The sequence below is a fragment of the Pseudomonas sp. KK18 genome, assembly GCF_037094675.1.
Classification (GTDB): domain Bacteria; phylum Pseudomonadota; class Gammaproteobacteria; order Pseudomonadales; family Pseudomonadaceae; genus Aquipseudomonas.
In genome coordinates, this window is the sequence record NZ_CP146605.1 from 4,105,349 (window position 1) to 4,219,658 (window position 114,310).

General features: G+C 61.1%; 107 protein-coding genes and 1 pseudogene (1 of these 108 only partly in view). 43 read left to right on the top strand and 65 right to left on the bottom strand.

Features of this window, described 5'->3' with window-relative positions:
• Positions 1-97: 97 nt before the first annotated feature.
• The 3 genes from V6607_RS18525 (at position 98) to V6607_RS18535 (ending at position 1,883) form a co-directional block, all read left to right on the top strand.
• Positions 98-481 carry a tautomerase family protein gene (locus V6607_RS18525; protein ID WP_003210790.1) on the top strand — a complete coding sequence of 128 codons (384 nt, stop codon included), beginning with the start codon at positions 98-100 and terminating at the stop codon, positions 479-481.
• Between the two features lie 52 nt (positions 482-533).
• Positions 534-1,130, top strand: a complete 597-nt coding sequence (locus V6607_RS18530; RefSeq protein ID WP_134326804.1) for a TetR/AcrR family transcriptional regulator — start codon at positions 534-536, stop codon at positions 1,128-1,130.
• A 216-nt stretch (positions 1,131-1,346) separates the two neighbouring features.
• The gene (locus V6607_RS18535; protein WP_003210786.1) at positions 1,347-1,883 is read left to right on the top strand and encodes a cysteine hydrolase family protein; all 537 of its coding nucleotides are present in this window, start codon (positions 1,347-1,349) and stop codon (positions 1,881-1,883) included.
• 15 nt (positions 1,884-1,898) lie between these two features.
• Here the strand turns inward: V6607_RS18535 and V6607_RS18540 are convergent, their stop codons facing one another.
• Both V6607_RS18540 and V6607_RS18545 read right to left on the bottom strand, forming a co-directional pair.
• Positions 1,899-2,225 (bottom strand): hypothetical protein, encoded by a 327-nt coding sequence (locus V6607_RS18540; RefSeq protein ID WP_134326805.1) that lies wholly within the window; start codon positions 2,223-2,225, stop codon positions 1,899-1,901.
• The gene (locus V6607_RS18545) at positions 2,222-2,707 is read right to left on the bottom strand and encodes a hypothetical protein (RefSeq protein ID WP_134326806.1); all 486 of its coding nucleotides are present in this window, start codon (positions 2,705-2,707) and stop codon (positions 2,222-2,224) included. Before V6607_RS18545 ends, V6607_RS18540 begins: the two co-directional genes overlap by 4 nt.
• A 29-nt stretch (positions 2,708-2,736) precedes the next feature.
• Between V6607_RS18545 and V6607_RS18550 the strand changes: the two genes are divergently transcribed.
• The 6 genes from V6607_RS18550 (at position 2,737) to V6607_RS18575 (ending at position 9,598) form a co-directional block, all read left to right on the top strand.
• A complete protein-coding gene (locus V6607_RS18550; protein WP_102369274.1) occupies positions 2,737-3,687 on the top strand; it encodes a 2-hydroxyacid dehydrogenase in 951 nt (316 codons plus the stop codon).
• A 91-nt stretch (positions 3,688-3,778) separates the two neighbouring features.
• The gene (locus V6607_RS18555) at positions 3,779-5,635 is read left to right on the top strand and encodes a pilus assembly protein TadG-related protein (RefSeq protein ID WP_134326807.1); all 1,857 of its coding nucleotides are present in this window, start codon (positions 3,779-3,781) and stop codon (positions 5,633-5,635) included.
• A gap of 130 nt (positions 5,636-5,765) precedes the next feature.
• Positions 5,766-6,833 carry a phosphotransferase family protein gene (locus tag V6607_RS18560; protein ID WP_134326808.1) on the top strand — a complete coding sequence of 356 codons (1,068 nt, stop codon included), beginning with the start codon at positions 5,766-5,768 and terminating at the stop codon, positions 6,831-6,833.
• 19 nt (positions 6,834-6,852) lie between these two features.
• Entirely contained in the window at positions 6,853-7,620 is a 768-nt protein-coding gene (locus V6607_RS18565) for an SDR family oxidoreductase (protein ID WP_003210776.1), read from the top strand.
• A 59-nt stretch (positions 7,621-7,679) separates the two neighbouring features.
• Complete coding sequence (locus V6607_RS18570; RefSeq protein ID WP_102604666.1) at positions 7,680-9,113, top strand: PLP-dependent aminotransferase family protein; 1,434 nt, start codon at positions 7,680-7,682, stop codon at positions 9,111-9,113.
• Between the two features lie 83 nt (positions 9,114-9,196).
• Complete coding sequence (locus V6607_RS18575; protein ID WP_087692883.1) at positions 9,197-9,598, top strand: cupin domain-containing protein; 402 nt, start codon at positions 9,197-9,199, stop codon at positions 9,596-9,598.
• Between the two features lie 134 nt (positions 9,599-9,732).
• Here V6607_RS18575 and V6607_RS18580 read toward each other — a convergent pair whose 3' ends face one another.
• Positions 9,733-10,362 carry a DNA-3-methyladenine glycosylase I gene (locus V6607_RS18580; protein ID WP_134326809.1) on the bottom strand — a complete coding sequence of 210 codons (630 nt, stop codon included), beginning with the start codon at positions 10,360-10,362 and terminating at the stop codon, positions 9,733-9,735.
• Positions 10,363-10,594: 232 nt separating this feature from the next.
• On the opposite strand from V6607_RS18580, the gene V6607_RS18585 reads away from it, so the two are divergent.
• The 3 genes from V6607_RS18585 (at position 10,595) to V6607_RS18595 (ending at position 13,459) form a co-directional block, all read left to right on the top strand.
• Positions 10,595-11,905, top strand: a complete 1,311-nt coding sequence (locus V6607_RS18585) for a C4-dicarboxylate transporter DctA (RefSeq protein WP_008433031.1) — start codon at positions 10,595-10,597, stop codon at positions 11,903-11,905.
• A 145-nt stretch (positions 11,906-12,050) separates the two neighbouring features.
• Positions 12,051-12,755: an FCD domain-containing protein gene (locus tag V6607_RS18590; RefSeq protein WP_134326810.1), complete on the top strand. Its 705-nt coding sequence runs from the start codon at positions 12,051-12,053 to the stop codon at positions 12,753-12,755.
• 17 nt (positions 12,756-12,772) lie between these two features.
• A complete protein-coding gene (locus tag V6607_RS18595) occupies positions 12,773-13,459 on the top strand; it encodes a GntR family transcriptional regulator (RefSeq protein WP_134326811.1) in 687 nt (228 codons plus the stop codon).
• Between the two features lie 196 nt (positions 13,460-13,655).
• On the opposite strand, the gene V6607_RS18600 is transcribed toward V6607_RS18595, so the two are convergent.
• Positions 13,656-18,515 carry an NAD-glutamate dehydrogenase gene (locus tag V6607_RS18600; protein WP_003212956.1) on the bottom strand — a complete coding sequence of 1,620 codons (4,860 nt, stop codon included), beginning with the start codon at positions 18,513-18,515 and terminating at the stop codon, positions 13,656-13,658.
• Positions 18,516-18,983: 468 nt separating this feature from the next.
• On the opposite strand from V6607_RS18600, the gene V6607_RS18605 reads away from it, so the two are divergent.
• The 7 genes from V6607_RS18605 to V6607_RS18635 all read left to right on the top strand — a co-directional run bounded on the left by V6607_RS18605 (position 18,984) and on the right by V6607_RS18635 (position 26,496).
• A complete protein-coding gene (locus tag V6607_RS18605; RefSeq protein WP_003212949.1) occupies positions 18,984-19,340 on the top strand; it encodes a hypothetical protein in 357 nt (118 codons plus the stop codon).
• Positions 19,341-19,650: 310 nt separating this feature from the next.
• Positions 19,651-20,610 (top strand): MoxR family ATPase, encoded by a 960-nt coding sequence (locus V6607_RS18610; RefSeq protein WP_003218556.1) that lies wholly within the window; start codon positions 19,651-19,653, stop codon positions 20,608-20,610.
• 5 nt (positions 20,611-20,615) lie between these two features.
• A complete protein-coding gene (locus V6607_RS18615; RefSeq protein ID WP_003218540.1) occupies positions 20,616-21,548 on the top strand; it encodes a DUF58 domain-containing protein in 933 nt (310 codons plus the stop codon).
• Positions 21,545-22,039: a DUF4381 domain-containing protein gene (locus tag V6607_RS18620; RefSeq protein ID WP_003218539.1), complete on the top strand. Its 495-nt coding sequence runs from the start codon at positions 21,545-21,547 to the stop codon at positions 22,037-22,039. Before V6607_RS18615 ends, V6607_RS18620 begins: the two co-directional genes overlap by 4 nt.
• On the top strand, positions 22,032-23,120 hold the full coding sequence (locus V6607_RS18625; RefSeq protein ID WP_008433043.1) for a VWA domain-containing protein: 1,089 nt from the start codon (positions 22,032-22,034) through the stop codon (positions 23,118-23,120). Before V6607_RS18620 ends, V6607_RS18625 begins: the two co-directional genes overlap by 8 nt.
• Positions 23,117-24,859 carry a tetratricopeptide repeat protein gene (locus V6607_RS18630; RefSeq protein WP_134326812.1) on the top strand — a complete coding sequence of 581 codons (1,743 nt, stop codon included), beginning with the start codon at positions 23,117-23,119 and terminating at the stop codon, positions 24,857-24,859. Before V6607_RS18625 ends, V6607_RS18630 begins: the two co-directional genes overlap by 4 nt.
• Positions 24,856-26,496, top strand: coding sequence for a BatD family protein (locus tag V6607_RS18635; RefSeq protein ID WP_134326813.1), 1,641 nt, complete (start codon positions 24,856-24,858; stop codon positions 26,494-26,496). Before V6607_RS18630 ends, V6607_RS18635 begins: the two co-directional genes overlap by 4 nt.
• Before the next feature lie 170 nt (positions 26,497-26,666).
• Here the strand turns inward: V6607_RS18635 and V6607_RS18640 are convergent, their stop codons facing one another.
• Genes V6607_RS18640 through V6607_RS18665 form a run of 6 tightly spaced genes read right to left on the bottom strand, consistent with a single transcriptional unit; the run spans position 26,667 to position 32,593 of the window.
• Entirely contained in the window at positions 26,667-28,409 is a 1,743-nt protein-coding gene (locus V6607_RS18640) for an ABC transporter substrate-binding protein (protein WP_003218534.1), read from the bottom strand.
• Positions 28,410-28,444: 35 nt separating this feature from the next.
• Positions 28,445-28,717, bottom strand: a complete 273-nt coding sequence (locus V6607_RS18645; protein WP_134326814.1) for a DUF2160 domain-containing protein — start codon at positions 28,715-28,717, stop codon at positions 28,445-28,447.
• A gap of 10 nt (positions 28,718-28,727) precedes the next feature.
• Positions 28,728-29,528 carry a carbohydrate ABC transporter permease gene (locus tag V6607_RS18650; protein WP_008433050.1) on the bottom strand — a complete coding sequence of 267 codons (801 nt, stop codon included), beginning with the start codon at positions 29,526-29,528 and terminating at the stop codon, positions 28,728-28,730.
• A gap of 10 nt (positions 29,529-29,538) precedes the next feature.
• Complete coding sequence (locus V6607_RS18655) at positions 29,539-30,405, bottom strand: sugar ABC transporter permease (RefSeq protein ID WP_003218527.1); 867 nt, start codon at positions 30,403-30,405, stop codon at positions 29,539-29,541.
• Positions 30,402-31,499 carry an ABC transporter ATP-binding protein gene (locus V6607_RS18660; RefSeq protein WP_134326815.1) on the bottom strand — a complete coding sequence of 366 codons (1,098 nt, stop codon included), beginning with the start codon at positions 31,497-31,499 and terminating at the stop codon, positions 30,402-30,404. Before V6607_RS18660 ends, V6607_RS18655 begins: the two co-directional genes overlap by 4 nt.
• Complete coding sequence (locus tag V6607_RS18665) at positions 31,499-32,593, bottom strand: ABC transporter ATP-binding protein (protein ID WP_003218524.1); 1,095 nt, start codon at positions 32,591-32,593, stop codon at positions 31,499-31,501. Before V6607_RS18665 ends, V6607_RS18660 begins: the two co-directional genes overlap by 1 nt.
• Before the next feature lie 237 nt (positions 32,594-32,830).
• On the opposite strand from V6607_RS18665, the gene V6607_RS18670 reads away from it, so the two are divergent.
• Positions 32,831-34,657, top strand: coding sequence for a sigma-54-dependent Fis family transcriptional regulator (locus V6607_RS18670; protein WP_134326816.1), 1,827 nt, complete (start codon positions 32,831-32,833; stop codon positions 34,655-34,657).
• A 134-nt stretch (positions 34,658-34,791) separates the two neighbouring features.
• On the opposite strand, the gene V6607_RS18675 is transcribed toward V6607_RS18670, so the two are convergent.
• The 7 genes from V6607_RS18675 to V6607_RS18705 form a co-directional block, all read right to left on the bottom strand.
• Entirely contained in the window at positions 34,792-36,324 is a 1,533-nt protein-coding gene (locus V6607_RS18675; RefSeq protein ID WP_134326817.1) for a sodium:solute symporter family protein, read from the bottom strand.
• A complete protein-coding gene (locus V6607_RS18680) occupies positions 36,321-36,575 on the bottom strand; it encodes a hypothetical protein (RefSeq protein WP_003218518.1) in 255 nt (84 codons plus the stop codon). Before V6607_RS18680 ends, V6607_RS18675 begins: the two co-directional genes overlap by 4 nt.
• A gap of 130 nt (positions 36,576-36,705) precedes the next feature.
• Positions 36,706-37,641, bottom strand: a complete 936-nt coding sequence (locus V6607_RS18685; protein WP_003218516.1) for a choline kinase family protein — start codon at positions 37,639-37,641, stop codon at positions 36,706-36,708.
• Positions 37,638-38,594 (bottom strand): aminoglycoside phosphotransferase family protein, encoded by a 957-nt coding sequence (locus tag V6607_RS18690; RefSeq protein WP_134326818.1) that lies wholly within the window; start codon positions 38,592-38,594, stop codon positions 37,638-37,640. The genes V6607_RS18685 and V6607_RS18690 overlap by 4 nt, the downstream gene beginning before the upstream one ends.
• Before the next feature lie 8 nt (positions 38,595-38,602).
• Complete coding sequence (locus V6607_RS18695; RefSeq protein WP_134326819.1) at positions 38,603-39,883, bottom strand: Zn-dependent hydrolase; 1,281 nt, start codon at positions 39,881-39,883, stop codon at positions 38,603-38,605.
• Positions 39,861-40,619 carry a DeoR/GlpR family DNA-binding transcription regulator gene (locus V6607_RS18700; RefSeq protein ID WP_134326820.1) on the bottom strand — a complete coding sequence of 253 codons (759 nt, stop codon included), beginning with the start codon at positions 40,617-40,619 and terminating at the stop codon, positions 39,861-39,863. Before V6607_RS18700 ends, V6607_RS18695 begins: the two co-directional genes overlap by 23 nt.
• A 212-nt stretch (positions 40,620-40,831) precedes the next feature.
• The gene (locus V6607_RS18705) at positions 40,832-42,235 is read right to left on the bottom strand and encodes an amidase family protein (RefSeq protein WP_032899092.1); all 1,404 of its coding nucleotides are present in this window, start codon (positions 42,233-42,235) and stop codon (positions 40,832-40,834) included.
• Between the two features lie 365 nt (positions 42,236-42,600).
• On the opposite strand from V6607_RS18705, the gene V6607_RS18710 reads away from it, so the two are divergent.
• From V6607_RS18710 to V6607_RS18720, 3 genes are all read left to right on the top strand, one after another.
• The gene (locus V6607_RS18710) at positions 42,601-47,232 is read left to right on the top strand and encodes an RHS repeat-associated core domain-containing protein (protein ID WP_134326821.1); all 4,632 of its coding nucleotides are present in this window, start codon (positions 42,601-42,603) and stop codon (positions 47,230-47,232) included.
• Positions 47,229-47,867 carry a hypothetical protein gene (locus V6607_RS18715; RefSeq protein WP_102605488.1) on the top strand — a complete coding sequence of 213 codons (639 nt, stop codon included), beginning with the start codon at positions 47,229-47,231 and terminating at the stop codon, positions 47,865-47,867. The genes V6607_RS18710 and V6607_RS18715 overlap by 4 nt, the downstream gene beginning before the upstream one ends.
• A gap of 206 nt (positions 47,868-48,073) precedes the next feature.
• Positions 48,074-48,487, top strand: coding sequence for a hypothetical protein (locus V6607_RS18720; RefSeq protein ID WP_134326822.1), 414 nt, complete (start codon positions 48,074-48,076; stop codon positions 48,485-48,487).
• A gap of 349 nt (positions 48,488-48,836) precedes the next feature.
• On the opposite strand, the gene V6607_RS18725 is transcribed toward V6607_RS18720, so the two are convergent.
• Entirely contained in the window at positions 48,837-49,274 is a 438-nt protein-coding gene (locus V6607_RS18725; protein ID WP_003214721.1) for a DUF3995 domain-containing protein, read from the bottom strand.
• 93 nt (positions 49,275-49,367) lie between these two features.
• Between V6607_RS18725 and V6607_RS18730 the strand changes: the two genes are divergently transcribed.
• On the top strand, positions 49,368-49,757 hold the full coding sequence (locus V6607_RS18730) for a DUF2946 domain-containing protein (RefSeq protein ID WP_003214719.1): 390 nt from the start codon (positions 49,368-49,370) through the stop codon (positions 49,755-49,757).
• 95 nt (positions 49,758-49,852) lie between these two features.
• Positions 49,853-51,979: a TonB-dependent receptor gene (locus tag V6607_RS18735; protein WP_134326823.1), complete on the top strand. Its 2,127-nt coding sequence runs from the start codon at positions 49,853-49,855 to the stop codon at positions 51,977-51,979.
• A gap of 156 nt (positions 51,980-52,135) precedes the next feature.
• Here the strand turns inward: V6607_RS18735 and V6607_RS18740 are convergent, their stop codons facing one another.
• The 3 genes from V6607_RS18740 to V6607_RS18750 all read right to left on the bottom strand — a co-directional run bounded on the left by V6607_RS18740 (position 52,136) and on the right by V6607_RS18750 (position 53,922).
• On the bottom strand, positions 52,136-53,152 hold the full coding sequence (locus V6607_RS18740) for an ABC transporter substrate-binding protein (RefSeq protein WP_008437166.1): 1,017 nt from the start codon (positions 53,150-53,152) through the stop codon (positions 52,136-52,138).
• A 123-nt stretch (positions 53,153-53,275) separates the two neighbouring features.
• On the bottom strand, positions 53,276-53,473 hold the full coding sequence (locus tag V6607_RS18745; RefSeq protein ID WP_008437165.1) for a hypothetical protein: 198 nt from the start codon (positions 53,471-53,473) through the stop codon (positions 53,276-53,278).
• A complete protein-coding gene (locus V6607_RS18750; RefSeq protein WP_003214715.1) occupies positions 53,473-53,922 on the bottom strand; it encodes a hypothetical protein in 450 nt (149 codons plus the stop codon). The genes V6607_RS18745 and V6607_RS18750 overlap by 1 nt, the downstream gene beginning before the upstream one ends.
• A 415-nt stretch (positions 53,923-54,337) precedes the next feature.
• On the opposite strand from V6607_RS18750, the gene V6607_RS18755 reads away from it, so the two are divergent.
• The 3 genes from V6607_RS18755 to V6607_RS18765 all read left to right on the top strand — a co-directional run bounded on the left by V6607_RS18755 (position 54,338) and on the right by V6607_RS18765 (position 55,284).
• Complete coding sequence (locus V6607_RS18755) at positions 54,338-54,592, top strand: hypothetical protein (RefSeq protein WP_083853233.1); 255 nt, start codon at positions 54,338-54,340, stop codon at positions 54,590-54,592.
• Positions 54,593-54,733: 141 nt separating this feature from the next.
• Complete coding sequence (locus V6607_RS18760) at positions 54,734-54,964, top strand: hypothetical protein (protein WP_003214713.1); 231 nt, start codon at positions 54,734-54,736, stop codon at positions 54,962-54,964.
• 83 nt (positions 54,965-55,047) lie between these two features.
• A complete protein-coding gene (locus tag V6607_RS18765; RefSeq protein WP_087694069.1) occupies positions 55,048-55,284 on the top strand; it encodes a DUF2789 domain-containing protein in 237 nt (78 codons plus the stop codon).
• A gap of 4 nt (positions 55,285-55,288) precedes the next feature.
• Here the strand turns inward: V6607_RS18765 and V6607_RS18770 are convergent, their stop codons facing one another.
• The 16 genes from V6607_RS18770 to iolC all read right to left on the bottom strand — a co-directional run bounded on the left by V6607_RS18770 (position 55,289) and on the right by iolC (position 73,509).
• Positions 55,289-55,492 carry a hypothetical protein gene (locus V6607_RS18770; protein ID WP_003214710.1) on the bottom strand — a complete coding sequence of 68 codons (204 nt, stop codon included), beginning with the start codon at positions 55,490-55,492 and terminating at the stop codon, positions 55,289-55,291.
• A 124-nt stretch (positions 55,493-55,616) separates the two neighbouring features.
• Positions 55,617-57,200 (bottom strand): methyl-accepting chemotaxis protein, encoded by a 1,584-nt coding sequence (locus V6607_RS18775; RefSeq protein WP_338739774.1) that lies wholly within the window; start codon positions 57,198-57,200, stop codon positions 55,617-55,619.
• A 184-nt stretch (positions 57,201-57,384) separates the two neighbouring features.
• On the bottom strand, positions 57,385-57,789 hold the full coding sequence (locus V6607_RS18780; protein WP_003214706.1) for a TraR/DksA C4-type zinc finger protein: 405 nt from the start codon (positions 57,787-57,789) through the stop codon (positions 57,385-57,387).
• 402 nt (positions 57,790-58,191) lie between these two features.
• Complete coding sequence (locus tag V6607_RS18785; protein ID WP_003214704.1) at positions 58,192-59,229, bottom strand: ABC transporter permease; 1,038 nt, start codon at positions 59,227-59,229, stop codon at positions 58,192-58,194.
• 59 nt (positions 59,230-59,288) lie between these two features.
• Positions 59,289-60,842, bottom strand: coding sequence for a sugar ABC transporter ATP-binding protein (locus V6607_RS18790; RefSeq protein WP_087694121.1), 1,554 nt, complete (start codon positions 60,840-60,842; stop codon positions 59,289-59,291).
• A 63-nt stretch (positions 60,843-60,905) separates the two neighbouring features.
• Positions 60,906-61,841: a sugar ABC transporter substrate-binding protein gene (locus tag V6607_RS18795; RefSeq protein WP_003214701.1), complete on the bottom strand. Its 936-nt coding sequence runs from the start codon at positions 61,839-61,841 to the stop codon at positions 60,906-60,908.
• A 48-nt stretch (positions 61,842-61,889) separates the two neighbouring features.
• The gene (locus V6607_RS18800; RefSeq protein WP_023658916.1) at positions 61,890-62,069 is read right to left on the bottom strand and encodes a hypothetical protein; all 180 of its coding nucleotides are present in this window, start codon (positions 62,067-62,069) and stop codon (positions 61,890-61,892) included.
• Between the two features lie 137 nt (positions 62,070-62,206).
• Complete coding sequence (locus tag V6607_RS18805; protein ID WP_134326825.1) at positions 62,207-63,247, bottom strand: Gfo/Idh/MocA family oxidoreductase; 1,041 nt, start codon at positions 63,245-63,247, stop codon at positions 62,207-62,209.
• A gap of 131 nt (positions 63,248-63,378) precedes the next feature.
• A complete protein-coding gene (locus V6607_RS18810) occupies positions 63,379-64,239 on the bottom strand; it encodes a sugar phosphate isomerase/epimerase (RefSeq protein ID WP_003214697.1) in 861 nt (286 codons plus the stop codon).
• Positions 64,240-64,399: 160 nt separating this feature from the next.
• On the bottom strand, positions 64,400-65,410 hold the full coding sequence (locus tag V6607_RS18815) for a Gfo/Idh/MocA family oxidoreductase (RefSeq protein ID WP_008437157.1): 1,011 nt from the start codon (positions 65,408-65,410) through the stop codon (positions 64,400-64,402).
• 19 nt (positions 65,411-65,429) lie between these two features.
• Entirely contained in the window at positions 65,430-67,361 is a 1,932-nt protein-coding gene (iolD, locus tag V6607_RS18820) for a 3D-(3,5/4)-trihydroxycyclohexane-1,2-dione acylhydrolase (decyclizing) (RefSeq protein ID WP_134326826.1), read from the bottom strand.
• Positions 67,362-67,371: 10 nt separating this feature from the next.
• The gene (locus V6607_RS18825; RefSeq protein ID WP_134326827.1) at positions 67,372-68,187 is read right to left on the bottom strand and encodes a TIM barrel protein; all 816 of its coding nucleotides are present in this window, start codon (positions 68,185-68,187) and stop codon (positions 67,372-67,374) included.
• Positions 68,188-68,214: 27 nt separating this feature from the next.
• Entirely contained in the window at positions 68,215-69,717 is a 1,503-nt protein-coding gene (locus V6607_RS18830; protein WP_003214689.1) for a CoA-acylating methylmalonate-semialdehyde dehydrogenase, read from the bottom strand.
• Positions 69,718-69,739: 22 nt separating this feature from the next.
• Complete coding sequence (gene iolB, locus V6607_RS18835) at positions 69,740-70,534, bottom strand: 5-deoxy-glucuronate isomerase (RefSeq protein ID WP_003214687.1); 795 nt, start codon at positions 70,532-70,534, stop codon at positions 69,740-69,742.
• A complete protein-coding gene (gene iolE, locus V6607_RS18840; protein ID WP_003214685.1) occupies positions 70,531-71,424 on the bottom strand; it encodes a myo-inosose-2 dehydratase in 894 nt (297 codons plus the stop codon). The genes iolB and iolE overlap by 4 nt, the downstream gene beginning before the upstream one ends.
• Positions 71,425-71,571: 147 nt before the next feature.
• A complete protein-coding gene (gene iolC / locus V6607_RS18845) occupies positions 71,572-73,509 on the bottom strand; it encodes a 5-dehydro-2-deoxygluconokinase (RefSeq protein ID WP_134326828.1) in 1,938 nt (645 codons plus the stop codon).
• Between the two features lie 303 nt (positions 73,510-73,812).
• Between iolC and V6607_RS18850 the strand changes: the two genes are divergently transcribed.
• On the top strand, positions 73,813-74,709 hold the full coding sequence (locus tag V6607_RS18850) for a MurR/RpiR family transcriptional regulator (protein ID WP_003214679.1): 897 nt from the start codon (positions 73,813-73,815) through the stop codon (positions 74,707-74,709).
• Positions 74,710-74,823: 114 nt separating this feature from the next.
• Here V6607_RS18850 and V6607_RS18855 read toward each other — a convergent pair whose 3' ends face one another.
• The 12 genes from V6607_RS18855 to V6607_RS18910 all read right to left on the bottom strand — a co-directional run bounded on the left by V6607_RS18855 (position 74,824) and on the right by V6607_RS18910 (position 89,748).
• Positions 74,824-76,527, bottom strand: coding sequence for an AMP-binding protein (locus V6607_RS18855; RefSeq protein ID WP_134326829.1), 1,704 nt, complete (start codon positions 76,525-76,527; stop codon positions 74,824-74,826).
• A gap of 31 nt (positions 76,528-76,558) precedes the next feature.
• Positions 76,559-77,857, bottom strand: coding sequence for an acetyl-CoA C-acetyltransferase (locus tag V6607_RS18860; RefSeq protein WP_102369297.1), 1,299 nt, complete (start codon positions 77,855-77,857; stop codon positions 76,559-76,561).
• The gene (locus V6607_RS18865; RefSeq protein ID WP_134326830.1) at positions 77,854-78,744 is read right to left on the bottom strand and encodes a MaoC/PaaZ C-terminal domain-containing protein; all 891 of its coding nucleotides are present in this window, start codon (positions 78,742-78,744) and stop codon (positions 77,854-77,856) included. Before V6607_RS18865 ends, V6607_RS18860 begins: the two co-directional genes overlap by 4 nt.
• Positions 78,745-78,746: 2 nt before the next feature.
• Positions 78,747-80,090, bottom strand: coding sequence for a 3-oxoacyl-ACP reductase (locus V6607_RS18870; protein ID WP_134326831.1), 1,344 nt, complete (start codon positions 80,088-80,090; stop codon positions 78,747-78,749).
• A gap of 160 nt (positions 80,091-80,250) precedes the next feature.
• Positions 80,251-82,788, bottom strand: a complete 2,538-nt coding sequence (locus V6607_RS18875) for an acyl-CoA dehydrogenase (protein ID WP_134326832.1) — start codon at positions 82,786-82,788, stop codon at positions 80,251-80,253.
• Between the two features lie 262 nt (positions 82,789-83,050).
• On the bottom strand, positions 83,051-84,493 hold the full coding sequence (locus V6607_RS18880) for an outer membrane protein transport protein (RefSeq protein WP_008437147.1): 1,443 nt from the start codon (positions 84,491-84,493) through the stop codon (positions 83,051-83,053).
• Positions 84,494-84,600: 107 nt separating this feature from the next.
• Positions 84,601-85,095, bottom strand: a complete 495-nt coding sequence (locus V6607_RS18885; RefSeq protein WP_134326833.1) for a protein activator — start codon at positions 85,093-85,095, stop codon at positions 84,601-84,603.
• A 103-nt stretch (positions 85,096-85,198) separates the two neighbouring features.
• A complete protein-coding gene (gene praB, locus V6607_RS18890; RefSeq protein WP_134326834.1) occupies positions 85,199-85,714 on the bottom strand; it encodes an alkane oxidation protein activator PraB in 516 nt (171 codons plus the stop codon).
• A gap of 148 nt (positions 85,715-85,862) precedes the next feature.
• A complete protein-coding gene (praB, locus tag V6607_RS18895) occupies positions 85,863-86,378 on the bottom strand; it encodes an alkane oxidation protein activator PraB (RefSeq protein ID WP_008437145.1) in 516 nt (171 codons plus the stop codon).
• 131 nt (positions 86,379-86,509) lie between these two features.
• Positions 86,510-87,004, bottom strand: a complete 495-nt coding sequence (praA, locus tag V6607_RS18900; RefSeq protein WP_008437144.1) for an alkane oxidation protein activator PraA — start codon at positions 87,002-87,004, stop codon at positions 86,510-86,512.
• A 146-nt stretch (positions 87,005-87,150) separates the two neighbouring features.
• Entirely contained in the window at positions 87,151-88,431 is a 1,281-nt protein-coding gene (locus V6607_RS18905) for an alkane 1-monooxygenase (protein ID WP_102369301.1), read from the bottom strand.
• 318 nt (positions 88,432-88,749) lie between these two features.
• Positions 88,750-89,748: an alpha/beta hydrolase gene (locus V6607_RS18910; RefSeq protein ID WP_134326835.1), complete on the bottom strand. Its 999-nt coding sequence runs from the start codon at positions 89,746-89,748 to the stop codon at positions 88,750-88,752.
• A 303-nt stretch (positions 89,749-90,051) separates the two neighbouring features.
• On the opposite strand from V6607_RS18910, the gene V6607_RS18915 reads away from it, so the two are divergent.
• From V6607_RS18915 to V6607_RS18925, 3 genes are read left to right on the top strand one after another with little or no spacing between them, the layout of a single operon-like run.
• Positions 90,052-91,587, top strand: a complete 1,536-nt coding sequence (locus tag V6607_RS18915) for an NAD(P)/FAD-dependent oxidoreductase (protein WP_134326836.1) — start codon at positions 90,052-90,054, stop codon at positions 91,585-91,587.
• Complete coding sequence (locus V6607_RS18920) at positions 91,584-92,483, top strand: SDR family NAD(P)-dependent oxidoreductase (protein WP_003214652.1); 900 nt, start codon at positions 91,584-91,586, stop codon at positions 92,481-92,483. Before V6607_RS18915 ends, V6607_RS18920 begins: the two co-directional genes overlap by 4 nt.
• A 15-nt stretch (positions 92,484-92,498) precedes the next feature.
• Positions 92,499-93,341 carry a metal-dependent hydrolase gene (locus V6607_RS18925; protein ID WP_003214649.1) on the top strand — a complete coding sequence of 281 codons (843 nt, stop codon included), beginning with the start codon at positions 92,499-92,501 and terminating at the stop codon, positions 93,339-93,341.
• Positions 93,342-93,347: 6 nt separating this feature from the next.
• Here the strand turns inward: V6607_RS18925 and V6607_RS18930 are convergent, their stop codons facing one another.
• Both V6607_RS18930 and V6607_RS18935 read right to left on the bottom strand, forming a co-directional pair.
• On the bottom strand, positions 93,348-93,980 hold the full coding sequence (locus tag V6607_RS18930) for a ribonuclease T2 (protein WP_032899612.1): 633 nt from the start codon (positions 93,978-93,980) through the stop codon (positions 93,348-93,350).
• Positions 93,981-94,022: 42 nt separating this feature from the next.
• Entirely contained in the window at positions 94,023-95,003 is a 981-nt protein-coding gene (locus V6607_RS18935) for a Gfo/Idh/MocA family oxidoreductase (RefSeq protein WP_134326837.1), read from the bottom strand.
• 141 nt (positions 95,004-95,144) lie between these two features.
• Here V6607_RS18935 and V6607_RS18940 point away from each other — a divergent pair, with 141 nt between their 5' ends.
• Entirely contained in the window at positions 95,145-95,507 is a 363-nt protein-coding gene (locus tag V6607_RS18940; RefSeq protein WP_102369305.1) for an NUDIX domain-containing protein, read from the top strand.
• Here V6607_RS18940 and nadE read toward each other — a convergent pair.
• From nadE to V6607_RS18955, 3 genes are read right to left on the bottom strand one after another with little or no spacing between them, the layout of a single operon-like run.
• Positions 95,504-96,319, bottom strand: a complete 816-nt coding sequence (gene nadE / locus V6607_RS18945; RefSeq protein WP_134326838.1) for an ammonia-dependent NAD(+) synthetase — start codon at positions 96,317-96,319, stop codon at positions 95,504-95,506. The genes V6607_RS18940 and nadE overlap by 4 nt on opposite strands.
• Before the next feature lies 1 nt (position 96,320).
• A complete protein-coding gene (gene pncB / locus V6607_RS18950; protein ID WP_134326839.1) occupies positions 96,321-97,547 on the bottom strand; it encodes a nicotinate phosphoribosyltransferase in 1,227 nt (408 codons plus the stop codon).
• A 10-nt stretch (positions 97,548-97,557) separates the two neighbouring features.
• Complete coding sequence (locus V6607_RS18955; RefSeq protein WP_003208124.1) at positions 97,558-98,205, bottom strand: nicotinamidase; 648 nt, start codon at positions 98,203-98,205, stop codon at positions 97,558-97,560.
• Between the two features lie 147 nt (positions 98,206-98,352).
• On the opposite strand from V6607_RS18955, the gene V6607_RS18960 reads away from it, so the two are divergent.
• Entirely contained in the window at positions 98,353-99,060 is a 708-nt protein-coding gene (locus tag V6607_RS18960; RefSeq protein ID WP_008437074.1) for an NUDIX hydrolase, read from the top strand.
• Positions 99,061-99,223: 163 nt separating this feature from the next.
• Here V6607_RS18960 and V6607_RS18965 read toward each other — a convergent pair whose 3' ends face one another.
• Positions 99,224-99,997, bottom strand: a complete 774-nt coding sequence (locus V6607_RS18965; protein ID WP_008437073.1) for an L-iditol 2-dehydrogenase — start codon at positions 99,995-99,997, stop codon at positions 99,224-99,226.
• Positions 99,998-100,019: 22 nt separating this feature from the next.
• Positions 100,020-101,330 (bottom strand): sugar ABC transporter substrate-binding protein, encoded by a 1,311-nt coding sequence (locus tag V6607_RS18970; RefSeq protein ID WP_134326840.1) that lies wholly within the window; start codon positions 101,328-101,330, stop codon positions 100,020-100,022.
• A 214-nt stretch (positions 101,331-101,544) separates the two neighbouring features.
• Here V6607_RS18970 and V6607_RS18975 point away from each other — a divergent pair, with 214 nt between their 5' ends.
• Positions 101,545-102,492: an AraC family transcriptional regulator gene (locus V6607_RS18975; RefSeq protein ID WP_134326841.1), complete on the top strand. Its 948-nt coding sequence runs from the start codon at positions 101,545-101,547 to the stop codon at positions 102,490-102,492.
• Here the strand turns inward: V6607_RS18975 and V6607_RS18980 are convergent.
• Positions 102,462-103,271: an aminoglycoside phosphotransferase family protein gene (locus V6607_RS18980; protein WP_134326842.1), complete on the bottom strand. Its 810-nt coding sequence runs from the start codon at positions 103,269-103,271 to the stop codon at positions 102,462-102,464. The genes V6607_RS18975 and V6607_RS18980 overlap by 31 nt on opposite strands.
• 224 nt (positions 103,272-103,495) lie before the next feature.
• Between V6607_RS18980 and V6607_RS18985 the strand changes: the two genes are divergently transcribed.
• The 3 genes from V6607_RS18985 (at position 103,496) to V6607_RS18995 (ending at position 106,757) form a co-directional block, all read left to right on the top strand.
• Entirely contained in the window at positions 103,496-104,452 is a 957-nt protein-coding gene (locus tag V6607_RS18985; RefSeq protein WP_032899590.1) for a nucleoside-specific channel-forming protein Tsx, read from the top strand.
• 20 nt (positions 104,453-104,472) lie between these two features.
• Positions 104,473-105,510 carry a purine nucleoside permease gene (locus V6607_RS18990; protein WP_134326843.1) on the top strand — a complete coding sequence of 346 codons (1,038 nt, stop codon included), beginning with the start codon at positions 104,473-104,475 and terminating at the stop codon, positions 105,508-105,510.
• 299 nt (positions 105,511-105,809) lie between these two features.
• Positions 105,810-106,757, top strand: a complete 948-nt coding sequence (locus tag V6607_RS18995) for a transposase (protein WP_134326844.1) — start codon at positions 105,810-105,812, stop codon at positions 106,755-106,757.
• A 40-nt stretch (positions 106,758-106,797) separates the two neighbouring features.
• Here the strand turns inward: V6607_RS18995 and V6607_RS19000 are convergent, their stop codons facing one another.
• The 3 genes from V6607_RS19000 to V6607_RS19010 all read right to left on the bottom strand — a co-directional run bounded on the left by V6607_RS19000 (position 106,798) and on the right by V6607_RS19010 (position 108,815).
• Positions 106,798-107,757 carry a zinc-binding alcohol dehydrogenase family protein gene (locus V6607_RS19000; protein WP_134326845.1) on the bottom strand — a complete coding sequence of 320 codons (960 nt, stop codon included), beginning with the start codon at positions 107,755-107,757 and terminating at the stop codon, positions 106,798-106,800.
• A 30-nt stretch (positions 107,758-107,787) separates the two neighbouring features.
• Entirely contained in the window at positions 107,788-107,961 is a 174-nt protein-coding gene (locus V6607_RS19005; protein ID WP_003208108.1) for a DUF1427 family protein, read from the bottom strand.
• A gap of 89 nt (positions 107,962-108,050) precedes the next feature.
• Positions 108,051-108,815, bottom strand: coding sequence for a helix-turn-helix transcriptional regulator (locus V6607_RS19010; protein WP_008437064.1), 765 nt, complete (start codon positions 108,813-108,815; stop codon positions 108,051-108,053).
• A 116-nt stretch (positions 108,816-108,931) separates the two neighbouring features.
• On the opposite strand from V6607_RS19010, the gene V6607_RS19015 reads away from it, so the two are divergent.
• Positions 108,932-109,174: a DUF6555 family protein gene (locus V6607_RS19015; protein WP_003208104.1), complete on the top strand. Its 243-nt coding sequence runs from the start codon at positions 108,932-108,934 to the stop codon at positions 109,172-109,174.
• Positions 109,155-109,277 (top strand): annotated as a pseudogene (locus V6607_RS19020) (outer membrane lipoprotein carrier protein LolA); the annotation flags it as partial. The gene V6607_RS19015 and the pseudogene V6607_RS19020, both read left to right, overlap by 20 nt.
• Before the next feature lie 14 nt (positions 109,278-109,291).
• Here V6607_RS19020 and V6607_RS19025 read toward each other — a convergent pair.
• The 3 genes from V6607_RS19025 to V6607_RS19035 form a co-directional block, all read right to left on the bottom strand.
• On the bottom strand, positions 109,292-109,462 hold the full coding sequence (locus V6607_RS19025; RefSeq protein WP_008437063.1) for a metallothionein: 171 nt from the start codon (positions 109,460-109,462) through the stop codon (positions 109,292-109,294).
• Positions 109,463-109,554: 92 nt separating this feature from the next.
• Positions 109,555-110,010, bottom strand: a complete 456-nt coding sequence (locus V6607_RS19030) for a DMT family transporter (RefSeq protein WP_003208100.1) — start codon at positions 110,008-110,010, stop codon at positions 109,555-109,557.
• Between the two features lie 4 nt (positions 110,011-110,014).
• On the bottom strand, positions 110,015-110,500 hold the full coding sequence (locus V6607_RS19035) for a DMT family transporter (protein ID WP_008437061.1): 486 nt from the start codon (positions 110,498-110,500) through the stop codon (positions 110,015-110,017).
• 118 nt (positions 110,501-110,618) lie between these two features.
• Between V6607_RS19035 and V6607_RS19040 the strand changes: the two genes are divergently transcribed.
• From V6607_RS19040 to V6607_RS19050, 3 genes are all read left to right on the top strand, one after another.
• Complete coding sequence (locus tag V6607_RS19040; RefSeq protein WP_023658922.1) at positions 110,619-111,551, top strand: LysR family transcriptional regulator; 933 nt, start codon at positions 110,619-110,621, stop codon at positions 111,549-111,551.
• Positions 111,552-111,689: 138 nt separating this feature from the next.
• Positions 111,690-112,061 (top strand): type II toxin-antitoxin system Phd/YefM family antitoxin, encoded by a 372-nt coding sequence (locus tag V6607_RS19045; protein WP_003208094.1) that lies wholly within the window; start codon positions 111,690-111,692, stop codon positions 112,059-112,061.
• Entirely contained in the window at positions 112,058-112,435 is a 378-nt protein-coding gene (locus tag V6607_RS19050) for a type II toxin-antitoxin system VapC family toxin (RefSeq protein ID WP_003208092.1), read from the top strand. Before V6607_RS19045 ends, V6607_RS19050 begins: the two co-directional genes overlap by 4 nt.
• Before the next feature lie 10 nt (positions 112,436-112,445).
• Here the strand turns inward: V6607_RS19050 and V6607_RS19055 are convergent, their stop codons facing one another.
• A complete protein-coding gene (locus V6607_RS19055; protein ID WP_087694160.1) occupies positions 112,446-113,765 on the bottom strand; it encodes an Nramp family divalent metal transporter in 1,320 nt (439 codons plus the stop codon).
• A gap of 41 nt (positions 113,766-113,806) precedes the next feature.
• Positions 113,807-114,310: the 3' end of a DUF726 domain-containing protein gene (locus V6607_RS19060; RefSeq protein ID WP_008437056.1), read on the bottom strand. The gene runs 1,050 nt beyond the window's last position; only the last 504 of its 1,554 coding nucleotides appear in the window; its start codon lies beyond the right edge, outside the window — the gene reads right to left on this strand; the stop codon is at positions 113,807-113,809.

Consider the following 114,310-nt stretch of genomic DNA (forward strand, 5'->3'; position numbering starts at 1 on the left):
TTTTGGCAGCGTCAATTTTACATTTCATAAGAAATCTATTTTATAAATTCATCACGTCATGTATTTTTAAAGCACGCCCCTCACTGGACTACCTGCCATGCCAATCGTGCGCATCGACCTTCGGAAAAACCCCGACGTCACCTACGCCAAGCGCGTCGGCGTATTGATCTACAACGCCATGCACACGGCCATCGGCGTGCCTGAACACGACAACTTCCAGATCCTCACCGAGCACGATGAACACCACTTCATCTATGACCCGGAGTACCTGGGCATCCAGCGCACCGACAACCTGGTGATCATCCAGATCACTCTGAACGAAGGCCGCAGTACCGAGCAGAAAAAGCTGTTGTACAAGACCATCGCCGAGAGCTTGAACCGTGAACTGGCGGTGCGCCTGGAAGATGTGTTTATCAGCCTGGTGGAGGTCAAGAAGGAAAACTGGTCGTTCGGCAACGGGATTGCGCAGTACGCCAGCTAAACGTTTTATGATGCCGCCCATCCCTGCCACCACCTGATCCAGAGAGCCCTCGATGCCACGCGTGTCCCGCAAACAAGCCGAACTCAACCGCGAAATCATCGTCGAGGCCGCCACGCGGCTGTTTCGTGAACGGGGCATCCATGGCATCAGCGTGTCGGACGTGATGGCCGCCGCCGGGCTGACCCATGGCGGTTTCTACGGGCACTTCGAGTCCCGTGAGGCGCTGGCCACGGAAGCCTGCAACCGGGCATTCGAGCAATCGAGCGAGCGCTGGCAGGCCAGGGTCGAGCAAAGCCCTGATCCCGAGGCTGCGCGCCTGGCGTTGATTGATCCGTATCTGTCGGCCGCCAATCGTGACAACCCCGGGGACAGTTGCCCGGTTGCGGCTTTTGCCGGGGAGATATGCCATGAAGCCGCCGACAGCGCGTTGCAACGCAGCTTTATCCGGGGCTTTGAAGCGTCCATGGGCATCCTGGCCGCTACCCAGGCCACCGGAACCCCCGAAGGTGACCGGCAGGCCGCCATTGCCCAGTACGCGATGATGGTCGGCGCCCTCACCCTGGCACGTGCGACCAAAGGCAACGGCCTGTCTGATGAATTCCTCGCTGCCGCCAGGAATCTCCTGATCCCGGAAAAAAACCTCGGCTGACGCGTTGACAGCCAAACGCCAGCGCCAGCATGATCGGCCCATGAACCTTATTCAGCTGGCCCTCACCCGCACCACCACCACGACCGCTTCCGGCGGGTCGTGTGGTAGCGATGAGTGGCGCGCAAACTAAGCCACCCGGATTTACCCAAGGCCCCGCCAGCAATGGACGGGGCCTTTTTATTGCTCCGCCATCTGGCAAACACAAGGAGCAGCACCATGCCTGACAACAAGCGCCCCGCCCTGCTGATCATCGACATGCAGACCGGTCTGTACGATGGCCCGGAAAAACCCTACGAACGCCAGCGCGTACTCGACAACATCAACCAGCTGATTCAGCGCGCCCGACACGTTGGCGTGCCGGTTTTCGCTGCACGTCACACCGGCCCTGCGGGTTCGCCCATCGAGGTGGGCAGCCCGTTTTGGCAACTATGGCCAGCACTGGAGGTTGATGAAGCTCGCGACACGGTTTTCAATAAAACCCGGCCCAGCTGTTTTCTCGGCACCGAGCTGTCGCAGCAACTGGCGGCGGCACAGGTGAATGAACTGGTGATCGTCGGGATGAAAACCCAGTACTGCATCGACACGACGTGCCGAGTGGCCGTGGAGCTGGGGTTCTCGGTGCTGCTGCCGGAGGATGCCCATACTTGCATGGACACTCCGGCGTTATCGGCCGCATCGATTATCGAGCACCATAACGCAACCTTGGCCGGGGCATTTGTGCAGCGTGTGAAAGCTGACGATATCTGCTTCTAAAGCCTGGAGCTTTACCTAAGCCGAGGTTCTCAATACGTTGCGCAGTTCGCCATTGATCGCGCTCTGCGCAACAGCCAGTTGGTCCACCAGATCACCGGCTGCGTGCGCCGTTAACGCAATCACTGGGCGGTCCCAGTCGTAATTTCTTATTACATTGATGCGGAACCCACCATGGGTATCGAAGGAGGGGTACCAGCCGACATCCAATATAAGCCCACCGGCGTATTCAACCTGAAGCATGTCCTCTTTCAACAGGTGAACCTGACTCTCCATCGCCCCATCCTGCAAGATGGAGAGATCATCATGGGTGACGTTTCCGTCAATAAAGCCTAGTGAGATCAACTTGTTAACCTCCTGAATTCCTGCTCGGAAATCGGATGACCATGTATGACGCCCGCGCTTGACTCAATTCGAACCCAGTAACTGAGCTTGCCATCACTGGCACCTATGACTCGCGGATACTCCCTGAGTTTCCAGGGTTTTGCATGAGTGCTTGGCACTCCATTTTTATAGGCTTCTCGCTCAAGCTTTTCAATATTTATACCGGGCTTGTATTTGGCCGGGCCGTATCGGGTGCTGCTGACAATATCTTCCCAAGCTAGGTTTTTTGATGGGCTGTGCTTGTAGCCATAAGGGGTCCACTCGACGATTTCGGGGGTGGCAGGAACATGCATCCATGACGTCTCTGCTAAGGAAAGTCGTCGAAGTCTGCTGCAGTAAAAAGGCCTGGGACGAGCGGTCTGGAAAATCAGATTAGGCTGGTGAGAAATGAAATTTTTCTGCGGTAAAGAAACGATCGGGACTACAAATCCCGCATAATCCAAGCCTCTAATCCTTCAGGAAGAACCTTCCGATGCCCGTCACCGTTCTGGTCCTGGTTGAAACCATCAACGACTACCTGCCGATCATCGAAGGCAATGGCTTTCACGTGATTCTTGCGCCCACCCCGGCCGAACGCACCAAGGCCATCAAGACCCACGGCGGGCAGGTCCAGGCGGTGCTGACCCGTGGCCCGCTGGGCCTGTACGCCGAGGAAATCGCCGCGCTGCCGCTGCTTGAGATCATCTGCGTGATCGGCGCCGGGTATGAACACGTGGACCTGCAAGCCGCCAGCAACCGTGGAATCGTGGTCACCAATGGCGCGGGGGTGAATGCGCCGTCGGTGGCCGACCACGCCATGGCGTTGTTGCTGTGCCTGGTGCGGGACATTCCCCGGGCGGACGCAGCAGTACGGCGCAGCGAATGGCCCAAGATAATGCGCCCTTCCCTGGCCGGCAAACAGCTGGGCATTCTCGGCCTGGGGGCCGTGGGCCTGGAAATCGCCAAGCGGGCTGCCCTGGGTTTTGGCATGGAGGTGAGTTATCACAACCGCCAGCCCCGCGAAGATGTGGACTACACCTACTGCGCCACCGCCGTGGAACTGGCGCGGGCCTCGGACTTCCTGATCCTGGCCACCCCGGGCGGCGCCAGCACGCGACATTTGATCGACCGCCAGGCCCTCGACGCACTGGGGCCCAACGGTTTCCTGGTGAACATCGGCCGTGGCAGCGTGGTGGTCACCGCCGACCTGATTACCGCCCTGGAGCAACGGCGCATCGGCGGCGCGGCACTGGACGTGTTCGACGATGAACCCAACGTGCCCGACGCGCTCAAGCGCCTCAGCAATACCGTGCTCACGCCCCACGTCGCCGGCCTGTCGCCGGAAGCCGCCCATGACACCGTGCAGCGCGTGGCGGACAACCTGCTGGAATACTTTGCCGGCCGCCCTGTGCTGACGCCCGTGGCACTGCCTCCGCGAAAATAATGGCCAATAGCCATGAATCCTTGCAAAACCTGACTACACTGCCTGAGGGGATACTCAGGATGCCGGTACTGGACCGGCGAAGGAACGCAGGATGGTTTGCCAAGGACCCGGCTCGGCCCGCCAACGCGGCGCAATAGGACTGATGGGTGCGATGACCCTGGGGATCGCACTGTTGTTCCTGTTGCTGGTGGTCGACAGCGGCCGGCTGTACCTGGAAAAGCGCAAGCTGCAACGGGTTGCCGACACCGCGGCGCTGGAAGTGGTCACCCGCGGCGGCGCCTGCGCGACGCCGAATACCAACGCCGCGCAATTCGCGATCCAAAGCGCAGCCCGCAATGATTTCCCGCTCAACGCAGACCGTACCCTGGCGACCACCTGTGGCACCCTGGTCACCGGGGCTGACTTCATGCGCGCCTTCAGCCCCAATCCCTCAAGGTCCGATGCGATCCAGGTCATCGCCACCCACCGCGTCGTCACCAGTATCGCCAACCGCCTGTTCATGCTGCTCTCCACCGGCCCTTTCGAGCCGACCATCCGGTTGCAGGCAGTGGCCGTGGCCGCCGTGCCCGCGCCACCGGTGGCCGTACTGACCATCCGCAGCACCTTGCTGACCGTGGACAGCACCAAGTCCGCCGCACTCAATGCGTTGATCGGCGGACTGCTGGGGGGCAAATTGCAACTCGACGCGGTGGGCTGGAAGGGCCTGATCAATACCGATATCAACCTGCTCAGTTACCTGGACGCGCTGGCGATTCAATTGAAGGTCAGCGCCGGCAACTACGACGAGTTGCTCAAGACCGACGCCAGCGTCGGCGATCTGATCCAGGCCGCGATAGATGTACTCAAGCTGGGGGGCGATGCGGTCAAGGTGGTGATCAATAACCTGGAAGCGATCAAGCTGATTGCGCCCGGCACCAAGATCCTGCACCTGGGCGACCTGCTGACCATCCAGAACGGCACCGACAAGAGCGCCCTGGACGTCAACCTGCAACTGTTCAACCTGATCCAGGGGTTTGTGCAACTGTCGAACAAGTACAACGCGGTCGCGGTGGAGTTGCCGGTGGATGTGCTGGGACTGCTGAATATCACGGTCAAGACCAAGGTCATTGAACCGGCGCAGGTTTCCGCCATAGGTAACCCCAAGCTGATCGCCACCCAGCCGATCTACGTCAGGACCGCGCAAGTCAGGACGTTGATCTCGGTGAAACTGCCGGCAATCGGCGCGGTGAACGATTTACTGGGCGGGGTAACGGCGCTGGTGGGCATCTTGTTAGGCAGCTCCTTTGACCCCAAAATCGGCCAGCAAATCGATGTAGCACTGGAAGCCGCCAGCGGCAGCAGCACGGTCACCGGATATCGTTGCAACGGGCCTGCGGACAAAGCCTTGTCGGTGCTCGGTACCACCTCGGCGGTTAGGCTGATGGTGGGCCAGATCGACCCAAAAAACCTGTTTTCCTCCACAGCACCACTGAACGTTGACGAATTCCCATTACTCGACCTTGGGGTGAAGACCTGTAGCAACGGTGTCTGCGATCCCCGGCAACCGTATGGCGTGGGTGGCATCAGCCTGAAGATCGACAGCAGCGTGGCCAAGACCGTCCGGAACCACACTTACCTGTCGCCGCCCGAGTTGAAAAGCCCCCCGGACTACTTCAGTTTCAGTTCCAACAACGTGGTGGGCAGCTTGAGCAACACCCTCAATGGCATCCAGTTGATCAACCATCCACCGACACAGGGCGGACTGATTGGGCTGGTGCTGAACCTGGTGGTCGGCCTGGTCACCGGCGTACTGAATCTGCTCAGCGGCATCATCTCCGGACTGCTCAGCCCGCTCCTCGACCCGCTGGTCAATAACCTGCTCGCCGGCCTGGGCATCGACCTGGCAAAAGTCGAAATCGGTGCCAACCTGTCCTGCAACCCCGGCGGGCGCGCAGTTCTGGTGATCTGAGCACATCAAGCCCGCTGATCATCGGCCAACACGCTAACCTATTAAGCCGCCCCAACCTTGTGGCTTGGCGGCCGCGCGCATTAGATTAGCCAATAGTCCAAGGCCTTAAGAATAAGCAGAAGGGATAAGCATGGCGCTTAATGACCAATCGACCCAGATTCGCCCCGGCGAAGAACTTGATGCCAGCCTCATCGATCCCTACCTCAAGGCCCATATCCCGGGCTTGAGCGGCAGCGTCAAAATCAGCCAGTTCCCCGGGGGTGCCTCCAACCTGACGTACCTGCTGGAATACCCCGGCCAGGAATTCGTGCTGCGCCGCCCGCCCTTTGGCCACAAGGCCAAGTCCGCCCACGACATGGGCCGCGAATACCGGATTCTCAACCAGCTCAAGGACGGTTTCCCGTATTGCCCCAAGGCCTACGTGCACTGCACCGACGAGTCGGTGATCGGCGCCGAGTTCTACGTGATGGAGCGGGTCAACGGGATCATCCTGCGCTCGGACCTGCCGCCGGAACTGGGCCTGGACGCGGCGAAAACCGAAGCCTTGTGCAAAAGCTTTATCGACAAGTTCGTCGAGCTGCACCAGGTCGACTACAGCGCCTGCGGCCTGGCCGACCTGGGCAAGCCCGAAGGTTACGTGGAGCGGCAGATTCGCGGCTGGAGCGACCGCTACGAAAAAGCCCTGACCCCCGACGCCCCAAGCTGGGAAGCGGTACGTGCCTGGCTCAACGACAAGATGCCGGCCGACCCCCCCACCTCGAGCATCGTCCACAACGACTACCGCTTCGACAACGTGATCCTCGACCCGCATAACCCGATGCAGATCATCGGCGTGCTGGACTGGGAACTGACCACCCTCGGCGACCCGCTGATGGACCTGGGCAACACCCTCGCCTACTGGATCGAAGCGGCCGACCCGGCCCCGGTGCAACTGATGCGCCGCCAGCCGAGCAACGCCCCCGGCATGCTTACCCGCCGCCAGTTCGTCGACTACTACGCCGAACGCTCCGGGATCCAGATCGACAATTTCGACTTCTACTACACCTACGGCCTGTTCCGCCTGGCCGGCATCGTGCAGCAGATCTACTACCGCTTCTTCCATGGCCAGACCCAGGACAAACGCTTTGCGCAGTTCATTCACATGAACAAGCTGCTTGAGCAGATGAGCCTGAATGTCATCAAACAGTCTTCCCTCTGACCTTCTTCAAGGAAAAACCATGTCCAAAACCCAACTGTTCGACCTCGACGGCAAGATCGCTTTCGTTTCCGGCGCCAGCCGCGGTATCGGTGAGGCCATCGCCAAGTTGCTGGCCCAGCAAGGCGCCCACGTGATCGTGTCGAGCCGCAAGATCGACGGCTGCCAGCACGTGGCCGACGCGATCATCGCCGACGGCGGCAAGGCCACCGCCATTGCTTGCCATATCGGCGAAATGGAACAGATCACCAACGTGTTTGCCGCGATCCGCGAACAGTTCGGCCGCCTGGATATCCTGGTCAACAACGCCGCCACCAACCCGCAGTTCTGCAACGTGCTGGACACCGACCTGGGCGCGTTCCAGAAAACCGTCGACGTGAACATTCGCGGCTACTTCTTCATGTCCGTGGAAGCCGGCAAGCTGATGCGCGAAAACGGCGGTGGCAGCATCATCAACGTGGCCTCGATCAACGGGATTTCGCCGGGCGTATTCCAGGGCATCTACTCGGTGACCAAGGCCGCCGTGATCAACATGACCAAAGTCTTCGCCAAGGAATGCGCGCCGTTCGGCATTCGTTGCAACGCACTGCTGCCGGGCCTGACCGACACCAAATTCGCCTCCGCGCTGGTGAAGAACGACTCGATCCTGAAAATGGCCCTGGCGCAGATCCCCCTCAAGCGCGTGGCCGACCCGAGCGAGATGGCCGGCGCGGTGCTGTACCTGGCCAGCGATGCGTCGAGCTACACCACCGGCGTTTCGTTGAATGTAGACGGCGGTTTCCTGTCCTGATTCGGCTGGCGGGTGACTTGCGGTAATCTTGCGGGTGATTGCTTGCCTCTGGATGAAACATGGAACTGCACGTCGTTATCAAGGGCCGCAAGGACCTAGCCGAACAGCTTTACCAGCAATTGCGCACGGCCATTGAGTCGGGACAACTGGTGGCCGGGTCGCAATTGCCTCCCAGCCGCTTGCTGGCCCTGCAACTGGGCGTGTCGCGCAAGACAGTCTCAGACACCTACGCGGCGCTGACCTACGAAGGGTTGTTGGTCGGCAGGATCGGCCGTGGCACGTTCGTCAACGCCTGGGCCACGCGCCGCGAACACCTGCAAAGTGCCGCCGACCTTGCCTGCGCCGCCAACCTGGCCAAGTGGCAGGCCCTTCCCGCGCCCATGGGTCACCCCAACCGTGAAACCCGCCCGAGCCGGGACTTTATCGGCGGTGCCACCGCCCGCAGCCAGTTCCCCCAGGATGAATGGCGGCGCTGCACCCTCGATGCCTTGCGCCGTATCTCACAGGACAGCGGCTTCTACAGCCGGCCGGAAGGCTTGCCGGCCCTGCGCAGTGCAATCGCCGGGCATATCGCATTTTCCCGTGGGGTCAGGTGCAGCGAAGACGACATCGTAGTCACCAACGGCGCCCAGCAGGCGCTTGACCTGATCGCCCGCGTGGTGCTGGAACCGGGCACCGTCGTCGCCATGGAAGACCCCGGCTACACCCCGGTGCGACTGATGTTCGACGCCATGGGGGCGACCGTGGTGGGCGTGCCGGTGGACGAACACGGCCTGCGGGTCGACTTGATTCCCGACGGCACGCGGCTGATCTACGTGACACCGTCCCATCAGTTCCCCCTGGGCATGCCCATGAGCGTGCCGCGCCGTGAGGCGTTGCTGGCACGTGCGCTGGCGTTGGGCGCCATCGTGATCGAGGATGACTACGACAGCGAATTCCGCTACGAGGGCCGCCCCACCGACTCCCTGCAAAGCATGGACACCCGCGGCGTGGTCGCCTACGTCGGGACCTTCTCGAAAACCCTGCTGCCGGAGTTGCGCCTGGGCTACACGGTGTTGCCGCCGGCGATTTTCGGCGCGGTGCTCAAGGCCAAGCAACTCACCGACCAGCACAGCTCCACCCTGCCGCAATGGGCCCTGGCCAAGTTCATCAGCGAAGGCTACCTGCTCAAGCACATTCGGCGCTGCCATGGGGTATATGCCGGGCGCCGGGAACGGATTCTGCAGCGCCTGGCGGGGGACCTCTCGCCGTGGTTCGACGTGGTGCCCACCGTGGCCGGGTTCCATCTGGCCGCACTGTGCAAGGTGCCGGTGAATATTCCGCAGCTCACCCAATTGGCACGGGAGGCTGACGTGGGGCTCTATCCGCTGAGCGTGTTTTTCCACGACACACCGGTACGCGAGGGACTGAAGATCGGGTTTGGCGCGATCGAAACCCTGGACATTGACCCGGCGCTGGACGTGGTGCGGGATATCCTGCGACAGATTGGCTGAGGGAATTTCCGCCGGATTGGCTATTGGTCAAATCCGGATCGGGGCCTAGGGTGAACGGGTCTCGACTCACTCGGAGCCTCACCATGAAAGTACTGCTCGGCACCACCCTGCTGCTGGCCTCGTTAAGCGCCTTTGCCCACGACCCGGTGTACAACCAGGAAAAGATCAACGTGTTGCAGGAACACGCCCTGGCCAACGTCCCCGGCAAGAAAACCGTGATGCTCACCGTGGACTACGCCCCGGGCCAGGCCACCGTGCCCCATAGCCACACCGGCACGGCCGTGGCCTATGTGCTGGAAGGTGCAATCACCTCGCGGGTCAACGATGAGAAGGCGATCACCTACACGGTCGGCCAATCATTCTACGAGCCCGCCGGCTCGCGGCACTTTGAATCCAGCAATGCCAGCCAGACCCAACCGGCGAAACTGCTGGTAGTGATGGTGATGGATGACAAGGCCGACGTGCTCACGCCGCTGCCCCACTAACCCGCGCCACCGCACCCTCCTGTGGGAGCTGGCTTGCCTGCGATGGCGGTGCATCAGACACAGTTGTGCTTGCTGATCCACCGCCATCGCCGGCAAGCCAGCTCCCACAGTTTTAACCGCGCACAGTCAGTGGCTCAGGGTCGTTTGAAGTGGTGGCGCAGATGTTCGATTCGAGGCCGGCAGGTACAGCCTTCAAGGTGGTCGTTGACCATGCCCATCGCCTGCATGAACGCATACATCGTGGTCGGGCCCACATAGCTCCAGCCACGTTTCTTCAGGGCCTTGGACAAACGTGTTGACGCGGCTGACGTGGGGTTGGCCGTCCAGTACGCCATGTCCACCACCGCCGGGCGCTCATCGGCGGCCGGTTCAAACGACCACAACCACGCCGCCAGCGAGCCGGTCTCATCCACCAGCTCACAGGCGCGCCGGGCGTTGTTGATGGTGGACACGATCTTGGCGCGATTGCGCACGATACCCGGGTCGGCCACCAATCGCTCGATGTCCTGCTCGGTGTACTGCGCCACTCGGCGAAAATCAAAGCCCTCGAACGCCCGGCGAAACGCCTCGCGCTTGCGCAGGATGGTGATCCACGCCATGCCGGCCTGAAAACCTTCCAGGCAAATCTTCTCGTACAGCGCAATGTCATCGGCCACCGGCACGCCCCATTCGTGGTCGTGGTAATCCGGGTACTCCGGCGCCGCCGTGCGCCACGTACAGCTGGTGACGCCCGCCGCGTCCGTGATCAATCCTGGAATATCCATAACTCACCCTGTGAACCAAGCCCGGGATGATAAGCGAAAAAAATTCCGGGCCGCCAACCGCTCAAGTACGAACCTTGCGGACCAACTGGTCAGACCGGGACCTGCCATCCGCGTAATATTTACTTGCGACTTGAAAAAAACCGAGCGTAGACTGGCCCCGCACTGGACATACCGGTCAGACCACAACAATTAAGCCCTGGACCCACCAGGGCACCGAATAGAGATCCTTCCCATGCTCAGATGGTGCTCGCGTTCGATTTTCCTGCAAGTCGTGATTGGCCTGGTGATCGGCATAATCTGCGGCCTCGCCCTCCCTGAATTCTCCTCGCAACTCAAACCCCTGGGTGACGGCTTCATCAAGCTGATCAAAATGCTGATTGGCCTGATCGTCTTCTGCGTGGTGGTCAGCGGTATTTCCGGTGCCGGCGACTTGAAGAAAGTCGGGCGCATCGGCCTCAAGTCGGTGATCTACTTTGAAGCACTGACCACCGTGGCCCTGGTGATCGGCCTGATCATGGCCTTCAGCACCGGGATCGGCACCGGCGCCAATATCCACCTGGAGCAACTGTCGTCTGCCGGCCTGAATGAACTGGCAGACCGCGGCCAACACATCAAGGGCACCAGCCAGTTCCTGATGGACCTGATCCCCAACTCGGTGATCGGCGCCTTCGCGGACAACAACGTGCTGCAAGTGCTGTTGTTTTCCGTGTTGTTCGGCAGCGCGCTGAACCTGGTGGGCGAAGCCGCTTCCGGCATCTCTCGGTTGATCAACGAGCTGAGCCACGTGATCTTCCGCATCATGGGCATGATCGTGCGCCTGGCGCCCATCGGCGTGTTCGGCGCCATCGCCTTCACCACCAGCACCTACGGCCTGGATTCCCTGCAACACCTGGGCAGCCTGGTGGGCCTGTTCTACCTTACGTGCTTCCTGTTCGTCGCGGTGATTCTGGGGCTGGTGATGCGCCTGTCGGGCCTGCGGATGATGCCGCTGCTCAAGTACCTGCGGGAAGAACTGTTGATCGTGATGGGCACCGCGTCCTCCGATGCCGTGTTGCCACAGATCATGCGTAAACTGGAACACCTTGGCATTGGCAGCTCCACCGTGGGCCTGGTGATTCCGACCGGGTACTCGTTCAACCTCGATGGTTTCTCGATCTACCTGACCCTGGCCATCGTGTTTATCGCCAATGCCACCGGCACACCGCTGTCGATGACCGACCTGCTGACCATCCTGCTGGTGTCGCTGATCACCTCCAAGGGCGCCCACGGGATTCCGGGTTCGGCACTGGTGATTCTGGCGGCGACACTCACCGCAATCCCGGCGATTCCGGTGGTGGGCCTGGTGCTGGTGCTGGCGGTGGACTGGTTCATGGGCATTGGCCGGGCGCTGACCAACCTGATCGGCAACTGCGTCGCCACCGTGGCCATCGCCCGCTGGGAAAAAGACATCGATATCCAGCGCGCCAACAAGGTGCTGGACGGTCAACAAGGGTATGCCTTCCAGGCCAAGAAACCGGTGCTGCCCGCCCACCAAGAGTTCTGATGAGACAGACTCACCCCCTGTGGCGAGGGAGCTTGCTCCCGCTGGGGCGCGAAGCGGCCCCAAAAAATGGGCCTGCTGCGCAGTCCAGCGGGAGCAAGCTCCCTCGCCACACCAAGCAGACAGTTCAATTTAAAGGGAGCCACACGTGATCACCTCGTCAACCGTCGTCAATTCAGTGGTAGAAAAACTGCGCGCCGCCCTGGCGAGGGGTCAGTGGCGGCGCGGCGAGATGCTGCCCGGCCAGCGTGAACTGGCCGAGCAAATGGGCATCAGCCGCCCGAGCCTGCGCGAAGCGGTGATCGTGCTGGAAACCCTCGGCCTGGTACGCTCCATGCCCGGCAAGGGCGTGGTGGTGCTGGAAACCACCCTCAGCGAATCCCAGGCCCAGGACAGCGGCGTGGCGGACGCCAGCCTCGAAGACATCCTGCAACTGCGCTACACCCTCGAGCCCTTTATCGTAGGTTTAGTGGCGCAATCCATCAGCAGCAAGGAAGTCGGGCAACTGCGCCTGACCCTGATGGACATGCGCGAATCCCTCGACGCCGGCGACAGCGAAGCCGGGATGAACGCCTACATCGCGTTCCACGAAGAACTGTTCGCCCTGACCTCCAACCCGATCTTCCAGAACGTGGTGCAACAAACCAGCAACGCCCTCAAGCAAAGCGCCCAGGTGCTGCGCAACTCCCCCGAACACCTGGCGGAACGCTTGCAGGAAAACGACGCCGTGGTGCGGGCGATCCGCAACAAGAACAGCGCCCTGGCCAGCGCCGAAATGCGCCGGCATATCCTGCAGGAAGGCTTGCGCATGGGCATTCGCTTGAACATCCCGGATGACCATCTGGGTAGCTGACTTCCAGGAGACCGCGCATGACCGCTCACGCCCTGCACACCCCTTTCCCCTTTACGCCGTTGCGCCTGGTGGGCAAGCCGAAACTCTCGGTGGACGACATCTACCCGGCACTGTTCGACGCCATTCTTGAGCAACGCATCGCCCCCGCCAGCCGTTTTACCGAGGAGAGCCTCGGGCAAAGTTTTGGCGTCAGCCGCAGCGTGATTCGCCGGGTGCTGGCGCGGCTGTCGCACCAGCAAGTGATCATCCTGCGGCCCAACCACCGCGCCCAGGTGGCGGCACCGGATGCACAACAGACCCAGCAGATTCTCGAGGCGCGGCGCCTGACGGAAATCACCGTGGTGCAGTTGGCGTGTGCCCAGGCGAAACCGGCGCAGATCCGCCAACTGCGGGAGTTGATCGCACGGGAGCGCGACTGCATCGAGCGTGACGAACGTGGCCCGGCGATTCGGCTCTCCGGGGAGTTTCACCTGCAACTGGCAGCCATCGCCGGGAATGCACCGTTGGCACAGTTTCTCAACAGCCTGGTGCCGCTGACCTCATTGGCGATTGCGCAGTTTGAGGCCAAGGCTTGCACGTATTGCGCATGGCAGGAACATAGGGCGATTGTGGATGCGGTGGAGCATGGCGATGCCGGCAAAGCCGTCAACTTGATGACCCGGCATCTGGGTCATCTGGAAGCCAAGCTACTACACAGCAATTGATCACACTGTTTTAACCTGTGGCGAGGGAGCTTGCTCCCGCTGGGACGCGCAGCGGCCCCAAAAACGGGACTGCTGCGCAGCCCAACGGGAGCAAGCTCCCTCGCCACAAGTTGAGATAACACGCCGATAATCAAATGCAAAAAAGCCCGATATCTTTCGATACCGGGCTTTTGGTTTTACCGCTCAATCAAGCCAGTTACAGCACCGATTGACCGCTCATCGCCAGGTCCAGCAACTCACGGTTGGCTACCGCGTACATGGCGTAGTCCGTGCCGACTGCAGCACGAATCTCCACCATCATGGTGCGCCAGCGATCAGCCATGTCCTGGTGCTGCTCAAGCCACAGGGCCACGCGGGCTTCCATGTCTTCTGGCGCATCGGCCATTTGCAGTACGGAAATGGTGATCGCCCGTTGCTGCCAATCCACGTCATCGCGGAAGGCTTCGCGGGCCTGGGCCTGCCAGTTGTTGCCCACGGGCAGGCTGCTGATCTGCTGCAGGTACCACGGCAAGTCCAGGGCGCTGCCGACGGCGAAGTAAGCCTTCGCGACGTCTGCCGCACTTTGGCCTGTCACGTCGGCGGCTTCGATGATTGGCAGCAGGGTGTACAGGTGGGTAGTGCCTGCAACCATGCGCGCCAACAACTCCGGCACACCGGCTTCGACGTAAGCCTGGTAACGGTTCTGCCAACCTTCGCGGGTCGGGCCTTCCAGCAGTTCGTCGAGCTTGAGGCCCAGCGCGGCAAGGTGCGGACCGAAGTGCGCAACATCACGTCCCGCATCCTGTTCGTTGCGACGGCTGCGCAGGAACCAGCGCGTGGCACGGCGGCCCAGGCGCATCAGCTCGTCCATCAGCTCCAGTTGCACATCGGCCGAGACCTGGTGGTCCAGGGCTTCGATCTGACGGAACCAGTGCGGGAGGTGGAAGATGTCTCGCACGATCACGTAGGCGCCCGCCACGTTCGCCGGGCTCATGCCGGTGGATTCTTTGAGGCGCTGAACGAAGGTGATGCCCATGTGGTTGACCAGGTCGTTGGCGATCTGGGTGCTGACGATCTCGCGCTTCAGACGGTGGCGACGCATGGCTTCGGAGAACTTCGCCACCAGGCTCGGCGGGAAAGCGGTCTCCATGTCACGGGTCAGGTAGTCGTCATCCGGCACCAGGGATTTGAGCAACGCTTCCTTGAGGTCGATCTTGCTGTAGGAGATCAGTACCGACAGCTCCGGACGGGTCAGGCCCTTGCCCGCAGCGGCGCGCTCGTTGAGCTGCTCCTCGGTCGGCAGGTACTCGATGGCGCGGTCCAGCTTGCCACGGCCTTCCAGGTCGCTCATCAGGCGCTTGTACTCGGCCACGCGCTCGAAGGCTTTGCGGGCAGCCAGGGACAGGGCCTGGGTTTGCTTGTAGTTGTTGCCCAACACCAGGCTGCCGACTTCGTCGGTCATGCTCGCCAGCAACTGGTTGCGCTGCTTGTCGGTCATGTCACCGGCCTGCACCACTTCGTTGAGCAGGATCTTGATGTTCACTTCGTGGTCGGAGCAGTCCACACCACCGGCGTTGTCGATGAAGTCAGTGTTGGAACCGCCGCCATTGAGGCCGAATTCCACACGACCCAGCTGCGTCATACCGAGGTTACCGCCCTCGCCCACCACCTTGCAGCGCAGCTCGTTGCCATTGACGCGCAGGGCGTCGTTGGCCTTGTCGCCCACATCGGCGTGGCTCTCGGTGCTGGCCTTGACGTAGGTGCCGATACCGCCGTTCCACAACAGGTCCACCGGCGCCTTGAGCAAGGCATTCAGCAGTTCGGTCGGGGTCAGCTTGTCGGCCTGGATGTCGAAGCGTTCTTTCATCTGCGGCGAGATGGCAATGCTCTTCGCGCTGCGCGAGAAGATACCGCCGCCTTCGGACATGATGCTGGTGTCGTAGTCGGTCCAGGCCGAGCGCGGCAGGTCGAACAGGCGCTGACGTTCAGCGAAGCTGTTGGCCGGGTTCGGGTTTGGATCGATGAAGATGTGCAGGTGGTTGAAGGCGGCGACCAGTTGCAGCTTGTCGGACATCAACAGGCCGTTGCCGAACACGTCGCCGGCCATGTCGCCCACGCCCACCACGGTGATGCTGTCTTGCTGGACGTTGATGCCGCGCTCACGGAAGTGACGCTGCACCCCCACCCACGCGCCCTTGGCGGTGATGCCCATTTTCTTGTGATCGTAACCGGCAGAACCACCGGAAGCGAACGCATCACCCAGCCAGAAGCCGTAGTCGATGGCGATGCCGTTGGCGATGTCGGAGAAGGTCGCAGTGCCCTTGTCCGCTGCTACTACCAGGTACGGGTCATCGTTGTCGTGGCGCACCACGTTCAACGGTGGCACCAGGGCGCCGTCTTTCAGGTTGTCGGTAATGTCCAACAGGCCGGAAATGAAGATGCGGTAGCAGGCGATGCCCTCGGCCGCGATCTCGTCCCGGCTGCCGCCCAATGGCAGACGACGCGGCAGGAAACCGCCCTTGGCGCCCACCGGCACGATCACCGAGTTCTTCACTTGCTGGGCTTTTACCAGGCCCAGCACTTCAGTGCGGAAGTCTTCTTCACGGTCGGACCAGCGCAGGCCGCCGCGAGCGACGTTGCCAAAGCGCAGGTGCACGCCTTCAACCCGAGGCGAGTAGACGAAGATTTCAAACTTCGGCACCGGCTTGGGCAGCTCAGGAATCGCGTGCGGGTTGAACTTGAAGCTGAAGTACGACTTGTTCTGGCCGTTGGCGTCAGCCTGGTAGAAGTTGGTCCGCAGGGTGGCCTTGATCAGGTCCAGGTAGCGACGCAGGATGCGGTCTTCGTTGAGCACCTGAACGTCGTCCAGGGCCGTGAGGATCGCTTGTTCCAGGCGTTGCTGCTTGTCTTCGAGGTCTTCGGCGGTGAGCTTGCGCGCCAGGTAGAAACGGGTCTTGAACAACCGGGTCAACTCGCGGGCGATGTCGGTGTGGTTGTTCAGGGTACTGGCGATGTAACCCAGGTCGAAGCCCAGGCGAATCTGCTTCAGGTAACGGGCGTAGGCACGCAGCAGCGCCACGTCGCGCCATGGCAGGCCGGCCGTCAGCACCAGGCGGTTGAACGCATCGTTTTCGGCATCGCCGTGCACGATATGCACGAATGCGTCCTGCAGGGTGTCGTTCAATTGCTGGATATCGAGGTTCACGCCTTCGGCGGCGATGAACGCGAAATCGTGAATCCAGAACTCGCGGCCATTGGCATGACGCAGGCGGTACGGGAATTCACCCAGGACACGCAGGCCGAGGTTTTCCAGGATCGGCAGCACATCGGACAGCGCCAGCGGCGTATCGGCGTGATACAGCTTGCAATGCAGCTCGCGCTGGCCGGAAACCTGGCCCAGCGGCTGGTAGAAACTCATCACCAGCGGGTTGGCTTCGGTCAGGCTGAGCAAGTGCTGCATGTCGACCACGGCCGAATGCGCGGCGAAACGCTCGCGGTAGCCGGCCGGGAAACCTTTCGGGAAATCAGCCAGCACGTTGGTGCCATGGGCTTCGCCGAAGCTTTCCACCACCAGGCTGGAGTAGTCGTCCTGCCAGCTGCGGCAGGCCTGCACCACTTCTTTTTCCAGTTGCAGCGGGTCGATGTCCAGGCGGTTCTTCGGGTCCACCCGCAGGATCAGCTGCACGCGAGCCAGTACGGACTCGGAGAAGAACGTCCAGAACTCGCAGTCCGAGGCTTTCAGGCGATCCATCAGCACTTGCTGGATCTTCTGGCGCACTTCGGTGGAATATATGTCGCGCGGCACGTAGGCCAGGCAGTAGCAGAAGCGGCCGTACGGGTCTTTGCGCAGGAACACGCGGATCTTGTTGCGTTCCTGGATCTGCACGATCGACATCACGGTGCTGAACAGCTCGTCCACCGGGGTCTGGAACAAATCATCGCGGGGCAGAACCTCGACCACCTGGGCCAGTTCCTTGCCCAAATGCGCCTTGGCCTGGAAGCCCGAGCGACGCTCGATTTCCGTCACCTTGCGACGGATGTAAGGAATCACCCGCACGCTTTCGCCGTACACCGAGGAGGTGTAGAGGCCCATGAAGCGGCATTCCTTGATGACCTTGCCGTCGGCGTCGATCTGGCGGATCGACACGTAGTCCGGGTAGGCCGGGCGGTGCACGCGGCTTGGGTGTGCAGCCTTGGCGAACGACAGCACGGCCGGCTCACGCAGATAGTTCACCGCGTAGTCTTCGATGCGCAGCTCGTCGGCCGTCAGGCCCGGGCGCAGCAGTTTGGTCAGACCAAGGAACGAGTTGGCGTCATATTCGATATGACCGCCGTCCGCCTCGTCACGTACCACAAACTCTTCATAGCCGAGGAAGGTGAAGTGGTTGCCCACCAGCCATTCCAGGAAGCTCTTGATCTCGGCTTTTTCTTCGCCGTCGATCACGTACGGGCTGGCGTCGATACCGGCCAGCAGCTCCTGGACCTTGGCTTTCATCGGTTCGAAATCGGCGACTGCAACGCGCACTTCGCCCAGTACCTGCTCAAGTTCCTTGCTCAGGACACTCAGCTCGGCGGCGTTGGCGCAACGGTCGATTTCCAGGTACATCAGCGATTCTTGCTGAACGTCTTCGCCCTGGGTGCCTTTGGGCAGGATTTCCAGCAGTTCGCCCTTCTTGCCACGACGCACGCTGAGTACGGTGGTTTGCAGGGTGTGGATGCTGTAGCCACGGCGGTTCAGCTCGGTACGCACCGAGTCCACCAGGAATGGCAGGTCGTGGTGCAGCACTTCGACCGCGGTGTGGGTCGATTGCCAGCCATGACGTTCGTAATCGGGGTTGTAGACCCGCACTTGCGGTTGGTTGTGATCAAAGCGCTCAAGCAGGCGCCAGGCAGACAGGGTGCAACCGGCCAGGTCGGACAAGCGACGCTGGGTCAGTTCATCCAGGGAAATGATGCCGAAGAATTGTTCAGCGAACAGCGCCACTTGTGGCAGTGCCTGTTCACTGATGTGCTGCGCCAGTGCCGCTTGCAGTTGGTGCTGGAAGTCGGCTTTGCTGGCTGCGGTGAAGAACGCCATCTGTGGTACTCCGCTTGGGCTTGTTATTGATGGAAGCGTCGCGTGTTATCCCCTTGCGGGGAGACCGTCAGCTCTGTTCGCGGTCTACAGTAACGAATTCAGAGTGACAGGTGGGTGAAGCTGGACAAGACAATGAGGTCACATTCAACTTCCATAAGATGCGCACCTTGCCAGGTGACGGTACGACGGGCAGGTCAGACTCCTGGCGAGGCACATCCGTTGCGCAGCTTAACGAGTGTAGGAAGCAAGCTGCTTGCGACGCTGCGACATATTCGGTCATCGGCACGCTGCCGGCGGGTTGCGACTTGGGCAACCGGGTGTTTTCGGAGAAATCCCGGGGCGCCGAGTACCGAAAATGACTGATATTGCCCGCCAGGTCATGCCTCAAGGTCTGACACACGATGCAGCACAAAATTCGCCGCAATGGCACAATTGCCCTGCTTCGCCCTCCCCCAGACAGGATTAACCATGCCATTGCAACTCACCACCGCCCACCTGATCGTCAACCCGTGCGATGACGAAGAAGACAACATGGCCATGCTCTGCTGCCACGGCGACAAGGGCGAGATGTTCATGGTGACCCGTTATCCGGACGAGGACGAGGTGGAAGTCACCTGGGATTACGAGCCGTCGACCCTGGACGGGCTGAAGATCACCCTGAGTGCCACGACGCTGTTAGTGGAGATTGGCGCGGCGGATGCCGATGCATTGGGCGGCCACGATCAATTGGCAATCACCCACGGCACCGCCGAGTCGGATCTGGCCGAAGTGGAAGAAACCCTGCAGAACATTCTCAAGGGCACCGGGACCTATATCCGGGCCTAGCTGCCAAACACGCACAATGTGGCGAGGGAGCTTGCTCCCGCTGGGCTGCGAAGCGGCCCCAATCCAGCCGACTGCGCCCTGCCTGGAAAAACTCGACAGCCTTATTGGGGCTGCTGCGCAACCCAGCGGGAGCAAGCTCCCTCGCCACAAAGGCAGGCGCCTATCGGAAAAAACCTCAGACATTTCCCACATTTCCCGAAAAATACCCCCCGCGCCGTTAGTCTCCACCCCCTCCGATGCATTAAAGTAACGCCCCCAGGCCTGGCATTTTTCGCAATGCCGAGTCTCACCTCTCCAGGAACCGTCATCGATGGAACATCGTGAAGCGCTGCTTGCGCTGCGAACCTTTCTTTCAACGCAGATTCTCGGCCAGGAAAAACTCATCGAGCGCTTGCTCATTGCCCTGCTCGCCGATGGCCACATGCTGGTTGAAGGCGCTCCCGGGCTGGCCAAGACCAAGGCCATCAAGGAGCTTGCCGAAGGGATCGAGGCCCAGTTCCATCGCATCCAGTTCACCCCCGACCTGCTGCCCGCCGACATCACCGGCACCGAGATCTATCGCCCGGAAACCGGCAGTTTCGTGTTCCAGCAAGGCCCGATCTTCCACAACCTGGTGCTGGCGGACGAAATCAACCGTGCCCCGGCCAAGGTGCAGTCGGCATTGCTCGAAGCCATGGCCGAGCGCCAGGTCAGCGTGGGGCGCAGCACTTACGAGTTGTCGCCATTGTTCCTGGTGATGGCCACGCAAAACCCGATCGAGCAGGAAGGCACCTACCCGCTGCCCGAAGCCCAGCTCGACCGTTTCCTGATGCACGTGAAAATCGGCTTCCCCGATGCCGCCGTCGAGCGCCGCATCCTGCAGCAGGCCCGTGGCGAAGCCCTCAACGGTGAAACCAAGCCCGAGCGGCGCGTCAGCCAGCAGGCGATCTTCGCCGCGCGCAAGGAAATCCTCGGCCTGTACATGGCCGATGCGGTGGAGGAATACCTGGTGCAACTGGTCATGGCCACTCGCACCCCGGCCAAGTTCGACCCGGAAATGGCCGAATGGATTGCCTATGGCGCCAGCCCTCGTGGCTCGATTGCCCTGGACCGCTGCGCCCGGGCCCACGCCTGGCTGGCCGGCCGCGATTTCGTCAGCCCGGAAGACATCCAGGCGGTGCTGTTCGACGTGCTGCGCCACCGCATCATTCTGTCGTTCGAGGCCGAAGCGGCCGGCATCGACCAGGACCGCGTGGTGCAACGCATTCTCGACGTCGTTGCCGTCGCTTGACGTCCATGAACGCTGGCGATGGAACCCGTGTCACCCTGAGCGAATTGATCGAGATGCGTCATCGCGTGCGGGAAGTGCAGCTGTTTTCCACGCCGAGCCAGCGCAGCCCGCTGATCGGCCTGCACCACTCGAAACTGCGCGGGCGCGGGGTCGACTTCGACCAGGTGCGGGTGTATCAGGCCGGCGACGATGTGCGCACCATCGACTGGCGCGTCACTGCACGCACCCAGGAGCCCCACACCAAGCTGTTTCATGAAGAGCGCGAACGGCCGATCTTCATCATGGTGGAGCAAAGCTGCCGCTTGTTTTTCGGCTCGGGGCAGATGTTCAAGTCGGTGCTGGCGGCCCAGGCGGCGAGCCTGATCGGCTGGGCGGCGCTGGGCCATAACGACCGGGTCGGCGGGCTGGTGTTCGGTGACAGCGAGCACTACGAAATCAAACCCCGGCGCAGCAAGCAAAGCCTGCTGCAATTGCTCAACCGGTTGGTACGGGTCAACCAGAGCCTCAACACCGAACGCCGCCCCGAAGCCGACGCCCTCGGCATGGCCTTGCGCCGAGCCCGGGAAGTATTGCGCCCGGGCAGCCTGGTGATTGTGATCTGTGACGAGCGCGCCCTGACCGAAGGCGCCGAGCAACAGCTGAGCCTGTTGTCGCGGCATTGCGACCTGCTGCTGTTGCCGGTTTCCGACCCGCTGGACCACGCCCTGCCCGCCGCCGGCCTGCTGCGCTTCGCCGAGCGCGGCGCACAGCTGGAGCTGGACACCCTGAATTTTGATCTGCGCCAGGCCTACAAGGCCCAGGCCGAAGCCCGCAGCGCACGCTGGGAACTGCTCGCGCAAAAGCTGCGGGTGCTGTTGATGCCCTTGAGTACCCAGGGTGAAATGGTCGAGCAACTGCGCGAATACCTGAACCCGCAACGCCCGGTTAAAAAGCAATGAGCAGCCTCGACCAACTGCAACCCCTGATTGCCCCGCCAGTGATCGGCTTCTGGCCGCCGGCGCCGGGTTGGTGGCTGTTGCTGCTGATCATCCCGTTGGCGGGCTGGGGCCTGTGGTGGCTGCGCCGTTTCCTGCCAGCCAAGCGCCCATTGGCCCGTGCCGAACAACCCCTGGACCCGCTGCGCATCGCCGCCCTCGCCGAACTGGCGCTGATGCCCAAACCCTACGACGGCGCACCGGCCGGTGCCTGGCTGCAACAACTCAACGGCCTGCTCAAGCGCCTGTGCCGCAACGACTACCCCTACAGCCAGAGCCACACCCTCAATGGCCGCAAGTGGCTGGCGTTCCTCGACAACCGCTGCCCCGCCGCCGGCCTGACCCGCTGGATGGTGCTGGTGGAAGGCGCCTACAAGCCCGAATGCAAACTCGACGACAAGGCCATCGCCGGGCTGACCCAGGCCGTCGACACCTGGATTCGCAAACATGTTTGAGTTCGCCTGGCCGTGGATCTTTGCCCTGTTGCCATTGCCCTGGTTGCTGCGCCTCATCCTGCCGGTGGCCGACAGCGGCGAACCGGCGCTGAAAGTCAGCTTCCTCAGCGACCTCGAAGGCCTGGCCCGCCGCCGCGCGCGGGTCAACCTGCCGGGATGGCGCCAGCAAGCACCGTTTGTGTTCCTGTGGCTGCTGCTGTTGACCGCCGCCGCCCGCCCGGAATGGTTGGGCGAACCCTTGCCGATTGCAGCCAGCGGCCGCGACTTGCTGGTGGCGGTGGACGTATCCGGCTCGATGGACTTCCCCGACATGCAATGGCAAGACGAAGACGTCAGCCGCCTGAGCCTGGTCAAGCACCTGCTGGGAGATTTCCTGGAAGGCCGCGAAGGTGATCGCGTGGGATTAATCCTGTTCGGCAGCCAGGCCTATCTGCAAGCGCCGCTGACCTTTGACCGGCGCACCGTGCGCACCTGGCTGGATGAGGCACGGATTGGCATCGCCGGTAAAAACACCGCGATTGGCGACGCCATCGGCCTGGCCCTCAAGCGCCTGCGCCAGCGTCCGGCGCAAAGCCGGGTGCTGATCCTGGTCACCGACGGCGCCAACAATGCCGGCGAAATCGACCCGCTGACCGCCGCCCGCCTGGCCGCCGAAGAAGGGGTGAAAATCTACCCGATCGGCATCGGCGCAGACCCCGAGCAAACCGGCTCCCTGGGCATCCTCGGCGTCAACCCGAGCCTCGACCTCGACGAACCGGCCCTCAAGGCCATCGCCGAGGCCACCGGCGGCCGCTACTTCCGCGCCCGCGACGGCAACGAACTGCTGAAGATCAAGGAAACCCTCGACCAGCTCGAACCCGTGGCCCAGCAACCCACCCAGGCCCGCCCCGCCCAGGCGCTGTACAGCGCGCCGCTGGCGTTGGCGCTGATCCTCAGCATGCTGCTGGTGATCCAGGAACGCTGGCCGGATAACGCCCTGCAACGCCTGTTCAGCAAACTCTCAAGCAAGGGCCGTTTCCTGCAACCCAATCCTGAATGGCGTGAACGCCTCAAACGCTTGCGTTTGCGGAGGCGTCGATGATCGCCCTGTGGCCGCACTGGTTCCGTCCCTGGTGGCTGTTGCTGCTGCCGCTGCTCGGCTGGTTGCTGTGGCAGTTGTGGCACCGCCAGAAACGCGCCGGGCGCTGGCAGATGATTCTGCCGCCGGCGTTCCATGCCGCGCTGCTCAGCGGCGGCAGTGGCCGCGAAAGCAAGTCGCCATGGGTGGTGCTCGGCATCGCCTGGCTGCTGGCCGTGCTGGCGTTGTTGGGCCCGAGCTGGGAACGCGTCGAACAGTCCAGCCAGAAGCCCGCCGACCCGCTGGTGGTGCTGCTGGAACTGACCCCGGAAATGCTCGCCACCGACAGCCCGCCCAGCCGCCTCGAACAGGCACGGCGCAAGCTGTTCGACCTGCTTCAGGCCCGCAGCGATGCGCAGACCGCCATCGTGGTCTACGCCGGCAGCGCGCACACGCTGGTGCCGCTGTCCGACGACCTGGCCACCAGCCATAACCTGCTCGAAGCCCTGCGCCCCTCGATCATGCCCGAGCCCGGCCACCGTGCCGATCTGGCCGTGGAGAAGGCCCTGAGCCTGCTCAAGCATGGCGGCCTCGGCCAGGGTCGGCTGCTGCTGATCGGCTCGTCGCTGTCCAAGCAGGAACGCCAGGGGATCCGCCTGCAGCTGCAAGGCAACCAGGCGCCGAGCCTGTCGATCCTCGGCATTGGCAGCCGCGAAGGCACGCCGGTGACCCAGGAAAGCGGCGAGTTCCTCAAGGACGCCCAGGGCGCGATCCTCGTGCCGCGCCTGGACAGCCCGACCCTCAAGGCCTTCGCCAGCGAAATGGGCGGCCTCTACCGCCAGGCACGCCTGGACGACAAGGACCTGCGCCACCTCGGGATGCTGGACGGCCCGCAAAGCCTGCGCAATGACGGCCAACTGCTGCACCTCGACACCTGGGCCGACCAGGGTTACTGGCTGCTCTTACCGCTATTGCTGCTGGCCGCCTGCGCCGGGCGCCGTGGCTGGCTGTTCTTCCTGCCGTTGCTGCTGTTGGGCGCGCCGCAGCCCAGCTATGCCTTCGACTTCCAGGACCTGTGGCTGCGCCCCGACCAACAGGGCCAACTGCTGCTGAAGAAAAAACGCCCGGCCGAAGCAGCCGAACATTTCGAAGACCCGCAATGGCAAGGCGTCGCACTGTATGAAGCGGGCAACTATGCCGAAGCCGCCAAGCGGTTTGCCGAAGGCAGCGACGCCTACTCCCACTACAATCGAGGCAATGCCCTGGCCAAAAGCGGCGAGCTGGAAGCGGCGATCGATGCCTACGAACAAGCCCTCGAAGCCCAGCCAGACTTGCAGCCGGCGCTGAAGAACAAGGCGCTGGTGGAAAGCCTGATGCAACAGGAACCGGAAAAAACCGAGCCGGCCAAGCCTGCAAAAAACGAGGATGACGAAACCACCCAACCCGGCCAGACTGCGCAACCGGGCGCCAGCAGCCAGACCGCCACCGGTGGCGAGCAGACGTCCCAAGGCCAGGGCCAGCCCGGCGCGACCGACGCGCAAACCGGGGCCACGCCCCACGCCGGCAGCAACGAGGTACCCGGCAGCGAGTTGGGTGATGAACAAACCACCACCCCGCCCCTGCGCCCGGTCGACGGCACGCTTGAAGGCGAGCAGCGCCAGGCCCTGGAACAATGGCTGCGGCAGATCCCGGACAACCCCGGCGAGCTGCTGCGACGCAAATTCTGGTACGAACAGCAACAACATCAGGACAAGACTCGATGAACCGCTGCACCGCCCTTCTTCTCACCCTCGCGTTGTGGGCCAGCCAGGCCCAGGCCGCCGGCCTGGTGGCCAGTGTCGACCGCAGCCGCATCAATTCCGGGGAGACGGTGGAACTGACGGTGGAATCCAACGACGTCACGCTGTTCGGCAAACCGGACCTGGCGCCGCTGGACCCGCTGTTTGAAGTGAGCGGCACGCGCCAGATCAACCAGCTCACCACCCTGGGTGGCGATAACCATGCCACAACCCGCTGGATCATCACCTTGCTGCCCAAGGAGAACGGCACCGTGGTGATTCCGCCGTTGCAGATCGGCGAACTCAAGACCCAGCCGATCACCCTGCAAGTGGTGGAGACCGTCAGCCAGAACACCGAGGCTCAACTGGCCCCGGTGTTCATCGAAACCAACCTCGACCAGGACAGCGTCTACGTCCAGGCCCAGGCGTTGCTGACCGTGCGCGTCTACCACTCGGTGTCGCTGTACGACGACAGCAGCCTCACGCCGTTGCAGATCGCCGATACGCGCATCGAGCAGTTGGGCGAGTCGCGCACCTACGAGAAAGTCATCAACGGCATCCGCCACGGTGTGATCGAAACCCGCTATGCCATCTACCCGCAGCACAGCGGCACGCTGACCATTCCGACGCAGACGTTCAGCGCCACCCTGGTAGAGCCACGGCCCGCCCAGGACAACAACCCCCAGGGTTCCAAGCCCGGCAAGCTGATTCACGTCAGTTCGCCGGAGCTGTCGTTGACGGTCAAGGCCAAGCCTGCGCTGTACCCGGCGGATGCTCCCTGGCTGCCGGCCCGCAGCCTGACCCTCACGGAAAGCTGGAACCCCGAGCCCGATCACGTACAGGTGGGCGACTCCCTGACCCGCAGCCTGACCTTGAAAGCCGAAGGCCTGGCCGGCGCGCAACTGCCACCGCTGGCACTGAGCGACATCCCCGGCCTGCGCCGCTACCCGGACCAGCCGGTGCTGAGCAACCAGAACAACGACCGTGGCCTGATCGGCAGCCGTGAAGACCGCGAAGCGCTGGTGCCCAACCGCGTTGGCGCGCTTGAACTGCCGGCGGTGGACGTGGTGTGGTGGAACACCCACGAAGACCATCTGGAACGCACCAGCCTGCCGGCGCGCACCCTGCAGGTGGCGACCAACCCGAGCCTGATCGTGGACACGCCGGCCAGCCCGACCGTGATCACCGCGCCGGACAACGACAGCCTGTGGATCTGGCAACTGACCAGCCTGATCCTGGCCTGCACCACCCTGCTGGGCTTCGGTTTGTGGTGGCGTGCACGCTGGCAGCCGGCGATTTTGCGTGCCGCGCAAACCGGCCCGAGCCCGCGTACCTTGCTGGACGACCTCAAGCGGGCGAGCCAGGCGAATGACCCGCAGGCTACGCGTCAGGCGCTGGATGCCTGGGCGCGACAGCAGCCGGAGACCCTGGCGGATATGGCGGCGCGGTTTGTGCCGTTGTCGGATGCGCTGGATGGGTTGAACGGCGCGCTGTACAGCGAGAGTGGGCAGTATTGGCAGGGAGAGGAATTGTGGCGGGCGGTGAAGGCGATTCCGATGGCGGAGCGCGAGCAGGACCCTGCAGGGGATAGCACCAGCTTGCCGCCGCTGTATCCCAAATAGCCCCTCTCAGAAACACCCAAAACCCAACGTGGGAACCGGGCTTGTGTGGGAGCTGGCTTGCCTGCGATGGCATCACCGCGGTCTGACTGACAGACCGAGGTGCCTGCATCGCGGGCAAGCCCGGCTCCCACACAAACCGGGTTCCCACATTTTGATCTGCGGCGTCTGGGTTACTTGCGCGCCGCCTCCCACGACTTCAGCAACTCGTTATAACTGACCGTCTCACCCTGTGGCTTCTCATTTGCCAACTTAGGCTTCGGCGCGCCCGGCTGGTCGAACCAGTACTGCGCATCCCGTTCTTCGTTCATTTTCGGCCCGCAAATCGGCTGCACCTTGGAGCGTTCCAGGCGCGTCATGATCGCGTCCTGATCCTTGGCCAACCCGTCCAGCGCCTGCTGCGGCGTCTTCTCTCCGCTGGCCGCCTCCGAAATATGGCTCCACCACAATTGCGCCAACCGTGGATAGTCCGGCACGTTGGTGCCGGTCGGGGTCCACTCCACCCGGGCCGGGCTGCGGTAGAACTCCACCAACCCGCCGAGTTTCGGCGCCAGGTCGGTCATGGCCTGGGAGTTGATGTCAGACTCACGAATCGGCGTCAGGCCAACGATGGTTTTTTTCAGTGACACGGTTTTCGAGGTCACGAACTGCGCGTAGAGCCAGGCCGCCAGTTTCTGCTTCTCGGGCGTCGACTTGAGGAAGGTCCAGGAACCTACGTCCTGATAGCCCTTCTTCATGCCCTTTTCCCAGTAAGGCCCGACGGGCGATGGCGCCATGCGCCATTTCGGCGTGCCGTCGGCGTTGACCACCGGCAGGCCCGGCTTGGTCATGTCGGCGGTAAACGCGGTGTACCAGAAGATCTGCTGGGCGATGTTGCCCTGGGACGGCACCGGACCGGATTCGGAGAAGGTCATGCCCGCCGCTTCCGGTGGTGCATAGGCTTTCATCCAGTCCACGTATTTCTGCGTGGCATACACCGCCGCCGGGCCGTTGGTGTCGCCACCACGGGTGACGCTGGAGCCCACCGGGTGGCAGTCCTCCACGCGAATGCCCCATTCGTCCACCGGCAAACCGTTGGGCAGGCCCTTGTCGCCGCCACCGGCCATGGAGAACCAGGCATCGGTGAAGCGCCAGCCCAGGGACGGGTCTTTCTTGCCGTAGTCCATGTGCCCGTAGACGCGCTTGCCGTCGATTTCCTTGACGTCTTCGCTGAAGAATTTGGCGATGTCTTCGTAGGCCGACCAGTTCACCGGCACGCCGAGTTCATAGCCGTACTTCTCCTTGAACTTGGCTTTCAGGTCTGCCCGTTCGAACCAGTCGGCGCGGAACCAGTACAGGTTGGCGAACTGCTGGTCGGGCAATTGGTAGATCTTGCCGTCGGGCGCAGTGGTGAACGAAATACCGATGAAGTCCTTGATGTCCAGGGTGGGTGAAGTGAAGTTCTTGCCTTCGTTGGCCATCAGGTCGGTGATGGATTCTGTCTTGCCATAGCGAAAGTGCGTACCGATCAAGTCGGAATCGTTGACCCAGCCGTCATAGATATTCTTGTCGGACTGCATCTGGGTTTGCAGCTTTTCCACCACGTCGCCTTCCTGCAGCAAGTCGTGGGTCAGCTTGATCCCGGTGATTTCGCTGAAGGCCTTGGCCAGTACCTTGGATTCATACTCGTGGGTGGTGAGGGTTTCCGACACCACGTTGATCTTCATCCCACGAAACGGCTCCGCGGCCTTGATAAACCACTTCAGCTCTTCAAGCTGCTGGGCTTCGGTGAGGGTCGACGGTTTGAACTCACTGCCGATCCATTTTTTTGCAGCGTCTTCATAAGCATCCGCCCAGGCCGCAGCACTGAGCCCGCTGAGCGCCAGCACGGCCGCCAATGAAATGCTATGTCGCAGCTTATTGTTTTTATCGAACATAGAGACCTCCTGGTTTTGGGGTTCAAAAGGGGCAGCTAGCCCCAACGCATCACAGACAACAGCCACACCAGAGACAGCGCGGACGCCACCCAGATGCTCCAGCCGGTTACGCCGATCACCAACAAATGCAGGTAGGCGCTGCCGAGAAGACCGATAAACAAGCGATCACCACGGGTGGTGCTGATCGGTAAAAAGCCGCGCCGGGGGATACTCGGCGAGCGCAATTCCCAGCTCGTCATACCCACCAGCAGCAGGCCGATCGCGGCAAAGAACAGTGCAGTCGGGGTGGTCCAGGCCATCCATTCCATCATCGACTCCTCAGACCCGGCCCAGGGCAAAGCCCTTGGCCACATGGTTGCGAACGAACCAGATCACCAGCATGCCCGGCAAAATGGTCAACACCCCCGCCGCCGCCAGCACGCCCCAGTCGATGCCGGAGGCCGAAACCGTACGGGTCATCACTGCGGCGATGGGTTTGGCGTTCACCGACGTCAGCGTGCGTGCCAGCAGGAGCTCGACCCAGGAAAACATGAAGCAGAAAAACGCCGTGACGCCGATCCCCGAGCCAATCAGCGGGATGAAAATCTTCACGAAAAACTTGGGGAAGCTGTACCCGTCGATGTAGGCCGTTTCGTCGATTTCCTTGGGCACGCCCGACATGAAACCTTCGAGAATCCACACCGCCAGCGGCACGTTGAACAGGCAATGGGCCAAGGCCACCGCGATATGCGTATCGAACAAGCCAATGGACGAATACAGCTGGAAGAACGGCAGCAAAAACACTGCCGGCGGCGCCATGCGGTTGGTCAGCAACCAGAAGAACAAGTGCTTGTCGCCGAGGAAGCGGTAGCGCGAGAACGCGTAGGCCGCCGGCAGCGCCACGCTCAGGGAAATCACGGTGTTGAGGCTGACGTAGTACAGCGAGTTGAGGTAGCCGGTGTACCAGCTCGGGTCGGTGAAGATCACCTTGTAGTTGGCGAAGGTGAAGTCCTGCGGAAACAGGGTCAGGCCGCCGAGGATTTCGGTGTTGCTCTTGAAGGACATGTTCAGCAGCCAGTAGATCGGCACCAGCAGGAACAGGATGTAGACCAGCAGCGGGATTACCTTGCGCTTGCTCATGTTGGCGGCCTCAGCGGTTGGCGTCGGAGTGGGTCATGGCGGTGTAGAACAGCCAGGACACCAACAGGATGATCAGGAAGTACACCAGCGAAAACGCCGCCGCCGGGCCCAGGTCGAATTGGCCTACGGCCATCTGGGTAAGCGTCTGGCTGAGGAAGGTGGTGGCGTTCCCTGGCCCGCCGCCCGTCAGCACAAACGGTTCGGTGTAGATCATGAAACTGTCCATGAAGCGCAGCATCACCGCGATCAACAGCACGCTCTTCAGTTTTGGCAGCTGGATATGTCGGAACACCGCCCAGCTGGACGCCCGATCAATCCGCGCCGCCTGGTAGTACACATCCGGGATCGCCCGCAGCCCCGAGAAACACAGCAGCGCCACCAGGGACGTCCAGTGCCACACGTCCATCACCAGCACCGTGACCCAGGCGTCCATGGTGTTGGCGGCGTAGTTGTAGCTGATGCCCATCGCATTGAGCGTGGAACCCATCAGGCCAATGTCGGCACGGCCAAAGATCTGCCAGATGGTGCCGACCACGTTCCACGGAATCAGCAGCGGAATCGCCATCACGATCAACACCAGCGACGACCAGCGACCCTTGGTGGGCATCGTCAGGGCAATCGCGATGCCCAGCGGAATCTCGATCAACAGCACACACGCCGAGTAGATGAACTGACGCAGCAGCGAGTCATGCAGGCGCGGGTCCAGCAGCACCTGTTTGTACCAGTCGGCGCCGACGAAGTAGCGGCTGGATTGGTCGAAGATGTCCTGCACCGAGTAGTTGACCACGGTCATCATCGGGATCACCGCGCTGAAGGCCACCAGCAGGAACACCGGCAATACCAGCCACCAGGCCTTGTTGTTCTGCACCTTGTTCATGGCTGCACCTCAAGCAAGTAGTCATCGGCATACACCATCAGCCACTGCCCCGGAAAGCTGATGGACGCCTGGCCCTCGGGCACTGGTTTGTCTTCGGCCAGGCGCACTTTCAACGGTGCGCCATCGAGGTTGAGGGTCATGATCTTGTAGGTGCCGAGGTCTTCCACATGGGTGACTTGCGCCTGTAGCGCGTCGGGATTGTGCTCATCCCACACATGGATAAATTCCGGGCGGATGCCGACCTGCAGCTTTTTGTAAGGCGTTTCGCCAATGCGCTGCTGCAACGCCTTGGGCAACGCCAGATGTGTCCCGGCAAAGCGCACACCACCCGCCTCTGCCTGCACCTCAATCAGATTCATCCCCGGGCTGCCGATGAAATAGCCGACAAAGGTGTGGCTGGGCCGCTCGAACAACTCCCGGGGCGTGCCGAACTGCACGATCTGCCCGCCGTACATCACCGCGATCTTGTCGGCGAAGGTCGAGGCTTCCAGTTGGTCGTGGGTCACGTAGACCATGGTGATGTTGAACTGCTCGTGGATCTGCTTGAGCTTGCGCCGCAGCTTCCACTTCAGGTGCGGGTCGATCACCGTCAGCGGTTCGTCGAACAGGATCGCCGACACATCATCCCGCACCAGCCCGCGGCCCATGGAGACTTTCTGCTTTTCATCGGCAGTGAGGTTGCGGGCCTTTTTGTCCAGCAGGTTTTGCAGGTCGAGCACCTCGGCAATTTCCTGCACCTTGCTGTGAATCTTCGCCTCGGCCATGCCCTGGTTTCGCAGGGGAAAAGCCAGGTTATCGAACACGGTCATGGTGTCGTACACCACCGGGAACTGGAACACCTGGGCGATGTTGCGTTTTTCCGGGGTCAGCTCGTTGACCACCTTGGCGTCGAACAGCACCTGGCCTTCGGACGGGCTGAGCAGGCCGGAGATAATGTTGAGCAAGGTCGACTTGCCGCAGCCCGACGGCCCCAGCAACGCGTAGGCGCCGCCCTGCTCCCAGACGTGGTTCATCTCGCGAATCGCGTAGTCCTCAGGGCCGTTTGGCTTTGAGCTGTAGCTGTGGGCCAGGTTCTGCAAATGGATCTCGGCCATCAGGCAACCCTCGCGACACGTCGCCCGGGGGCCTGGACCAGCCGTCCCTGGCCATCGAACACAAACAGTTTGTGGGTGGGGATATAGATGCGGATCGGCGCGTCGACGTCGTACTCGTGCACCCCGGGCAAATGCAGCACCAGCAGGAAGTGTTCGCTGCGCACATGCAGGAAGGTTTCCGAGCCACTGATCTCGGCGACCTCCACGGTCACGGCCAATTCCAGGTCATCGTCGTTGCTCGGCACCAGGCTGATATGGCTGGGACGCACGCCAAAGCGAAACTCGCCCTCACCGATGGGCCGCAGGTCGACGTTCAGCGGGAAGTGCACGAAGTTGGCGAAGCTCACTTCATTGCCACTGATGCGCCCGGGCATCAGGTTGATCGGCGGCTCGGAAAACAGCTCGGCCGCCAGCACGGTTTGCGGCTGGTGATAGACCTCGGCCGCCTTGCCGCTCTGGATCACCCGGCCCTCATGCAGAATCGTGGTGGTGCCGCCCAGGGCCAGGGCTTCGTTGGGTTCGGTGGTGGCGTAGATCGCGATGGTATGGCGTGCCTTGAACAGCTCGCGCATTTCCTGGCGCAGTTCTTCGCGCAGTTTGTAGTCCAGGTTCACCAGGGGTTCATCGAACAGAATCAGCTCGGCATCCTTGACCAGCGCCCGGGCCATGGCGGTGCGTTGCTGCTGGCCGCCGGAGAGTTCCAGGGGGTGACGCTGGAGGAATTTCTCGATACGCAGCATTTTCGCGGTTTCGAGGACTTTGCTCTGGATCTGCTCGGCAGAGACTCCGGCCTGGCGCAGCGGCGAGGCGATGTTCTCGAACACGGTCATGGTCGGGTAGTTGATGAACTGCTGATAGACCATCGACACATTGCGCAGGCGCACCGGCTTCTGGGTGACGTCCACGCCATTCATCAGGATGCGCCCGCTGTCAGGCTTGTCCAGGCCGGCCATCAGGCGCATCAGGCTGGTCTTGCCGGAGAGCGTGCGGCCCAGCAATACATTGAAGGAACCGGCTTCGAAACGCAGGTTGGCGTCGTCGATCCAGGTTTGGCCTTCGACAACGCGAGTGACGTGCTCCAGGGTCAATGACATGACACGACCTTTTTATTATTGGAATGGTTCTGGCAGGAGCACAGAGCGAGTTCCGTGCCAACAACCCAAACCTCAGGCCGGTCAACGAGTTAGGCAAAACAGCGATTCGCCTCTGAACAGAAATGAACAGGTCAGGCTGAACAACTGAACAATCGGCGGGTTGACAATGAACAGTTCTGAACAACACTGAACGGGCCTTCCGCACCCCAGAACAACAATAAAGCAAGGGTCACCGCCATGAGCACACCGCTGGCGCACGATGCCATCATCCAGGACTCCTGGCGCCGCTGCCGGGCCTATGGCCTGGATCACCAGAGCACACCGAGCTTCGACCAACTGCCCGCAGACGGCGTCAGCCAGTTGCTGGAAAGCCAGCATTCCCTTGTGCAGACCACCCACCAGGAAGTGCTGCCCTACTACGAAAACATCCTCAGCAATTCCAACTGCCTGATCATGCTTGCCGACAACCAGGGCCAGGTGCTGACTTCGTGGGGCACCCAACGCTTTATCGACCCCAAGCTGGCCCGTGGTTTCAGCGCCGGCGCCAGCTGGATGGAGCGCTCCAGCGGCACCAACGCCATCGGCACCGCCCTGGCCTGTGCCCAGGCAGTGCATATTGAACATGACGAACACTTCCTCAAGGCCAACCGTTTCATGACCGGCTCGGCAGCGCCGATCTTCGATGCGCAGCGGGAAATCATCGCGGTGCTGGATGTGTCCAGCGACAGCTACCTGCCGCCTTCCCACACCCTCGGCATGGTCAAGATGATGAGCCAGACCGTCGAGAACCGGCTGATCCTCAACCTGTTTCGCGGTGAGCATTTCCAGCTGACGTTCAATACCGGGTTGAACAATCTCGACAGCCAATGGGCCGGGCTGCTGATTTTTGATGAAAGCGGCCAGGTACTGTCGGCCAATCGCCGGGCCGACAACCTGCTGGGCATCAGCCTGTCGCGGGTGTTGATCGACAGCCTGTTCAAGGTCTCGCTGCTGGAACTGCTCAACCAGCCCGAAGGCCTGCCCTTCTCGCTGCAAGCCGCCGGGCGCAACCGTTTCCAGTGCCTGCTGAAACGGCCGAAACAGGCGCCAGTGCAGGCTCGCGTGTTCGTGGAAACGAAAAAGCCCCGCGAACCCGGCCCCACGGCCATCAGTCTCAAGACCCTGCACTTCGGCGATGCCCGCGTGGAAAAGGCCGTGCGTCAGGCCGAGCGCCTGCTGGAAAAGGATATTCCGTTGCTGATCCACGGTGAAACCGGTGTCGGCAAGGAAGTGTTCGTCAAAGCCCTGCACCAGGCCAGTTCCCGCAGCCAACAAGCGTTTATCGCGGTCAACTGCGCAGCGATCCCCGCCGAACTGGTGGAGTCGGAACTGTTCGGCTATGAAAAAGGCGCATTCACCGGCGCCAACCAGAAAGGCAGCATCGGGCTGATCCGCAAGGCAGACAAAGGCACGCTGTTCCTCGACGAGATCGGCGACATGCCCCTGCCGACCCAGGCCCGGCTGTTGCGGGTATTGCAGGAACGCTGTGTGCAGCCTGTAGGCAGCAGCGAGTTGTACCCGGTGGATTTGCGGATCATCTCCGCCACCAACCGCTCGCTGCGCGAACAGGTACAGCTCGGGCGTTTTCGCGAAGACCTGTATTACCGCATCGGTGGCCTGACCCTGGAGCTGCCGCCGCTACGGGAGCGCACGGATAAACAGGCGTTGTTCAAGCAGCTGTGGCAACAGCATCGCGAGCCGACGCAGTGGGCCGGGTTGACTAACGAGGTGCTGGCCTTGTTTGAACAGCATCCGTGGCCGGGCAACCTGCGCCAGGTGAGCAGCGTGTTGCAGGTGGCACTGGCCATGGCGGAAGAGCAGCCGATTCGGGCGGAACATTTGCCGGATGATTTTTTTGTGGATTTGAATGGGGTGGTGCCGGTGTGTGATGCAGTGGATGACAGTCTGGACCTGAATGAGCGACTGAAGGCGGTGGGCGGGAATATCTCTCACCTGGCCAGAGAGCTTGGCGTCAGCCGCAATACCCTCTACAAACGCCTGCGACAAAACGGGAATGCTGTGTAGGAACACAATCAAAAATGTGGGAGCGGGCTTGCTCGCGAATGCGGTATATCAGTCGCTGATGCTTTAACTGACAGTCTGCATTCGCGAGCAAGCCCGCTCCCACATTGGAACTACATTGGGTTAGAGAAGTGGGTTCAGTTCAGGACCGGCGTTGCCCCCATTGGCACTTTGCGCCCTGGCGCCGCCATTTCAAACAACTGCTCCACCCGAGCACTCTCCTGCGCACTCGGCTTGATCGCCCATGCACACGCCACAAAAATCCCCGCATTGACCACCAGCCCCACAATCCCGCTGGTCAACGACCCCAGCCCGGGAATGTCGTCCGGATACATCGTCGTCAGCACAATCGCCACCACAATCCCCGCCAGCATCCCGGCAATCGCGCCTTCCTTGTTGCCGCGGCGGCTGAAGATCCCGAAGAACAGCGGCACCGCCAACTGGATAATCCCCTGGTAGGAAATCTGCGCCAGCAATTGCAGTCGCGCGTAATCAAAGGTCAGGTATGCCAGCACCGAGGCGGCGACGATAAACACCACCATCCCGGACTTGGCCAACAGCGTCAGTTGCCGATCGGTACGCGGGGTGTTCCAGGTAGCCAGGTCGTTGGCGAATTGGGTGCCGCAGACCTGCACGCAGCCGTCGACGTGGCCGATGCTCGCCGCCAGTACGATGACGATAGCCAGCGCCAGCATCCACGGCCCGCCGATGTCGAACAGCGAGAGGAACCAACCTTGTTGCGGGTGCGCGATGACGTTCGGGTCCTGGCTGATGGCCGCGGCAAACAGCATCAGAATCCCGTAGAAACCACCCACCAACAGGATCGTGTACAGCGTGCCTTTCTTCACCGCCTTGACGCCGCTGGCGGTGTAGATGCGCTGGAAGCTCATGGGCCAGCACATCGAGCCGATCACGCCGGTGAAGATCAGGCTGAACATGTACAGCGGGCCGTAACCGGTGCCACTGGCGCCGGGAATCAGCAACATTTTCGCCGGCAGGTGCGCCAGGTTGGAGAACGACGCCTGGTCGCCGAACAGCAGGAATACACACAGCGCCGCACACACGACATAGGCGATCAGGCCCTGGAACATGTCGGTCATGATCAGCCCGCGCATGCCCATGCTCACGGTCCAGTACTGGCGCACCAGCACCACCACCACGCCGGCGACCAGGCAGGTGGTGACGCCCCAGCGGCCGAAGCTGGCGAACTGGAACAACATCGCCAACGCCTGGATGCCCATCACCACCCACGGGAATACCGAGATGATGCCGATGATCGAGGCCACGCGCTTGACCACCGGGCTGTTGAAGCGCATGCCGAGCAAGTCCGGCTGGGTGCGCAGGTTGAAACGCTGGCCCCAGGTCCACGCGCGGCGGGCCATCAGGTACATTGCCGTCACGCCAAGGGTGGCGTAGACCATGCCGTAGAAGCCCAGGGCGCCGCCGATGGTCAGGGCGAAAAACGCGGTAAAGGTCGAGCCCGGCCACCACGAGTTGGTGTAACACATGGCGATGTACCACGGCCCATAGGAGCGCCCGCCTACGGCGTAATCGGAAAAACTCGTGCTCTCGCGGTTGGTGGCGTACAGCACGGCGATCATCCCGGCCAGGAACAGGCCGATGACGCCGAAGGTGATAAAGAGGTTGGCATCGCTGGCGGTGCTGATCATTGCGCATCCCCCTCTTCGGGTATTTCGCCGGCCTTCAATTCGGCGACGTACAACGCCCACAGGCCCAGGCCTGCGAGGACGGCAATGGCGATCCAGTAGAAGATCGGCAACGGTATGCCCAGTACCAACGCGGTACTGCCGCTCACGCTCAAATAGAACGGCGGGAATAAGGCGAGCATCAGCAACAGGAAAAAGTACACGCCGAAGAGTTGGCTTTTCAGGCGTCCGGGTGGTGCGCTATCAGATTTCATGAGTCGGGTGCTCCTTGAATTTGTGGATCGTTTTTTTGTGTGATCAAACAAAAATCAAGCAGTGAAAACGCAGGCACCAATCAGCGCCCAAGTGACTTCATTCAATGCATTATTGTTGTCTGGCGCAGGCTCAAGCCTGTCTTAGCCAGGTTTCCCATTGCGAATCGTTGATGATGCTGCGGGCACGCATGTGCTTCCAGGTGCCGTATTTGTAGAAGTCGAAATCCAGCTGCGACACCGCGTGCTGCACCATCGCCCAGGTCGACCATTTGATGTCCGCCAGGGCCTTGTGCAACTTGATGCGCGCGAGGTTCTGCGGGGTGACCTGGCCGAAGTAATCCTCGATCAGGGCCAGTTCCATTTCATCAGTGAAAAACATCTCGCCGAACCACAGCGCCAGTTCGTAATGCCGGTCGTTGTTGGAGGCGTATTCGAAGTCCACCAGACGAATTTGCCGACGGTCGTTGAGCATGAAATTACCCGCCAGGGTGTCATTCATGCAGGGAGCCAGATCGATGCCGGAAGCTTGCAGCACGCCCCGGGCGCGGTCGCATTGGCGGCGCAGCCAAGCGTCGTCGGCGGGCTTGCAGCCGTTGAGTTGCTCCACCTGCCGCTGGTGCTCGGCAATCATGTCGAACACGGTCTTGGTCTGCACCAGTGGCGGCTGGTCGTTGAACGCCTTGAGGGCGTGCAGCGCGTTGTGGCGCACGTCGCGGTCGAGGAAGTCGTGGTTGGAGGAGGCGCGCCAGCCCTCCATGAACTCGAAGACTTCCACGCCGAACTCTTCAAGGAATGCGAACACCGGCGCGCCATAGCCGGTTTGCGCCGCCTTGAGGCTGGCGTCGTGGGCCGTGCGGCGGTCGATGAACATCTCGGTGCCCACGCCCGGCACCTTGAAGAAATACGCAGTGTCGATCCCGGCCACTTCCACCCGCCAGTTGGTGTTGGAAATCCCGCCGCTGACCGGTTCATAACGAATGCCGGTGCCGCCCCAACTGGCAACCCCGCGCACCGCCGCTTCCAGCTGACACTCTTGTGGCGTACACGCCTCACCTAACGCTTTCATGCCTGCCCCTCCTGTACCTGACGTAGCCAACCTTCAAACCGCGGGTCTTGCAGACTTTGGCGGCAGCGCAACAGCGTCCACTGCCCGACCTTGGAAAACTCCAGCGGCCGCGCCGAGGTAGCGCCGACCCACAGGCCCCAGAGCGTCCAGAACCAATCGTTGATCAAGGCGTACAAGCGGCAGCGCGCATAGTCGCTTTCACGGCACTCGCCGGCCCAGGCATGGATGCCTTCGCGCCAGTCGTTTTCGAAGACGTACAACTCGTTAAGGCTGATGGCCACGTCGTACCAGGGATCACCACTGCCGGCGTAATCGAAGTCGATCAGTTGCAAGGCGCCGTCCGGGCCGATCATCACGTTGCTCGCCACGCCGTCGCCGTGCAGCGGCACCGAGTCGCTGGCGTTCAGTTGCAGCGAGGTCCAGGCCAGGTCAATGCAGGTGCTGATCCAGGCGTGGTCGATGGGCAAGGCCACGCTGTAGCGCACGCATAATTCGCGCAGGTGCTGGATGTCTTGCAGCGGCGAGCGGGCGAAGCCCGGTGAGGTGCCTTGGTGCAATTGTTTCTTCAGGGCCCAGAGCGCTTGCAGGCGCCGGGGCTGCATCAATTCGTCGAGGCGGGCCCAACGCCACTCGCTGGTGGGCAACGCATCCAGCAGCAACACGCCGGCCGTGGCATCCACCAGGCGCACACCCGGCGTCACGTCGCAATCAGCTGCCAGTTGGGTGGCGCGGGCAGTGCGTTCAATGTCGATCAGCGCGCGCATGTCGTCATGCAAGACTTTGGCGTAACACTGGCCCCACGGTGCGCTGACGGTAAAACCGGCCCACTCGGTGGCCAGGCGTACCGGCGAGGCAATCCCGGCGGTGCCCTCTTCGACCACCACATGGGCGGACAAGCCGGCGGCCTCCAGGGCGCCCAGCAGCCGTGACTTTGCTTGCAAACGACTCGACATGGCAGACCTCAGCGGTAGGCGTTGGGGGTGGAACAGGCGCGGTGCAGCAACGCGGTCAGCATGTGCAGGCCGTTGCGCATGTCCTGTTCGCTGGTGAATTCCGCTTCGTTGTGGGACACGCCATTGCTGCTCGGGATAAACAGCAGGCACACCGGGTAATGCCGGCTCAGGCTGATGGCGTCGTGGCCTGACACGGTGACGCTGTTGCCGATGGGCAAGCCCAGTTGCTGGCCGACGCCGTAGGCCAGCTCGGCAAAGCCGTGATGCAGGTGGGTCGGCTCACGCAGGGCGCGGCTTTCGATGCTGTAGTCAGTCGACGTGGCGCTGGCGGTGGCCTTGAGGCTGGCGTCCAGGCGCGCACCGGCTGCGGCCAGTAATTCGGTGTCGGGCGAGCGGTACTCGACATGCAACGTCACGCTGGAAGGCACCACGTTGGGGGAATTGGGATAGATCTCCAGGCGCCCCACCGAGCTGTGCAGTTGCACGCCGTGCAGGTCGGCCTCGGCCCGCACCGCAGTGATCGCGTGGGCGGCGGCCAGCAAGGCATCCTTGCGTGCAGCCATGGGTGTAGGACCGGTGTGGTTCTGTTCACCGATGAACCGAATCCGTTGCTTGAGGGCGGCCCAGGTGTCGCGCACCACACCGATGGCCAGCCCGTCGCGCTCAAGGCCATCACCTTGTTCGACGTGGATTTCCACATAACCGGCGACGTCCAGCTCGACGCGGCCCTCCCCCAGATAACCAATCTGCTGCAGCGCATGCTTGAGGCTGATGCCATCGCCATCGCGGCAGGCCCAGGCGTCCTGCAGTGCCAGGTCACCGGTGAACACGCTGCTGCCGATCAGGCTGGGCTGGAAACGCGCGCCCTCCTCGTTGGTCCAGTTCACCACCGCCAGGTTGCACGCCGGCGTTTCGCCGCGCTCGCGCAGTTGGCGAGCCAGGCTGGCCACCGCGACTGCGCCGGCCAGTACGCCATAGACCCCATCGAAACGCCCGGCACTCGGCTGGCTGTCCAGATGCGAACCACACAGCACGTAGGGCGCTTCTGGATTAAAGGTGATCAAACCGAACATGTTACCCACTGCATCCACACGCACGTCAAAACCGCGTTCGGTCAGCCAGGCCGCGAACAGGTCGCGCACGGCGCCGTCTTCGGCCGAGGCGGCGAGGCGATGCAGCCCACCGGCCTTGGTCGCGCCGATGGCCGAGGTGTCGCGGAACAGCGCCTCGAAGGTTTCAAGGTCCTGTTCACTGGGCACCAGCAACTCAGGGGTAAAGGATATCGACATGGGCTTGCTCCAGGCGGGTCGCAAAGTCGTTGGACGGCGCACGATTGGTGACCAGGGTCGTGATGGCGCTGAACGGCAGCGTATTGATAAAGGTGCGGTGGCCGAACTTGGCGTCATCGGCCAGGATCACGCTGCGCAGGCTGTGTTTGGTCAGTTCCCGGCGCAGCAGCGCCTCGGGCTCCTGGTAGTCCATGAACCCCAGCTCAAGGTCGACAGCGCCGATGCCCATGAAGGCAATGTCGTAGTGGAACTGTCGGACGAATTCCAGGGTGTGGGCGCCAATCAGCGCGTTGTCGTTGCGGCGCACATCGCCGGGCACCACCAGCACCTGGTTGGCGCTTTGCTCGGTGATCAAGCGGGCGATGTCCAGGGAGTTGGTGATGATGCGCAACTGGCTGAACGCGGTCAGTTGCTGGGCCAGGGCCAGGGTCGAGGTGCCGGTGTCGAGGAACAGCACCATGCCTTCGCTCACCAGCTTCGCTGCACACACCGCGATACGCGTCTTGGCCTGGGGCTTGATGCGGCTGCGCACTTGCAGCGGCTGTTCTTCGTTGAGCCGCGGCAGGATCGCGCCGCCGTGGATGCGCCGCAGCTTGCCGGCTTCTTCCAGGTACTTGAAGTCGCGGCGGATGGTTTCTTCGGAGACGAACAGCGTCTGCGCCAGGTCAGACGCCTTGACGCGCTGGTGTTGGGTGAGCAGGAGCATGATTTCGTCGAGACGTGGCTGGTTGAGCATAAAAGAGGTATTCCAGGGCAGGTTCAGGCGGCCGGTATTGCGCGCCCCACGGCGAAACGCGGCGCGAGCCGGTCCAGCGGGGAGCATAGAACGTAATACAGCCATGGACAGGGTCACGGGTACCTCTCACTCATCAGGGTGTGAAAGGGCAGGACAACACAAAGCGTTTATCACGGGCGGGCTTCTTTTGAGCCCACTCCGGGTGCAATCAATCAAGGCATCAGCATCGGGGGGAGGTGCTGATCCCAGGGGGCGATGGCTTCGACGGCCGCGCAGAATTGCAGCACCTGGGCGTCGGCAAAACGTGGGCCGATCACCTGCAGGCCAATCGGCAAACCGCTCGGGCTGAAGCCGCAGGGCAGGCTGGCAGCGGGGTTGCCGGTGATATTGAACGGATAGGTAAACGGCGTCCAGCGGGCCCAGGGCACCGCGCCCTCCTCGCCCGGCCAGCCCTCGGGGGCAACCCGGTCGGCGGCGAACGGCAGGATCGGCATCGTCGGCATCAGCAGTACGTCGTAGTCATTAAACAGCGCGTGTACCTGATTGGCGAACAGTGCACGTTGCTGCACAGCCTTGAGGTAGGCCGCCAGATCGTAATCGGCGGAGCGCTTGATCAGCGCAGCGAAACCCGGGTCCAGTTGGTCGAGGCGATCGGCCAGGGATTTGCCATAGGCGATCCCGCGCCCGCCGACCCACAGGGTTTCGAAGGTGGCCAGCGGGTCTTGCCAGTCCAGGTTCAGGGTGGTGACGGTGACCGGCAGCTCATCCGCAAGGTAATGCACCGCCGCTTCGACGGTGGCGGCGATGACCGGGTCCACCGGCGTATCGAACAAGGTCGGGCAATACGCCACACGCACAGGGCCCAGCGGTTGGTCGCAGCGCGCCAGGTAGGACTCGGTGGGCGCGGGCAAGGCCTGGTGATCCAGCGGATCGGGCCCGGAGAGGATATCGAAGAGCAACGCGCTGTCGCGCACGGTACGGGTGATCGGGCCGGCGTGGCTGAGCATTTCAGTGGCGGACCAGGGCCAGGTGGGGATGCGCCCAAGAGACCCTTTAAGAGCGAATGCACCGCAAAAGGCGCCGGGAATGCGCACCGAACCGCCGCCGTCGGAACCCAGCGTGGCCGGGACCATGCGTGCTGCCACCGCAATGGCCGAGCCGGAACTGGATCCTCCGCTGGTGAGCTGGGGGTTCCAGGGGTTGCGGCCATTGCCGAAAACCCGGGAGGTGCTGGCGCCGGTCCAGCCGAATTCGGTGGTGGCGGTCTTGCCGAGGATGATCGCGCCGGCCTCCTTGAGGCGGCGGATGATCGGGGCGTCCTGGGTGGGGACGTTGTCCAGGCCGGTCAGCGAACCGCGGGTGGTGCGCAGATTGGCGGTGGAGAACAGGTCTTTGATGCCGAAGGGGATGCCGTGGAGCGGGCCACGAAATTGGTTGGCCTGCGCTTCTGCGGTCAGGATTTCAGCCTGCTCCCGCGCGGATTCGGTGTAGACGTCGCCGAAGGCATTCAGTGTGGGATTGTGGGTTTTGATGGCTTCGAGGCTTTGCTCGACCAGTTGCACAGGGGTCAGTGTGCCTTGGCGGATGCTTTCGGCTGCGTGCAGGACGCTGGGCATGTGGGTCAGTGAGGTATCAGTCTTCATTGAGCATCCTGGGACATCTGCGAAATGATCCAGCGGGTACGTCAATAGACGCCAAGGGAATGGAAGCTGTCAAGTTGGATTTGTTGCATATGTGGGTTTTGTGGGATTTATTTTTGTCGGAGATTTGGCTTACGAAAACGGGTCGGTTTAGCCGGGGATTTGGCGAAACGTCCTATCAGTAGCAGTGGATAGCTCTGACTTCTTTCTCTTACAAACCTCTGCAAAGTCCCTCGCCTGATCACACAGCGCGAGGGAACGCCGATGTTTTTTTCGATTAATGCCCTGCCCGATGGGGCTGCCTCTTGAATCCCGCCATAGGCAGGTTGGCCCTGGCTCCCATGGATGTGGAGACGAAGGACGTTGAAGCGGTCTTTCGTAACTTCAGGGAGTGCCTTAACACGTTTGACGATTGGGCTGAGAGCTTCTGGAGCTTTTCGTCGCTGGAAGTCGAGCAGGTGTTCAAGGTTGGGGATGAGGTCGCGCTGGTCGCGCCTGTTTCCTCTAAAGCCCCCAGTACCACCGTTGCAATGTGCAAACCCAATGGTGCGCTGACCCTGGTGCATATGTTTGAGAGCAAGCGGTTTGTGCCGATCGGCAACACGCCGGTCATCCTCCAGGCCATCGCCGAGGACGGCAGCCTGATCGGTCCCCCCATTCATAAAACCATCGGCCCCAGCGGCATCCTCGAAATCACCGACTGCACGCGCGACCAGCAGTATCAGGTCAGCTTCTACCCCGATGTTTCCAAGGATCACGTCAAGGCGCTCTACGCCTCCTATCAGTCGGTGATCAGCTCGCTGGAAAGCAGCTTGCGCAGTGAATGGACGAGCACCTTCGAAGAGCAGTGGAAACAGTACTCAAACGCCAGCGCCCTCGACCGTCGCAAGTTGATGGACGCCGCGTTTGTGCGAGGGATTACGAACACGCTGTACAGCCTTTGGGACGGTATTCCAAACCTGTACGACTGGCTGGCGGACATCAAACCCAATAGCGAAAAGTTGCTGCAGTACCTCTCCCAAGGCGAGCTTGAAGAGCTGTTGAAGCTCAGCAATGAGGCCATTGCCAACGGTCTTCTGGTGCTGAGCGATGAACCGCTGCTGTTCATCTATCTGTCGGCGATGTTCAGTTGGGCGCAATTGCTTCCGCCGCCGGACATGAACGAGCTGCTGGGGGAAATGACTTCCGAGGTACTGCTCAACCTGCTGTTGCTGTTGGCCACCGGCGGCATGGGTGTGGCGGTGCGTTTGGGCCCGCAGGTGCTGGGCAAGGTCAGGTCCGGCCGGGCACGGGTGTTACTCGAGCAGATGGCCAAGTTGGGCGAGGCACCACGGCTGGACTGGCACCCCAGTGTGCTTAAGCCGGTGTCGCTTAAAAATGACCCAGTGTCGATCAAGGCAGCGGCCGTGCCGTTGAAGGCCGGTGTAAACGAGGTTTCGAATCCGGCAGCGCTGGTCCGAAAGCCTAAAGCGGCGCGCACGGCGCTGGTGAAGCAAGAACATGTGGATGATGCCCCGGCTTCGGCGAAAAACCCCAATGGGGATGCTTCGGTCTGTTCGGCGAATACCTGTACCAATGGCTGTCCGGTTTCGATGGTTACTGGTGAGGAACTGCTGACCCTCACAGACGGCTCGTTGGAGGGTGTCCTGCCATTTGCCTGGACGCGGTTGTATCGCAGCAGTGCCGTGGAAGTGGATTGCGGGTTGGGGTTTGGCTGGAGTCATGCGCTGGCGCAGCGCTTGGTGGTGAGCGGCGGATCGGTGGTGTGGACCGATCACGAAAACCGCAGCACCACCTTTCCCCTGCCCTCTGCTGCACGGCCGGCCATCACCAATAGCCTGGCGGAAGCGGCGATTTATCTGGGTGCTTTGCCGGATGAATGGGTGCTGGCTCAGGCGTCGCTTTTCTACCACTTCCGTGACGGTGTGCTGACGGCGATCAGTGACGCTTACGACAACCGGCTGCGCATTTCCCGCGATTATTCAGGGCGGATTCAGCGGATCGATAACCATGTTGGCCAGGGATTGCTGCTGCGGTATGAGCACGGCCATATCGTTGCCGTCGACTATCAGGTGCAGCGGGAGCCGGGCTGGGTCACCGAACAGAACGTTGTTTCCTACACGTACGACGATGCCTGGCGGTTGGTTGAGGCGACCAACGCGGTAGGCGAAAGCGAGCGTTATCGGTACGACGATCAGCAGGTGATCCTGGAGCGGGAACTGGCCGGTGGGGCGAGTTTCTTTTGGGAGTGGGAACGGTCCGGCAAGGCGGCGCGATGTGTCCGGCACTGGGCCAGCTTTTCGCAGATGGACACGCGGTATGTGTGGGATGACAACGGCACGGTCACCGTGCACAACGCCGATGGCAGCCAGGAAGTCTACGTCCACGACCAGCGCGCACGGCTGGTGCAGCGGATCGATCCGGACGGCGCGCAGCACTTCAAATCCTACGATGAAAAAGGCCGGCTGACGGTCGAGCAGGATCCGCTGGGGGCGGTGACGGCCTATCAGTACGACGAAGCCGGTCGGTTGATTGCGCTGTTTCCCGGGGACGATACGCCGACGTCCTACGAGCATGACAACGGGTTCGTACGGGTTGTGCGCCGTGGTGACGCGGTGTGGAAATACCAGCGTAACGATCAAGGCGATATCACTCGCAAGACTGATCCGGACGGCAATTACACCGAATACACCTACACCCAACACGGAAAGCTCAGCGGTGCCTGGTATCCGGACAACAGCAGTCAGCGGCTGATCTGGAACGAACGCGGCCAGCTCATTGAGGAAAAACTGGCGAATGGCGGTGTGCGGCGTTATCGCTATGACGAGCTGGGGCGGCAGGTGGCTTGCGAGGATGAGCATGGTGCGCTGACCCAGTATCAGTGGGACGCCGTAGGTCGTTTGCTGAAAGTGATTCAGCCTGACGGGGCCACACGCGAATTCAGCTACAACCCGTACGGAAAAATCACTGCTGAGCGCGACGAGTTGGGCCGCGTCACCCGCTACGAATACGCCGACGGTCTGCACCTGATCAGCCGTCGGATTAACCCCGACGGCACACAGCTTAAATACCGTTATGACAATGTTCGGTTGTTACTGACCGAGATTGAAAACGAGGTCGGCGAAACCTATCGGCTCGACTATCACGCCAATGGCCTGATCCAGCAGGAAATCGGGTTTGATGGGCGCCGCACCGCCTATGCCTACGACCTCGCCGGGCATCTGCTGGAAAAGACCGAGTACGGCGACGATGGCAGTCGTCTGGTTACTGGTTATCAGCGGGACAGCGCCGGTCGCCTGGTAAGAAAAACCCTGCCCGACCGCAGCATTGTCGATTACACCTACGACCGCCTCGGCAATCTCCTCAGCGTCGACGACGGCCACTGGCCGCTCCACTACGAATACGACCTGCAAAACCGCCTCACCGCCGAACACCAGGGCTGGGGCACGTTGCGCTACCGCTACGACGAATGCGGCCAACTCAACTACCTGCGCCTGCCCGACAACAACCGCCTCACCTTCCACCACGAAAAAGGCGGCGACCTCGCCACCGTCGAACTGAATGGCAGCCTGCTCACCTCGCACCTGTTCAAATCCGGCCGCGAACACCAACGCCAGCAAGGCCAACTCCTCAGCCACTACCACTATGACGACCAGGGCCGCCTGCACGCCCACGCCATCACCCAACAGGAACAACGCTACCAGCGCCGCCAATACGACTACGACAAACGCGGCAACCTGACCCGCATCCTCGACACCCGCAAAGGCCAGCACGACTACCACTACGACCCGCTCGACCGCCTGACCCGCGCCGACCACTCGCACGATCTGCAGGAACGCTTCGTCCACGACCCGGCGGGCAACCTGCTGATGCAAGACCGCGTAGGGCCCAGCGTCGTCAAAGGCAACCGGCTGTTGACGCAAGGCGACCGTCACTACGACTACGACGCTTTCGGCAACCTCCTGCGGGAACGCCGGGGTCGGGCGCGGCAGTTAGTTACCGAATACAGTTACGACTGTCGGCATCGCCTGATCAGCGTCACCCAACCGGACGGCACCCAGGCCAGCTATCGCTACGACCCGTTTGGTCGGCGTATCGCCAAAACGATAAAAAGCCAAACCACCGAGTTCTTCTGGCAAGGCGACACGCTGATTGCCGAACACAGTGCTGATCACCACCAAAGCTATATCTACGAACCCAACAGCTTTCGCCCGTTAGCGCTGCTGAAAGGCTATGGGCCGGGAAACGTAAAACCCTTCCACTACCAACTCGACCACCTGGGCACGCCACAAGAACTCACCGCGCCCGATGGCGAAATCGTCTGGTCAGCGCACTACCGCGCCTACGGCCAAATCGCGAAGCTGGACGTCAACACCGTTACCAACCCACTGCGCTTCCAGGGCCAATACTTCGACCCGGAAAGCGGGCTGCACTACAACCGTCATCGCTACTACAATCCGGACATTGGCCGCTACCTGACGCCTGATCCGGTGAAACTGGCGGGCGGGCTGAACGGATACCAGTACGTGCCCAACCCGACGGGATGGGTGGATCCGTTGGGGTTGAATACCTGTCCGGGAGGCGATGGATGTAAGCCGACACACCGTGCTGAGGACCCAGCGAGCAAAGCCAAGGTAAACGAAGGCGACGTAGAGCCACCTAAAGGATTCGATAGTAAGCTCTCAAGAAATGGAGCGCTGAGAAGAGCTAAAGAGATTGGTGGTATTCCACGAAGCGCACAGCCTATAGCGGTTGAAAGGGATAAGATCCGTGATCAAGATAGATACATATCGGGCAGGATATATGTTTTCAGCCTTAAAAAAGGTCATGTCACTAAGATTTATGAACACTCCCTAGGTCATGTAGAGGGCAATCACGGTCCACACTTCAACACAAAAAACACGATTGGAGGAATAAAGGTGCCTTTGAGGATTGGCGATGACTCACATACATACTTCAAGAGAAAGCCATGAAAACCGCATATATAAATGAAACTGGAGTAAAACCTTGGAACGGGGTAGAACAGATAGATGACTCTCAGTTTTCCACATTAACCTTAATTGACCATGACTTTCGCTGCGTTTGGGATTCCTGGTGCAACGTGGCGGAGTGCTTAGTAGAAGAATGGCCGATCAAGCGGGAATGGCGGTCGATAGGGTGGGGAGATTTTTACTCCAGGACCGAGGAATACCTACTAAAAAAGGAATTGGCTGGTCAGATAAAAAATGGAGATCTATTCGGAAAAAATGATAGCACCAACATATATTCGATAATAAAAAACATTCCAACCTTGCCCAGAGATATAACAAATTCCGCACTGGAAGGTTCAAGCGAAACAATTTTGATTATGCAAAAGTCAGTCCCTTCAATAGAACAGCTTTGGACCGACATGACTATTTTCGAAAAAAAAGTGACTACCAAAAATATAAAAACTTTCCTTGAGATTCATCCACAAACCGTGCTTTGCAGGTTCTTTGATTCAGAAACACATGCCGCCGCTCAATTTATAAGCATGATTGATGTTCAAGAGAAACTAGTCAGCGCGATTCAAAAAAATGAGATCCGAGAAATCACCCAACGAGAGGTCTACAGTTATATTCACACATGAAGAATAGCCGAAAGCCAAACTTCCCACCAAACATCATGAATTGCGACGTACCTAAACGTTCGACTCAAAAAAGAGTCTCTCCTCTTGACGCAGGATATTTTAACCAAATAAATCCGCCTCACTCTGTTTCTTTGCTGCGACTACGTGCCGTGACCAAAAAACAATACTACACACCAAAAGCGGAAACGGTTTTTGGAGGACGATAAATGGCGATCTCACTGAAAAAACCATCAGGCTTCACATCGAACAATCACAAAAAAACACAGGTGGTGGCGCTCAGCGAGCACGTTGAAGAGGATGCGACGTTGCTCATCGACGGCACCATATTGAATTGCTTCGTCAGCTTTTTCCCTTATGAGATCGAAGTAGGAAAAACCTATGATGTAGATCTGACAATAAATCTATCCGACGACTACGAAGTCATCAGGGTCGACACAGTCGATTGTCTGGTTGAAAAAACAGGCCATGGCTATGCTTATTTTCTGTTTGGAAGGCTTTGCAACGAGACTTTTCACACGTTTACGCCACTTGACGATCAAGACTTGCACTACGAGCATCCAGCATTAAACGAACAACTTATCAGATTGGAAGTAGAGAGAATTGACGTGAGCTTTCACTGACATTCCAACAAACAGATAAAAATACCGATTGCCTTACTTAATCCAACGCTCAAAAAAATTGAGCCATTGCGCATGTAACACAATGAAAATTTAAAACCGAGAAATTAAATATTTTAATATCTAGATCGGGCAAAAAAATGCTATCGACTTATTTGAGTACAGATTCGAAACAAAAAAATCCAGCTCTGGTGTAACAACAAAATTTTGCAGCCCGGACGGATCACCTAACCTATACCCTACGAACTACTTCCTAAGCCTTTGATTTCTGTGGGCCACCTGACGTCGTATCATCAGGCGGGCATGTAGTTTATACAACGCAGCCCTCACTCTACTGCGGCAAACGTTCCCCTCAACTCCACGCCACCACCAACAACCCCGCCCCCAACACCAAACACAGCGGCGAGTAAAAAAACGTATCCAGCCGCGCAAACCGCGACCCGCCGACCTTCTTGAAAAACCCTACCAGCTCCGAATCCCCAATCGCCCGGGCAAACATCACCAGTGCTACTGCACTAATCCCCCACTGCAACGCATGGTTGGACACCGGCTCGAAATACAGCCCGGCCCGCAAACACACCAGCACCGCAATCGCCACCAACCCCACACCCACCAGCAACGTTCCCAGTGCCGACGGTTTGAACGCCGGTCGCGGCCCGCTGGCGAATTCACCCGGCAGTTGCGGAATGGCCGCTGTAACGCCCAATTTGCCTCCGGCCGCCCAGTACAAATGCACCAGGCTGATAAAGCCAAAAACCCCGACGATCCATCGCGCGACTAAAAAGCTCATGGCTGGATATCCTTGGAAAAGTCCGAGAGAGGATAGCCCTCTTGAGATTTTTTGCAGGCAATTCGTCGGCGGCTGATGGTAAAGTGCCGCCCCATGAAACTCGCCCGTACCGACCGCTCGCTCATTGCCTGGATGCTCTACTGCTGCGTCCTGTTCAATGTGTTCGCCTGCAGCATCGGCCACGGGCAAATGGTCGGGATGCAGCTCAACGGCATCGGCGGCCAGTTCTGTACGGTGGACCCGCGCACCCAGGCGCCGGCGCCTTACAAGTCCACCGATGAATCCCTGCCCACGCTCTCGAAAGCCTTCGGTTGCCCGCTGTGCTCCACCGGCGGCATGGGCCCGGCGCTCAACTCCAGCCTCAACGTGGCGGTGCTTCCGCAACCCCATGCGCCGCCGCCCGCCATCGTTGCCAGTGCCGACATCCCTGCCCGCTTCACCTGGCCTGCGGCTAATCCGCGCGCCCCGCCCGCCTTCGCCTGATACCTGCGCTTTTCTGATTGACCCACGCGGCTGCCTCCCCCGGGAGTGCGGACGGCACTGGGTTGTTTTCAAGCCAAGTTTTTCAGGATTCAACCATGAAACATTTACCCCTTTTGGCGGGCCTGTTCGGCTGCCTGCCTGTCAGCACCTGGGCGATTGAGCTGGCACCGACCACCATTGATGGCGAGCAAACCGGTGATGCCGGCCTGGCCCTGGATCAGTCCAGTGGCATGGCCTCGCGCCTGGGGCTGAGCGTGCGGGAAACCCCGGCGTCCATCAGCATTGCCAACTGCAATGACATCGAGCGCCGAGGCGCCAAGACCTTCCAGGACGCGGCCAATACCCTGCCCGGGGTCAACGCCAGCGCGCCGCCGGGGTTTGGCGGTTTCATTTCCTATCGAGGGTTTACCAGCAGCCAGATTACCCAGATGTTCAATGGCGTCGCGGTGTCCGGCGGCCTGGCTCGCCCCGTGGATGCGTGGATTTATGACCGGGTCGAACTGGTGGGCGGGCCCTCCTCGCTGATCAACGGCGCCGGCTCCGTCGGTGGTTCGCTGAACTACGTGACCAAGCTGGCCACCCGTGAGGAACAGGCCGCCGAAGGTCAGCTCACCTATGGCAGCTACGACACTGCCGGAATGGCCTTCGGCCTGAACCACGCCCTGACCGAGCCGGGCGCCGAGGTCCAGCATTACGCGCGCCTGGACGTAAGCCGCAACACCAACCACACCTATATCGATCGCCAACAGCGCGATGCCTGGAGCGTGGCGTTTTCCCTGCTGAGTGATTTCACCCCGAACCTGTCCCACACCCTGGCCCTGGAATATCAGGACGAACACGAGGACAGCCCCTACTGGGGCACACCGGTGCTCAACCCGAAGTCGGGCGAGTTGAAGATCGACAAACACAACCGCTTCAACAACTACAACGTGGCCGACGGTCGTTATGAGCAACGCACGATCTGGGTGCGCTCGATCATCGACTACCGGATCAATGACAGCACCACGCTGAAAAATACCCTCTATCACCTCGACAGCCAGCGCGACTATCGCAACCTGGAAACCTACCAGTACAACGCTGATAACAGCGCGGTGAATCGCTCGACGGCCTATCAGGTACGGCACCAGGGTGAGCAGAACGGCAACCAGTTCGAGCTGCGCCATGACGACACGTTCTTCGGCTTGAGTACCACGTGGTCGGGCGGCTTTGAGTACAGGGTCAACAGCACCACCAACAATCCGTTGAATGTGGCAGGCAACAGTACGGTGGACCCGAACAACTATGATCCCGGGCATTTCTATGACATCCCGGGCACCAAGCCCGGTTTCGATCCGGACAAGACCAACGCCGTCACCACCAAGGCATTGTTCCTCGAGAACCGCCTGGGCCTGACTGACAAGCTGTCGTTGCTCACCGGCCTGCGCTACGACGCGATTGACCTGGAAGTCACCAACCACCGGGATATCACCGCCAGCAATCCGCGGCATGTCAAACGCAGTTGGGAGCCGGTGACCGGGCGGATTGGCCTGACGTATCAGTTCATCCCGCAAGCCAATGTCTACGTGCAATACAGCACCGCTGCCGAACAGCCGAGCAGCACCACCCAGGTGTTCGATGTGTCCACCGGCAAGCAATGGGAAGTGGGCAGCAAGTTCGATTACATGGACGGTCGCGGCTCCGCCACGGTGGCCGCCTACCGGATCGAGCGCAAGGACTTCGCCGTCACCGACCCGCTGGACCCGACCAATAGCATTCCGGTGGGCGCGCAGACGTCCAAGGGTATCGAGCTGGCCAGTTCGTTGCGGGTCACGCCCAAGCTATTGCTGGAGGGCAACTATGCGTGGGTCGATGCCGAATACGAGGACTTCAACGAGAAAACCGCCAGCGGTGCCGTGGTGTCGCGCAAGGGCAATACGCCGACCAATGTGCCCAGGCAGGTGGGTAATCTGTGGCTGACCTATGACTTTGCGGAGGATTGGCAAGGAGGTGTGGATGCGCGGTATGTGGCGTCGGTGTATGCCGATAACGCCAACACGCTGACGGTGCCGGCCTATACCTTGCTCGGGACGTTTTTGACTTACAAGGTGGATCAACACACCTCCGTGACGGGCCGGGTGCGTAACCTGACCAATGAGGTGTATGCCGAGTTTGCCCATGTGTCGCCGGCGTATTACCTGGGGTCGCCGAGGACGTTTGAGCTGGCGGTGCAGACGAAGTTCTAAAGCCCAGCAAGTTTCAAGGCAAGAATGAGGTCAGTGTGGGAGCGGGCTTGCTCGCGAAAGCGGTGAGTCAGTCAATACAAATGTTGGCTGTAAAACCGCTTTCGCGAGCAAGCCCGCTCCCACATTTTTGATCGCAATCGGGCTGTTATATCGGTGTTACTTCAGGCTGGCTTCGACCTTCTGCGCCACATCCTCAGTCAGCCACGCCTTCCAGACTTCCGGATGATCCTTGAGGAATGCCTGGGCGACCTCTCGCGGCTGGCTGTGCTTCTCGCTCATTTCGGCCAGCGCCTTGTTCAGCGGCTCGATCGGAAAGTCGACCTTGGCAAAGAACTCGGCGATCTGCGGATGCTCCTTCTGGAACGGCGTGGACACTCCGATGCTCAGCTTGGAGGCCAGGGAACGTGTAGGTTTCGGGTCAGGATTGTCTGCATCGGTCAGCGTCTTCCACGCCTCGGCATCAAATGGCGGCTCTTCCAGCTGGATCAGCTTGTAGCGCCCCATCAACGGTGTAGGCGACCAGTAATAGAACAGCACCGGCTTGCCCCGGCGGATCGAGGAAGCAATCTCGGCATCCAGCGCAGCACCCGAACCACTGCGGAAATTCACATAGCTGTCGTCAAGCCCGTAGGCCTTGAGCTTTTGCTTGTTGACCACTTCCGAGGTCCAGCCAATCGGGCTGTTGAGGAAACGGCCCTTGCTCGGTGCTTCCGGGTCCTTGAACACGTCCTTGTAGCGCGCCAGATCCTTCACGCTGCGCAGGTCCGGCGCGAGGGGCTTGATGCCTTTGGCCGGGTCGCCCTTGACCACGTACTCGGGCACCCACCAGCCTTCAGTGGCGCCCTTGACGATATCCCCAAGGCCCACCACTTTGCCTTCGGCCTCGGCCTTGACCCACACCGGGCTGCGGCCGGCCCATTCTTCGCCGATCACCTGGATGTCGTTTTTCGCCAGGGCGGTTTCCAGGGTGATGGTGGTGCCGGGCAAGGTGTCGGTGGGCAAGTCATAGCCCTTTTCGACAATCACCCGCAGCACCTCGGTGATCAGGCTGCCGCTTTCCCAGTTCAGGTCGGCAAAATGAATCGGCGCCTGGGCCGCTGATACCGGCAGCGACGCCACCGACAGACTCAGGGTCGTCAGTGAGGCTGCCAACAGTGCTCGAATTCCTTTCATGCTTTGCACCTCATGCCTTACAGCAATCGCGAATGGCTTTGCTGTAACACCGCGAAGCCTCTGAATACTTAAGTCAACTCAACTGTAGTAGAGGTTCCGGGGAACATGGCAGGTTGCCGGTTTTTACGCAGGATTGTTCAGCCGCTGCAACTCGCGGCGCACCATGCTGGCGAATTCGGCGGGCTTGAGTTCATACAGTTGGCCGGCGACCCAGCTCAACCAGGCGCCCTGCAACTCGGCCTTGCGGGCAAACAATTGAGCCGCCGTGGCTTGGGCATCGAGCAGGTGCTGCTCGTGGAACTGTGCCCTACCCTGGCTCATTACTCGCTGGCCTTGAAGGTCACGAGTTCACCCTTGCGCCATTTGGCGGCCTTGCCGGTGACGGCCTTCAGGGTCTTGGTCAGGCCTTCTACCAACTGCTCATTGGCGGCAAACACCAGCATCACGCTGTGGCCTTCCTTGAACACGATGCCCTGGCCTTCGGCCGAGGACACAAAGGCGTAATCGCCCAGGCCATACACCGTCAACTTGATATCGCGAAACTTCAGTTCGAACTTGCCGCCTTCGCGGCTGGGCAATACAGCGGCCCGGAAATGATCACCGACCTTGAGTTCCAGGCGCGGCTTGTCGTCCACCACCAATGCCGCTTCGGTATCGATCTCGGCGATGTAGATACCTTCAGGTGTCTGCTCAGTGACGTAGACGAAACGGGATTGAAACTGCTTGACCAACTTTGCGCGCAAATCACCCAGCACGAATAACGCGTGCATATCCAGATTACTGACTGCCAAGGAAACGCCCCCACATCAAAAGGGTGCTGTCCGCCCAAGCGGGCAGCACAAAAAAACGGCCGGAAACGGCACGATCACACAACAAATCCACTGATAAAAACTGAAGAAGATCACGCTGCCAGGCCATGAGACTAGTACAGGCGTGCCCGACGCACCTTACGCAGGTCGCCAGGCGTTGCAGGAAATCACAGGTTTAACGACCAGAGAATACTGGCCGACCCACTTCAGACAATAACCCTTTAAAAAATGCAGTTTCCGACATCCAACACAGAAACTAATGCTTTGGATGGAACCGGACGCCGGACACTGACGACAATACTAAAACAGCAACACGGGTCAAAACCACTCGAAATACTGCAAGCGGGTACGCAATGTCGATCGACAGGAGCTGATTATGCAACGACCTCAACCGATTGCCACACCTTCGAACACAGGTTCATCTTTTATCGATGACGGGCAATTCTACTCCCTATACACCCACGACAGTTGCCTGCATTCGGCGCTCTATCGGGTAGTCCCCGCCGGGAGAAACTTTTTCCATATCCTTGAAGTGCCCAGTGGGCGGATCAAAGGTTTTCGCAGCGGCCATAGCCAGGCCTGCGAACTGGCCCGACAGCTGGAAGCCATCCTGCAAGCGCCACACGGCTGAGGCGCGGCTGGCGTTTCGTCATCTGGTTGACTTTACTGCGCCGCCAGCGCGTAACAACTGCCATACTGGTCCGTCCATTGAGATTTGTGCCCTTGCGGTTCAGGTTTCATCAGCGCAATTACCTCCAAGGGAAGGCTATACGTGACGGAATTTGATATTGGCGAATTTTTCATCCATGGCGAAGCCAGGGAAGTAGACGGTGAGTTCCAGGCCGTGATTGTGATGCGGGCCAAGGCTCCCCTGACCACCGTGACGACTCACCAGGTAGAAAAGGACCGCTGGTTCAAAACCGTAGACGCTGCCAACACGGCTGCCAAGGAAGCCGCAAAAGCCCTTAAGGCCGCCGTTGATTCCGGCGCGCTGACCTCCTGATTACCCGGCGCGACAATCCGATCGAACTCTGTCCCGCAACAACCCTCCCATGCATACGATGATCAGCCCGCATGGAGAACGATATGGAAGCGCAGACCTACACCCTCGAAGACCTGTTTGAACAACTTGGACTGGAATCGTCCCCCGAGGCGATTGACGCCTTTATCGGCAAACACACCCTGCCCAATGACGTAAAGCTGATTGACGCGGATTTCTGGTCACCGCAACAAGCCCAATTCCTTAAGGATGAACTGCGTGAAGACGCAGTCTGGGCGATCGCGGTCGACGAACTGAACCAGCGCCTGCACCAGCAACCCTGAGCCTTCAATGCAGGCTGTCTGACTGCTCCAGGTGCAACAGCGCCTCCCAGGCAGCCCTGCACTCTTCGGCTTCGTCGCGACTGGCGAACGCCGTGCCGCGCTGCTCGCCATTGAGCAACACTACCCAACAGGCCTTTTGCCCCAGCGCACGCAGGGTGGGCGGTACGCCACTGCCAATCATCACAGCCACATCGACTTTGGTTTGCATGGAGCGCCTCCGGAAATTAGTTAGCTGGCTAACAATGTTCGCCATGCTACGGTTTTCTTCCAGTTGGAAAAAGCTATCCCCGGAATAGCTCCCTTGCATTACCTGCAACAATCGCCCTCGTGGGTCAGCGGCCCTCAGGTCTGTAGCCCAGGCGCAAGCCGCCCCAATGCCGGCCATTGACCGTGATCGGCACGGACAAGTCGTGCATCAACTCCCCGGTATCGCGGGTGTAGGTCTGCAGCAAGACCGCCTGCTGGTGGCTGCCGCAGCGGATTCCCGTGCGGTCTTCAAACTTGCGCTTGGTACGATTTTGTACCGCGTCCACTTGGGCATCGCCGGTCAACGTTTGGGAAAACACCTTGTTGTGGGTCGGCACATAACCCTGTGGCGTGCAGGCGATGGCGAATACCAGGCCCTCATGCCGGGGCAACAGGGCTTCCTGGATGGCGGGCAGCACCTGGTCGGTGTAGCCGTCAAAACGCGTGTGGTACTTGCTTGGCCGCGTGTTGGGAATGGCGGTATAGCTGCGGTCGAACAGGTCATCGAGGCTGATGCGGTTTTGCAGGACGTCGGCTTCAAACTGCGCGGCGATGCGGCTCGCGCCTTCGCGGGCCAGGTCATAGATGCGCTGGTGGTAGTCGTCCAGGCCGACCTCGGCAAGGCGCTCGCTGATGGTTTCAGCCTGGCCTTCCATTTGTACGGCGGCGGCGGCCAACTGTTGGGTCTGCTGGTCGCTGACGGTCAAATCGCTGCGCATCTGCTCCACTGCATGGAACAAGCTGTCGAGTTGGGCGCGGTTGGTGTCGGTGCCCTGGGCGATTTCATTGACCTGGCCTTCCACATCCGCCGCCAGGCTGGCGATGCTGTCCAGTTGCTCGCCGGCGTGCTCCACCTGCTCTACACCGGATTGCAAATCCGCCGACAATTGCCGGATCTGCTCCACCACCTGGGCGGTACGCTGCTGGATATCCGCCACCATCACCCCGACTTCATCGGTCGCCGTGGCGGTTCGCCCGGCCAGGCCACGCACCTCGTCGGCGACCACCGCAAACCCGCGCCCATGCTCACCGGCCCGAGCCGCTTCAATCGCCGCGTTCAAGGCCAGCAGGTTGGTCTGGCTGGCGATCGACTGGATCACCAGGGTGACGCGCTGGATTTCTTCGCTGCGCTGGCTCAAGGCCTCGATCAATTGACGGCTGTCGTTGGCGCGCTGGCTGAGCTGGTGCATACGGGTGATGGACTGCGCCAGCACCTCGCGCCCTTCGGTACTGCGCTGATGGGCCTGGCTGGCCGCGCCGAGGGCCTGGCGGCTCAGTTGCGAGGTGACCTGCTCGGTGCCGATCATCACTTCGGCACTGCTGACGATCTGCTTCGCCGCGCCCAATTGAGATTGCAGCCTGGCCGCCAGTTGCTTGACCGCATAGGCCACGCCCGCAGTAGACAACGCGTTATGGCTGGTGGTGTAGGAAAGGTCGCGGGTCAGCTCGCCGATGGCATCGGTGGCTTCGGACGCGGCAACGCTGGGGGTGCGATGTGTCAGGCGAGGTAGCCAGATCAGCAGCAGGGCCACCGGCAGGCACAGGTAAATCGAGAGTTGGGCGAACGCCAGGCCCAGCAGCAACAGCACCAGGGCGGTACTCTGCAGGAGCGGCGTCAACCAGCCGGGCAACTGTCGCGCCACCACGGGTGGTGACACTGCTGCGCCCATGAGAGATCCGTCTCCAGCCATGTTCGTTACCCCGCTGCTTGTCGTTATTGTGACTGCATTAGACGCCACTATGTGGCCATTATCCATGGGCCTTTAGTGGGGGGCTTGCAGCAGATCAATAAACGGGGGGAAACGGCTGTTTTCTGCTGGGAACCGGGTAACCCGGCTCCAGCAGTTCACCGCATCAGGCTTGACGCTGGTGCTTGTCGATTTGCTCGTGGCGCTCTTGCGCTTCGATGCAGTACTTGGTGGTCGGGCTGATCAGCAGGCGCTTGAGGCCGATAGGCTCGCCGCTGTCATCGCACCAGCCGAAGGAGTCTTCCTTGATACGGCCCAGGGCCTGCTCAAGTTGCGGCAGCATGCGCTGGTCGCGGTCGATGGCGTTCACCAGCCAGGTGCGCTCTTCTTCGACAGAAGCAGCGTCGGCCGGGTCTGCCGGGGTGTCCAGGCTTTCAATGGCGATGCGGTTCTGCTCGATGCGCTCGTGGTGTTCCACTTTCATGTCCTGCAACAACTTCTCGAAAAAAGCGTGCTGCTCGGCATTCATGTAGTCATCCGCCGGCATGGCCAGCAACTTTTCCTTTGTCATTGATTTCTCTATAAAAAATACGTGCATTAAGGCGAATAAGGGAGCGTTCCGGCCGACCTCTGCAGGTCTCGGAAAGGCGCCGTCCATTTCAAGCGCCACCCGGCACTCAATTTACGAGGGGCGGCAGTCTAAGGCCGACTTGAGGGCTCAGCAACTGAAATGACAGGCATTTTTTCCAAGATAACCCGCAAAGGCACCAGGACGGGCTCGGCGAATGGTCATCGGAGTGCGTTTATAGCAAGAAATTCAGTGTTGTGGAGCTATATAGAAGACAAACGGTTAAATGTGGGAGCGGGCTTGCTCGCGAAGGCAGTGTGTCAGTCACTGAATGTTCAACTGATACACCGTCTTCGCGGGCAAGCCCGCTCCCACATTTTGACCGATGCGGCCTTGAGGACCGTGTCAGCGCTTGAGTTTGCGCTTGTTGCGATACTGGTCGATCACCACCGCCACCACGATGATCAGGCCCTTGATGATGTCCTGGATGTAGGCATCCACGCCGACGAAGGTAAACCCGCTGGCCATCACCCCGAGGATCAGCGCGCCGATCACGGTGCCGGTGATGCGCCCTACTCCGCCCGCCAGGCTGGTGCCGCCGATCACCGCGGCGGCAATCGCGTCCAGCTCATAGGACATGCCCATGCCCGCCTGCCCGGTAGCTGCCCGTGCCGACGCCACTACACCGGCCAGGCCTGCCAGCAGGCCGGCGATGCTGTAGACGATGATCAGGTGGCGCTTGACGTTGATGCCCGAGGTGCGCGCCGCCTGCATGTTGCCGCCGATGGCGTAGGTGTACTTGCCGTACTTGGTGTAGCGCAGGGCGATATGGAAGATCACCGCCACCACCAGGAAGATCACCACCGGCATCGCGCCGTGGCCGATGGCCGTGTAGGAGTCCGAGAGCATGCTCACCGGCTGGCCTTCGGTGTAGTAACGCGCCAGGCCACGGGCCGAGACCATCATGCCGAGGGTCGCAATAAACGGTGGAATCCCGGTGACCGCAATGATACTGCCGTTGATCGCCCCCGCCAGCAGCCCCACGCCCAGGCCCATCGCCACCGGTATCCACACCGGCAGGTCAGTCAATGACGGAAACACCGCACGGGAAAAGTCGGAAGTCTGCGCCAGGCTGGCGGCGATCATCGCCGACAACGCCAGCACCGAGCCCGAGGACAAATCGATACCGGTGGTGATGATCACCTGGGTCACGCCAATCGCCAGCAGGCCGATGATCGAAACTTGCAGGATCATCAATACAAGGCGCTGGGAGTTCATCAGGAAGCTCTGGTCGCGCACGATCCAGCCGAACAACTCAAACACCAGGCCGATGCCAATCAGCACCAGCAGGATGCTCAGCTCGGTGGGCATGCGTCGACGGTGCTTGACCGGCGCCGCAGCGGGCTTCTTTTCCTCGGGTTTGCTTTCCAGTATCGCGTTCATAACCACTCACCTTTTTTATCGCGTTGCGCCGGCCACAACGGGCCGGCGCCGTCTGTTCGTTAGTGGACCGCCGTCATACCGGAAGCCAGTTGCATGACTTTTTCCTGGGTCGCATCCGCGCGGTCCAGGGTGCCCATCAGGTCGCCTTCGTGCATCACCATCACCCGGTCGCTCATGCCCAGCACCTCGGGCAGCTCCGAGGAAATCATGATCACCGCCATGCCTTCGCTGGCCAGGTAGGAAATCAGCCGGTAGATCTCGGCCTTGGCGCCCACGTCGATACCGCGAGTGGGTTCGTCGAGGATCAGCAGCCGTGGGTTGGTCATCAGCCAGCGGGCCAACAGGGCTTTTTGCTGGTTGCCACCGGACAAGGTGTCGATGCATTGCTCCAGCGACGGGGTTTTCACCCGCAGCTTGGTGCACATGTCTTCACACAAGGCACGCAGGGCTTTTTGCTGGATAAAGCCATTGCCGGAGTAATGCGGCAGCACAGCCATCTCCATGTTTTCCAGTACCGACAGGCAGGGGAACAGGCCGCTGAGCTTGCGGTCTTCGGTCAGCAGCGCGAAGCCCTTCTCGATGGCCATGTGCGGGTCGGTGATGCGCACGGTCTTGCCGTCCAGCTGGATCTCGCCGCCGGAGCTTGGGGTGATGCCGAAAATGGTTTCCGCCACATTGGTCCGCCCGGAGCCCATCAGCCCGGCGATACCGAGAATTTCCCCGGCATGCAGGTCGAACGACACGCCCTGGAATACCCCATCCAGCCGCAGGTCGCGCACCGACAGCAGCAGATTTCCGATGGGCTTGTCGCGCACCGGGAACAGCTGGCTCAGCTCACGCCCCACCATCATCGAGATCAGGCTGTCGCTGTCCATGCTGTCGGCCCGCTGCAGGCCGATATAGGCGCCATCGCGGAACACCGCCACTTCATCGGCGATGGCGAATACTTCGTTCATTTTATGGGTGATGTAGATGATGCCTTTGCCCTGGGACTTGAGGTCGGCAATGATCGAAAACAGGTGGGCCACTTCCTTGTCGGTAATGGCGGAGGTCGGTTCATCCATGATCAGGATGTCGGAGTCATAGGACACCGCCTTGGCAATCTCGACCATCTGCCGCTCGGCAATGCTCAGGTTACCGACGTGTTCCTCCGGGTCGAGATTGATCCGCAGCCGCTCCAGCAATTGCGCGGTGCAGCGGTGCATTTCCCGGTGGTTGACCATGTGCAGGCCGTTGAGCTGTTCGCGACCGATCCAGATGTTCTCGGCGATGCTCATGTGCGGCATCAGGTTGAGTTCCTGGTGGATCATCGCGATCCCGGCCTTCTGCGCCGCCAGCGGTGTTTCGAATTTGATCGGCTTGCCACGCAAGCGGATTTCACCGGCGTCGGGCTGATAGATGCCGGCGATGATCTTCATCAGTGTCGACTTGCCCGCACCGTTCTCGCCCATCAGCGCCAGCACCGAGCCGGGGCGCACCCGCAGCTGCACATCGGCCAGGGCCACGACGCCGGGAAAGCCTTTGCTGATGTTGGAGATCTCCAGCAGATAGGGTTCTTCCAGTACCAAGGGCTGGATACCGGGAGGCTGGGAAGCAGTCGCTTGAGCAAACATATCGGGTACTCCGTCAGCAGGGCCGCCGTGGCTGCCCTGCCGGTTTATTGTTGTTATTTAGGGCTACTTGAAGTCTTTGACGTTGTCCGGGGTGATCAGCTTGAACGGGATCACCACGTTCTGCTCGACCGGCTCGTGCCTGGCCATCTTGCGCGCCGCTTCCACCGAACCCACGGCCTGGCCATTGGCGTCCTGGAACGCCGACGCGGCCATGTCGCCCTTGGTAATCGCGTTCAAACCGTCCGGTGTGCCATCCACCCCGGCGATCAACACGGTGCCCGGCTTGGTGCCCGCCGACTTCAACGCCATGGACGCACCGATGGCCATCTCGTCGTTGTTGGCCAGCACCGCGTTGAATTCACGGCCTTGGGTCAGCCAGTCGTTGACCAGGGTCATGCCCTTGTCACGCAGCCAGATGCCGGTCTGTTCCTGCTCGATAGTGATGCCTGGGTATTTGGCCAGGACTTCCTTCACCCCCTTGGTGCGGTTGGTGGTGGAGTTGTTCGCCAGGTCACCCAGCAGGATCACGATCTTGCCCTTGCCGCCGAGCTTTTCGGCGATGTACTGCATTTGCAGGCGGCCCGCCTCGACGTCATTGGAGGTCACGGCCACGATGCCTTTGGGCAGATCCGTCTGGTCGGGACGACGGTTGACGTACACCAGCGGAATGCCCGCTGCGAGGGCCGCTTTACTGATATTGGCGGTAGACGCCGTGTCGACCGGGTTGACGATGATGGCGTCGACTTTCTGGCTGATAAAGTTCTCGACCTGGCTCAGTTGCTTGACCACATCGGCGCGGGCGTCTTCGAACTGCAGCTGCACGCCGTCACCCTTGGGGTAGGACTTGGCTTGCTTGTCCATGTCCTCGCGCAGGTAAGTCAGGAAGGTGTCATCGAACGCCGACATGCTCACGCCCACCTTGATATCGGCCGCCGTGGCGAAACCACTGGCGAGCATCATGGACAGGGCCAGCGCGGTAAAACGGATCGGGGTCTTCATGAACGGTCTGTCTCCAATTTCTTGTTGGTTTTGTGGACGTTGCGTTTTTCAGAGCGAAGCGGTCGGCAGTCGAACGATCGGCGCCCCCGGAATGCAGCACACCAGGGAACCCTTGCTTTCGACGCACAGGACATTCAGGAGGGAAAAGTAAAACGGCCGGGCGCGGGGCAGACCGCGTGGCTGGAGGGCAGGACGTAAAACTCGCAGTACAGCGTTGAAGATTTTCATCTGACGGTACCTGGTTGTTTTGATCTTGTTTTTGTCGAGTCGCCCGAATCGAGTCCGAACGTACTTTATGCAACCTGGAATGACTTTATTGGAAAATAATTTCCATATCAACCTGTTTTAGAATTTTATTCTATTTTTCATCCATGAGGCTCCATAGCCGCCATTTCCACTACCTGCTGGCGCTCTGAACTCAGGCGCGCGGCGTCCAGTACGCGGGTGGTTGCCAGCGCATCCAGGACGTTCACCGGCAACTCGCCGTGGCCTTCCACCGCGCTTTGCAGCTGACTGTAGAACTGATTCCAACGGCCCTTTTCCGACGGCACCCGCTCACGATCCGGCCCCTGCTCGAACCAGCCCCAGCGTCGATGTTCTTCAGCGCCCCAGTGCTCGCCTTCGGTTTTCGGGGTCTTGCCGGCCAGCAGCGCCTCTTCCTGGCCGTCCAGCCCTTCGATGGTGTAGCAACCGGCCGTGCCATTCACCCGAAACCGCGGGGCCTGGCTGTTTTGCAGGGCGCTGCCCCACAGGTGTGAAATCACCCCATTGGCGTGGGTCAGCGATACAAAGAAGCCGTGGTCTACGTTCGGCTCATCGGCGGTGTAGTGCAACTGCGCGAACACCCGGTCCACCGGGCCGAACAATTGCATGGCCTGGTCCACCAGGTGGCTGCCCAGGTCCCGCAGGAAGCCGCCGCCGCTGGCATTGCCCACCGAGCCCGGGTTGTAGCGCTCCACCCGGGATTCAAAGCGGGTGACGGTGCCCAGGGCTCCGGCGTCGATCAGCTTGCGCAGGGTCAGGAAGTCCGAATCCCAGCGCCGGTTCTGGTAGACGCTGAGCAGCACGCCCTGGCGCTCGGCGGCGGTGATCAAGGCCTGGGCCTGTTCGGCATTGCTGGCAAAGGGTTTGTCGCTGACCACCGCCACACCGTGTTCGATGGCCTCCAGCACCAGGGCCGGACGGCCCTTGAGGGTGGTGGAGATCACCAGCACGTCGACACCGGCCTCGGTGATCTGCCCGATACTGTCGAAGGCCTTCACTCCGGGGTGATCCGTCGCCAGTTGCTGGCGACGTTCGGGTGACCGTGTCACCACGCCGACAAAGGTCGCCCCCGGCAGGCTGGCTATCAGGGGTGCATGAAATACACGGCCGCCTTTGCCGTATCCAACCAGTCCGATTCGCATACAAATACTCCTTGGTTAATTGTGGCGAGGGAGCTTGCTCCCGCTCGACTGCGTAGCAGTCGCAAGCTTTTGGGGGCGCTTCGCACCCCAGCGGGAGCAAGCTCCCTCGCCACAGGGCAAGCCACAACGGTCTAACAGCACAACTCGCGGGTCACCCGCTCCAGCATCATCCGGTTGGACTCATCCGGCCGGTCTTCCCAGGCAAACACCGACACCGTGGCAATGCCGTCGAACTTGATTTCCCGCAGAGTGCCGAAAAACGCCTCCCAGTTCACCTCGCCCTGGCCGATGTCCAGGTGCTGGTGCACGGTGGCGGTGACGCCCGGCGGGTTGACGATGTAGCGCAGGTTGGACGACGCCCGGTGGTTGTAAGTGTCGGCAATGATCAAGTGGCTGAGCTTGGAGCCTGCGTACTTGAGCATCGAGGCGATATCGCCCTTGCCGTCGTCATAGAAGAAGGTGTGCGGCGCGGCGTAGAGGTAGTTGATCCAGTCGCGGTCGAGGCCGCGAATGATGTCCACCGACTCGTTGTTGCGCTCGCAGAAGTCGTACGGATGCGCCTGGATATCCAGCTTGATGCCTTCGCGCTCGAACTCCGGCATCAGCTCGTCCATGGAGCGCATGAACTGGTTTTCGCACACCAACGGATTGTCGGACTGGCCGGTGAATTCGGTGTTGACCAGCTCGCAGTCCATTTCCACGGCGATCTGGATCGCACGCTTCCAGTTGCGCACGGCGGCAACCCGCAGGCCTTCGTCGGCGGCGGCCCAGTGGTACATGGGCAGCAGGGATGAGAGTTGCACGCCGGCGTCGCTCAGGGCCTTGCGAAATTCCTTGATGCGCGCGCGGTCGACCCGGGGGGCCTTGTAGAACGGCAGGAAGTCTTCCCGGGGCGAGAGTTCGATGTGCTGGTAGCCGAGCTCGGCGGCCTTGTCGACCATTTGGCCGAGGGGCAGGTGGCGGTACATGTAGGGGTCTAATGCGATGCGCATGCTTGAGATCTCCCGAATTTGAGGTAGGAACTCGGTCAAATGTGGGAGCGGGCTTGCTCGCGAATGCGGTGGGTCAGTCGATGCAAATGTTGACTGAAAGGCCGCATTCGCGAGCAAGCCCGCTCCCACACTGACTGCGTTACATCAGTGAGGGTTGTGGTTAGCCGTAGAAATGCGGACGGGGTGGCAGGCCCACTTTCACAATCTGCCCACTGTTCTGCGCCTCAATACACGCATCCGCCGCCACCGCCGCCGCAAAACCATCCCACGCCGACGGCCCCCCCACTTGCCCTGCCCTTACACCGTCGATAAACGCCTGCAGCTCAACGTCATACGCCGCGATGAACCGGTCTTTCCAATCCATCAGGATCGCGTTCGACAACTTGGCCCCGCTGCGCATCTGCACCTGGGACGGCTCCGGCAATTTCGCAATGCCGGTCTCCCCCACCACTTCGCACTGGATGTCGTAGCCGTACTGGCAGTTCACAAACACTTCCACATCGATGCGCGTGCCCTTGGCGGTTTCCAGCAGCACGATCTGCGGGTCACGCAAGTGCGCCAGCGCCTTGCTCGATTTACGCGGGAACACCACCTGCACCGACACGTAGTCATCGGCCAGCAACCAGCGCAACACATCCAGCTCGTGGATCAGGGTGTCGGTGATCGCCATGTCGGTCTTGTAGTTCTCACCCACCCTCGGGTTGCGGTGGGCACAGTGCAGCATCAGCGGCTCGCCGATCTGGCCGCTGTCGATCACGGCTTTCAAGGCGCGATAGCCTTGGTCATACGGACGCATGAAACCCACCTGCACCAGGCGCTTGCCGTGGGCCACTTCGGCCTCGACGATCTTGCGGCAGCCTTCGGCAGTCACCGCCAGCGGCTTCTCGCAGAACACGGGTTTGCCGGCCGCAATCGCCGCCAACACAAATTCTTCGTGGCTCGGGCCCCACGAGGTCACCAGGATCGCCTCGACCTGCGGCGAATTGATCAGCGCGTGGCCGTCCGGGTACACCTCGGCGGTGAGTTTCAGGTCAGCGACGACCTTGGCCGCCTGCTCAAGGTTGATGTCGGTCACGGCCACCACCTGGCTGTTGAGCAAGGTCTGGCTGCAGCGACGAATGTGATCCTGGCCAATGGCGCCAGTACCGATAACACCCAACTTCAAAGACATGAAAACACTCCTCTTGTTATTAGTACTGCCGGGCCTTGGCCAGGCGTTCATTGAGTTGTTTGGCCACCGCATCGGTGCGCGCGCTGGTGGACACCTGCGCCACACCGACGCGCCACCACGACAGGTATTTGTGGATCATGGTTTTCGGCAGGACCTTGACATCAATCAGCGTCGACACGGTTTGCGTGCGCGCATCGGCCAGCGCCGCCTGCAACTGCTCCACGGTGTTGACCTTGTAGGTCTTGCAACCATAGGCCGCCGCACTCATGGCGAAGTCCACCGGCACAAAACCGCCGTCGAGCTTGCCGGTCTCGGGGTTGCGGAAGCGGAACTCGGTGCCGAAGCTGTCCATGCCGTGTTCCATCTGCAGGTTGTTGATGCAGCCGAAGGTCATGTTGTCCAGCAGCACCACGTTGATCTTGCGCCGCTCCTGGATCGAGGTGGCCAGCTCCGAGTGCAGCATCATGTACGAGCCGTCGCCCACCAGTGCGTACACCTCGCGCTCGGGCTCGGCCAGCTTCACGCCCAATGCGGCGTTGACCTCGTAGCCCATGCACGAATAACCGTATTCGACGTGGTAGGTGTTGACGCCCTTGCTGCGCCAGCTGCGCTGCAAGTCACCCGGCAGGCTGCCGGCAGCGGCGACGATGATTGCGTCGTCGGCCAGGGCTTCGTTGAGCACACCGAGTACGCGGCTTTGGGTCAGGCAGGAACCGGTAAGCTCGATAAACTCACGCAGCACCGCCGGGTCCATGTGGTCGTTGATTTCAGGGACGAAGTTTTCAGTCTGGTATTCCGCCTGGTAGATCCGGTCGACTTCGACGTCCAATTGCGCCTTGGCATCCCGTGGCTGATCCCCCCAGGTGGAACGGTAGTCGCCCAAGGCTTCAGCCAGTGCTTCCAGGCCAACCTTGGCATCCGCCAGCAACTGCACGCCATCGAGTTTCAGTGCGTCGCACGGGCTGATATTCAGGTTGAGAAACTGCACCTCAGGATGCTTGAACAGTGACTTCGACGACGTGGTGAAATCGGTATAGCGCGTGCCGATACCAATGATCAGATCTGCCTCGGGTGCCAGCAGGTTCGCCGCCAGGCAGCCGGTTTCACCAAGACCGCCGAGGTTCAGTGGATGGCTTGAAACCACCGCACTCTTGCCCGCCTGGGTTTCCGCGAAAGGAATGTCGAAGCGTTCGGCAAAGGCTTGCAGCGCGGCATTCGCCCCGGAGTATTTGACCCCGCCGCCACACACGATCAGCGGTTTGCGCTTGCCCTTGAACGCCGCCACGGCATCCCCCAGCATCGCTTCGGTCGCCGGGCGACGGTCGATACGGTGCACGCGTTTTTGCAGGAAGTAATCCGGGTAATCCCAGGCTTCGCCCTGTACATCCTGCGGCAGGGCCAGGGTCACGGCGCCGGTTTCCGCCGGGTCGGTGAGCACGCGCATGGCGTGAATCGCCGCCGTCATCAGCTGTTCCGGGCGGTTGATGCGGTCCCAGTATTTGCTGACCGCACGAAACGCGTCGTTGGTGCTGATGCTCAAGTCGTGGAACTGTTCGATTTGTTGCAGTACCGGATCGGGCTGGCGACTGGCGTAGACATCACCGGGCAACAGCAGCAACGGAATCCGGTTGGCGGTCGCGGTCGCCGCGGCGGTCAACATATTCGCCGCACCCGGCCCCACCGAGGAGGAGCACGCGTAGATCTTGCGGCGCAAATGCTGCTTGGCAAAACCAATCGCCGCGTGGGCCATGCCCTGTTCGTTGCGGCCCTGATGCACCACCAGGTCGCCGCTGTCCTGCTCCAGGGCCTGGCCCAGGCCCAGCACATTGCCGTGGCCGAAAATCGTGAAGATGCCCGCGACAAATTTGCTCTGCACACCGTCGACTTCGATGTACTGGTTATCCAGAAACTTCACCAGGGCCTGGGCCATGGTCAATCGGGTTGTGGTCATGAGGTGCCCCTTATCGTTTCTGCAGGTGGGCGATACTCGCCCCCAACGCCTGCTTGATATCTGCCAGGCCGTGCACGCTTTCGGCGAACGGTTCGAATGACAGGTGGCCGCTGTAGCCGGTGCTGAGCAGCGTGTCGATCTGCGCGGCATTGCCGAGGATGTCAGCCTCGCCCACCAGCACGCGGTGGCCGTCGCGGATCGAGCTCAGCGGTGCGTCGGCATCTTCCACGCCGGAGATATGCACCAGCCCGGTCAGCTCGGGGAAGAACTCATGTTCACTGGCCAAATGGTGGTGGAAGGTGTCATGCACCACGCGGAACACATCCAGGCCGCCGACAGACTTGATCGCATCCACGGCCACGCGTTTGCGGCGCAGCGAGCATTCTTCAAACCCCAGGGGTTCGACAAAACCGAGAATCCCGTATTCCCGCAGGATCGGCGCCAGTTCACTCAAGGCGGTGCGCAAACCGGCCGAGCGCTGGGCTTCGTTGCGCGAGTCGGCGCGGTCGTTCAACGGGCACATCACCAACGCCTGCGCGCCGCATTCGCGGGCATAGGCCGCCAGCTTGATGGCCTGGGCGCGGCGTTCGTCATCCCACACATCGAAGGGGTACAGCGCGTTGATCGACAGCACCGTGATGCCATGCACCGCGCACAATTCGCGCACGCGGCTGGCAGGGGTGCCGTCTTCAATCTCGATGCCCTTGAGGTCGTTGCGGATCTCGATGGCGTCGCATTTCAGGGTCACCGCCAGCTGGATAAAATCGGGCAGGGAAAGGCTGGGGGCGACCATGCGGTTCAGGGCAAAACGTAGAGGCGACTTCATTATTGTTGTGCTCCACACTCGAAAACGTTACTTGGCAGTTGGCATGCTGAATTCAGGGCCCTTGGCGATGCTGTCGGGCCAGCGTTGCATGACGCTCTTGTAGCGGCTGTAGAAACGAATGCCTTCTTCGCCATAGGCGTGGTGGTCGCCGAACAGCGAGCGCTTCCAGCCACCGAACGAATGCCAGGCCATCGGCACCGGAATCGGCACGTTGATGCCGACCATCCCGACCTTGATGGTGCGGGCAAAGGCACGGGCAATGCCGCCGTCGCTGGTAAAGCACGACACGCCGTTGCCGAACTCATGGGCGTTGATCAAAGCCACGGCGCTGGCAAAATCCGCCACCCGCACGATGCCCAGCACCGGCCCGAAAATCTCTTGCTGGTAGATGCTCATTTCGGTGGTGACGTTATCGAACAAGGTCGCACCGACGAAGAAACCACCCTCCGCGCCCGGCACCTTGAAGCCACGACCGTCGACGATCAGCTTCGCGCCCTGGGCCACGCCCTGGTCGATAAACCCTTCGACCTTGGCCTTGTGTTCGGCGGTAACCAGCGGGCCCATCTCGCTGTCTTTTTGCATACCGTTGCCGACCTTCAACTGGTCGATACGCGGCAGCAGTTTTTCGATCAGCCTGTCGCCGACATCGCCCACCACCACGGCAATCGAGATCGCCATGCAGCGCTCGCCGGCCGAGCCGTACGCTGCGCCGATCAAGGCGTCAGCCGCCTGATCCAGGTCGGCGTCGGGCATCACGATCATATGGTTCTTCGCCCCGCCCAATGCCTGCACACGCTTGCCGCGCTGGGTGGCCTGCTGGTGGATGTACTCGGCAATCGGGGTGGAACCGACGAACGAAATCGCCTCGATATCCGGGTGCTGCAACAGGCCATCTACCGCGCTCTTGTCACCCTGCACCACGTTGAACACACCGTCGGGCAGCCCGGCTTCGGTCAGCAGGCGGGCCATCAGCAAACTGGCGGACGGGTCGCGCTCCGACGGCTTGAGGATGAAGCAGTTACCGGTGGCCAGCGCCAGCGGGATCATCCACAGCGGCACCATCACCGGGAAGTTGAACGGGGTGATGCCGGCGCACACGCCCAGTGGCTGACGCAGGTTCCAGTTGTCGATGCCGCCGCCGATGTTGTCGCTGAAATCGGTTTTCAACAGGTTTGGCGCACCGCAGGCGAACTCGACGATCTCGATACCACGGGTGACTTCGCCCTTGGCGTCGGAGAACACTTTGCCGTGTTCGCGGCTGATGATTTCAGCCAGCTCATCGTGGTGCCGGTCGAGCAATTCCTTGAATTTGAACAGCACGCGCGAACGGCGCAGGGATGATTGCTCGGACCACGCCGGGAAGGCTTTCAGCGCCGACGCCACGGCCTCATCGACGGTCTTCTGGCTGGCCAGCCCGACGCGGGCCTGGACTTCGCCGGTGGCCGGGTTGAACACATTGCTGAAACGCTCACTGGCGCTGTCGTGCACCTGGCCGTTGATGTAATGGCCGATTACCGGGGCGTTGCTCATTATTGTTCTCCGTCGAAAGTGCTTAAAGATCCAGCAGCCAGCTGTGCTGCGGGTCGTTATGGAAATGCCAGGCGCGCTTGGGGCCGGCCATCACGTTCAGGTAGTAAGACTCGTAGCCATACGGCACGCTGACCGGGTGATACCCCTTGGGCACCACCACCAGGTCGCTGTTTTCCACGGCCATGGCCTGGTCGATGCTGCGGTCGTCGGTGTAGACGCGCTGGAACACGAAGCCCTGGGGCGGGTTGATCTGGTGGTAGTAGGTTTCTTCGAGAAAGCTCTGGTGCGGCAGATCGTCGGTGTCGTGCTTGTGGGGCGGGTAGCTCGACGAGTGACCGGACGGTGTGCGCACTTCCACCACCAGCAGCGAATGGGCAGGCTCGCTGTCGGGCAGGATGTCGCACACGTAGCGGGTGTTGGCGCCCTTGCCACGTACGCTGCGCTTGCATTGCTCGGGGCGAATCAGACGGGGTGCCAGACCTGCGTCGGTTGAGCCGGGAGCGGCGCAGACGGCAATTTGCACGTCGCTCAGCGCGGTGACCTGGGCGTCGGTGCCTGGCGGCAAATAAGCGGCGAAGGGCGACTTGTCTTCGAACACCGAGTGGCGATCACCGAGGTTTTCCCAGTTGAAGCCTTCGCCCTGGATAGTCACCCGGCCGCTGAGCAGCACCAGGCACAGTTCCTTGTCGCCGGCGGTGACTGGCAAGGTTTCACCCAGGCTCAGGCGGTAGGCGGCGAAGCCCACGTATTCCAGGCGCCCTTCTTCCAGCGCCACCATGGTTTGCCCGCGCTTGCTGCTTTTGACCAACAGGCTCATTGTCCAGTCCTCTCGCTCAACAGTGCGCGCAGGGTGTCGTAACCCTTCTTCGCATAGATGTAGCTCGGCGCCACGGCAGGATCCTGCTCGGCCTCCACTACCAGCCAACCCTGGTAATTGGCGGCCAGCAGCACGTCCAGCAGCGCGGCGAAGTCGATATCGCCGTCGCCGGGCACGGTGAAGGTGCCGTTGACGATGCAATCCGGGAAGCTCCACATCTGGTTGCGTGCCAGTTGCACCACCGGCTTGCGCACATCCTTGAAGTGCACGTGGCAGATGCGGGCGATGTGTTTGCGCAGCACCTCGATAGGCTCGCCGCCGCCCATGTAGCAGTGGCCCGAATCAAACAGCAGGCCGACTTCCGGGCCGGTGCGGCGCATCAGTTGGTCGATGTCTTCCGGGGATTCGACGTAGGCGCCCATATGGTGGTGGTACGCCAGGCGCACGCCCTGGGACAGGGTGAAACGCGCCAGTTCGGTGAGTTTGTCGGCGTATTCCTGCCAGGCCTGTTCGCTGTGGAAGCGCGGGCGTTCGATCAGGCGCACCGGCGAACCCTGGATCGAGTCGGCGACTTCGCCGTACACCAACACGTTGGCGCCGTTTTCACGCAGCAGTTCGACGTGGCTGGCGATGGCTTCGATTTCTTCCGCCACCGAGCGCCGGGCCAGGCGGCTGGAGTACCAGCCGGAGACCAGTGCCAGGTCGTAGGGGCGCAATACATCGCCGACACCTTTGGCGTCCTTGGGGAATTTGCCGTTGAGTTCAAAGCCTTCGTAGCCGATGTCCTTGCCTTCGCTGAGGGCCGTGCTCAACGGCGTTTCACCGCCCAGGGCCGGCAGGTCGTCGTTGCTCCAGGAGATCGGGTTGATGCCAATTCGGATAGCGGGCATGGCTGCACCTATTATTGTTTTTTCAGAGTTGCCTGAGATCTGCTTTATGTGGGAGCGGGCTTGCCTGGGATGCGCGCGACTCGGTCTAACAGGTGTACCGAGGTGATGCCATCGCAGGCAAGCCAGCTCCCACATTTGATTGCGTGTTTAGCTTCGAGAACTGCGCCAAGCCTTAATCAATTGCTCAAAGATGCACTGCACCTGCTCAATCAAGGCTTGATCGTCAATCTCCCCCGCCAGCCAGGCTCGGCTCGGTTCCTGGAAGATCGTGCGACCCACGGCGAACCCGCGGCAGGTCTGGCTTTGGCTGGCTTGCTGGAAGCCATCGGCCAGGCATTCGGCGGAAGCGTTCAGGCCCAGCAGCACCACGCCCCGGCAGTAGGGATCGCGCTCCTGGATCAGCTCGTCGAGCTTTTTCCAGTCTGCGGCCGACTGCGCCTCGATCTTCCACCACGCCGGGTAGATGCCCAGGTTGTACAGGCGCTTGAGGCTGCGATAGAGCACGTCGGGATAGGTGGACGGGTGATCCTTGGGGGGCACGACTTCCAGCAGCAGCTCATGGCCGCTGACCAGGGACGCCTGATACAGGGCCTTGAGTTGCGCTTCCTGTTCCAGGCGCAGCAATGGCTCGTCATCGGGGTGAAATTGCACCAGGCACTTGATGATCTGCTCCCGGGGCCAGGCAATCAGGTTGCTGCCCACCGAGCGCCCGTGTTCAAAGGCCAGCGGCCGTGAGTTCTGGACTTCCACCGGGCGGGCGATCCACCAGCCGCGACCGCTGGCGGCGTTCAGCGCGTCCTGGCCGAAGCGTTGGTCGGCCAGAATCCCGACGTCAGCCTCGACGCCCTGCTCCGCCAGTTTGCTTTCAACCCGTTCCACGGCCTGGATGAACAGTTGCTTCAGGGCGCTGATGCGCGCCAGGTCCTGGCCGCCCTTTTGTGCCAGTTCCACCAACTGCCAGCGGTGGTCGAAGGCAAATACAAACAGCTGCTTCCAGACCTTACGCGGCACGCTGACCTGGTGCAGGCGTTGCAGCACCGCGTCCTGGTCCGGGCGGGTAATCGGCACCGGGCTGTTGAACAGGTAATCGAGTTCGGCGCGGGTCGGCATGGCCGGCGCGCAGGCATGGCGCGACACCACCAGGCCGCCGCAGGCATTCGCCAACTGGCTGCAGCGCTCGTCGCTGGCGTCTTCAAGCCAGCCGCTGAGGAAGCCGGACATGAAGGCATCGCCGGCGCCCAGCACGTTGAGTACTTCCACCCGTACCCCGGGGTAGATCGCGCCGTCTTCAAGGCGGGCCGGGATATCGCCGTGGATCACCGTGCAGCCCTGGGGGCCAAGCTTGACCACCAGGGTGGCCGAGGTCAGGCCACGCACCGTGCGCAATGCCGTGAGCAAATCTTCACTGCCACCGGCAATCAGGAATTCTTCTTCGGTGCCGACGATCAGGTCAAAACGCGGGAGGATTTTCTGCACGTGCTGGCTGACATTCTGGTCGGCCACAAACCGGGTTTCGCCATCGGCCTTGCCGGCCAGGCCCCAGAGCACCGGGCGGTAGTCGATGTCGAGCACGCGTTTGACGTTATGCTTCTCGGCGTAGTCCAGGGCCTGGATGCTGGCCTTGTACACGCCGTCGGTGGAGAAGTGGGTACCGGTGATCAGCAGCGCCTTGCTGGAAGCAATGAACGCTTCACTGATGTCTTCGGCACGCAGGGCCATGTCGGCGCAGTTCTCGCGGTAGAACACCAGCGGGAAGGTTTCGCGGTCCTTGAGGCCCAGCAGCACCAGGGCGGTGAGGCGTTCCGGGTCGACCTTGATGCCGCTGACGTCACAGCCTTCGCGGGCCAGGGACTCCAGCAGGAAACGCCCCATGTGGTCGTCCCCTACCCGGCTCAACATCGCCGACTTGAGCCCCAGCCGCGCGGTGCCGAACGCGATGTTGGCGGAGGAACCGCCGAGGTACTTGGCGAAGCTCGAGACATCCTCCAGCCGTGCACCCACTTGTTGTGCGTAAAGGTCGACGCCCAGGCGTCCCAGGCAAATCAGATCCAATTGACGCCCACTGGCAAAACGAGTCTGGCCCATGCTGGCTCCTGTTATTTTTATCAGCCTGCGTATGCCGTCGCGGTGGCGGCATACGCTCTTGGTGCAAGCAGACTAGAACGTCTGGTGACGCCAATCAATATTTATTCTATAAATATTTTTTGTGGAATATATTTTCCAATACGCCATCATCGGTATGTTCCAGCCGCAGTGCATCGTTTCAGCTGCACCGTGGGGCGGGATGCCGAGGTATTTTTTTGCGCCTACGCTGTAGACTTGCGCACATCGACTTATTGTCAGGGGCGCCTCGACGCGCCCTATAAGAACAAGCCAGAAGGATTCCCTATGTCCCAGAGCGCCCCGGAAGACGCACTCGCCAGCCCGCCGCTTAACGCCGAGCGGTTGTTGCAGCTGATCACCGATGAATACGAGAGCCTGCCGCGCCAGCTCAAGCGCATCGCCAGCTACATGAGCCAGCAGAGCGACCGGATCATGGTCGACCGCATCAGCGACATCGCCCGTGAATGCGAAGTGCACCCGTCGGCCATCGTGCGGTTTTCCCAGCGTTTCGGGTTCAGTGGTTTCAGTGAAATGCAGGCGCTGTTCCGCGAGGCCTACACCCACAAGACCACGCCGGTGCAGAACTACCAGCAACGCATCCGCAGCATGATCGCCAACAAGTCGCAGAAAGCCAGCGGCGGCGACCTGGCGCGTGAGTGCGTGAATGCCACCCTCTCCGGGATCGAGCGCCTGGGGCTGGAACTGGATGACGCAGCCTTCGACAAGGCCGTGGACCTGGTGGTGAATGCCGACAATATCTACGTGGTGGGCGTGCGCCGCTCGTTCGCCGTGGCGGACTACCTGGTGTACAACCTGCAGCACACCAACAAGCGCATCCATCTGGTCTCGGGATTGGGCGGCAGCTATCGCGAGCAGATGCGCAGTGTGCGGGCCAACGACCTGGTGATTGCCATCAGCTTTACGCCCTACGGCAAGGAAACCCAGCACTGCCTGCGGATTGCCCAGCACCATCAGGCCAAGACCCTGATCATTACCGACAGCAACCTGTCGCCCCTGGCCAAGCGGGCGAGCACGGTGCTGCTGGTGAATGAAGGCTCGTCGTTTGCGTTCAGGTCACTGAGTGCGACGCTGTGCCTGTGCCAGGCGTTGTTCATTGCCGTGGCGTATCGGCTGGAATTGAAGGTCGATGAGATTCATGAGCAGGTGGGATTCGACGACTGACGATCGTTCCCACGCTCCGCGTGGGAATGCAGCCCCGGACGCTCCGCGTCCAAAGCGTGACGCAGAGCGTCACAAGAGGCGTTCCCACGCAGAGCGTGGGAACGATCGTAAGGCTTAGCGCAGTGCCCGGCGCAACACCTTGCCCACCGTCGTCTTGGGCAACTCCTGCGTACGAAACTCGACAAACCGCGGCACCTTGTACCCCGTCAAATATTCCCGGCAATGCGCCAGAATCTGCTCCTGGGTCAAACTTGGGTCCTTGCGCACCACGATGATTTTGACCCTCTCGCCGGTCACCCCATCCTCAACCCCGATCGCCGCCACTTCCGCCACGCCCGGATGCAACGCCACCACGTCTTCGATCTCGTTGGGGTACACGTTGAACCCGGACACCAGGATCATGTCTTTCTTGCGGTCCACCAGGCGGATGAAGCCCTGCTCATTCATCACCCCGATGTCCCCGGTAGACAGCCACCCTTCGGCATCCAGCACCTCGGCGGTTTCCGCCGGGCGTTTCCAGTAACCCTGCATCACCTGCGGGCCGCGTACTTGCAGTTCGCCCTGCTCGCCCAGTTCCGCCAACTCACCGTCCTCACGAATGAACCGCACCCAGGTCGACGGCAACGGCACGCCGATACTGCCGGTGAATTCCATCTCGCGCATGCGTGAGATGTCGATGGGGCTGATGCTCACCACCGGCGAACATTCAGTGAGGCCGTAGCCTTCGATGATCGGCAAGCCGGTGACTTCCTTCCAGCGCTTGGCGACAGCGGTATGGGTGGCCATGCCGCCGGCGATCACCATGCGCAAATCGGAAAAATCCCGGGCGCAGAACTCCTTGTTTTCCAGCAGGCCGTTGAACAGCGTATTCACCCCGGCAATCCCGTTGAAACGCTCCTTGCGCAGGATCATCTGCACCCGCTTCACATCCCGTGGGTTGGCGATCAGGATGTTGCGCCCGCCCAGGCACATGAACATCAGGCAGTTCACCGTCAGGGAAAAAATGTGGTACAGCGGCAGCAGGGTGACGTTGGTTTCCTGCTGGTTCTGATCGAGCTGATCACCGACCCACGCCTTGGCCTGCAACAGGTTGGCGATGATATTGCGATGGCTGAGCATGACGCCCTTGGCATCGCCGGTAGTGCCGCCGGTGTATTGCAGGAAGGCCAGGTCTTCGCGGCTCATCGGCACGGCGAGATGGGTTTGCCCGCGTCCCTGTTTCAACACCTGGTTGAAACGCACGGCCCCCGGCAGGTTGAAACGCGGCACCTGCTTCTGCACGCTGCGCAGGATGAAGTTCATCGCCGCGCCCTTGAAGGTGCCGAGCAGGTCACCGATGGCCGCGATCACCACACGTTTGACGGTACTGGCGGCCACCACTTTCTCCAGGGTGTGGGCGAAGTTTTCGAAGATCACCAGGGTCTCTGCGCCACTGTCCTTGAGCAAATGCTGCAGCTCCCGGGCGGTGTACAGCGGGTTGACGTTGACCACCACCGCACCCGCGAGAATCGTGCCCAGCAGGCAGATCGGGTACTGCAAGCAGTTGGGCATCATCAGCGCCACCCGGTCGCCCTTCTTCACACCCTGGGCTTGCAGCCACGCAGCAAAGGCGATGCCCTGCACCTCCCAGTCGGCGTAGGTCATTTCGGTGCCGATGCTGACGTAGGCCACGCGGTCGCGGAATTTGTGCAGGTGCTCCAGGAACACCTCGCGCAACGACGGGTAATCCTCGATGCCGGCGTCGATGTCTGCCGGTACGCCGGGCAGGTAAGCGTTCAACCAGAGGCGTTCGGTCTGTTCCAGGCTTACAGCGTTCATGGCAGTCTCCTTGTTGTTTTTATGGTGGGAACTACTTTTCGACGATAGCGGTAATGCCCAACCCACCCGCCGCGCAGATCGAAATCAGGCCGCGGCCGCCGCCACGCTGGTGGATCGCCTTGGCCAGTGCCGCGAGTTGCCGGCCACCGGTGGCGGCGAAGGGGTGGCCGCAGCCGAGGGAGCCGCCGTTGACGTTCATTTTGCTGCGGTCGATGCTGCCCAGCGGCGCGTCGAGACCCAGGCGGTCGCGGCAGTAATCCGGATCTTCCCAGGCCTTGAGGGTGCACAGCACCTGGGCGGCGAAGGCTTCGTGGATCTCGAACAGATCGAAGTCGGCGAACGTCAGGCCCTCGCGCTTGAGCATGCGTGGCACGGCGTAGGCCGGCGCCATCAGCAGGCCTTCGGTGCCGTCGACGAAATTCACCGCAGCGGTTTCACCGGTTCGCAGGTACGCCAATACGGGCAAGCCGCGCTCGGCGGCCCATTCCTCGCTGGCCAGCAGCACCACCGACGCGCCGTCAGTCAGGGGCGTGGAGTTGCCGGCGGTGAGCGTGCCGTTCTGGCGGTCGTAGGCCGGTGACAGGCCGGCAAGTTTCTCCAGGCTGGCGTCGGCCCGCAGGTTGTTGTCCCGGGCCAGGCCGCGATACGGGCTGATCAAATCATCGAAGAAACCCTGCTTGTACGCCGCATCCAGCCGCTGGTGGCTGGTGAGGGTCAACTCGTCCTGGGCCAGGCGCTTGATCTGCCAGCGCTTGGCCATTTCCTCGCAGTGTTCACCCATGGACAAGCCGGTGCGCGGCTCGCCATTGCGCGGCAGCAGCGGCTTGAAGAACATCGACGGGCGCACACCCATCAAGGCCTTCAACCTGGCGCCAGTGCCCTTGGCGCGATTGGCTGAAAGCAAGGTGCGGCGCAGGGACTCGTTGATGCCGATGGGCGCGTCGGAGGTGGTGTCGGAACCACCGGCAACGCCCACTTCGATCTGCCCAAGGGCGATCTTGTTCGCCACCAGCAACGCCGCTTCCAGGCCGGTGCCGCAGGCTTGTTGCAGGTCGTAGGCCGGGGTTTCGGGAGACAGTGTGGTAGACAGCAGGCTTTCCCGGGCCAGGTTGAAATCCCGGGAATGCTTGATCACCGCACCCGCGGCAAACTCGCCCAGGCGCAGGCCGTGAAGGTTGTAGCGGTCCACCAGGCCTTGCAGGGCGGCGACCAGCAGATCCTGGTTGCTGTCATGGGCGTACACAGTGTTGGAGCGGGCGAACGGGATACGGTTGCCGCCGATAATCGCCACGCGGCGCGTCGGGGCCGGGTTGAAACTGTAGTCACTCATCGATCGGTCTCATTCCAGATAAACAGCCCACGCATATGGGGTTTGTCACCGGCGAAATTACGCACTTCAAACTCACGGCGCGGGCCGGTTGGCGGAACGTTCCACAGCGCCACCTGGCCGGGCAGGAAGATCGGCAGCTTGAAGTCGCAATGGGCCTCGGCCTGGTCCAGTCCGCCGGGGGGTTGCTGGGCGGCCAGGGCGCGGCCAAGGGTCCACATGCCGTGGGCGATGGCCCGGCGAAAACCGAACAATCGGGCGCCGATCATCGAGGTATGAATGGGGTTGAAATCCCCCGAGACCCTGGCGAAACGCCGCCCCAGATCCGCCGGCAGCACCCAGCGTTGAGTGCGCAGCAAACCATCTTTCTGCAAGGGCAACGCGTCGTCCCACGGCTCGCCAACCGGCGCGTTTACGTCACGGCGCAGGTACAGGCTGTCGCTCTCCCACACCAGGGCGCCCGCGCTGTAGCCACGGGTGGCGATGCTCAGCGCCTGGCCCTTGGGATGGGCGACCCAGCGTTCGCAATACACCTCCAGGCGCAAGGCCTGGCCCGCCTCCAGCCGTCGATGCTGGCGGATGCGATTGGCCAAATGCACCATGCCGCTGGCCGGGTACGGGAAACTCGGGCGGGTCAGCAACATCAGGTGCAAGGGGAACGCCAGCACATGGGGATAGGACAGCGGCACGCCTTGCTCACGGCGGAAACCACAGGCCCGACCGTAAGCCGCGATCCCTTGGGCAGACAGCTCGACGGCCGAACGCACCAGGCGTTCTTTCGGCAACGTCGGCTCGCCTTCCAGCTTCGGTTTGCGCAGCCCCAATACCCCGTCCAGCAACAGCCGCGAGCGCGAGGGCGGCGGGTCAATAATCTGCGTCACATAGTCCATGCTCAGGCTCCCAACAGGCTTTGGCCGCAGACCCGCACCACCTGGCCATTGACCCCGCCGGATGCCGGATGCGCCAGCCAGGCGATGGTTTCTGCCACGTCGATGGGTTGCCCGCCCTGGGACATCGAGTTCATCCGCCGCCCCGCTTCGCGAATCATCAGCGGGATCTTCGCGGTCATCTGGGTTTCGATAAAGCCCGGTGCCACGGCATTCACCGTCACTTGCTGCGCCGCCGCCTGCGGGGCCAGGCCTTGTACCAGGCCGATCACCCCGGCCTTGGAGGTGGCGTAGTTGCTTTGCCCGAGGTTGCCGGCGATACCGGAAATCGATGAGACACACACGATCCGCCCGCCCGGATTCAGGCCCTGGCTTTCCAGCAGCGCCGTGCTCAGATGCAACGGTGCTTCCAGGTTGACCGCCAGTACGCTGCGCCACGCGGTCTCAGTCATCTTGGCGATGGTCTTGTCGCGGGTAATCCCGGCGTTGTGCACCACCACGTCGAATGCACCGTGTTGGCTGACATGGGCGTGCAACTGCTGCGCGGCATCGGTGGCGGTGATGTCCAGCGCCAGTGCGGTGCCTGCGACGCTGCCGGCCGCCTGTTGCAGCGAATCCTGGGCCTGGGGCACATCCACGCAGACCACATGGGCTCCATCGCGGGCCAGCACCTGGGCGATTGCCAGGCCGATGCCACGGGAGGCGCCGGTGACCAGGGCACGGCGGCCGCCGAGGGGTTTGTCCCAGTTGATTTCGGTTGGGCTATCGACGGGTTTTTCGAGGCGCACCACCTGCCCCGAAACATAGGCCGAGCGCCGCGACAGGAAGAACCGCAGGCTGCTTTCCAGCCCGTCCTCGGCACCCGGTGCGACGTAGATCAACTGCACGGTGATCGCCCGGCGCAACTCCTTGGCCAACGAACGCACCAGGCCCTCAAGGGCACGCTGGGCAATGGCCTGGGGCAGGTCCTTGCACAACTCCGGCGCGGTGCCGAGCACCACCACCCGGGCGTGCTGCCCAAGGCGCCTGGCGTTGGCGTGGAAGAATTCGTAGAGCTCGTCCAACTGCTTGAGGTCGGCAATGTCGCTGGCGTCGAACACCGCGCCCTGGACCTTGACCGTGGAGGGTGCCTTGAGGGTCGCAGCGGTGGCAGTCACTGTATCGGTGGCGGTGAAGATGCGCTGGATTTGCGCCCCCAGGCGCCCTACCCCCGCGACGATTACCGGGTTGGCCAGGCCTTGCTGGCCGCTGCGGTGACGTTGCAATGCCAGGGGTTGGGGCAGCCCGGCAGTGCGGGCCAACCAGGCTCCCAAGGGGGAATTGACGAAAGAGAGGTAGCTGTCACTCATGGATAAATTCACTCACAAACACGGTGTTGCCATGGAAACCCGATCCTTGTAGGAGCTGGCTTGCCTGCGATTGCGGTGTGTCAGCCAACACATCTGGCACTGAACCAACGCTATCGCAGGCAAGCCAGCTCCTACAGGGGTCGTGTTCCTCCAGTTCCAGTCAGTTGACCGGCGCGTTTTCGCCTTGGTTGGCGCGGCGTCTTGCGCTCGGTTTGGCGGCCTGTTCCAGCGCCTGCTGGCGCTGTTGCAAGGCTTCCAGCAAACCGAAGTCCTGCGGGAAGTCGTCCACCTGGATCGCGTGATCGCCATATTCCACATAGCGCGCGAGCAAGCTGTCGTCTTCCTCGCTGATCAGGTCCAGCGCCCGCGCCTTGACTCGCCACGGAGTAAACGCCGCACTGGAAATCGGCATTGGCTCGATCAGGCCTTGCTTGATCGCCCCCTTGAGCCGCGCCTCGATCAGCTCCACTTGCGGCAACAGGCGCAAGGCCAGCTCGCCGTAAGCCAGCTTGTCGATTTCCGGCCGAGGAATGTAGGAATTGCCCAGCAAGCGGTCGCGGGTTTCCCCCGGCACCTGCACCAGCTCCGCCACTTGCGCCAACAGGCGATCCGACGGTTTGCGCTGTGGAATACCGAACGGGAACGTCAAGCCACGCACCACCGCCGCCGCGGCTTTCGACGGGTAGTTGTCGAGCACTTCGGCCAGGGCCTCATGGGCGCGCAGCAACGCGTCCTGGGCCGCCCAATGCACCAGCGGCAAATCTGCCTGTGGCCGGCCATCATCCTCAAAACGCTTGAGCACGCAGGACAGGATGTACAGCTGGGACAGAATGTCCCCCAGCCGCCCGGTGATGCTTTCCTTGCGCTTGAGGGCACCGCCCAGCACGCCCATGGAAATGTCCGAGATCAACGCCAACACCACCGACAGCCGATTGGCCTGGCGGTAGTAGGACGCCAGCGCCGGATCGGTCTTGCCCGGCCCGGAAATCAGCCGTCCGCCCGTCAGCGAATACACTGCGGCACGCACGGTATTGGCCAGCACGAAGCTCAGGTGACCGAACATTGCGCTGTCGAAATCCACCAGGGCCTTGCGCCGGTCAGTATTGCGCGCCGCTTCCATCTCGCGGAACACATACGGATGGCAGCGGATCAGGCCCTGGCCGTAGATGATCAGGCAGCGAGTCATGATGTTCGCGCCTTCCACCGTGATGGCGATGGGGCTTTGCTGGTAGGCCCGGGCTAGGAAGTTGTTGGGCCCCATGCAGATGCCCTTGCCGGCCACGATGTCCATGCCGTCGTTGACGATGATGCGTGCCCGCTCGGTAACGTGATACTTGGCGATGGCCGAGATCACCGAGGGTTTTTCACCGGCATCCAGTGACGCTACCGAGACCTTGCGCACCGCGTCGCAGGCATACAGATGCCCGGCCATGCGCGCCAGGGGCGCCTGCACGCCTTCGAACTTGCCGATGGGCAGGCCGAATTGCTTGCGCATCGCCGCATAAGCGGTGGTGCCGCGCACAGCCACCTTGCCCAGGCCGACGTTGGCCGACGGCAGGGAAATCGCCCGGCCAGCCGCCAGGCATTCCATCAGCATGCGCCAGCCGTTGCCGACTTGCTCGCGGCCGCCGATCACCCATTCCAGCGGGATAAACACATCCTTGCCGGTGGTCGGGCCGTTCTGGAATACCGCGTTGAGTGGCCAGTGACGCCGGCCGCTGTTCACCCCCGGATGGGTGGTGGGGATCAACGCGCAGGTGATGCCCAGGGAACCCGGCTGGCCGAGCAGACCGTCCGGGTCTTCGGCGCGGAAGGCCAGGCCGAGCACGGTGGCGATTGGGCCGAGGGTGATGTAGCGCTTGTCCCAGGTCACACGGAAACCCAGTACTTCCTCGCCTTCGTGCATGCCCTTACAGACGATGCCCAGGTCTGGAATCGCGCCGGCGTCGGAGCCGGCATACGGGCTGGTCAGGGCGAAGCACGGGATGTCTTCGCCCCGTGCCAGGCGTGGCAGGTAGTAGTTGCGCTGGGCGTCGGTGCCGTAGTGCAGCAGCAGTTCGGCCGGGCCCAGGGAGTTGGGCACCATCACTGAAATCGCCGCCGCCGAGCAGCGGGTCGAGAGCTTCATCACCACTTGCGAATGCGCATAGTGGGAGAAGCCTTTGCCGCCGTACTGCTTGGGAATGATCATGCCGAGGAAGCCGGCATCCTTGGTGTACTGCCAGCCTTCGGGGGACATGTCTTGCCAGACCTGGGTGGTTTCCCAGTCGTTGGACATGTCGCACAGGGTCTCCACTTCGTTGTCGAGGAAAGCCTGTTCTTCAGCGCTGAGGCTGGCCGGTGCGGCTTGCAACAGGCGTTCCCAGCGCGGTTTGCCGCTGAACAGCTCGGCGTCCCACCACACGGTGCCGGACTCGATGGCAGCACGCTCGGTGTCGGACATCGCCGGCATGATGCCGCGAAAAAGGCCCAGGGCCTTGCTGGTCAACAGGGTGCGGCGCAGGGGTTTGATCGTCAGCAGCAGCGCGGGCAACACCACCAGCACCGCCACCACGCCGGCGCCGAAACCGGCGACTGCGTTGAACAGGTAACCGGCCGCCAGCCAGACCAGGCCGGCACCCAGCCAGAGGGTGGCAGCGGCTTGTCGATACGCCAGGGCAATCGCTGCTGCGAGTCCCGCCAATAACCAGATAACCATGGGGATACCTCTACTCAATTCAGGGTACGGCAAACGCCCGGGCAGATCGGAATGACCTGTGACGTAAAGCCACACTACAAACTTGAAAAGATAAATTCAAATTTTGTTTTGAAATTTTTATTTAATGCTTGGGCGAAAAAATCAAGGGCTGAGCAAGTCAGCCTGATGGATCAAAGGGAGCACGTGAGAAATGCCGGAAGAGCAGCAAGATGCGCTTGCTGCCCTCCTTTATCGGCTAGTCAATTCACTTCACTGCACGCGATCAGAACGCGTAAGTCGCTGATAAGCTGACCACCTCCCCTTTGCTGTCGACCTTGCCATCCAGGCGTGCGCCGCCGAGACGATCGACGTTCTGCGTCTTCAACTTGACCTCTTCCACAAACTGCCGGGAGTACGCACCGTCCAGGGTCAGCCCCGGAATAGCTCTTACGGCGTAGCTCAGGCCCAGGGAAGCAAACCAGCGGTCACCGTCAGGAATACGTGGGTCACGTGTGGAGTTACGGGTTGGAGTCTGGTCATTGGCGACACCGGCACGCACGGTCCAGTCGTCGGTGAGTTTGTAGTCACCGCCCACCGATAGCATCCAGACGTCACGGTACTTGTAGGGAATCGACACGATGGTGCTGCCGTCGGACTTCAGGGTCAGGTCCTTGAACGAAGACCATTGCGTCCACATGGCGCTGACACCCAGGGTGAAGCGGTCGTTGAACACGTGCACCCAATCAATCGCGGCATTGGCCGGAATATCCAGCTGGGTTGAGGCGTTGGCGCCATCCGGGTACAGATGCAGGCCCGGGTACGCCTGCTCTACCAGGGTTTTGCCGAAAGCAGGGTTGATATCGGTCATCAGGCTTCTGGAGCCGTCATCGGCATAGATATTGTAGTTACCCTCCAGCTTGTTCTTGATCTTGGCGTGGTAGTTCAGGCCAACAGTATCCTGCAGCGTCGGCTTCCAGACCACGCCGGCAAACCAGCCGACAGAGGTGTTATCTACCTTGACCCGCATCAAGGCATGCCCAACCCCTGAAGGAAAGGGTGCACCGCCCAATCCTGGCGACAAGGCCGCCGCTGCCAGCAGGTCGACGTTCTGGCTGACGAAGCCACTACTGTGCTGCACGATGGCGCCACCACCAATGGAGAACTGGTCGTTGACCTTGAACGACAGCGAGCCCGTCACACCTACCGTTTCGATCTTGGTGTCGACGGCGAAGTCGCGACCCTTCCAATCCGGGTCCCAGGTACTTTTCATGCCTTGAGGGACAACAGCGCTAAAGCCGAGCGCAAAACGGTCATTGAGCGGAATCACCGCAAAGCCGGTAGGCAGCCAAGCGGTGAAGCCTGCTTCGCCGCCGTTGCCTGTGCGCGGGGTTGAGGTAGGTATACCTGTCAACGGATCAATGACGCTGGAACTGCTCGGATCTCCCTTGTAGTCGTAAGCACTGCCCTTGTACTTGATATTGACGCGGGCGTAATCGACGGTTTGCTGCACGATAGTGTGATCAATAAATGCCATGGCAGCCGGGTTGTTGTACGCAGCTGAAGGGTCATCCTTGAACAGCGAACCACCACCAAAGGCACGGCCCCAGCCCTGCGCGCCATAGGTCGGGGTAGCAAAACCACCTGCCTGCGCCGGAGCGGTAATCATCAGCCCCCCCAGCAATGCGAGCCCCAATACAGCCTGCACCTGTTGTTTTTTATTATTCATGCGGCACTCCTTATTGTTATCAAACTGAGCCTGCTCGAGCCGGCTCGTCTTGCTGCTTCGTTTGCCCGTTCAGGGGCATATTTCAACCTTTGATCTGATGATCAAGTTCAAGGACTAATCGTGAGGACTGGCGAAGGCTTGAAACTGAATGCCGTGATTCGGCAGCTGTCGCTTACGGTGTGAGGGCTAACGAGGCTAAAGGTGTTATCAGCAGCACTCCATTGCGTGGTCAACGTACTTGGAGACGCGCACGTGTCGGAGAAGAACTTCTCGGCGAAACCTGAAAGTGTTGCGGTGCTGGCATTCGTCGGCACGAGGGTCCACGGCAGATTAAGCGGCCCGGAAACTCCGCACAGTGCGTTGCCCGTAAAAGTGGCACCGGTGATGGTCGCACTTGAACCGTCGGAAGCGACCTTTCCGGTCAGCGCGACAGTGCAAGGGACGGGTGTCCATACCAAAAGTTTTACTGCGGTAGAGATCGAGCCAGTGGCAGTAAATGCGGCGCCCGCCTGGGCAAACGATGCCGCGTGGGTCATTGAGGATGTGAATGCCAGGCCAAGCAGCAGCGCAGTTAGAGAAATACGTGTGGTAAGGCTTTGCATTGTCTTAGTCCCCAGACTTTTTATTGTTATCCACCGGCTCCGCCGGCATCAGTTACATGGCCAGACACCTCGCCTGAGGCGCAAGCCGATCAAAATTCGTTTATCAAGGATTTATCATCAGGTATGGCATTGCGAAGCGCATCGACACAACTTCACAGCTACCGGAAAGTACCTGATTCATTGCATAGAGATTTAAGCCATCGGTGTTATTGAAGAGAGAAACGCTAATAGTTGCAGGACCGCAGTTAGTACCAGGAATAATTGGCGGAAGGCTCGCCACAGTGAAACTGACATTAGATAATGCGCCGAAAGCACTGGCTGTTGGACTCAATACCCATGGCAAGTTACTGACACGATACATGGCACACAGGGCGTTGCTGCCAGCGATATAAACACTGGTCAGACTTGCCGTGGAACCATCGTGGGATACCCGCCCAACAAACTGGATATTACACGTTACAGGTGTCCTCATCGAAGACGGCGACTTCAGCGTCAGGGTGCCGTTAACGGTGGTAAATGATTGGTCGGCAGGAATGAAAGACGCCGCGTTGGCCATCGAAGCCGCACAAATGCACATTGCAACAGCAGTAGCACCCACGAACGTTTTCAAGCTTTCCATGTTTTTCCACCTGTCTGGTGACGTATTCACCAAGCGCAATGAACGGTGTTGTCAGCCGATCCGTTGGCTGTCCATCCCTGAACAAGCGCCTCTCGCGAGGCGCCTGCCTTCCATCGGGGTGATCAACCCTTTTTACGGAGTACGCCTATCAAGGAATTACCACGGCACCCGGTGCGGTGAGGCTCAGCGACACCACGGTGCAACTGCCGGTCAGCGTCTGGTTGGTTGCAGTGATCGTGCTGGAAGCTGGGCTGGCAGTTGACGCCAGGCCCACGGCAATAGTGGTCGGGCCGCAGTTGGTGGCAGGAATGATTGGCGGTGCACCTGCGATGGTGTAGCCAACGTTGGTCACGGTACCCGCAGTAACGGAGGTAGCCGATAGTTTCCATGGCAGGTTAGTCATCTTGGGCAATGCGCACAGGCTGTTGGAACCCGATACGGTGGCGCTATTGATATTGGCAGTACCATCGGCGTTAACAACACCCTGGAAAAGAATGTTGCAAGTCACTGGCTGCTGAAACGACGACGGCGATTTGACCGTAATGCTGCCGTTAGCGGTGATGCTTGCACCAATAGGGCTGAAAGACGCCGCACTGGCCATCGAAGCAGCACCCATGCAAACAGTCAAAGCAGTCAAAGACACGAGGGTTTTCAAGCTTTTCATTATTTTTCCTCACATGTTATGGCGAGTCATTTCGCCAGGGGTAATGGCCATGATCGAGAGGTCACGGTGAATCTGCAGAACTTCCCTTTCCAGCCAAATTTCAATTCAATTACCGCTACAACATCCCACTGTTACTCAACAACTTTGAAACTCGGCGGCATCTTGATCGACACCGTCTTGATCTTGCAGTCTTCGCCGATAGGCACATTCGACGCTTCCAGCTTGCCGGTGGCGTTATCCCAGGTTCCATCGGCAGTAGAAGGCCCGCACTTACCGCCCAAACCAAAGGCATGCACATCCACGGCGATCTTCGACATCGAGCCGCTCCTGGTATCTTTAGCCACTAATACCCACGGCAAGTTGATCGCTTCGACCCGGCTGCACTTGAGCCCGCCATCGAATTCAACTTTGTCGACATTCACCGACGAGCCATCCGCCGCCACTTTGCCGGCGACCTTGATGGTGCAATCCGCGCTGATCAGCGCGCCTTTGGAAAAGCTGATGGGGCCCTGGGCAGTAAACGCGCTGCCGGCGGGTTCGATACGGGCGGCCTGGGCCTGGTGGTAAACGATCAGGCCCAGGGCAGCCAATACAATGTGCGTGGTGAACTTGGCAGGGGTTTGCATGGTGTACGTCCTTCCCTTAATTTTATTTTTGTTCGGGTCAAACAACTGTCTTGCAACTAAGCCGTACTCGAAACCGGTAAAGCCTGGGCGATGAAAACCTGCGCGATACACAGATCCCGAGTACGCCCTACAACTGACTGCTTTCGTTAGAAGGGTCTGGTGGTGTTGCTGTACTTCTCCAGGTACTTCAAACGCTGTGAAGGTTGAAGATTGGTCAGGGTGATATCCCCGGCGTAATGATTAAGTACCCGGTGATCCATGCGTCGTCGCCACAAGTACGGCACATACGCCCAGACAATCATGCTGGCATAACCGTATGGAAGTTGCGGCGATTCATCAAAATGACGCAGTGACTGATAACTTCTGGTTGGGTTGGCGTGATGGTCGGAGTGCCGCTGCAGTTGGAACAGAAAGATATTGGTGACAATCCGATTACTGTTCCAGGAATGCCGTGGCGAGCAACGCTCATAACGACCGTTGGGCAACTTCTGGCGTTTCAGGCCGTAGTGCTCGACATAGTTCACCACTTCCAGCAGCGAGAAACCGTAGATGCCCTGGATGATCAGGAATGGAATCACTGCCGCGCCCAGCCAGGCAATCATCGCGCCCCACAACACCACGCTGTACATCCAGGCGCTGAGTACGGCGTTCTTCCAGTGCCAGGCCGGCAGGCCGAGTTTGCGCAGGCGTTCACGTTCCAGGTTCCACGCCGAGCGTGCGCTGAACCATACCGAGCGCGGCAGGAAGGCCCAGAAGCTCTCCCCCAACCGCGAACTGGCCGGGTCTTCCGGGGTGGCGACGCGCACGTGGTGGCCACGGTTGTGTTCGGTGTAGAAGTGCCCGTAGAAGGTCGGCGCCAGGGTGATCTTGGCCAGCACGACTTCCAGCAGGCGCGGCTTGTGCCCCAGCTCATGGGCGGTGTTGATGGCGATGCCGGTGGCAGCGCCAGTGGACATTGCCATGCCCAGGTAGGTGAACCAGCTCACCTGGCCATGCAGCTCGGTGCGCGCGGTGATGAACGCGGCGGTTTTCGCCAGCCAGCTCGACGGGTCCAGGGTGGCGGTGGCATGCAACAGGCCGCCATTGATAATCCAGTCGATACCGCCTGCGGCCAGCCACCCGGTGACCACCAGGGATGAGATGACAAACAGCACGCCGGTGTAGACGATCCAGCGGTAGTAGCTTTGGGATTCGAGGTTGCTGACGGCGGACTCGGGCGGGTTGCTGACGTCTTCACCCAGCAGGCCGTCGATCAGCGGGATCAGGCCGAAGATCACCAGCACACCGACCCACCACAGTTGTTGCACGCCGGTAGTGATGGCCAGGGCGCCAGAGAGAATTGGGGTTGCCAGGGGCATGATGCCGAGCCACCACAGGTGGCGCTTGCCGTCGGTCCAGACGTTCGGGGCAGCCAGGGTCTGATTCATGGCAGCCTCCGCACGACGCAGGTAGGCAGGGAGCAAAAATCAACACTGGACAGGTACACGGAGCGGTGACTGCCCCGAGAATTCAACCATGCGATAAAAGGCGTTTTTTTCATTATTTTATTCGCTCTTAGGCATTTCAAAAATTGTTTCAAATTAGACATTGAAATAATTTTTTTAAATAAATAGCGCGGAATCGTTAGGTCGTCAACTAGTTTCTTGAACCCTTTTGAACGTGACCGGGCAGTCTCTTTTTCAGCCGTTTGGTCAGGCGTCTAGAGCAAGCATTGACGAGTTCGAACCGCGAGCTCAGTCGCACAATTATTTACTCGCCAACGCAAACGGCGGGTGCAACACCGTGGCGCTTTCCGGCGGCCGGACGCGCTTGGCTACCTGCTCGACCACCGCCGCGACACGCTCGGTGGCCGTGATCGGCAACATATGCCCGCGCCCTTCCACCAGCTGCAGCTTCAGGCCCGGCACCAGGCTGGCCAGGGCCTGCCCGTGTTTGCGGAAATCCAGCACCTTGTCCTGCGCGCCATAAATCAGCCCGATCGGCAACGTCAGCTGCGGGTAGCGCTTGACCATGTCCGGCAGGAAATAGTTGACCAGGTTGATCTCGGTGGAGGCGGCATAGAAGTTCTCGGGCCGCATGCCCAACAAGCCGCCGCCACGGGTGGCGAAGTCTTCCGGGGCCGGGTCGGGGGCAAACACGCCCTTGACCACCGAGCCTTTGGTCAGCAATCCGATCGGCATGGTCAGGGTGTGCGACATAAAGCGTCGCAGCCATCCCGGGCGTATCGCCAACGACATAAACACCAGCGGCAGCAGGCGCTGGGGATGGGTCAGGGGCGCCACCAGGATCAATCCGGACACCGCGTGGGGATGGTCCAGGGCCAGGGCCAGGGCAATCGCCCCGCCGAGGGAATGCCCCAGCACCAGCGGCTTATCCAGGTCCAGCGTCTGGATAAAGCTGGCGACTTGCCGGGCCTGGCCAGGCAGGTCCGCGGCCGTGCCGGCATGCCGGGTGGAATAACCCGACCCCGGACGATCCACGGTGATCACTCGAAAGTGCTCACGCAATTGGGCAGACAAGGCGTACGTCAAGTTGCGACTGCTGCCCATCAGCCCGTGGATCATCACCAGCGGTGGGCCCTTGCCCTCGTCTACATAATGAAAGCGCTCGCCGTTGATCTCCAGAAAGCGCCCGTTGATCGGAACAGCCGCCTCTATACGCCGTGTCATCCGGGCACTGAAGGCCCACAACACTACGCTTAACCCTACACACACACCCGCAGCGACAACCCACTCGACAGCCATAGCTCGGTCCTCTGCATCCCTGCGTTGCTGGCGGCCCGACCGGTATTGGTCAAGGCCTCAGCCATCGTCCACCCTGGACCTTAACTGTGTGCGTACAAGCTCTCGTCCGTCGGATAAGTCGCACATGAGGAACTGGGTCGTAGCCTAGACGATATTTTCAGGTAGATTATTTAAAATCTTTTTTAAAATAAATAATTCAATTTTCCTTTGCAATGGTGTTCTATCTAAAAAGCCAAAACAAAAACAAGGAGCACATCCGATGTCGACACCCGTAAGGCGCCACCGGCCCACGAGGGACAGCCTATGAATGCCCATGACACCATCGACATCGCCATCATCGGTTCCGGATTTGCCGGGCTGTGCATGGCGATCAAACTCAAGGAAGCCGGGTTCCACGACTTCTTTATTGCCGAACAGGCCGATGCTCTCGGCGGCACCTGGCGGGACAACCACTACCCCGGTTGCGCCTGCGACGTGCAATCCCATGTCTATTCGTTTTCCTTTGCGCCCAACCCGGACTGGACCCGGCAATTTGCGCCACAGGCGGAGATTCGCGCCTACCTGGAGCAGTGCGCCCAGCGCTTCGAACTGGCGCCGTTCCTGCGCTTTGGCATGGGCCTGGAGAAGGCGGTATTTGATGAGGCGCAACAGCGCTGGAGCCTGAGCTTCAGCAATGGCCGCCAGGTCAGTGCGCGGGTGCTGGTGTCGGGAATGGGCGGCCTGTCGCGCCCGGCACTGCCGGATATTCCGGGCCTGGACAGCTTCAAGGGCAAGCGCTTCCACTCCCAGCAGTGGGACCACGAGTATTCATTGAAGGGCAAGCGCGTGGCGGTGATCGGCACCGGCGCCAGTGCCATTCAGTTCGTGCCGCAGATTGCGCCGCAGGTGGCCCACCTGGACCTGTTCCAGCGCACCCCGCCGTGGATCATGCCCAAGCCCGACCGGCCGATTTCACGCTTCGAGCGCTGGGCCTTCAAGCACCTGCCGTTCACCCAGCGCCTGGTACGCGGCGCGTTCTATTGGGCACTGGAAGGTCGCGTGGTGGGCTTTGCCCTGCACCCGCGCCTGATGAAAATGGTGCAGAAAATCGCCATGCGCCACCTGCACAAACAAGTGGCCCGCCCTTCCCTGCGCAAGACCCTGACGCCGGACTACACCATCGGCTGCAAGCGCGTGCTGATTTCCAACGACTACTACCCGGCCCTGTCCCGCAGCAATGTGCAGGTGGTAACCGACAACGTGCTGCGCATCGAGGCCGACGGGGTGATCACCGCCGACGGCATCAAGCACCCGGCTGACTGCCTCATCTTCGGCACCGGCTTCCAGGCCACCGATCCGCTGCCCCGCAACTGCATCATCGGGCGCCACGGCATCGACCTGATGGACACCTGGCAAGACGGCGCCCACGCCTACCTGGGCACCACGGTGCCGGGTTATCCGAACCTGTTCCTGATCGTCGGCCCCAACACCGGGCTGGGGCATAACTCGATGATTCTGATGATAGAGGCCCAGGTCACCTACATCCTCGATGCCCTGCAGCAAATGCAGCGTCATCGCATCGCTACGGTGGACGTCAAGCCGGCGGTGGAACTGGCCTACAACGCCAGGCTGCAGGAAAAACTCAACGGCACCATCTGGTCCACCGGCGGCTGCAAGAGCTGGTACCTGGACCCACGCACCGGCAAGAACACCACGCTGTGGCCCGGCTCCACCTGGCGTTTCAAGCAGGTCACCCGGCATTTCGCCCTCAAGGACTACGTCGCCAGCCTGGTGCCGATACCGTCCACCGCGCGCCCGGCCGCAACGCCCCACACCACCGCAGAAGGGAGCCTGTCATGAAGTCATTCAACGGCCGCGTGGCGGCCATTACCGGCGCCGCTTCCGGCATGGGCCGCGCCTTGGCCCTGGCGTTGGCGCGTGAAGGCTGCCACCTGGCGCTGGCGGATAAAAACAGCCAGGGCCTGGAGCAGACCGTCGCACTGATCAAGGCCCAGGTGCTTGCACCGGTGCTGGTCACCTCGCAGGTGCTGGACGTTTCCGAGCGCCAGGCCGTGGAAGACTGGGCCGCCCGATGCGCCGCCGAACATGGCCAGATCAACCTGATCTTCAACAACGCCGGCGTCGCGCTGTCGAGCACCGTCGAAGGCGTGGACTACACCGACCTGGAATGGATCGTCGGGATCAACTTCTGGGGCGTGGTGTACGGCACCAAGGCCTTTTTGCCGTACCTCAAGGCCAGCGGCGATGGGCATGTGGTCAACACTTCCAGCGTGTTCGGCCTGTTCGCCCAGCCGGGCATGAGCGGCTACAACGCCACCAAGTTCGCCGTGCGTGGTTTTACCGAGTCCTTGCGCCAGGAACTCGACCTGCAGAAAAGCGGGGTCTCGGCCACCTGCGTGCACCCTGGCGGGATCCGCACCGACATCTGCCGCAGCAGCCGGATCGACGCCAACATGACCGGCTTCCTGATTCACAGCGAACAGCAGGCCCGGGCCGACTTCGAAAAGCTGTTCATCACCGACGCCGACCAGGCCGCCAAAGTGATCCTGCAAGGCGTACGCAAAAACAAACGCCGCGTGCTGATTGGCCGCGACGCCTATTTTCTGGACCTGCTCGCGCGCTGCCTGCCTGCCGCCTATCAAGCGCTGGTGGTGCTCGCCAGCAAACGCATGGCGCCCAAGCAACGCAATGCGCCCTCGCCCGTCCTTGAAACCAACGAAGAGCACCGTCTCTGAACTGGAGTACCGACCATGCTGCCGATTCGCCGCGACCTCCGTTTTGCCCTGCCGGCCGAACGCATCAAGGACTGGCATGAACAAGGCCCGTTCATTACCCACTTTTTCAACGCACTGTCGTTGCTGTTTCCCCAGGGCGAACTGTTCTTCATGGACAGCGTGCGTCACTACCGCCAGCGCATCGAAGACCCGGAGCTGAAGAAAGAAATCCAGGGCTTCATCGGCCAGGAAGCCATGCACAGCCGCGAGCACGTGGCCTACAACGATCTGCTGCAAGCCGCAGGGCTGCCGGCGAATACCCTCGACCGTCGGCTGAAGATGATCCTCGACGCGCAAAAGAAATACCTGCCCGCCTCCTTCAACCTGGCGGTGACCATTGCCCTGGAGCACTACACCGCGATGCTCGCGGAAATCCTCCTCAGCGACCCGTCGCGGTTCGGGGATTCGGTCAAGGGTTACCAGCAGATGTGGTACTGGCATGCCCTGGAAGAAACCGAGCACAAGGCGGTGGCGTTTGATGTGTGGAACAGCGTGATCAAGCCCGGGCCCAAGCGTTATCTGCTACGCACTTCCACCATGCTCATCACCACGGGGCTGTTCTGGCTGACGATCCTGGACTTTCACCTGCGCCTGTTGTTTGCCGACCGGCGTTCGGGCGGGCATTTGAAGGGCTTCTGGCGGATGCTCAAGTTTCTGTACGGACCCAAGGGCGTGTTCCCGCGCATGGCGCTGCCCTGGTTGCATTACTTCAAGCCCGGGTTCCATCCCTGGGACCACGACAACCGGGCACGCCTGGCGGGCATTGACCGCCTGGTGGAGGAGATCGAGCAGGCCCATAAAGGTTATGGGCCCGCCTGAGTCCGCTTAGCGCTGGGTCGGGATCCGAATATCGCCATCCCGGCACTGGCTCTTGACGCTGCGCGGGCAGCCGGCAAACGCCAGGTCCTTGGTCAGGCACACCCGCACCTCGGTCAGCACGGCACCCTTGCAGATCACCGCAAGGCCATGGTTGCCCATGGCCGGGTTGCTCTCGCGAAACAGCGCTTCGATGTCCCGCGCGCCCAGGCCGCTTCGGACATTGAAGGGCTCAAGCTGCTGCGGGATCTTGACCACGCTGAGCGCTGCATCGGTCTTGTCCAGGTAAGCCGAAGCCTCAAGGCCGCTGCAGGTGCCGTGCTTGGCCCATTCATGCCTGAGCAGTTTGGGCGACGGGAACAGTGTCCTGCCCCGGGCGAAGTCTGCATCCGACAAGCGCGACTGCGGCTCACACGAAGCCGGCCAGCCGCCCTTCGCGTACTGCGGCCACAGCCCATGCAGGACAAACCCGTAGCCCTTGCCCGAACACTGCTGGTCGTCCGGGTGCGTCAGGCAGAAGGTCGGCGACCAGGACAGCGACAACACATAAAAGTCAAACTCCCCGGCCTGCCCCTGGGCCCGCGGCGCTGCTGTCGCGGCCCCGGCCAACGCCAGGCAAAGCACAATCCAGGCTGCTTTCATTTTCATCCGTTCATTCCTTAAAAAGACAAAATTAAAGCACCGCTAGACCGCCAGGTTGGGGTTACGTTGTAGCACCCGGTCCATGACCCGGTCGGTCTTCAACGCCTCGATCGCCAGTGCCGGGTGTTTGCTCTCGCCGCGAATATGCGCATTCATCCCCAGCACGTGATGCCACTGGATATGTGCATGGTTGGGCACCTCCAGCACCTCGCTGGTCTCGCCCTCAAGCCGCAACGGCGCCTCATCGAACACCGAAAACGTGATGCGGCCCTTGCTGCCGATCATCTCCACCCGGTCTTCGCGCCGGTCGGCGACAAAGTTCCAGCAGCCCATGCCCAGCGCGCCCGAGGCGAAGGTCCAGCAGGCGGTGACGGCATCTTCGGCGGCGTAGCGCCCGGCCTGGCGCGCGGTAAACCCGGCCACATCGACGATATCCCCGACCAGGTACTGGAACAGGTCAAAACCGTGGCTGGCCAGGTCGGCAAAATACCCGCCGCCGGCAATCGCCGGGTCGGTGCGCCAGTTGGCACTGCTGGCATCGTCTTCCGAAGGCGGCTTGCACAGGGTCCAGGTCAGATGACGCAATTCGCCGATGCGCCCGTCCTGCAGCCAGTCCCGCACCTGCTGGAAGCGTGGCAGGGAACGCCGGTAATAGGAGACAAACAGGTGCAGCCCGGCCTGTTCGAAGGTGCGCTGCATCAGCGCGCTTTGCTCGGCATTCAGGGACATGGGCTTCTCGACGCAGCAATGCTTGCCGGCAGCGGCCACCATCAGGCTGTATTCGAGGTGGCTGTCGGGCGGTGTGGCGATGTAGACCGCGTCTACTTCCGGGTCGTCGATCAGCGCCTGGGCGTCAGTGTAGAAACGGGCAATGCCGTGGCGTGCCGCATAATCGCGCACGGCCTCCTCGCGCCGCCCCATCACGGCCACCAGCGCAGAACCTGGCGCTTTGTAGAAGGCGGGTCCACTCTTGAGTTCAGTGACATCGCCACAGCCGATCATGCCCCAGCGTACGGTGTTCATCTGCATCTCCTTCAGGTGAGTTTTTTTCGATGGGGCAGTATCGGTGTTTTCCGGCCCCCTCTCCACCCTGCCGGATAAAGACTGAGCATGACAATTGCATTACACTTTTATGACAATCATCCAGCTGCGGGGGCACAGACGATGAAAATAAGGGCCACGGTGATTTGCGAGCACGACGGGCACATCCTGTTCGTGCGTAAAGCCCGCTCGAAATGGGCATTGCCCGGCGGCAAGGTCGAGCGCGATGAGCGGCCAGTGGGCGCGGCCGCGCGGGAGCTGGAAGAGGAAACCGGGCTGAACGTGGACGGTTTGCTGTTATTGCAGGAGCTGAAGGCCAGCGACACCCTGCACCATGTGTTCGAGGCGTCGGTGGTGAATATCGAAGATGCCCGGCCCCTGAGTGAAATCAAGGAATGCCAGTGGCATCCCTACAGTCGCCTGGATGACCTGGACACCACCCAGGCCACCCAGAAAATCGTCAAATCCTTCCTGCGCCGTCTCTAGTCGGGAACGAACGGCAGCGCACGCTTGTGAGCCGTCTTGAGGTAAGCGCTCTCGACAATCGTCCTCACCCGCTCACTCACCGCCTCGCCCATCAGATAGCGGTCGATCTCGTCATAGCTACAACCATAAGCCAGCTCATCCAGCTTCCCAGGGGCCAGTTCTTCCAGGTCGGCGGTCGGTGCCTTGGCCACCAACTGCCGTGGCCCGCCAAGGGCGCTGGCCAGCAGGCGCACCTGGGTCTTGGTCAGCCCTGAGAGCGGCGCCAGATCGCAGGCGCCGTCACCGAACTTGGTAAAAAATCCCATCAGCGCCTCCGCGCCATGGTCGGTGCCCACCACCAGGCCGTTGTGCAGGTTCGCCACGGCGTACTGCGCCATCATCCGCGCCCGGGCCTTGACGTTGCCCTTGATAAAGTCGATGCGTTCGGCGCTGGCTTGCGCGGCAGACAGGCTGCCCATCAGCCCGTCGACGCAGGCGGCGATGTTCAGCGTCTCGATCCGGTCCGGTGCGATAAAGTCCAGGGAAGCCTGGGCGTCGCGCTCGTCCGCCTGGGTTTTATAGGGCAGGCGCATGGCAATAAACCGCGCCTCGTAGTCTTCGTTGCGCAGTTGTTCCACTGCCAGTTGGCACAGGCGCCCGGCGGTCAGTGAGTCGACACCGCCACTGATGCCCAGCACCAGCGCATGGCAGCCGGACTGGCGCAAGGTGCCCTTGATGAAGTCGATGCGCCGTTGCAGCTCAGCGCCCTCGCCCCCCTTGCCGAGCAGCCGGTTGATCTTCAGTTCTTGTGCGATACGTGCCTGAGTGTCCATGTCACCCCCCCAGTTGCGGATTGACGTTGCCGACGTTGAACACCTGCGCCGCATACTGCAGGAACGAGGCGTCTTCGCAGACGTTCTTGATCGGGTCATCGGAGAATTTCACCACCGGCTCGCCGTGCACCCGCACCAGTTTCATCACGATGCTCAGCGGCTCTACTCCGTCGACATCACAGGCCAGGCTGGTGCCCATGCCAAAGCCGAACTTGGCCTTGCCCCGCACGTGCCGCAGGATCGGCAGGCATTTCTCGAAATTCAGGCCATCGGAGAACATCAGGTCCTTGGTCATCGGGTCGATGCCCAGCTCCTTGTAGCGAGCCAACACCTTGTCGGCCCAGACGATCGGGTCACCGGAGTCCTGGCGCAAACCGTCGTACAGCTTGGCAAAGTACAGGTCGAAATCCTTGAGGAAAAAGTCGGTGCTGATGCAGTCGGTCAGGGCGATACCCAAGCGCCCACGGTATTCGCGCACCCAGTTTTCCAGCGCCGCATTCTGGCTTTCCCGCAGCCGCCCCAGTTGCTGGTGCACCATCAGCCACTGGTGGGCCATGGTGCCGATCAGCGGCAGGTCGAATTCGTAGGCCAGGTGCGCATTGCTGGTGCCGATGAACTGGCCGGGAAAGTCGCGGCGCATGATGTCGACCACTTCACGCTGGGCCTTGAACGACAACCGCCGGCGGGTGGAGAAGTCCGAGACACGCAGGTCGGCCAGTTCGTCGCGGGTGAGGTTTTTCTCCAGCCAGTCGAATTTCTGGTAGAGCTTGCGGGTGACGTCTTCGAGGCTGACGTCGGGGTATTTGTCGCGGTTGCGCAGCTCGCTGACCAGGGCCAATACCGGCTGTTCGAACATGATGCAGTGCAGCATCGGGCCGACCACGCGGACGTTCAGTTGGCCGTCGATTTCACTGACGTGGATATAGCGCAGGTTGAAGCGGAACAGCCCCAGGAAGCGCTCGAAATCCGGGGTCAAGTACTCACGGCGCTGGTTGAACAGAAAGCGCAGCTCGCCTTCGCGCATGCTGAGGCCGGCGAGTTTTTCCAGCTCCACCCGCAGCTCGGGAATCAGGTGCCCCAGTTTCTCTCTGGAGCGGACGATGAACTGGTATTCCACATCGACATTCGGGTGCTGGTGCAACACGGCCTGCATCATGGTGAAGGTGTAGTAGTCGGTGTCCAGCAGGCCCTGGATCACAGCGTTTTCGTAGTCGTATGCACTTTCCATGAGGTACTCCTTAACGCGCGGCCATCGCGGCCAGTTCTTCCCGATTGCGGGTAATTACAACGCCTGCTTGTTGCAAATGGCTGACCGCCTGCACACCGCCCTCCTCGCTGATGCCACGGCATGCCGGCAGGTGCAGGATCACCTCGAAACCGGCCTTGAGCAGTTGCAAGGCGGTGGTCTTGACGCAGTAGTCCAGGGCCAGGCCGCCGACAATCACACGCTGGATGCCCTGGGCATTGAGGTATTCGATAACGCCGGTGGAGAGTTTGTCGTGGAGGTCGTGGTAGCAGGCGCCGTAGGGATGCAGGTCGGGTTCGACGCCCTTCCAGATGAAGTAGTCGTAGTCATAGGGCGTGGGCAATTCGTCCAACAGGGTGAAACCTTCGGTGCCGGGCACACAGTGGGCGACCCAGGTGACATCGGCATGTACCAGCCCGGTGGGTTGCAGCATCTCGCTGTGCTGTTGCACCACCCAGGGCGCGTGCGGGGTATGGGCGTCCTTGCTGCCGACACGGCGCGCGGCGAGGCTGGCCATGTAATTGAGCTCGGCGCCGATCTGGTCACCACCAGCGACCGGCAATTCGTTGGGGCACAGCGGTGTGAAGCTCTTCTGGGCGTCAACGTCGAATGAGGCGATAGCGTTCTTAGAGACGGTCATGGTCGTGTTCTCCTGTGGCCTGGATATAAAAGTACACGTCATGTACTTTCATGGCAAGAAACATTTTGTTATCTATCCTGGATCAAGTACACGACATACCCGTTTGATCCGTTAGACTGTGCCCCACCGCTGCCAACAGGACCCGACATGCCAGACCACGCCCCAACCCTTAGCGCCTACCTGCACACCGTGGACTTGTGCGTGCTGTTCTATTGCCGTGCATCCGGGGAACTGAAGATATTGCTCAACCAGCGCGACGCCGAGCCCTTCGCCGGGCACTGGGCCTTGCCCGGTGTAGTGGTGAATGGCGGCGTGCAAGATCTGAGCCTGCAGGATGCCGTGGAGCGGTTGCGGGCCAGTGACAAGGTTGGGTTGCCGCTGGCCTGGTATGAGCAAGTGGGGACGGTGGGCGATGCGTTTCGCGATCCGCGCTGCTGGTCGTCGTCGACCTATTACCTGGCGATCGTGGCTGATGAGGTGGAGCTGGGAGGGCATCAAAAGTGGTGCTCTGTTGATGCCGTGGCGACTGGCGGGGTCAAGCTGCCCTTCGATCACAACGCGATTGTGGCAGCGGTACAGGAAAGGCTGTTTTCCAAGTCGCTGTACAGCAGCTTGCCATTGATGTTTTTGGGCAATGAGTTCAGTGCGCCGGAGGCGACTACGATCTTTTCGCTGGTATTGGCGCGGCCGGTGCTGAAGACCAGTATCCGCCAGCGGTTGCTGAAGTTGACCGAGGCCGGTTTTTTGCGGGAGACGGGGCGCAAGAAGCATGGCGAGGGCGGACGGCCGCAGGCGACAGTGGAGAATCTGAAGCCTGGGGCGGTGTACTTCTTTGATCGCAGCTTTGCCGAATAAGACCAAGCCCCCTTCCCAGGACAATGAAGATCAACTGTGGGAGCGGGCTTGCTCGCGAATGCGGAGTGTCAGTCGCCGGATAGATTGACTGATACACCGCTTTCGCGAGCAAGCCCGCTCCCACCTTTTTTGATCTGCGATGGTTCGAGGAGCTGCGTCCCGCTCAATTCATCCAGTTGCCGCCGTCGACGTTGTAGGTCTGGGCAACCACGTAGTCGGCTTCTTTGGACGCGAGGAAAACCGCCATTCCGGTCAAATCCTCGGCAGTCCCCATCCGCCCAAACGGTACCTCTGCTCCTACGCGCTTTTTCTTCTCGCCCAGCGGCAGCCCTTCGTGCTTGGCAAACATCGCGTCCACCCCGTCCCAATGCTCGCCGTCCACCACTCCCGGCGCGATGGCGTTCACGTTGATGCCCTGCTTGATCAGATTCAGCCCCGCCGATTGCGTGAGGCTGATCACCGCCGCCTTGGTCGCGCAGTACACCGCCACCAGAGGCTCACCCCGGCGCCCGGCCTGGCTGGCCATGTTGATGATCTTGCCGCCATGCCCCTGCTTGATCATCTGCCGGGCCGCCGCCTGCAAGGTGAACAACGTACCGGCGACGTTGATCGAGAACAACCGGTCGAAGCTCTCGCGGGTGATGTCGGTGATGGGCGCCAGGTCGAACAAGGCGGCGTTGTTGATCAGGATGTCGAGCTTGCCGGCCTGCGCCACCACGGCGGCAATCGCGGCATCGATGGACGCCTGGTCGGTGACATCCATCGCCACCGCGTAGGCTTTCGGGCCCAGCTCCGTGGCGGTGGCCCGCGCCCGCTCCAGGTTGATGTCGGCGATGGCTACGGTCGCGCCTTCGTTGATGTAGGCCTGGGCAAACGCCCGGCCAATGCCCCGCGCGCTGCCGGTGACCAGCGCACTTTTACCTTCCAGTCGATTCATCAATGCAGTGTCCCTGAGGTGATTATTTCGGGTAGCCGGCGCGTTTCATTTCACGCTCGGTGGTGGACTGCGCCTCGGCCAGTGCCTTGTCGACCGTCATGCCGCCGGTGAGCGCTGCCGAAAACAGCTTGCCCACCGAGGTGCCGATGGCCTGGAACTCGGGGATCGTCACGTATTGGATGCCCACGTACGGCACGGGTTTGGCCGACGGGTGCGCGGGGTCGGCGTGTTGCATCATCTGCAAGGTCACCTTGGCGAACGGCGCTGCGGCCAGGTACGCCGCGTTGTAGGTGGACTGGCGCGTGCCCGGCGGTACGTTGGTGATGCCGTCCTTATCCGCTACCAGCTGGATGTATTCCTTGGAGGTGGCCCAGGTGATAAAGGCTCTGGCGGCGTCCTTGTGCTTGGAGGTGGCCGGGATCGCCAGGGACCAGGCGTACAGCCACGACGAACCCTTGTCGGTGACCTCGGTGGGTGCGGCGGCAAAACCCACGCTGTCGGCGACTTTGCTTTGGGTTTTGTCGGTGGTGAACGAGCCGGCAACGCTGGCGTCGACCCAGATCGCGCATTTGCCGCTGTTGAACAGCGCCAGGGTTTCGTTGAAACCGTTGCTGGAGACGCCCGGCGGGCCATAGTTTTTCAGGGTGTTGACGTAGAAGTTCGCCGCCGCCGTCCACTCGGGACTGGTCAGCTCGGGTTTCCATTGCTCGTCGAACCAGCGTGCACCAAAGGCGTTGGCCATGGTGCTCAGCAACGCGATGTTTTCACCCCAGCCGGCCTTGCCCCGCAGGCACATGCCGTATTGGTCCTTGGCGGGCTGGTTGAGCTTGGCGGCGAACTCGCCCAGCTGGGTCCAGGTCGGATGCTCGGGCATCGCCAGGCCGGCCTGCTTGAACAGGTCGGTGCGGTAATAGGTGACGGTGCTTTCGCCATAGAACGGCAACGCGTAGAGGGTGTTGTTCACCGACAGGCCCTGGCGTACCGCGGGGAAGATGTCTTCCACGTCGTAGTCGGCGGGCAGCGGCGTGATCGGTTCCAGCCAGTGCTTGGCGCCCCACAACGGGGTTTCGTAGGTGCCGATGGTCAGTACGTCGAATTGGCCGCCCTGGGTCGCGATGTCGGTGGTGAGGCGTTGGCGCAGGACGTTTTCTTCGAGCACCACCCAGTTTAGTTTCACCTCGGGGTGCTGCTCTTCGAACACCTTGGACAGGCGCTGCATGCGGATCATGTCGCTGTTGTTGACCGTGGCGATGGTCACGGTTTCGGCAGCATGGGCGGCCATCGCGAGCGTGAGGCCGGAGAGCAGGAACAGCGCTTTCGGAATCTTGAGCATGGCGGTTTCCACTTATTGTTTTTGTTGTTGACGGCCCGATTACAGCAGCTTGCCCAAGGCCGGACAAACGACTGACGGATGCCCGGCTGATACTTTTTTAACCGCATAGCCAAGATCAAAAAAGTATCAGTGGCGGGCAAAACCCGGGGTAGCGGCTACTTGGACAAAGGGCGTATTTTGGTGCCATTCCAAAAAGCCCAGAAGGGCCAAGCCCATGCCTGCAAGCCGATCCGCCCTTTTCGAGCAGCGCCCCGCCGAGCTGGAAGTGATTCTTGCCGAGCCCGAGCATGGCTTTCGCTGGTACGAACATGACTATCCGTTCGAGCTCGCCCGCTGGAACCATCACCCCGAATTCGAAATCCACCTGATCCGCCACGGCAGCGGCAAGCTGGTGGCGGGCGACTATATCGGTGCGTTTGGCGCCGGCCATGTCGCACTGATCGGCCCCGACCTGCCCCACGACTGGATCGGCGACCTGGCCCCCGGCGAGTACCTGACGGGGCGCGATGTGGTGTTGCAGTTCGACGGCGCCGCACTGCTGGCCCTGCGCACCACGCTGCCCGAGCTGGGCGACCTGCAAGGCCTGTTTGACCGGGCCCGGCGCGGCCTGGAATTCACCGGTGAAACCGCCCTGAAGGCTGCGCACCTGCTGGAGTCCATCGGCCCCGCCGAGGGCCTGGCGCGCCTGATTCTGTTCATCCAGTTACTGCATACCTTGGGGCAGGCACCCTCCGGGGAAGCCCATTGCCTGGCCAGTGCCTGCTACACGCCAAGCCTGGATGCGCGCAGCTCGGAGCGTATCCACAAGGCCTTCGAATACCTGATGACGGAATTGACCGGCGACCTGCGGCTGTCGGTGATCGCCCAACGGCTGGACATGAGCGAACCGGGCTTCTCGCGTTTTTTCAAGCGCGTCACCGGTCACGGCTTTATCGACCTGATGCGCAAGTTCCGGGTGCAGCGCGCCTGCCGCCTGTTGCTGCAAAGCGAAATGTCAGTGGCCGATATCTGCTTTGAAGTGGGTTACGCCAACCTCTCCAACTTCAACCGGCACTTTCGCATCGAGATGAACCAGACGCCCAGCGAATATCGCCGGGAAACCGCGATGTACCTGTTTAACCGCAATGATGATCAGGCGCTGCCGTTTACCAAGGCACATTGAGCCAGGCGTGCCACTTCCAGCTCCCTATCGGCGCGGTGTCGCTGGTCATCCTCCAGAAACCACGCCGCCGACAAACCGGCGTGCGCCACCACCCATTGCAACAGGCGCTGGCGCTCCAGGCCCGCAGCCCCGGCGATGATCTCGACCTGGCGTGTAAATCGCGCCGGATCGGTGCAAGTGGGCAAATCCGGATTGCAGATCAAATTCGCGTAGTCATAGCCACGCTCGCCGGCCACCCGCTTGGGATCAATCGCCAGCCAGCCCCGGGGGCCGAAATCGAGGATGTTGTCGTGGTGCACATCACCGTGCAGCACCACCGGTTCCTGAGGTGACGCCAGCAGGCTGCGCGCCGTGGCGGCACACTCGCGTATCCGCCCGCCTTTACCCTCAGCGGCGAGCCACAGGGAGCGGAACCAGAGCTCCAATGAGTGCAAGCCCGCCGGTGGCGACGGGCGCGGCGCATGCAACAACGCCACGGTGGCGCAGGCAATGCGGCTGGCTTCATCGTCCTGACCGTTGAGGGCCATGTGCATCAGCGAACCCGGGCCGGTTGCGCGCTCCATCACCACGGCATCGCCGTCATGGAAAAACACGCGGGCGGCGCCCTTGCCGGCCCACCAAGTCATCAACTCGCCGCCGAGCTTTTCCTCGGGCTCGCGGGCGATCTTGAGCATCGCCGGCTGCCCATCCCAGCGCACCGGCAGCAGGTCGCTGCCGGGGGTGATGATGGCGTCATCCTCGGGTGTCAGGTTCCAGCGTTTCAAATAGTGATCGAACATCGGGCGGCTCCCAGTGCGAGGTCCTGCAGGATGCCACACACGCCTTTACCCGGTCCGTTACGTTTCTGACCAAAAGGCCGACTATTTCCCACTTTTCTCAATTCCTTCATGCAATTGACACAAATTGGTACAACCTGTGCAAACGTTTGCGGAACGAACTTGGCAACCAGGTTCACCTCAACCCGAAGAATCGGGCCCCAACCGCGTACGAACAGGGATTTTCAATGCAACCCACTTCCAGACGATCCGCGTCGGCTACCCCTTTTGCTGTTTCCCTGCTACTGGCTGCCGTTACGGGAGTACTCAGCGGACCCATTTTGGCGCAGGAAAAACCCACCGATGACTCAGCACAGGGCGAAGCCCTGGCCCCGGAAGCCAGCCCGTCGAAAAAAGGCGTGTACCTGTCGGACTGGTTCAACCAGGACCTGACGGTGATCGGCAGCAAAGACATCAGCTTCGGCCCCAAACCCGCCGATGACGTGTACCTGGAGTACGAATACTTCGGCCGCAAGGGCCCGTTCGAACTGTATGGCTACGTCGACATCCCGAAGATCTTCGGGATCGGCAACAGCAACGACAAAGGCGCGTGGGACCACGGCTCGCCGGTGTTCATGGAGCACGAACCGCGCATCTCCATCGACTACCTGGCCGGTCGCAGCCTGGCCATCGGCCCGTTCAAGGAATGGTATGTGGCGTTTGACTGGATCTACGACCACGGCAGCAACAAGGACAACCGTGCCAACACCTTGTACAGCGGCCTGGGCACCGACATCGAGACCCACTCGCGGGTCAACCTGTCGGCCAACTTCTATGGCCGTTACCAGTGGGAAAACTATGGCGCCAGCAACGAGTATTCGTGGGACGGCTACCGGGCGCAGATGAAATACATCGTGCCCATTGGCAGCTTCGACAATGGTGCGTCGCTGACCTATATCGGCTTCACCAACTACGATTTCGGCTCGGACCTGCATAAAGACAACCCCGCGCGCACCGCCAACTCCCTGGTTGCAACAAACGTGCTGTTGTATTCGTTCACTCATCTGCGTTTCACCCTGGTCGGCCGCTACTTCCACAACGGCGGCAACTGGGAAGACGGCAGCGAGCTGAACTTTGGCGACGGTAATTTCCGCGCCCGCTCCAACGGCTGGGGTTACTACGCCGGCGTGGGCTATCAATTCTGAGTGTGAACAAGGAGCAGTAAATGAAGACCTTTACCCGCCTTTCAATCGCCATCGGCCTGGCCGCCGGGGCGCTGTTGCCGCAGGTCGTGCTGGCCGATACACCGGCCCCGATCAAGCCCAAGGTGATGCTGATCACCATGTTTGCCCCCGAGGCGCAGAACTGGATCGACCGTCTGGAGCTCAAGCAGGAAGTGCGCGTGCCGGGCTTGTCGGCCGAGTATCCGGTGATTCGCTGCAACACCCAGGACGTGTGCCTGCTGGTGACCGGCATGGGCCAGACCAACGCCGCCGCCTCGACCCTGGCACTGGCGTTGTCGCCCAAGTTCGACCTGCGCCAGAGCTACTTCCTGATCGCCGGGATTGCCGGGATCAACCCGCACCACGGCACCATCGGCACCGCCGCGTGGGCGCATTACCTGGTGGAATTCGGTACCCAGTGGGAGCTGGATTCACGGGACGCGCCGAAGGACTGGCCGACCGGCTATATCGGCATCAATACCAAGGGGCCGAACGAGAAGCCGCCGCTGGACTACAAGACCGAAGTGTTCGAGCTCAATCCCAAGCTGCAAGCCAAGGCGTTTGCGCTGTCGCAAAAAGTCGAGCTCAGTGAAAGCAAGGAGTCCACGGCCTGGCGCAAACACTATCCGTACGCGCCGGCCAATCAGCCGCCGCAGGTCACCCAGTGCGACACCCTGGCGGGCAATACCTGGTTCTCCGGGACGCGCCTGAGTGAGCGCGCCGAGGTCTGGACCAAATTGCTGACGGACAATAAAGGCGCGTACTGCACCACCCAGCAGGAAGACAACTCCACCTATGAAGCGTTGCTGCGGGCCAGCCGTGAAGGGTTGGTGGATATCAATCGCCTGGCGGTGGTGCGGGCCGGTTCCGACTTTGATCGGCCGTACCCGGGCTACAGCGAAGTGGACAACCTGCTGAAGTATGCGGACCAGGGCGGATTTGTACCGGCGCTGGAGAACCTGTATCGCACTGGTAATCCGCTGGTACAAGCGATTCTGAAGAACTGGTCGGCGTGGGAAAAAGGCGTTCCCGAAGCCTGAATAAAGATCAAATGTGGGAGCGCGCTTGCTCGCGAAAGCGGTGGATCAGTGCCGAATGTATTGGCTGACACATCGTATTCGCGAGCAAGCCCGCTTGTATGCTAGGACTTGAAGGGAGGAGGAGGGACAAAGCCCGATTCTGACTGTTGGCGCAGTACAGACCGTGGGAGATTTCGCCCCTCCTCCTTTCACCCAAGCGCCGATAAAGAATGCATCTGGCTATGACCGACGATAGGAACAAGCCTGCGCCTCTGGGTGAGCCCTTCAAGTGCTCAAAACCATAGCCCGGAGGAAGTCCCATGGCAATGCCAGTTCCTGTCTCAAAGCCGATCGTTGGCGTCGATGTTGCTAAAAATGAGCTGGTGATTTACCACGCCGAACTCGATCTGCTGGAAGTAATCCCGAACAACAAAACCGCCATTAAAAAATGGCTGAAGGCCCTACCGGGCACCGTGGCAGTTGCGATTGAAGCTACCAACATCTATCACTTGGAGTTCGCTGATCTCGCCTATGAAGCTGGCTGCGTGATCTACATGGTGGGTGGATATGAGCTCAGCCATTATCGTAAAGGTGTGAATATCCGGGCTAAAACCGACGCCCAGGATGCCAAATTGCTCGCTCGCTATTTAAAAAACGAAGCCGATGAACTTCGTCCCTGGACGCCGCCATCTCCTCTGTATCGCCAGCTTTTGAGTCTTTTCCGCCGCCGGGCGGCGCTGGTCCAGGCACGCGTCAGCCTGACTCAAAGCTGGGCGAATGAGCCGTTACTGAAGGCCTCTTTTACCGAGCAGGTGAAGTCGATGCAAAAGCTAGAAGGCCTGATTGAAAAGATGATCGGTGATCGCCTGAAAGAAGCTGGACTGTCGGATCAGCTAAAGCGTTGCTTGACAGTTGAAGGTATCGGTTTTTTGACTGGAGCCCGCTTGGTTACTAGCTTTCAACGAGGTGATTTTAGAAACGCAGACGCTTTCATCGCCTTCTTGGGCATGGATTTACGCGTTTCTAAGTCAGGACAGAAAGATAATCGTCGTAGCTTGAGCAAACGTGGCGACTCAGAAGCTCGGCGTCTTTTGCACAACGCAGCGATGGCAGCTAGCCGAACGGCTGCATGGAAGGAGTTTTATCAAGCGCAACGGGCGCGGGGTTACAGCACCACTCAGGTGCTGGTAATGCTGGCCCGCAAGCTTGCTCGAGTGGTATTTGCCTTGCTAAAAGGACAAAGCGAATACCAACCAAAGGTTGGTTGAGGGTTGCCCCTCAACCATAGAATCTCCCACAATAAGCGGGTCAGGGCAGGAAGATAATCTTGTCGGCACTGCCCTGGTTCACTTGCTCAAAGCACTTCACACCGTCGGCCAGCGACACTTCCCGCAAACCGGTCGGCAGCGGCAACAAGTCCTCATCGAAGAACCGCCCGAACTGCTCCAGCATCACGGCGCATTGCTCGCAGTTGTAGAGCAGCGAATTGATCCCCACCACCGAACCACCCTTGCGATACAACGCCAGGGCCGGCAGTTGCACGTGCCCGTCCACCGGCGCGGCGATGATCGCGATACGGCCAAAAGGCGCCAGCGCCGCCACCGCTGCCGGCAACCAGAAGCCGGTGGTGTCAAAGATCACATCGGCGCCCGTACCGAACAGCGCATTAACCTGCCCTCCCAGCGCTTCCGGCTGGCCCAGTAACAAGCCCTCGAAACCCTGCTCGCGCAAGGCCTCGACCTGTTCCGGCCGACGCACGGCCCCGAGCACCTGGGCCCCACGAATCTTCGCCAGGGCCAACGCCGCGCTGCCTACCGCTCCATTGGCACCAATCACCAATAAGCGAGTGCCTTTGCCGACACCGCTGCGCTCAAGCGCATCCCACGCCGTGGTGTACGGTACGCCGGGACTGGCGGCCTGGGCAAAGCTCAGATGGCTGGGCTTGTGCGCCACGCCCTTGGCCGACACGGTGAGGTACTGGGCGTGGGAACCGTCGGCGAAAAAACCCAGGTCGCGACCGGTGCCCCAGACCTCCTGGCCGACCAGTTCCTGCGGGCCTTCCACCACCACCCCGGCAAAATCACGGCCGGGAATGCGTGGCAACGTGGTGTAGGGGAAACGCCCGAGCACGTTCTTCACGTCGCTGGGGTTCAGCCCGGCAGCCTTGATCTGCACCAGGACTTCACCGGCCGCCGGCACCGGCGTGGCGACATCAACGTAAGCAAGGGCAGCGAGATCGCCGGTGGCGGAAAATTGCAGTGCTTTCATGACCAATATCCATCGAGGTTAAAAAGGGTTTCAGGAGAACCAGGCGCTGACCATTTGCCGGCCCATGGGCCAGAGCTTCTCGCCCATCAGCATGCCCATCAGCCCGATCAGGGCGATGGCAGGAGGCGCAGGCGAGCGAAAGTCCAGGGCACCGTAAATCACGCCGACCAACAGGCCGATGGCCAAGGAAATCAGGTAATTCATGGAACACTCCGCAGCAAGGGTTGATGCGGTCAGTGTAGGGGGCCTGAAACCGAAGCATCGGCCAAGTGCTTCAGGATTTCGGCCAAGCCTCAGACGGGATACTGCGACGGCGCCATCCCCAGTTCACGACGAAACATGTCGCTGAAACTGCTCGGCGAATAACCCAGGGAACGGGCGATCGCGCTGACCGACTGGCCCTGGATCAACTCGGCCACGGCGGTGGCCAACTGCACCTGGCGGCGCCACTCGGCAAAACCCATGCCCAGGCTGTTCTGGAACAGCCGGGCCAGGGTGCGTACGCTGGCGCCGGCGGCTTCGGCGTGCTGTTCAAAGGGAATGTCCAGGGACGGTGACGCCATCACCGCCTGGCAGGCGCTGGTCAGGCGTCGGTCGGCGCCCACGGGCAAGGCGATACGGATCGGCGAGCGCCGGGCCCGTTGCAGTTCCAGCAGGGCCAGGCCGACCACGGCTTCGTAATAGGCCTGGTCCCCCTTGTCGCCCTGCTCCACCAGCGCCACGATCAGTTCGCGCAGCAGCCCGCCGACCTCGATCACTTGCACCTGGCTGTCCAGGGTCGCTGCCAGCGCCGGGCGCAGGTAGATGTTGCGCATCTGCAAGTCCGACACCACGCGAATCCCATGCTCGACACCCGGCGGCAGCCACACCGCGCGCTGGGGCGGTACTACCAGCGCTTCCTGGGGTGTCTCGACCCACATCACGCCGCTCATGGCATACAGCAACTGGCCCCAATCGTGTTGATGGGGCTCGACATACAATCCGCGCGGATAGGTGCGCGCCAAGGGTTGCACGGGGACGGCGTGATCACTGAGGTCGGGAGGCGCGGCAAGGGCCATGGAAGACACATCGTTCAAGTATGGAGCGCCATGATAAGACGTGAACCGGATGATCCGAGTGAATTTTTACCACCTGCGCAGGGTCACTTAAAGACACAAGGAGGGTTTACGGATCCATGACTAACGCAAAACTTTTCGTGATCGACTACACGCTGCATGGCCAGCCCAAGTCATTCATCATCCGCCTGGAAAAACTCGACAACGCCGAAGCCTGGCATTGGGCGAGCTGCGACGCGGGCGTAGGCCGCATCGGGCGCTTTGCCCGTGAGCAGGTGAAGAAGACGAGCCAGCCCCAGGCCGAGAAATTCGGCATCGAAAACGTGCAATGGCGCCGCTCGGATGCGCGCCCCAGCGCGTGAAACTGTAGGAGCGAGCTTGCTCGCGAAGGTCGTTAACGATGACGCGGGGCACCTGGTGCTCCGCGTCGCTCTCGGGTGTTTCGCGAGCAAGCTCGCTCCTACAGGAGGCAGCCGGCGTTAGCCGTGCGCCGACTTGGCACACTCGCACCCGGTCGCCGAAGCACAAGGCTCGCCATGGGCATGATGCTCGGCGCAGCCTTGGCAGCAATAGCCCTTGCCATCCTTCATCACCGCGTTTTTCCCCAACTGGCAGTTGCAGTGGGGGCAGGCACATGTTTTCTCTTGCATGGTCAGACTCCTTTTTCGTGGTCGTCCAGGTGCGGCGAACGCCGACACCTCAAGCAATGACTATAGGCAACGATTCAAGGTTCAAAGGCCCGTCAGTCAGCCCGACGAGCGTTGCTGCGGTACATGAACACCAGGGCCAGCGCAAGGCACAGCATCGCCACGATGCGGCTCCCGGACAGTTCGATCGCCGGGTTGCCGAGCCAGCCGAAGTTATCGATCAGCATGCCCATGCCCAGCTGCCCGACAATCACCGCCACCGTCGCCACTGCCGTGCCGACAATCGGGACCGCGCCGACCATCACCATCATGTACACCACCCCGAACAACGCCCCGGTCAGTTGCCACTTCGGCACGTCCAGCAGGCTGACCGCGTGGGCGGGCTCAAAGAACAGAATCAGCAACCCGGTACTGATCGCGCCCACGACAAAGGTCAGCAGGCTGCTGCGCAATACGCCCACCGCCTGCCCGAGGCGGCCATTGATGGCGGCCTGCACACTCAATACCGCACCGGCGGCCACTACCAATACCAACAACAGAATCAGGTTCATCGCCTTAACCTCGCGCAATCAGAACAAGTGCAACCACGATCAACGCCAATGCAATCCAGCGCTCCACGTTGACCCGCTTGCGGGCAGTGCCAAACCAGCCGAAGTGGTCGATCAGCACGCTCTTGCCCACCTGGCCCGACAAGATCGCAATCATGGTCATCGCGATCCCGATATGCGGTGTCGCCAGGGTCAGCACCACCACGTACATCGGCCCCAGGAAGCCACCGATCAATTGCCAGCGCGGCAGGTCGGTCAACGCCGGGCCCTTTTGCGGGCCGCTGAACAGCAACAGCAAAAACAGGATCGCCGAGCCGACGCCGAAGATACTCAAGGTCGCCCACAAGTGGCCGACCTGTACACCCAGCGGGCCCAGCAAGCCGGCCTCCACCGACAAGCCCATGCCGGCGAAGATCACCAGCGGCAATAGCAACAACCGAAGAAACGTCTTGGGCTTGGCCTGAGCCACACCCGCCACTGAAGAAGCCTGCATACATCACCTGCGCGTTAGAGAGAGGAACAATGGCGCGTATTATCCGGTGGCACTGCTGTGCGATAAATGGGAGCATACCGATAACACCTTTGCGCAATACGCACAGCATGGAGTGATGATGCAGGGTTTGAACGAACTGAGCTTCAAGGCGCTTCGCCTGTTTGTCGCGGTACTGGACTACGGCAGCTTTTCCGAAGTCGCACGCCGCGAAGGCCTGGCGCCCTCCTCCATTTCCCGGCAGGTCCAGTTGATGGAGCAGGCCCTGGGCCAACAGTTGCTGTACCGCCATACCCGTGCGGTCAGCCCTACCGAAGCCGGTCGCCTGCTGGGCCGGCATGCGCGATTGATGCTGGAGCAACTGGAAGCCGCCGGCCAAGCGTTGCAGGAACAGGAAAGCGAACCCAGCGGCCTGGTGCGCATCAATGCGCCGATGGTGTTTGGCCAACGCCACCTCTCGCCGTGGCTTGGGGAGCTGTGTCGGCGTTACCCGAAGCTGCAACTGGATATCCAGCAAACCGACACCTACGTCGACCCGTTGCAAGACGGCACAGACCTGCTGTTTCGCATCGGTGTGCTGAACGATTCCGGCATGCAGGCGCGAATCTTCGCCCCCCAGCGCTTTCGTCTCGCTGCCAGCCCCGGCTATCTGGAGCGTTTCGGTACGCCCCGGCATCCGGACGAACTGGTGAACCACCAGTGCCTGGCCTACAAGGGCGTCACCGGCCAGCAGCGCTGGTTCTTCCGCCGGGACCAGGGCGACTGGACGTCCTACAGCGTCAAGGGCCCGATCACCGGCAACCACGCCGACACCCTAACCCACGCTGCCGAACAAGGCCTGGGGCTGGTGGTGTTCCCGTCATGGTTGATCGGTGAAGGCCTGCGCGCCGGCACGCTGCAGGCGGTGCTCAGCGACTATGAAGTGGCGACGACCCTGGAGCCGCAACAGATTGCTGCGCTGTGGCCGGGTAGCCGGCGGCTGTCGTTGAAGGTGCGGACCGTGATTGATTACTTCGTCGAGTGTTTTGGGGCAGTGCCTTACTGGGACCGTTGAGCAACTGTGGGAAACTATTCGGCCCGCACTGTCGGGAAAAATCCCCCTTCAAGTAAGTCCGATCTGATTTTCCACAACACGGGTCAAAAACCGCTTGCACTCGGGCAGACTTCGAGGAATTCCTTCAGGAGAGACGTCATGGATGCCAGTCATTACCCGTTCGGAAACCTGCAATCGTCCCCGCAAAAATCACCCTCCGCCAGCAGTCGGTTGATCTTTGCCTGCTTACGAAATTTTGGCTATATTTGGCCAAAACCTCGAGAAGACCAAATGATTACCGTACCGTTGGGTGAAGCAAAAAATAATTTATCAAAACTGGTCGATGATGCCGCCGCCGGCCAAATCATCACCATAGCCAAGCATGGGCGGGCGATGGCTCGCCTTGTTCCTGTCGGGAAACCGACAGGCCGGCGAATTGGCGCGATGAAGGGCAAACTGGTGGTGCCGGATGACTTCGATGCGCCATTGCCAGACGACATGCTGGATGCGTTTGAGGGAAACCACCCATGAGAATACTGCTGGATACCCACATCCTGCTTTGGGCCCTGAGCGATGATCCAAAACTGCCAGCGAAGGCCAGAAAGCTGATCGAGAACGCGGCTGAAATTTACGTCAGTGCCGCCACATTCTGGGAGCTGGCGATAAAGGTCGGGCTCGGGAAGCTCAACGTAAACCTGGACGAAATTCGCGAATACTGCCTGGAAAGCGGCTACGTGGAACTGCCCATCACCTCGGAGCACGCCATCGCGGTCAAGGACCTTGAACACCATCACAGGGACCCGTTTGATCGGCTCATCATTGCAACGGCTATCATTGAGCCGATGAAGTTAGTGACAGCCGACCCGATGGTGGCGAAATACACATCATTGGCCGTTTTGACTTAATTCACTTCGCTCAAAACAACCACTGCCCGATCAGCCAGGCATTCGCCCCGCTGATCACCACAAACAAGCTCCAGGCCAGCAGCCGCGTAGGCAAGCTGTTGACGAACGGCCCCATCAGGCGCTTGTCACCCGTCATGCGGATCAGCGGAAACAACGCAAACGGCAACTGCAGGCTCAACACCACCTGGCTGAGGATCAGCAGCTTGCCGATGGCATCATCCCCCATCAGCCACACCCCGAGGAACGCCGGGATCAGCGCCAGGCCACGGGTGATCAGGCGTCGCTGCCAGCAGGGAATGCGCAGGTTGAGGTAGCCTTCCATGATCACTTGCCCGGCAATGGTGCCGGTGAACGTGGAGCTCTGGCCCGAAGCCAACAGCGCAACACCGAACAGCACGCTGGCGAACGCGCCACCCACCAGCGGGTCGAGCAAGTGATAGGCGTCCTGGATTTCCACCACATCAGTGTGGCCGGTCTGGTGGAACGCAGCGGCGGCCAGTATCAGGATTGCCGCGTTGACCAGCAGTGCCAGGGACAGGGAACCGATGGTATCGATACGCGCCAATTTCACCGCGTCCTGGCGGCTGGCCAGGTCCTTGCCGACCAGCCGGGTTTGCACGATGGAGCTGTGCAGGTAGAGGTTATGGGGCATCACCGTGGCCCCCAGTATGCCAATGGCCAGGTACAACGGTGCGGCATCACTGATGGCGGACAACGACGGGGTGAAACCACGAAACACGTCGGGCCAGTAAGGCTTGATCAGCACCAGCTCGATGAAGAAACACACGCCGATAGTCGCCACCAGTGCCAGCATGATCGCTTCCAGCCGGCGGAAGCCTCGATTTTGCAGGGCCAGGATCAGCAAGGTATCGAAGGCAGTGATGACAATCCCGGTGGTCAGTGACACGCCCAGCAACAGGTGAAACGCCAGGGCGCAGCCGAGGACTTCGGCGAGGTCGGTGGCGATGATCGAGATTTCCGCAAGGATCCACTGCACGAACGACGAGCGCCGGCTGTAGCGCTCGCGGCTCAGTTGCGCCAGGTCCTTGCCGGTGGCGATACCCAGCCGTGAGCACAGGCACTGCACCGCCATCCCCGCCAGGCTCGCCAGCAGCACCACGAACAACAGGTTGTAGCCGTAGCGCGAACCGGCCTCGATGGCGGTGGCCCAGTTGCCCGGGTCCATATAGCCGATGGAAATCAGCAAGCCAGGGCCGGCAAACATCAGCGCACGTTTGAAAAACGAGGCACGGGGATCAACGACGATGGAGCCGGCGACTTCCGGCGGGCAGAACGGGGCGGTAGCGATTTTGGGCAGGCTGAATTTCACGCGGGGTACCAGGCTTTCACACAAGACGTGAACGCAGCTTATCAGTCAGACGCAACGGTACGCATCACCGTCTCCCGGGGCAGATCAAATGCCTCTACCACCTGGACCACCAGATCCATCTCCTGGTTCAGTGCTTCACGCTCCAGGCGCTCGCGAATCACCCCGATCACCAGCACCGCCAGGGTGGTGATGGAATACGCGGGGCCGGAAAACGCCCGCACGCCGGTCACCAGCAGCATCGCCGCCGCGAGCGCCTGCCCCACCACCGGAATGGCCGTGGCCGCGCCCCGGCGCAGGATAAACCCGGTCAACCCGGCCAGCGCGGTCCCGCTGAGGGCAGTGGTGGCTGAGCGCCCGACATCGAAACGATTGAAAAAACCCTGTTCCTTTTGTGCCGCGGCCTTCAACTCTGCCTCGAACACTTGGCGATCAGCCTGGCTGAGCTTGTCCTTGTATTGCTCGATCAGCCGCTCGGCAACCTGCAGTTCCAGATCAGCAAGGGCCACTTTCTCGATCGGTTGATCAAACTTGATACCCACCCGCTG

Coding starts and splice junctions, on each gene's coding strand:
- V6607_RS18755 (WP_083853233.1), top strand. CDS start 54,338: ATGCAACGACCTCAACCGATTGCCACACCTTCGAACACAGGTTCATCT.
- V6607_RS18815 (WP_008437157.1), bottom strand. CDS start 65,410: ATGTCTTTGAAGTTGGGTGTTATCGGTACTGGCGCCATTGGCCAGGAT.
- V6607_RS18655 (WP_003218527.1), bottom strand. CDS start 30,405: ATGAACAAGGTGCAGAACAACAAGGCCTGGTGGCTGGTATTGCCGGTG.
- V6607_RS19035 (WP_008437061.1), bottom strand. CDS start 110,500: ATGCAGGCTTCTTCAGTGGCGGGTGTGGCTCAGGCCAAGCCCAAGACG.
- V6607_RS18730 (WP_003214719.1), top strand. CDS start 49,368: ATGAAACTCGCCCGTACCGACCGCTCGCTCATTGCCTGGATGCTCTAC.
- V6607_RS18960 (WP_008437074.1), top strand. CDS start 98,353: ATGCCAGACCACGCCCCAACCCTTAGCGCCTACCTGCACACCGTGGAC.
- V6607_RS18725 (WP_003214721.1), bottom strand. CDS start 49,274: ATGAGCTTTTTAGTCGCGCGATGGATCGTCGGGGTTTTTGGCTTTATC.
- iolD (WP_134326826.1), bottom strand. CDS start 67,361: ATGACCACAACCCGATTGACCATGGCCCAGGCCCTGGTGAAGTTTCTG.
- V6607_RS18880 (WP_008437147.1), bottom strand. CDS start 84,493: ATGAATAATAAAAAACAACAGGTGCAGGCTGTATTGGGGCTCGCATTG.
- V6607_RS18770 (WP_003214710.1), bottom strand. CDS start 55,492: ATGCAAACCAAAGTCGATGTGGCTGTGATGATTGGCAGTGGCGTACCG.
- V6607_RS18830 (WP_003214689.1), bottom strand. CDS start 69,717: ATGAGCAACGCCCCGGTAATCGGCCATTACATCAACGGCCAGGTGCAC.
- V6607_RS18975 (WP_134326841.1), top strand. CDS start 101,545: ATGCCTGCAAGCCGATCCGCCCTTTTCGAGCAGCGCCCCGCCGAGCTG.
- V6607_RS18970 (WP_134326840.1), bottom strand. CDS start 101,330: ATGCTCAAGATTCCGAAAGCGCTGTTCCTGCTCTCCGGCCTCACGCTC.
- V6607_RS18680 (WP_003218518.1), bottom strand. CDS start 36,575: ATGAAATCTGATAGCGCACCACCCGGACGCCTGAAAAGCCAACTCTTC.
- V6607_RS18525 (WP_003210790.1), top strand. CDS start 98: ATGCCAATCGTGCGCATCGACCTTCGGAAAAACCCCGACGTCACCTAC.
- V6607_RS18630 (WP_134326812.1), top strand. CDS start 23,117: ATGATCGCCCTGTGGCCGCACTGGTTCCGTCCCTGGTGGCTGTTGCTG.
- V6607_RS18615 (WP_003218540.1), top strand. CDS start 20,616: ATGAACGCTGGCGATGGAACCCGTGTCACCCTGAGCGAATTGATCGAG.
- V6607_RS18535 (WP_003210786.1), top strand. CDS start 1,347: ATGCCTGACAACAAGCGCCCCGCCCTGCTGATCATCGACATGCAGACC.
- V6607_RS18930 (WP_032899612.1), bottom strand. CDS start 93,980: ATGAAAGCAGCCTGGATTGTGCTTTGCCTGGCGTTGGCCGGGGCCGCG.
- V6607_RS18780 (WP_003214706.1), bottom strand. CDS start 57,789: ATGACAAAGGAAAAGTTGCTGGCCATGCCGGCGGATGACTACATGAAT.
- V6607_RS18740 (WP_008437166.1), bottom strand. CDS start 53,152: ATGAAAGGAATTCGAGCACTGTTGGCAGCCTCACTGACGACCCTGAGT.
- V6607_RS18965 (WP_008437073.1), bottom strand. CDS start 99,997: ATGAATCGACTGGAAGGTAAAAGTGCGCTGGTCACCGGCAGCGCGCGG.
- V6607_RS18705 (WP_032899092.1), bottom strand. CDS start 42,235: ATGCCCAGCGTCCTGCACGCAGCCGAAAGCATCCGCCAAGGCACACTG.
- V6607_RS18550 (WP_102369274.1), top strand. CDS start 2,737: ATGCCCGTCACCGTTCTGGTCCTGGTTGAAACCATCAACGACTACCTG.
- V6607_RS18715 (WP_102605488.1), top strand. CDS start 47,229: ATGAAAACCGCATATATAAATGAAACTGGAGTAAAACCTTGGAACGGG.
- V6607_RS18635 (WP_134326813.1), top strand. CDS start 24,856: ATGAACCGCTGCACCGCCCTTCTTCTCACCCTCGCGTTGTGGGCCAGC.
- V6607_RS18825 (WP_134326827.1), bottom strand. CDS start 68,187: ATGAAGTCGCCTCTACGTTTTGCCCTGAACCGCATGGTCGCCCCCAGC.
- V6607_RS19005 (WP_003208108.1), bottom strand. CDS start 107,961: ATGAATTACCTGATTTCCTTGGCCATCGGCCTGTTGGTCGGCGTGATT.
- V6607_RS18785 (WP_003214704.1), bottom strand. CDS start 59,229: ATGAACGCGATACTGGAAAGCAAACCCGAGGAAAAGAAGCCCGCTGCG.
- V6607_RS19050 (WP_003208092.1), top strand. CDS start 112,058: ATGAGAATACTGCTGGATACCCACATCCTGCTTTGGGCCCTGAGCGAT.
- V6607_RS18750 (WP_003214715.1), bottom strand. CDS start 53,922: ATGCACGCGTTATTCGTGCTGGGTGATTTGCGCGCAAAGTTGGTCAAG.
- V6607_RS18565 (WP_003210776.1), top strand. CDS start 6,853: ATGTCCAAAACCCAACTGTTCGACCTCGACGGCAAGATCGCTTTCGTT.
- V6607_RS18805 (WP_134326825.1), bottom strand. CDS start 63,247: ATGCGAATCGGACTGGTTGGATACGGCAAAGGCGGCCGTGTATTTCAT.
- nadE (WP_134326838.1), bottom strand. CDS start 96,319: ATGGACACTCAGGCACGTATCGCACAAGAACTGAAGATCAACCGGCTG.
- V6607_RS18605 (WP_003212949.1), top strand. CDS start 18,984: ATGCCATTGCAACTCACCACCGCCCACCTGATCGTCAACCCGTGCGAT.
- V6607_RS19015 (WP_003208104.1), top strand. CDS start 108,932: ATGACTAACGCAAAACTTTTCGTGATCGACTACACGCTGCATGGCCAG.
- V6607_RS18875 (WP_134326832.1), bottom strand. CDS start 82,788: ATGGTTATCTGGTTATTGGCGGGACTCGCAGCAGCGATTGCCCTGGCG.
- V6607_RS18980 (WP_134326842.1), bottom strand. CDS start 103,271: ATGTTCGATCACTATTTGAAACGCTGGAACCTGACACCCGAGGATGAC.
- V6607_RS18575 (WP_087692883.1), top strand. CDS start 9,197: ATGAAAGTACTGCTCGGCACCACCCTGCTGCTGGCCTCGTTAAGCGCC.
- V6607_RS19045 (WP_003208094.1), top strand. CDS start 111,690: ATGGATGCCAGTCATTACCCGTTCGGAAACCTGCAATCGTCCCCGCAA.
- V6607_RS18610 (WP_003218556.1), top strand. CDS start 19,651: ATGGAACATCGTGAAGCGCTGCTTGCGCTGCGAACCTTTCTTTCAACG.
- V6607_RS18650 (WP_008433050.1), bottom strand. CDS start 29,528: ATGAGCAAGCGCAAGGTAATCCCGCTGCTGGTCTACATCCTGTTCCTG.
- iolB (WP_003214687.1), bottom strand. CDS start 70,534: ATGAGCCTGTTGGTCAAAAGCAGCAAGCGCGGGCAAACCATGGTGGCG.
- V6607_RS18870 (WP_134326831.1), bottom strand. CDS start 80,090: ATGAGTGACAGCTACCTCTCTTTCGTCAATTCCCCCTTGGGAGCCTGG.
- V6607_RS18660 (WP_134326815.1), bottom strand. CDS start 31,499: ATGGCCGAGATCCATTTGCAGAACCTGGCCCACAGCTACAGCTCAAAG.
- iolE (WP_003214685.1), bottom strand. CDS start 71,424: ATGCCCGCTATCCGAATTGGCATCAACCCGATCTCCTGGAGCAACGAC.
- V6607_RS18765 (WP_087694069.1), top strand. CDS start 55,048: ATGGAAGCGCAGACCTACACCCTCGAAGACCTGTTTGAACAACTTGGA.
- V6607_RS18580 (WP_134326809.1), bottom strand. CDS start 10,362: ATGGATATTCCAGGATTGATCACGGACGCGGCGGGCGTCACCAGCTGT.
- praB (WP_008437145.1), bottom strand. CDS start 86,378: ATGAAAAGCTTGAAAACCCTCGTGTCTTTGACTGCTTTGACTGTTTGC.
- V6607_RS18710 (WP_134326821.1), top strand. CDS start 42,601: ATGGATGTGGAGACGAAGGACGTTGAAGCGGTCTTTCGTAACTTCAGG.
- V6607_RS18955 (WP_003208124.1), bottom strand. CDS start 98,205: ATGACCGTCTCTAAGAACGCTATCGCCTCATTCGACGTTGACGCCCAG.
- V6607_RS18865 (WP_134326830.1), bottom strand. CDS start 78,744: ATGGACTATGTGACGCAGATTATTGACCCGCCGCCCTCGCGCTCGCGG.
- V6607_RS18600 (WP_003212956.1), bottom strand. CDS start 18,515: ATGGCGTTCTTCACCGCAGCCAGCAAAGCCGACTTCCAGCACCAACTG.
- V6607_RS18795 (WP_003214701.1), bottom strand. CDS start 61,841: ATGAAGACCCCGATCCGTTTTACCGCGCTGGCCCTGTCCATGATGCTC.
- V6607_RS18675 (WP_134326817.1), bottom strand. CDS start 36,324: ATGATCAGCACCGCCAGCGATGCCAACCTCTTTATCACCTTCGGCGTC.
- V6607_RS18695 (WP_134326819.1), bottom strand. CDS start 39,883: ATGTCGATATCCTTTACCCCTGAGTTGCTGGTGCCCAGTGAACAGGAC.
- V6607_RS18585 (WP_008433031.1), top strand. CDS start 10,595: ATGCTCAGATGGTGCTCGCGTTCGATTTTCCTGCAAGTCGTGATTGGC.
- V6607_RS18570 (WP_102604666.1), top strand. CDS start 7,680: ATGGAACTGCACGTCGTTATCAAGGGCCGCAAGGACCTAGCCGAACAG.
- V6607_RS18735 (WP_134326823.1), top strand. CDS start 49,853: ATGAAACATTTACCCCTTTTGGCGGGCCTGTTCGGCTGCCTGCCTGTC.
- V6607_RS18775 (WP_338739774.1), bottom strand. CDS start 57,200: ATGGGCGCAGCAGTGTCACCACCCGTGGTGGCGCGACAGTTGCCCGGC.
- V6607_RS19000 (WP_134326845.1), bottom strand. CDS start 107,757: ATGAAAGCACTGCAATTTTCCGCCACCGGCGATCTCGCTGCCCTTGCT.
- V6607_RS18985 (WP_032899590.1), top strand. CDS start 103,496: ATGCAACCCACTTCCAGACGATCCGCGTCGGCTACCCCTTTTGCTGTT.
- V6607_RS18850 (WP_003214679.1), top strand. CDS start 73,813: ATGTCCCAGAGCGCCCCGGAAGACGCACTCGCCAGCCCGCCGCTTAAC.
- V6607_RS19025 (WP_008437063.1), bottom strand. CDS start 109,462: ATGCAAGAGAAAACATGTGCCTGCCCCCACTGCAACTGCCAGTTGGGG.
- V6607_RS18915 (WP_134326836.1), top strand. CDS start 90,052: ATGAATGCCCATGACACCATCGACATCGCCATCATCGGTTCCGGATTT.
- V6607_RS19040 (WP_023658922.1), top strand. CDS start 110,619: ATGCAGGGTTTGAACGAACTGAGCTTCAAGGCGCTTCGCCTGTTTGTC.
- V6607_RS18910 (WP_134326835.1), bottom strand. CDS start 89,748: ATGGCTGTCGAGTGGGTTGTCGCTGCGGGTGTGTGTGTAGGGTTAAGC.
- V6607_RS18790 (WP_087694121.1), bottom strand. CDS start 60,842: ATGTTTGCTCAAGCGACTGCTTCCCAGCCTCCCGGTATCCAGCCCTTG.
- praB (WP_134326834.1), bottom strand. CDS start 85,714: ATGGAAAGCTTGAAAACGTTCGTGGGTGCTACTGCTGTTGCAATGTGC.
- V6607_RS18885 (WP_134326833.1), bottom strand. CDS start 85,095: ATGCAAAGCCTTACCACACGTATTTCTCTAACTGCGCTGCTGCTTGGC.
- V6607_RS18530 (WP_134326804.1), top strand. CDS start 534: ATGCCACGCGTGTCCCGCAAACAAGCCGAACTCAACCGCGAAATCATC.
- V6607_RS18995 (WP_134326844.1), top strand. CDS start 105,810: ATGGCAATGCCAGTTCCTGTCTCAAAGCCGATCGTTGGCGTCGATGTT.
- pncB (WP_134326839.1), bottom strand. CDS start 97,547: ATGGAAAGTGCATACGACTACGAAAACGCTGTGATCCAGGGCCTGCTG.
- V6607_RS18665 (WP_003218524.1), bottom strand. CDS start 32,593: ATGTCATTGACCCTGGAGCACGTCACTCGCGTTGTCGAAGGCCAAACC.
- V6607_RS19030 (WP_003208100.1), bottom strand. CDS start 110,010: ATGAACCTGATTCTGTTGTTGGTATTGGTAGTGGCCGCCGGTGCGGTA.
- V6607_RS18935 (WP_134326837.1), bottom strand. CDS start 95,003: ATGAACACCGTACGCTGGGGCATGATCGGCTGTGGCGATGTCACTGAA.
- V6607_RS18800 (WP_023658916.1), bottom strand. CDS start 62,069: ATGAAAATCTTCAACGCTGTACTGCGAGTTTTACGTCCTGCCCTCCAG.
- V6607_RS18720 (WP_134326822.1), top strand. CDS start 48,074: ATGGCGATCTCACTGAAAAAACCATCAGGCTTCACATCGAACAATCAC.
- V6607_RS18560 (WP_134326808.1), top strand. CDS start 5,766: ATGGCGCTTAATGACCAATCGACCCAGATTCGCCCCGGCGAAGAACTT.
- V6607_RS18925 (WP_003214649.1), top strand. CDS start 92,499: ATGCTGCCGATTCGCCGCGACCTCCGTTTTGCCCTGCCGGCCGAACGC.
- V6607_RS18685 (WP_003218516.1), bottom strand. CDS start 37,641: ATGAAAGCGTTAGGTGAGGCGTGTACGCCACAAGAGTGTCAGCTGGAA.
- iolC (WP_134326828.1), bottom strand. CDS start 73,509: ATGGGCCAGACTCGTTTTGCCAGTGGGCGTCAATTGGATCTGATTTGC.
- V6607_RS18860 (WP_102369297.1), bottom strand. CDS start 77,857: ATGAGTGACTACAGTTTCAACCCGGCCCCGACGCGCCGCGTGGCGATT.
- V6607_RS18920 (WP_003214652.1), top strand. CDS start 91,584: ATGAAGTCATTCAACGGCCGCGTGGCGGCCATTACCGGCGCCGCTTCC.
- V6607_RS19010 (WP_008437064.1), bottom strand. CDS start 108,815: ATGGCCCTTGCCGCGCCTCCCGACCTCAGTGATCACGCCGTCCCCGTG.
- V6607_RS18625 (WP_008433043.1), top strand. CDS start 22,032: ATGTTTGAGTTCGCCTGGCCGTGGATCTTTGCCCTGTTGCCATTGCCC.
- V6607_RS18690 (WP_134326818.1), bottom strand. CDS start 38,594: ATGTCGAGTCGTTTGCAAGCAAAGTCACGGCTGCTGGGCGCCCTGGAG.
- V6607_RS18555 (WP_134326807.1), top strand. CDS start 3,779: ATGGTTTGCCAAGGACCCGGCTCGGCCCGCCAACGCGGCGCAATAGGA.
- V6607_RS18990 (WP_134326843.1), top strand. CDS start 104,473: ATGAAGACCTTTACCCGCCTTTCAATCGCCATCGGCCTGGCCGCCGGG.
- praA (WP_008437144.1), bottom strand. CDS start 87,004: ATGCAAACCCCTGCCAAGTTCACCACGCACATTGTATTGGCTGCCCTG.
- V6607_RS18745 (WP_008437165.1), bottom strand. CDS start 53,473: ATGAGCCAGGGTAGGGCACAGTTCCACGAGCAGCACCTGCTCGATGCC.
- V6607_RS18810 (WP_003214697.1), bottom strand. CDS start 64,239: ATGCGCATCGCATTAGACCCCTACATGTACCGCCACCTGCCCCTCGGC.
- V6607_RS18620 (WP_003218539.1), top strand. CDS start 21,545: ATGAGCAGCCTCGACCAACTGCAACCCCTGATTGCCCCGCCAGTGATC.
- V6607_RS18855 (WP_134326829.1), bottom strand. CDS start 76,527: ATGAACGCTGTAAGCCTGGAACAGACCGAACGCCTCTGGTTGAACGCT.
- V6607_RS18905 (WP_102369301.1), bottom strand. CDS start 88,431: ATGAATCAGACCCTGGCTGCCCCGAACGTCTGGACCGACGGCAAGCGC.
- V6607_RS18940 (WP_102369305.1), top strand. CDS start 95,145: ATGAAAATAAGGGCCACGGTGATTTGCGAGCACGACGGGCACATCCTG.
- V6607_RS18670 (WP_134326816.1), top strand. CDS start 32,831: ATGAGCACACCGCTGGCGCACGATGCCATCATCCAGGACTCCTGGCGC.
- V6607_RS18595 (WP_134326811.1), top strand. CDS start 12,773: ATGACCGCTCACGCCCTGCACACCCCTTTCCCCTTTACGCCGTTGCGC.
- V6607_RS18645 (WP_134326814.1), bottom strand. CDS start 28,717: ATGGAATGGATGGCCTGGACCACCCCGACTGCACTGTTCTTTGCCGCG.
- V6607_RS18640 (WP_003218534.1), bottom strand. CDS start 28,409: ATGTTCGATAAAAACAATAAGCTGCGACATAGCATTTCATTGGCGGCC.
- V6607_RS18700 (WP_134326820.1), bottom strand. CDS start 40,619: ATGCTCAACCAGCCACGTCTCGACGAAATCATGCTCCTGCTCACCCAA.